Annotated in this window: 93 protein-coding genes, 1 pseudogene and 1 riboswitch; of the genes and pseudogenes, 69 read left to right on the top strand and 25 right to left on the bottom strand. The window is 72.5% G+C overall.

Translation table 11 applies throughout. The annotated features are described in order from the left end of the window. The first annotated feature begins 196 nt into the window (after positions 1–196). The 5 genes from ACFUNE_RS19180 (at position 197) to ACFUNE_RS19160 (ending at position 6,722) form a co-directional block, all read left to right on the top strand. Positions 197–1,663, top strand: coding sequence for a GuaB1 family IMP dehydrogenase-related protein (locus ACFUNE_RS19180; RefSeq protein WP_383568945.1), 1,467 nt, complete (start codon positions 197–199; stop codon positions 1,661–1,663). Positions 1,664–1,867: 204 nt separating this feature from the next. Further along, positions 1,868–3,328, top strand: coding sequence for an aldehyde dehydrogenase family protein (locus ACFUNE_RS19175; protein ID WP_383568942.1), 1,461 nt, complete (start codon positions 1,868–1,870; stop codon positions 3,326–3,328). Between the two features lie 111 nt (positions 3,329–3,439). After that, positions 3,440–3,895: an Lrp/AsnC family transcriptional regulator gene (locus ACFUNE_RS19170; protein ID WP_383568939.1), complete on the top strand. Its 456-nt coding sequence runs from the start codon at positions 3,440–3,442 to the stop codon at positions 3,893–3,895. 267 nt (positions 3,896–4,162) lie between these two features. After that, entirely contained in the window at positions 4,163–4,960 is a 798-nt protein-coding gene (locus ACFUNE_RS19165; RefSeq protein ID WP_383568936.1) for a carbon-nitrogen hydrolase family protein, read from the top strand. Positions 4,961–5,015: 55 nt separating this feature from the next. Then, on the top strand, positions 5,016–6,722 hold the full coding sequence (locus tag ACFUNE_RS19160) for a flavin monoamine oxidase family protein (RefSeq protein ID WP_383568933.1): 1,707 nt from the start codon (positions 5,016–5,018) through the stop codon (positions 6,720–6,722). 53 nt (positions 6,723–6,775) lie between these two features. Here ACFUNE_RS19160 and ACFUNE_RS19155 read toward each other — a convergent pair whose 3' ends face one another. Further along, on the bottom strand, positions 6,776–7,486 hold the full coding sequence (locus ACFUNE_RS19155) for a DUF5995 family protein (RefSeq protein WP_383568930.1): 711 nt from the start codon (positions 7,484–7,486) through the stop codon (positions 6,776–6,778). A 97-nt stretch (positions 7,487–7,583) separates the two neighbouring features. On the opposite strand from ACFUNE_RS19155, the gene ACFUNE_RS19150 reads away from it, so the two are divergent. After that, positions 7,584–8,762 (top strand): glycoside hydrolase family 6 protein, encoded by a 1,179-nt coding sequence (locus ACFUNE_RS19150; protein WP_383568928.1) that lies wholly within the window; start codon positions 7,584–7,586, stop codon positions 8,760–8,762. Positions 8,763–8,956: 194 nt separating this feature from the next. Here the strand turns inward: ACFUNE_RS19150 and ACFUNE_RS19145 are convergent, their stop codons facing one another. Further along, positions 8,957–10,303: a hydrolytic protein gene (locus ACFUNE_RS19145; RefSeq protein ID WP_383568926.1), complete on the bottom strand. Its 1,347-nt coding sequence runs from the start codon at positions 10,301–10,303 to the stop codon at positions 8,957–8,959. A gap of 287 nt (positions 10,304–10,590) precedes the next feature. Between ACFUNE_RS19145 and ACFUNE_RS19140 the strand changes: the two genes are divergently transcribed. From ACFUNE_RS19140 to ACFUNE_RS19125, 4 genes are all read left to right on the top strand, one after another. Then, the gene (locus ACFUNE_RS19140; RefSeq protein WP_383568922.1) at positions 10,591–11,280 is read left to right on the top strand and encodes a LuxR C-terminal-related transcriptional regulator; all 690 of its coding nucleotides are present in this window, start codon (positions 10,591–10,593) and stop codon (positions 11,278–11,280) included. A gap of 194 nt (positions 11,281–11,474) precedes the next feature. After that, positions 11,475–14,648 (top strand): hypothetical protein, encoded by a 3,174-nt coding sequence (locus ACFUNE_RS19135; RefSeq protein WP_383568919.1) that lies wholly within the window; start codon positions 11,475–11,477, stop codon positions 14,646–14,648. Beyond that, positions 14,645–15,358, top strand: a complete 714-nt coding sequence (locus ACFUNE_RS19130) for a DUF4255 domain-containing protein (RefSeq protein WP_383568916.1) — start codon at positions 14,645–14,647, stop codon at positions 15,356–15,358. Before ACFUNE_RS19135 ends, ACFUNE_RS19130 begins: the two co-directional genes overlap by 4 nt. Continuing rightward, entirely contained in the window at positions 15,355–17,463 is a 2,109-nt protein-coding gene (locus ACFUNE_RS19125; RefSeq protein ID WP_383568913.1) for an AAA family ATPase, read from the top strand. The genes ACFUNE_RS19130 and ACFUNE_RS19125 overlap by 4 nt, the downstream gene beginning before the upstream one ends. Before the next feature lie 68 nt (positions 17,464–17,531). Here ACFUNE_RS19125 and ACFUNE_RS19120 read toward each other — a convergent pair whose 3' ends face one another. Further along, the gene (locus ACFUNE_RS19120) at positions 17,532–19,559 is read right to left on the bottom strand and encodes a DUF4157 domain-containing protein (protein ID WP_383568910.1); all 2,028 of its coding nucleotides are present in this window, start codon (positions 19,557–19,559) and stop codon (positions 17,532–17,534) included. A 248-nt stretch (positions 19,560–19,807) separates the two neighbouring features. Between ACFUNE_RS19120 and ACFUNE_RS19115 the strand changes: the two genes are divergently transcribed. The 13 genes from ACFUNE_RS19115 (at position 19,808) to ACFUNE_RS19055 (ending at position 33,073) form a co-directional block, all read left to right on the top strand. Continuing rightward, positions 19,808–21,364: a phage tail sheath family protein gene (locus ACFUNE_RS19115; RefSeq protein WP_383568907.1), complete on the top strand. Its 1,557-nt coding sequence runs from the start codon at positions 19,808–19,810 to the stop codon at positions 21,362–21,364. A 50-nt stretch (positions 21,365–21,414) separates the two neighbouring features. Next, positions 21,415–21,855, top strand: a complete 441-nt coding sequence (locus ACFUNE_RS19110) for a phage tail protein (RefSeq protein WP_383568904.1) — start codon at positions 21,415–21,417, stop codon at positions 21,853–21,855. Beyond that, positions 21,852–22,352: a hypothetical protein gene (locus ACFUNE_RS19105; protein WP_383568901.1), complete on the top strand. Its 501-nt coding sequence runs from the start codon at positions 21,852–21,854 to the stop codon at positions 22,350–22,352. The genes ACFUNE_RS19110 and ACFUNE_RS19105 overlap by 4 nt, the downstream gene beginning before the upstream one ends. Continuing rightward, a complete protein-coding gene (locus ACFUNE_RS19100; protein ID WP_164992666.1) occupies positions 22,349–22,507 on the top strand; it encodes a DUF6760 family protein in 159 nt (52 codons plus the stop codon). The genes ACFUNE_RS19105 and ACFUNE_RS19100 overlap by 4 nt, the downstream gene beginning before the upstream one ends. Positions 22,508–22,511: 4 nt before the next feature. Next, positions 22,512–25,424 (top strand): hypothetical protein, encoded by a 2,913-nt coding sequence (locus tag ACFUNE_RS19095; RefSeq protein ID WP_383568897.1) that lies wholly within the window; start codon positions 22,512–22,514, stop codon positions 25,422–25,424. 60 nt (positions 25,425–25,484) lie between these two features. Then, positions 25,485–25,910, top strand: a complete 426-nt coding sequence (locus ACFUNE_RS19090) for a phage tail protein (RefSeq protein WP_383568894.1) — start codon at positions 25,485–25,487, stop codon at positions 25,908–25,910. 81 nt (positions 25,911–25,991) lie between these two features. After that, a complete protein-coding gene (locus ACFUNE_RS19085; protein WP_383568891.1) occupies positions 25,992–26,711 on the top strand; it encodes a LysM peptidoglycan-binding domain-containing protein in 720 nt (239 codons plus the stop codon). Next, positions 26,708–28,537: a VgrG-related protein gene (locus ACFUNE_RS19080; RefSeq protein ID WP_383568888.1), complete on the top strand. Its 1,830-nt coding sequence runs from the start codon at positions 26,708–26,710 to the stop codon at positions 28,535–28,537. Before ACFUNE_RS19085 ends, ACFUNE_RS19080 begins: the two co-directional genes overlap by 4 nt. A 41-nt stretch (positions 28,538–28,578) precedes the next feature. Then, entirely contained in the window at positions 28,579–28,917 is a 339-nt protein-coding gene (locus ACFUNE_RS19075; protein ID WP_383568885.1) for a PAAR domain-containing protein, read from the top strand. Beyond that, positions 28,917–29,339 carry a GPW/gp25 family protein gene (locus ACFUNE_RS19070; protein ID WP_383568882.1) on the top strand — a complete coding sequence of 141 codons (423 nt, stop codon included), beginning with the start codon at positions 28,917–28,919 and terminating at the stop codon, positions 29,337–29,339. The genes ACFUNE_RS19075 and ACFUNE_RS19070 overlap by 1 nt, the downstream gene beginning before the upstream one ends. Further along, a complete protein-coding gene (locus ACFUNE_RS19065) occupies positions 29,339–31,300 on the top strand; it encodes a putative baseplate assembly protein (RefSeq protein WP_383569483.1) in 1,962 nt (653 codons plus the stop codon). Before ACFUNE_RS19070 ends, ACFUNE_RS19065 begins: the two co-directional genes overlap by 1 nt. Beyond that, a complete protein-coding gene (locus tag ACFUNE_RS19060; protein ID WP_383568879.1) occupies positions 31,297–31,860 on the top strand; it encodes a phage tail protein in 564 nt (187 codons plus the stop codon). The genes ACFUNE_RS19065 and ACFUNE_RS19060 overlap by 4 nt, the downstream gene beginning before the upstream one ends. Positions 31,861–32,167: 307 nt before the next feature. Beyond that, positions 32,168–33,073: an NADase-type glycan-binding domain-containing protein gene (locus ACFUNE_RS19055; protein ID WP_383568876.1), complete on the top strand. Its 906-nt coding sequence runs from the start codon at positions 32,168–32,170 to the stop codon at positions 33,071–33,073. A gap of 171 nt (positions 33,074–33,244) precedes the next feature. Here ACFUNE_RS19055 and ACFUNE_RS19050 read toward each other — a convergent pair whose 3' ends face one another. Together ACFUNE_RS19050 and ACFUNE_RS19045 are read right to left on the bottom strand one after the other, a co-directional pair. Continuing rightward, a complete protein-coding gene (locus tag ACFUNE_RS19050) occupies positions 33,245–34,648 on the bottom strand; it encodes a uracil-xanthine permease family protein (RefSeq protein ID WP_383568873.1) in 1,404 nt (467 codons plus the stop codon). A gap of 215 nt (positions 34,649–34,863) precedes the next feature. Next, a complete protein-coding gene (locus ACFUNE_RS19045) occupies positions 34,864–36,093 on the bottom strand; it encodes an MFS transporter (RefSeq protein WP_383568870.1) in 1,230 nt (409 codons plus the stop codon). A 140-nt stretch (positions 36,094–36,233) separates the two neighbouring features. Between ACFUNE_RS19045 and ACFUNE_RS19040 the strand changes: the two genes are divergently transcribed. From ACFUNE_RS19040 to ACFUNE_RS18990, 11 genes are all read left to right on the top strand, one after another. Next, on the top strand, positions 36,234–37,445 hold the full coding sequence (locus ACFUNE_RS19040; protein WP_383568867.1) for an ROK family transcriptional regulator: 1,212 nt from the start codon (positions 36,234–36,236) through the stop codon (positions 37,443–37,445). 67 nt (positions 37,446–37,512) lie between these two features. Continuing rightward, positions 37,513–37,643: riboswitch (FMN riboswitch) on the top strand. 188 nt (positions 37,644–37,831) lie between these two features. After that, the gene (gene ribD / locus ACFUNE_RS19035; protein ID WP_383569480.1) at positions 37,832–38,905 is read left to right on the top strand and encodes a bifunctional diaminohydroxyphosphoribosylaminopyrimidine deaminase/5-amino-6-(5-phosphoribosylamino)uracil reductase RibD; all 1,074 of its coding nucleotides are present in this window, start codon (positions 37,832–37,834) and stop codon (positions 38,903–38,905) included. Beyond that, the gene (locus ACFUNE_RS19030) at positions 38,906–39,526 is read left to right on the top strand and encodes a riboflavin synthase (RefSeq protein ID WP_383568864.1); all 621 of its coding nucleotides are present in this window, start codon (positions 38,906–38,908) and stop codon (positions 39,524–39,526) included. Then, entirely contained in the window at positions 39,523–40,167 is a 645-nt protein-coding gene (locus ACFUNE_RS19025) for a nicotinamide riboside transporter PnuC (protein WP_383568861.1), read from the top strand. The genes ACFUNE_RS19030 and ACFUNE_RS19025 overlap by 4 nt, the downstream gene beginning before the upstream one ends. Further along, positions 40,164–41,450 (top strand): bifunctional 3,4-dihydroxy-2-butanone-4-phosphate synthase/GTP cyclohydrolase II, encoded by a 1,287-nt coding sequence (locus ACFUNE_RS19020; protein WP_383568858.1) that lies wholly within the window; start codon positions 40,164–40,166, stop codon positions 41,448–41,450. The genes ACFUNE_RS19025 and ACFUNE_RS19020 overlap by 4 nt, the downstream gene beginning before the upstream one ends. A gap of 25 nt (positions 41,451–41,475) precedes the next feature. Further along, positions 41,476–41,961 carry a 6,7-dimethyl-8-ribityllumazine synthase gene (gene ribH / locus ACFUNE_RS19015; protein WP_033304266.1) on the top strand — a complete coding sequence of 162 codons (486 nt, stop codon included), beginning with the start codon at positions 41,476–41,478 and terminating at the stop codon, positions 41,959–41,961. 35 nt (positions 41,962–41,996) lie between these two features. Further along, positions 41,997–42,269, top strand: a complete 273-nt coding sequence (locus ACFUNE_RS19010) for a phosphoribosyl-ATP diphosphatase (RefSeq protein WP_014157415.1) — start codon at positions 41,997–41,999, stop codon at positions 42,267–42,269. A 53-nt stretch (positions 42,270–42,322) separates the two neighbouring features. Further along, positions 42,323–43,171, top strand: coding sequence for an ATP phosphoribosyltransferase (gene hisG, locus ACFUNE_RS19005; protein ID WP_383568854.1), 849 nt, complete (start codon positions 42,323–42,325; stop codon positions 43,169–43,171). A gap of 39 nt (positions 43,172–43,210) precedes the next feature. Beyond that, a complete protein-coding gene (locus ACFUNE_RS19000) occupies positions 43,211–43,690 on the top strand; it encodes a PH domain-containing protein (RefSeq protein WP_383568851.1) in 480 nt (159 codons plus the stop codon). Between the two features lie 187 nt (positions 43,691–43,877). After that, complete coding sequence (locus tag ACFUNE_RS18995) at positions 43,878–45,245, top strand: hemolysin family protein (RefSeq protein WP_383568848.1); 1,368 nt, start codon at positions 43,878–43,880, stop codon at positions 45,243–45,245. Next, positions 45,242–46,327, top strand: a complete 1,086-nt coding sequence (locus ACFUNE_RS18990) for a hemolysin family protein (RefSeq protein WP_383568845.1) — start codon at positions 45,242–45,244, stop codon at positions 46,325–46,327. Before ACFUNE_RS18995 ends, ACFUNE_RS18990 begins: the two co-directional genes overlap by 4 nt. Positions 46,328–46,411: 84 nt before the next feature. Here ACFUNE_RS18990 and ACFUNE_RS18985 read toward each other — a convergent pair whose 3' ends face one another. Both ACFUNE_RS18985 and ACFUNE_RS18980 read right to left on the bottom strand, forming a co-directional pair. Beyond that, positions 46,412–48,319: an AAA family ATPase gene (locus ACFUNE_RS18985; RefSeq protein WP_383568842.1), complete on the bottom strand. Its 1,908-nt coding sequence runs from the start codon at positions 48,317–48,319 to the stop codon at positions 46,412–46,414. Between the two features lie 367 nt (positions 48,320–48,686). Beyond that, positions 48,687–49,301 carry a uridine kinase gene (locus tag ACFUNE_RS18980; RefSeq protein ID WP_383568839.1) on the bottom strand — a complete coding sequence of 205 codons (615 nt, stop codon included), beginning with the start codon at positions 49,299–49,301 and terminating at the stop codon, positions 48,687–48,689. Between the two features lie 223 nt (positions 49,302–49,524). Between ACFUNE_RS18980 and ACFUNE_RS18975 the strand changes: the two genes are divergently transcribed. The 6 genes from ACFUNE_RS18975 to ACFUNE_RS18950 all read left to right on the top strand — a co-directional run bounded on the left by ACFUNE_RS18975 (position 49,525) and on the right by ACFUNE_RS18950 (position 57,718). Then, on the top strand, positions 49,525–50,883 hold the full coding sequence (locus ACFUNE_RS18975) for a peptidase C39 family protein (RefSeq protein ID WP_383568836.1): 1,359 nt from the start codon (positions 49,525–49,527) through the stop codon (positions 50,881–50,883). A 363-nt stretch (positions 50,884–51,246) separates the two neighbouring features. Further along, positions 51,247–52,122 carry a helix-turn-helix domain-containing protein gene (locus ACFUNE_RS18970; RefSeq protein ID WP_383568833.1) on the top strand — a complete coding sequence of 292 codons (876 nt, stop codon included), beginning with the start codon at positions 51,247–51,249 and terminating at the stop codon, positions 52,120–52,122. Positions 52,123–52,288: 166 nt separating this feature from the next. Continuing rightward, positions 52,289–53,152: an ABC transporter ATP-binding protein gene (locus ACFUNE_RS18965; protein ID WP_383568830.1), complete on the top strand. Its 864-nt coding sequence runs from the start codon at positions 52,289–52,291 to the stop codon at positions 53,150–53,152. Between the two features lie 242 nt (positions 53,153–53,394). Then, positions 53,395–54,453 (top strand): iron-siderophore ABC transporter substrate-binding protein, encoded by a 1,059-nt coding sequence (locus ACFUNE_RS18960; protein ID WP_383568827.1) that lies wholly within the window; start codon positions 53,395–53,397, stop codon positions 54,451–54,453. Further along, positions 54,450–56,552: an iron ABC transporter permease gene (locus ACFUNE_RS18955; RefSeq protein ID WP_383568824.1), complete on the top strand. Its 2,103-nt coding sequence runs from the start codon at positions 54,450–54,452 to the stop codon at positions 56,550–56,552. Before ACFUNE_RS18960 ends, ACFUNE_RS18955 begins: the two co-directional genes overlap by 4 nt. Positions 56,553–56,608: 56 nt before the next feature. Then, complete coding sequence (locus tag ACFUNE_RS18950; protein ID WP_383568821.1) at positions 56,609–57,718, top strand: peptidase C39 family protein; 1,110 nt, start codon at positions 56,609–56,611, stop codon at positions 57,716–57,718. A 24-nt stretch (positions 57,719–57,742) separates the two neighbouring features. Here the strand turns inward: ACFUNE_RS18950 and ACFUNE_RS18945 are convergent, their stop codons facing one another. After that, on the bottom strand, positions 57,743–58,987 hold the full coding sequence (locus tag ACFUNE_RS18945) for an MFS transporter (protein WP_383568818.1): 1,245 nt from the start codon (positions 58,985–58,987) through the stop codon (positions 57,743–57,745). Between the two features lie 126 nt (positions 58,988–59,113). On the opposite strand from ACFUNE_RS18945, the gene ACFUNE_RS18940 reads away from it, so the two are divergent. After that, complete coding sequence (locus tag ACFUNE_RS18940) at positions 59,114–60,049, top strand: LysR family transcriptional regulator (RefSeq protein WP_383568815.1); 936 nt, start codon at positions 59,114–59,116, stop codon at positions 60,047–60,049. Positions 60,050–60,207: 158 nt separating this feature from the next. On the opposite strand, the gene ACFUNE_RS18935 is transcribed toward ACFUNE_RS18940, so the two are convergent. Further along, complete coding sequence (locus ACFUNE_RS18935; RefSeq protein WP_383568812.1) at positions 60,208–60,741, bottom strand: GNAT family N-acetyltransferase; 534 nt, start codon at positions 60,739–60,741, stop codon at positions 60,208–60,210. Between the two features lie 168 nt (positions 60,742–60,909). Here ACFUNE_RS18935 and ACFUNE_RS18930 point away from each other — a divergent pair, with 168 nt between their 5' ends. After that, positions 60,910–61,266 (top strand): ArsR/SmtB family transcription factor, encoded by a 357-nt coding sequence (locus ACFUNE_RS18930; protein WP_383568809.1) that lies wholly within the window; start codon positions 60,910–60,912, stop codon positions 61,264–61,266. Positions 61,267–61,387: 121 nt separating this feature from the next. Beyond that, positions 61,388–62,752: an MFS transporter gene (locus ACFUNE_RS18925; protein ID WP_383568806.1), complete on the top strand. Its 1,365-nt coding sequence runs from the start codon at positions 61,388–61,390 to the stop codon at positions 62,750–62,752. Between the two features lie 40 nt (positions 62,753–62,792). On the opposite strand, the gene ACFUNE_RS18920 is transcribed toward ACFUNE_RS18925, so the two are convergent. Beyond that, entirely contained in the window at positions 62,793–64,319 is a 1,527-nt protein-coding gene (locus tag ACFUNE_RS18920; protein ID WP_383568803.1) for an aromatic amino acid ammonia-lyase, read from the bottom strand. Positions 64,320–64,470: 151 nt separating this feature from the next. Between ACFUNE_RS18920 and ACFUNE_RS18915 the strand changes: the two genes are divergently transcribed. From ACFUNE_RS18915 to ACFUNE_RS18895, 5 genes are read left to right on the top strand one after another with little or no spacing between them, the layout of a single operon-like run. Then, entirely contained in the window at positions 64,471–65,514 is a 1,044-nt protein-coding gene (locus ACFUNE_RS18915; protein ID WP_383568800.1) for an ABC transporter ATP-binding protein, read from the top strand. Beyond that, complete coding sequence (locus tag ACFUNE_RS18910) at positions 65,511–66,161, top strand: ABC transporter permease (protein ID WP_383568797.1); 651 nt, start codon at positions 65,511–65,513, stop codon at positions 66,159–66,161. The genes ACFUNE_RS18915 and ACFUNE_RS18910 overlap by 4 nt, the downstream gene beginning before the upstream one ends. Positions 66,162–66,164: 3 nt before the next feature. Next, the gene (locus tag ACFUNE_RS18905; protein WP_383568794.1) at positions 66,165–66,836 is read left to right on the top strand and encodes an ABC transporter permease; all 672 of its coding nucleotides are present in this window, start codon (positions 66,165–66,167) and stop codon (positions 66,834–66,836) included. A gap of 11 nt (positions 66,837–66,847) precedes the next feature. Then, on the top strand, positions 66,848–67,783 hold the full coding sequence (locus ACFUNE_RS18900; protein WP_383568791.1) for an ABC transporter substrate-binding protein: 936 nt from the start codon (positions 66,848–66,850) through the stop codon (positions 67,781–67,783). A gap of 32 nt (positions 67,784–67,815) precedes the next feature. Next, positions 67,816–69,222, top strand: coding sequence for a purine-cytosine permease family protein (locus ACFUNE_RS18895; protein WP_383568789.1), 1,407 nt, complete (start codon positions 67,816–67,818; stop codon positions 69,220–69,222). Positions 69,223–69,312: 90 nt separating this feature from the next. Here the strand turns inward: ACFUNE_RS18895 and ACFUNE_RS18890 are convergent, their stop codons facing one another. Then, a complete protein-coding gene (locus ACFUNE_RS18890) occupies positions 69,313–70,056 on the bottom strand; it encodes a thioesterase II family protein (protein WP_383568786.1) in 744 nt (247 codons plus the stop codon). A 537-nt stretch (positions 70,057–70,593) separates the two neighbouring features. On the opposite strand from ACFUNE_RS18890, the gene ACFUNE_RS18885 reads away from it, so the two are divergent. Next, entirely contained in the window at positions 70,594–70,740 is a 147-nt protein-coding gene (locus ACFUNE_RS18885) for an SCO1431 family membrane protein (RefSeq protein WP_383568783.1), read from the top strand. A 90-nt stretch (positions 70,741–70,830) separates the two neighbouring features. Here the strand turns inward: ACFUNE_RS18885 and ACFUNE_RS18880 are convergent, their stop codons facing one another. Further along, the gene (locus ACFUNE_RS18880; RefSeq protein ID WP_383568780.1) at positions 70,831–72,105 is read right to left on the bottom strand and encodes a glycoside hydrolase family 18 protein; all 1,275 of its coding nucleotides are present in this window, start codon (positions 72,103–72,105) and stop codon (positions 70,831–70,833) included. A gap of 350 nt (positions 72,106–72,455) precedes the next feature. Here ACFUNE_RS18880 and ACFUNE_RS18875 point away from each other — a divergent pair, with 350 nt between their 5' ends. Next, positions 72,456–73,628, top strand: coding sequence for an acyl-CoA dehydrogenase family protein (locus ACFUNE_RS18875; RefSeq protein ID WP_383568777.1), 1,173 nt, complete (start codon positions 72,456–72,458; stop codon positions 73,626–73,628). Positions 73,629–74,031: 403 nt separating this feature from the next. Here the strand turns inward: ACFUNE_RS18875 and ACFUNE_RS18870 are convergent, their stop codons facing one another. Continuing rightward, on the bottom strand, positions 74,032–74,442 hold the full coding sequence (locus tag ACFUNE_RS18870) for a hypothetical protein (RefSeq protein WP_383568774.1): 411 nt from the start codon (positions 74,440–74,442) through the stop codon (positions 74,032–74,034). Between the two features lie 203 nt (positions 74,443–74,645). On the opposite strand from ACFUNE_RS18870, the gene ACFUNE_RS18865 reads away from it, so the two are divergent. The 4 genes from ACFUNE_RS18865 (at position 74,646) to fxsA (ending at position 78,781) form a co-directional block, all read left to right on the top strand. Beyond that, complete coding sequence (locus tag ACFUNE_RS18865) at positions 74,646–75,086, top strand: Lrp/AsnC family transcriptional regulator (protein WP_383568771.1); 441 nt, start codon at positions 74,646–74,648, stop codon at positions 75,084–75,086. 68 nt (positions 75,087–75,154) lie between these two features. Further along, positions 75,155–76,795 carry an amidohydrolase gene (locus ACFUNE_RS18860; protein ID WP_383568768.1) on the top strand — a complete coding sequence of 547 codons (1,641 nt, stop codon included), beginning with the start codon at positions 75,155–75,157 and terminating at the stop codon, positions 76,793–76,795. A 534-nt stretch (positions 76,796–77,329) separates the two neighbouring features. Next, positions 77,330–78,100, top strand: coding sequence for a polyprenol monophosphomannose synthase (locus ACFUNE_RS18855; protein WP_383568765.1), 771 nt, complete (start codon positions 77,330–77,332; stop codon positions 78,098–78,100). Positions 78,101–78,181: 81 nt separating this feature from the next. Then, entirely contained in the window at positions 78,182–78,781 is a 600-nt protein-coding gene (gene fxsA / locus ACFUNE_RS18850; RefSeq protein ID WP_383568762.1) for an FxsA family membrane protein, read from the top strand. A gap of 193 nt (positions 78,782–78,974) precedes the next feature. Here fxsA and ACFUNE_RS18845 read toward each other — a convergent pair whose 3' ends face one another. From ACFUNE_RS18845 to ACFUNE_RS18830, 4 genes are all read right to left on the bottom strand, one after another. After that, complete coding sequence (locus tag ACFUNE_RS18845; protein WP_078598328.1) at positions 78,975–79,349, bottom strand: RNA polymerase-binding protein RbpA; 375 nt, start codon at positions 79,347–79,349, stop codon at positions 78,975–78,977. A gap of 264 nt (positions 79,350–79,613) precedes the next feature. Next, a complete protein-coding gene (locus ACFUNE_RS18840; protein WP_383568759.1) occupies positions 79,614–80,978 on the bottom strand; it encodes an MFS transporter in 1,365 nt (454 codons plus the stop codon). 46 nt (positions 80,979–81,024) lie between these two features. Beyond that, complete coding sequence (locus ACFUNE_RS18835; protein ID WP_383568756.1) at positions 81,025–81,798, bottom strand: glycerophosphodiester phosphodiesterase family protein; 774 nt, start codon at positions 81,796–81,798, stop codon at positions 81,025–81,027. Further along, positions 81,795–82,463, bottom strand: coding sequence for a YitT family protein (locus ACFUNE_RS18830; protein ID WP_383568754.1), 669 nt, complete (start codon positions 82,461–82,463; stop codon positions 81,795–81,797). The genes ACFUNE_RS18835 and ACFUNE_RS18830 overlap by 4 nt, the downstream gene beginning before the upstream one ends. 101 nt (positions 82,464–82,564) lie before the next feature. Here ACFUNE_RS18830 and ACFUNE_RS18825 point away from each other — a divergent pair, with 101 nt between their 5' ends. Beyond that, entirely contained in the window at positions 82,565–84,064 is a 1,500-nt protein-coding gene (locus tag ACFUNE_RS18825; RefSeq protein WP_383568751.1) for a PLP-dependent aminotransferase family protein, read from the top strand. A 42-nt stretch (positions 84,065–84,106) separates the two neighbouring features. Here ACFUNE_RS18825 and ACFUNE_RS18820 read toward each other — a convergent pair whose 3' ends face one another. Both ACFUNE_RS18820 and ACFUNE_RS18815 read right to left on the bottom strand, forming a co-directional pair. Continuing rightward, the gene (locus ACFUNE_RS18820) at positions 84,107–85,708 is read right to left on the bottom strand and encodes a hypothetical protein (RefSeq protein WP_383568749.1); all 1,602 of its coding nucleotides are present in this window, start codon (positions 85,706–85,708) and stop codon (positions 84,107–84,109) included. A 37-nt stretch (positions 85,709–85,745) separates the two neighbouring features. Beyond that, a complete protein-coding gene (locus ACFUNE_RS18815; protein ID WP_056787333.1) occupies positions 85,746–85,940 on the bottom strand; it encodes a hypothetical protein in 195 nt (64 codons plus the stop codon). Positions 85,941–86,266: 326 nt separating this feature from the next. Here ACFUNE_RS18815 and ACFUNE_RS18810 point away from each other — a divergent pair, with 326 nt between their 5' ends. The 7 genes and pseudogenes from ACFUNE_RS18810 to ACFUNE_RS18780 all read left to right on the top strand — a co-directional run bounded on the left by ACFUNE_RS18810 (position 86,267) and on the right by ACFUNE_RS18780 (position 99,728). Continuing rightward, positions 86,267–86,659 carry an ankyrin repeat domain-containing protein gene (locus ACFUNE_RS18810; protein WP_383568746.1) on the top strand — a complete coding sequence of 131 codons (393 nt, stop codon included), beginning with the start codon at positions 86,267–86,269 and terminating at the stop codon, positions 86,657–86,659. A gap of 242 nt (positions 86,660–86,901) precedes the next feature. After that, positions 86,902–88,320, top strand: a complete 1,419-nt coding sequence (locus tag ACFUNE_RS18805; RefSeq protein WP_383568744.1) for a HEAT repeat domain-containing protein — start codon at positions 86,902–86,904, stop codon at positions 88,318–88,320. A gap of 145 nt (positions 88,321–88,465) precedes the next feature. Next, a pseudogene (locus tag ACFUNE_RS18800) lies at positions 88,466–88,642 on the top strand (glycosyl transferase); the annotation flags it as partial. A 103-nt stretch (positions 88,643–88,745) separates the two neighbouring features. Further along, positions 88,746–92,363, top strand: coding sequence for a hydantoinase B/oxoprolinase family protein (locus ACFUNE_RS18795; RefSeq protein WP_383568741.1), 3,618 nt, complete (start codon positions 88,746–88,748; stop codon positions 92,361–92,363). 57 nt (positions 92,364–92,420) lie between these two features. After that, positions 92,421–93,947 (top strand): hypothetical protein, encoded by a 1,527-nt coding sequence (locus ACFUNE_RS18790; RefSeq protein WP_383568738.1) that lies wholly within the window; start codon positions 92,421–92,423, stop codon positions 93,945–93,947. Between the two features lie 67 nt (positions 93,948–94,014). Then, positions 94,015–94,926, top strand: coding sequence for a hypothetical protein (locus ACFUNE_RS18785; RefSeq protein WP_383568735.1), 912 nt, complete (start codon positions 94,015–94,017; stop codon positions 94,924–94,926). A 65-nt stretch (positions 94,927–94,991) separates the two neighbouring features. After that, entirely contained in the window at positions 94,992–99,728 is a 4,737-nt protein-coding gene (locus ACFUNE_RS18780) for a hypothetical protein (RefSeq protein ID WP_383568733.1), read from the top strand. Between the two features lie 33 nt (positions 99,729–99,761). Here ACFUNE_RS18780 and ACFUNE_RS18775 read toward each other — a convergent pair whose 3' ends face one another. Next, positions 99,762–100,298: a hypothetical protein gene (locus ACFUNE_RS18775; protein ID WP_383568730.1), complete on the bottom strand. Its 537-nt coding sequence runs from the start codon at positions 100,296–100,298 to the stop codon at positions 99,762–99,764. Positions 100,299–100,807: 509 nt separating this feature from the next. Here ACFUNE_RS18775 and ACFUNE_RS18770 point away from each other — a divergent pair. Genes ACFUNE_RS18770 through ACFUNE_RS18755 form a run of 4 tightly spaced genes read left to right on the top strand, consistent with a single transcriptional unit; the run spans position 100,808 to position 105,067 of the window. Then, complete coding sequence (locus ACFUNE_RS18770) at positions 100,808–103,594, top strand: nitrate- and nitrite sensing domain-containing protein (RefSeq protein WP_383568727.1); 2,787 nt, start codon at positions 100,808–100,810, stop codon at positions 103,592–103,594. Continuing rightward, on the top strand, positions 103,591–104,034 hold the full coding sequence (locus ACFUNE_RS18765) for a roadblock/LC7 domain-containing protein (protein ID WP_383568724.1): 444 nt from the start codon (positions 103,591–103,593) through the stop codon (positions 104,032–104,034). The genes ACFUNE_RS18770 and ACFUNE_RS18765 overlap by 4 nt, the downstream gene beginning before the upstream one ends. A gap of 9 nt (positions 104,035–104,043) precedes the next feature. Then, positions 104,044–104,481, top strand: coding sequence for a DUF742 domain-containing protein (locus tag ACFUNE_RS18760; protein WP_383568721.1), 438 nt, complete (start codon positions 104,044–104,046; stop codon positions 104,479–104,481). Further along, positions 104,462–105,067 carry an ATP/GTP-binding protein gene (locus ACFUNE_RS18755; protein ID WP_383568718.1) on the top strand — a complete coding sequence of 202 codons (606 nt, stop codon included), beginning with the start codon at positions 104,462–104,464 and terminating at the stop codon, positions 105,065–105,067. The genes ACFUNE_RS18760 and ACFUNE_RS18755 overlap by 20 nt, the downstream gene beginning before the upstream one ends. A 139-nt stretch (positions 105,068–105,206) precedes the next feature. Here the strand turns inward: ACFUNE_RS18755 and ACFUNE_RS18750 are convergent, their stop codons facing one another. Together ACFUNE_RS18750 and ACFUNE_RS18745 are read right to left on the bottom strand one after the other, a co-directional pair. Continuing rightward, complete coding sequence (locus ACFUNE_RS18750; protein ID WP_383568715.1) at positions 105,207–105,554, bottom strand: Mpo1-like protein; 348 nt, start codon at positions 105,552–105,554, stop codon at positions 105,207–105,209. Positions 105,555–105,671: 117 nt separating this feature from the next. Next, a complete protein-coding gene (locus tag ACFUNE_RS18745) occupies positions 105,672–106,478 on the bottom strand; it encodes a M15 family metallopeptidase (RefSeq protein WP_383568713.1) in 807 nt (268 codons plus the stop codon). 60 nt (positions 106,479–106,538) lie between these two features. On the opposite strand from ACFUNE_RS18745, the gene ACFUNE_RS18740 reads away from it, so the two are divergent. Further along, positions 106,539–107,036 carry an NUDIX domain-containing protein gene (locus ACFUNE_RS18740; RefSeq protein WP_383568710.1) on the top strand — a complete coding sequence of 166 codons (498 nt, stop codon included), beginning with the start codon at positions 106,539–106,541 and terminating at the stop codon, positions 107,034–107,036. Here ACFUNE_RS18740 and ACFUNE_RS18735 read toward each other — a convergent pair. After that, a complete protein-coding gene (locus ACFUNE_RS18735; RefSeq protein WP_383568707.1) occupies positions 107,027–109,396 on the bottom strand; it encodes a glycoside hydrolase family 31 protein in 2,370 nt (789 codons plus the stop codon). The two genes, ACFUNE_RS18740 and ACFUNE_RS18735, sit on opposite strands and share 10 nt — an antisense overlap. A 221-nt stretch (positions 109,397–109,617) precedes the next feature. Between ACFUNE_RS18735 and ACFUNE_RS18730 the strand changes: the two genes are divergently transcribed. Beyond that, positions 109,618–111,594 carry an acetoacetate--CoA ligase gene (locus tag ACFUNE_RS18730; protein WP_383568704.1) on the top strand — a complete coding sequence of 659 codons (1,977 nt, stop codon included), beginning with the start codon at positions 109,618–109,620 and terminating at the stop codon, positions 111,592–111,594. A gap of 79 nt (positions 111,595–111,673) precedes the next feature. Further along, entirely contained in the window at positions 111,674–112,588 is a 915-nt protein-coding gene (locus ACFUNE_RS18725; RefSeq protein WP_383568701.1) for a hypothetical protein, read from the top strand. Between the two features lie 92 nt (positions 112,589–112,680). On the opposite strand, the gene ptsP is transcribed toward ACFUNE_RS18725, so the two are convergent. Next, positions 112,681–114,351, bottom strand: a complete 1,671-nt coding sequence (gene ptsP / locus ACFUNE_RS18720; protein ID WP_383568698.1) for a phosphoenolpyruvate--protein phosphotransferase — start codon at positions 114,349–114,351, stop codon at positions 112,681–112,683. Between the two features lie 76 nt (positions 114,352–114,427). Further along, the gene (locus ACFUNE_RS18715) at positions 114,428–114,877 is read right to left on the bottom strand and encodes a PTS glucose transporter subunit IIA (RefSeq protein ID WP_383568695.1); all 450 of its coding nucleotides are present in this window, start codon (positions 114,875–114,877) and stop codon (positions 114,428–114,430) included. Positions 114,878–115,343 lie beyond the last annotated feature (466 nt).

The raw sequence follows: 115,343 nt of genomic DNA, 5'->3' as shown, positions 1-115,343 counted from the left end.
CTGAGCCCCCGTCACCCGGTCCAGGGATCGTGATCACGAAGGATCGAATCGTGTTCGGGTAGGGTCCATGGGTAAGGCAGGTTTCCACTTGCCCCGCCCCCCGGCGGCCTCCTTGGAGGAACTGACGAACGTGGGGGCGCATCGTTGTGTCTTCGTGGAAACGACCTGCACCGTTTCGTATGAAAAAATGGGTGTTATGCGTTTTCTTGAGCCCGGTACCGGTCGCTACACGACCTCCCCCTCGGTCCCCTACGACCTCACGTACGACGATGTCTTCATGGTCCCCGGCCGCTCCGCGGTCGGATCCCGGCAGGCCGTGGACCTCTCCTCGCCGGACGGCAGCGGTACCACCATTCCGCTCGTCGTCGCGAACATGACGGCGATCGCGGGCCGCCGGATGGCCGAGACGATCGCCCGGCGCGGCGGTCTGGTCGTGATTCCCCAGGACATTCCGATCGAGGTCGTCACCGAGGTCATCAGCTGGGTCAAGAAGCGCCACCTCGTCCTCGACACTCCGATCGTGCTGGCCCCCGGCCAGACGGTCGCCGACGCGCTGTCCCTGCTGCACAAGCGGGCCCACGGCGCGGGCGTGGTCGTGGACGCGGAGAACCGGCCCGTCGGCGTCGTCACCGACCACGACCTGACCGGTGTGGACCGCTTCACCCAGCTGTCCGAGGTCATGTCCAAGGACCTGGTCGTGCTCGACGCGGACATCGACCCGCGCGAGGCCTTCAACAAGCTCGACGGCGCCAACCGCAAGCTCGCTCCGGCGGTCGACGCGGACGGCCGGCTCGTCGGCATCCTGACCCGCAAGGCCGCGCTGCGCGCGACGCTCTACACTCCCGCGACGGACGCGGACGGCAGGCTGCGGATCGCGGCGGCCGTCGGCATCAACGGCGATGTGGCGGGCAAGGCCAAGCAACTCCTGGACGCGGGTGCCGACGTGCTCGTCGTGGACACCGCCCACGGTCACCAGGAATCCATGATCAGCGCGGTGCGGGCCGTCCGGGCGCTCGACCCGCGGGTCCCGATCGTCGCGGGCAACATCGTCGCCGCCGAGGGCGTGCGCGACCTCATCGAGGCGGGCGCCGACATCATCAAGGTCGGTGTGGGTCCCGGCGCGATGTGCACCACCCGGATGATGACCGGCGTCGGCAGGCCGCAGTTCTCCGCCGTGCTGGAGTGCGCCGCCGAGGCGAAGAAGCACGGCAAGCACGTCTGGGCCGACGGCGGCGTCCGGCACCCGCGCGACGTGGCGATGGCGCTGGCCGCGGGCGCGTCCAACGTCATGATCGGTTCCTGGTTCGCCGGCACGTACGAGTCGCCCGGCGACCTCCAGCAGTCCGCCGACGGGCGCTACTACAAGGAGTCGTTCGGGATGGCGTCGGCGCGCGCCGTCAAGAACCGCACGTCCGAGGAGTCCGCCTACGACCGCGCCCGCAAGGGGCTGTTCGAGGAGGGCATCTCCACCTCCCGGATGTTCCTCGACCCCACCCGCCCCGGGGTGGAGGACCTGATCGACTCGATCATCGCCGGTGTCCGCTCCTCCTGCACCTACGCGGGCGCGTCCTCGCTCGAGGAGTTCGCCGAGAAGGCGGTCGTGGGTGTGCAGAGCGCCGCCGGGTACGCGGAGGGCAAGCCGCTCCACGCCAGCTGGAGCTGATGCCGCGGAGGCCGGTGCGGCCTCGTCGCAGGTGCCCCTTCCGGGTGTTCACACCGGGAGGGGCACTTCCGTGCGCGCCCACCGGACGCCCGGTCCGGCACCCCGCCCACACCCGTGAGCACTCCCGTCACCCCTTCAACTTGGTTGAAGGATAAGTAATATGAGCCGCAATCAGCTGCCCGCCCCTCTGCGGTAAGGGACCTCATGCCTTCCTTCTTCACCGACCTGGCCCAGCAGTACATCGACGGCGAGTGGAGGCCGGGGAAGGGGTCCTGGGACATCATCGACTTCAACCCGTACAGCGGGGAGAAGCTCGCCTCGATCACCGTGGCGACGTCGGGCGAGGTCGACCAGGCCTACCGGGCCGCCGAGCGGGCCCAGCCCGGATGGGCGGACACGAACCCGTACGCCCGGCGGACGGTGCTGGAGAAGGCCCTGCGTGTCGTCGAGGAGCGCGAGGCCGAGATCGGTGAGGCGATCGTCGCGGAGCTCGGCGGGACCCGCCTCAAGGCGGGGTTCGAGCTGCACCTCGCCAAGGAGTTCCTGCGCGAGGCCATCCAGCTCACGCTGCGGTCCACCGGGCAGATACTTCCCTCGCCCACCGAGGGCAAGGAGAACCGCGTCTACCGGCTGCCCGTCGGCGTCGTGGGCGTCATCAGCCCCTTCAACTTCCCCTTCCTGCTGTCGCTCAAGTCGGTCGCGCCCGCGCTGGCCCTCGGCAACGCCGTGGTCCTCAAGCCGCACCAGTCCACCCCGGTCTGCGGCGGCACCCTGATCGCCAAACTGTTCGAGGAGGCGGGGCTGCCCGCCGGGCTGCTGAACGTCGTGGTCACCGACATCGCCGAGATCGGTGACAGCCTGCTGGAGCACCCCGTCCCGCAGGTCATCTCCTTCACCGGCTCGGACACGATCGGCCGCCACGTCGCGACGGTCTGCGCGGCCCACCTCAAGCGCGCGGTGCTCGAACTGGGCGGCAACAGCGCACTGATCGTCCTGGACGACGCCGATGTGGACTACGCCGTCGACGCGGCGGTCTTCAGCCGCTACATCCACCAGGGCCAAGTCTGCATGGCGGCGAACCGCATCCTGGTGGACCGGTCGGTGGAGCAGGAGTTCACCGAGAAGTTCGTCGCCAAGGTCGCCTCCCTGCGCGTCGGCGATCCGGCCGACCCCGCGACACACATCGGCCCGCTGATCAGCTCCTCGCAGGCCGACGCGGTGTCCAAGCTCGTCGACGAGACCGTGGAGGCGGGCGCCACGGCGCTGCTGCACGGGCGGGCCGACGGCAACCTGGTGAGCCCGTCCGTACTGACCGGCCTCGCCGCGGATTCCCCGGTCCTCCAGCAGGAGATCTTCGGCCCGGTGGCCCTGCTCGTCCCCTTCGACGGTGAGGACGAGGCCGTCCGGATCGCCAACGACACCCCGTACGGGCTGAGCGGGGCGGTCCACACCGGCAACATCGAGCGCGGTGTGCGGGTGGGGCAGCGGATCCGCACCGGAATGGTCCACATCAACGACGGCACCGTCCACGACGAGCCGATCGTGCCCTTCGGCGGGGAGAAGAACTCGGGACTGGGCCGGCTGAACGGCGAGTCGATGCTCGAGGCGTTCACCACGCAGAAGTGGATCTCGGTCCAGCACGGGCGCTCGCAGTTCCCCTTCTGACCCGCCGCCCCCTGCGGCGGGCGCGTCCCTCGCGACGCGCCCGTGGTCTACTTCGGGGGCGGCCCGCGCCGCCCCCGAACCCCTCCGCCGCAGAGAAGTGACCCACCCGACGTGCGCCTGAACGACCTCGACGAACGCATCGTCCACGCCCTCGCCGAAGACGCCCGCCGCTCCTACGCGGACATCGGCGCGCTCATCGGCCTCTCCGCGCCCGCGGTGAAACGCCGTGTGGACCGGCTGCGCGCGGATGGCGCCATCACGGGCTTCACCGTGCGGGTCGACCCGGCGGCGCTCGGCTGGGAGACCGAGGGGTTCATCGAGATCTACTGCAGCCGCAACACCGCCCCGGAGGCGATCAAGCGGGGCCTCTCCGCCTATCCCGAGATCGCGGCCGCGTCCACGGTGACGGGTGACGCCGACGCGGTCGTGCAGGTCTTCGCCGCCGACATGCGGCACTTCGAGCAGGTGCTGGAGCGGATCGCCGGCGAGCCGTACGTCGAGCGGACCAAGTCGGTCCTCGTCCTCTCCCCGCTGCTGCGGCGGTACTCGTCGGGTCCGCCGGCCTGACGGGCGCACGTCACCGGCGCCCGGGCCCGCCCGGTGCGTGGCGCGGCAGGGCGCCCGGCCCGCCCGGTGCCTGGCGGGCGCGTGCCGGGGAGACCGAAATCACTCGCCTGACCTGCGAAGACGCCCCACGCAACGAATCGCCGCAAGTGCCGCTCACCACGCAACGGATCGACGGTGTACGCGCAACATTCGCGTCTTGTCGGCCGTGATCCCCGCGCCGTACCTTCGATACGTCTCCCACCCCGCCCGTCCCGCCCGAGGTCAGCCATGCCGCCGTTGCGTACCGCCCTGCTCCAGAGCTCCGGACGGACCGGATCCGTGGACGCCAACCTCGCCACGCTCGACGAGGCCGCCGCGCGCGCCGCCGCCGCGGGTGCCCGGCTGCTGGTCTGCCCCGAGCTGTTCCTCACCGGATACGCCATCGGCGACGCCGTCCCCGCGCTCGCCGAGCCCGCAGACGGGCCCGCCGCGCAAGCCGTCGCCGAGATCTGCGTACGCCACGGCCTGGCCGTCCACTACGGCTACCCGGAGCGGTCCGGGGACGCCGTCTTCAACGCCGCGCAGCTCATCGGCCCCGGTGGCACGGCGCTCGCCAACTACCGCAAGACCCATCTCTTCGGCGGCTTCGAGGAGGAATGGTTCACCCCCGGCGACCGGCCCGTGGTGCAGGCCGAGCTGGACGGCGTACGGGTGGGGCTGCTCATCTGCTACGACGTCGAGTTCCCCGAGAACGTGCGCGCGCACGCCCTGGCCGGGACCGAGCTCCTGCTGGTCCCGACCGCGCTGATGCACCCGTTCCCGTTCGTCGCCGAAGCCGTCGTGCCGGTCCGCGCCTTCGAGAGCCAGCTGTACATCGCGTACGTCAACAGGGCGGGCAAGGAGGGCGAGTTCGACTTCACCGGGCTGAGCTGCCTGGCCGGCCCCGACGGTACCGTCCGCGCCCGCGCCGGGCGCGGCGAGGAGCTGCTCGTCGGTGAGGTCGACCCCGGTCTGCTCGCCGCGTCGCGTGCGGCCAACCCGTATCTCGAGGACCGCGTCCCGGGCCTGTACGGCTCCCTGGCCTGAGCAGCACCCGCCCGCCCCTGTCCCGCGCTTCCCCCGCAAGAGGAGTCCCAGCCCCATGACGTCCACGGTGCCCAACGCCGTCCAGCACACCGACGCGCAGCCGCCGATCACCATGTTCGGGCCGGACTTCCCCTATGCCTACGACGACTTCCTGGCCCACCCGGCCGGTATCGGGCAGATACCGGCCACCGAGCACGGCGCCGAGGTCGCCGTCATCGGCGGAGGGCTCTCCGGCATCATCACCGCCTACGAGCTGATGAAGATGGGCCTGAAGCCCGTCGTCTACGAGGCGGACCGGATCGGCGGCCGGCTGCGCACCGTGGGCTTCGACGGCTGCGACCCGGCGCTCACCGCCGAGATGGGCGCCATGCGCTTCCCGCCGTCGTCCACGGCGCTCCAGCACTACATCGACCTGGTGGGCCTGGAGACCAAGGAGTTCCCCAACCCGCTCTCCCCGGCCACCCCGTCGACCGTCGTCGACCTCAAGGGCGAGTCCCACTACGCCCGGACCATCGACGACCTGCCGCCGGTGTACCGCGAGGTGATGGACGCCTGGAACTCCTGCCTGGAGGAGGGCGCCGACTTCTCCGACATGAACCGCGCGATGCGCGAGCGCGACGTGCCCCGCATCCGCGAGATCTGGGCGAAGCTCGTCGAGAAGCTCGACGACCAGACCTTCTACGGCTTCCTCTGCGGTTCCGACGCCTTCGCCTCCTTCCGCCACCGCGAGATCTTCGGGCAGGTCGGCTTCGGCACCGGGGGCTGGGACACCGACTTCCCCAACTCGATCCTGGAGATCCTCCGCGTCGTCTACACCGAGGCCGACGACCACCACCGGGGGATCGTCGGCGGCAGCCAGCAGCTGCCGCTGCGCCTGTGGGACCGCGAACCGCAGAAGATCACGCACTGGCCGCTCGGCACGTCGCTGGCCTCCCTGCACGACGGCGAGCCGCGCACCGCGGTGACCCGGCTCGACCGCACCGCCGGGAACCGCATCACCGTCACCGACGCCACCGGTGACATCCGCACCTACCGGGCCGCGGTCTTCACCGGCCAGTCCTGGCTGCTGCTCTCCAAGATCGCCTGCGACGACGCGCTCTTCCCGATCGACCACTGGACGGCGATGGAGCGCACCCACTACATGGAGTCGTCCAAGCTGTTCGTGCCGGTCGACCGGCCGTTCTGGCTCGACGAGGCCGTCGACGGCCAGGGCAACCCCACCGGCCGGGACACGATGTCCATGACGCTCACGGACCGGATGACCCGGGGGACGTACCTCCTGGACGACGGGCCCGACAAGCCGGCCGTCATCTGCCTCTCCTACACCTGGTGCGACGACAGCCTGAAGTGGCTGCCGCTCTCACCGAAGGAGCGGATGGACGTCATGCTCAAGTCGCTCGGTGAGATCTATCCGGGCGTGGACATCCGCAAGCACGTCATCGGCAACCCGGTCACCGTCTCCTGGGAGAACGAGCCGTACTTCATGGGCGCGTTCAAGGCCAACCTGCCGGGCCACTACCGCTACCAGCGACGGCTGTTCACCCACTTCATGCAGGACCGGCTGCCCGCCGACAAGAGGGGCCTGTTCCTCGCCGGTGACGACATCTCCTGGACGGCGGGGTGGGCCGAGGGCGCCGTACAGACCGCGCTGAACGCCGTGTGGGGCGTGATGGCGCAGTTCGGCGGCTCCACCGACTCGGTTAACCCCGGACCGGGCGACGTCTTCGACACCATCGCGCCGGTCGAGCTCCCGGAGGGCTGAGAGGACGGCCGAGGGGCCGGGGCACCGCGCAGCCGGGGGACGGGCGAAGCGTTTCAGCGGCACGGTGTGAGCAGGAAACGCCCCACCAGCCCGGCCCCGGCGTCCATCCGCGCCCTGAACTCCTCGGCCAGCGTCGGCACTCCGCGCAGCCGCCACAGCATCCGGGCCGCCGACCACGACGCCTCGCGGGCCCTCTCCAGACTCCAGGCCCCCGCCAGATGGGTGAGCGGATCGGCGACCTCCAGCAGATCGGGACCCGGCATCAGATCTTCGCGGATCTGCTCCTCCAGCAGGACGAGGAGGTCACCCACCCGCTCGAAGTCCTCCTCCAGGTCCGCCGGAGCGCAGTCGAGGGTACGGCAGGTGTCCACGACGGCCAGCGCGAGATCGTGTCCGATGTGCGCGTTGATACCGGCCAGGGCGAACTGCAGGGGGCGTACGCCGGGATGGCGCCGGAACTGGAACAGAGGGCGCCAGCAGGCGGGCGGACAGCCGCCCGAGACGGCCGTGTCGACCGCGCTCAGGTAGTGCCCGGCGAACCGTACGTCCAGCGCGGACACGGCCTCCGAGCTCGGGAACGCACCGTCCGTGATGTGCCGGCCGAGGGCCTCGGTGACCGTCAGGTAGACCTGGTTGAAGACCGCCACACCGTCCCCAGGCGGCCAGCCGGAGCGGAACGCACGCATCCGCTCGATCACCGCGCCGACATCGGTCACCGTGCCGGCCGCGCCGGCCGGACTTGCGAACTGCTCGATCCGGTCCATGCGGGCAGCGTCCCAGTCATAGGCTCGCCACGGCGCCGACCGGCCGGAGACTTCATCGGAACGGACGAACACCGGGCGCCGGGGGAGGGGACGCGGGGTGTCGGGCGTACGTGACGGAGACAGGACCGGGGTGTGGCGACGCACGCGCGACGCACGCCGCCACACCATGGCCGCGCTGGCGTCGGCCGTCGTGGCCGCCGGTGCGGCGACGGGCGTGATGACCGCCGCCGGTGACGACGGGCGCACGACAGCCCGCCCGGACACGAGCGCCTCCCCGGTCCTCCAACCGCTGCCCGCCGTGCCCACCCGCTCCGTCTCCCCCTCGGCGTCCGTGACGCCCTCGCCGTCCCCGAAGCCCTCCCGGACGGCGCGCAGGACCCCGGCCCCCGCCACGTCGTCCGAGCGGCCCGCGCCGAGCGCCGCGCGGCCCACCGCGCTCTACCGCCACCCGCAGTCCCAGGTCCTGGACTGGGTCGGCGCGCACCGGGACGATCCGCGCCGCCCGCTGATCGAGTCCAGGATCGCGGCCGTCTGGTTCCCCGCCTACAACCCCGGGGCCGTGACCGGCCAGGTCAGGAGTGTGACGGCCGCCGCCGAAGCCGTCGGCCGTACGCCCGTGCTCGTGCCCTACGCGATACCCGACCGGGACTGCGGCGGGGCCTCCGAGGGTGGAGCCCCCGGCCTGGACGCGTACGACGCCTGGATGGAGGACTTCGCCGCGGGCCTCGGCGGCGGACCGGTCATCGTGATCCTCGAACCGGACGCGATCGCCCTGTCGGACTGCCTCACGGCCGGTCGACGGGCCGACCGCTTCGCCTCGCTGGCCCGGGCGGGCCGCACCCTGCACGCGGCGAACCCGCGGGCCAGGGTCTACTTCGACGGTGGGCACTCCGGCTGGCACGCCGCCGCGAAACAGGCTGCGCTGCTCCGGGAGGCGGGGGCCGCCGCCGACGGCGACGGCGTCTTCACCAACGTGTCCAACTTTCACAGCACGGCCGACGAGACCGCGTACGCCCGCGGCGTGCTCGCGGCGCTCGGGGGTCCGCCCGGCCTGGGCGCCGTCGTCGACACCAGTCGCAACGGCAACGGTGCGCCGGCGGCGGGGGAGTGGTGCGACCCCTCGGGCCGCGCGCTCGGCAGGGCCCCGACGACGGACACGGGTCTGACCGGGATCGACGCGTACCTCTGGGTGAAGCTGCCAGGGGAGTCGGACGGCTGCAAGGGCTCCGCCGGCTCCTTCACCCCGGACTACGCCTACGAGCTGGCCTCGGGCTGAGCGCCCGCCGGGCACCCGCGTCCGGGGCGACGCGGGCACCCGCCGCGCGTCGCACCGCCATCGACAGCGGTGTGACGTATGTGACCGGATGCCAATTTTCGGACCAGAGTTGTTGTTTTCTGGACTGAATCACTGGCCGTTCTTTACAGGGCAGTCGGCGCCGATCGAAAATGATCGGAAGGCTGACGTCCGTTTCACTGCTCGGTGCGGGTGAGTACCCCGCTCACGTTCACCACCTCGTGGCAACCCTGCGCCCTGCGACCGGTGGCCGGGGTGCCCGGCTTGGCACAGGTCACGTCGATGGTCACGGTGTCGTTCGCGGGGATCTTGATGGGGGTGACCCAGTGATAGTCCTGGTTGCGGAAGGTCTCCAGAGCGATCGTGGTGATCTTCCGGTCGCCGAAGCTGATCGTCATCACTCCTTCGTCACCCTGGAAGTTTGCGACAACGATGTCCGTGACACCGAAGACGCTCTTCTCGGGCACCTTGTAGGTACCGGAGTCGCTCTGCCCGCCGGAGGTCTCCAGGTCGATGGTCGCCGAACTCTGCTGACCGCCCTCGGCCGAGGTGTCGCCCCCTCCTGGGCCCTGACCCTGACCCTGACCCTGACCCTGCCCCTGGCCCGAGCCCGGACCGGTGGGCGAGGAGCTCGCGCCGCCGGAACCGCCCCCCGGTGTCTCCCCCTCGCCGCCGGGCTCCCCCGGGGGCGTGGGGCGAGGCTGGACCACCTGGTTGGCCGCCTCCTTCGCAGCGCTGCGCACCGCCGGGCGGACCAGCGCGAACCAGGCGAGCAGCAGTGCGAGCAGCACGGCGAGCACGGCGAGCAGCCACTTCGGGAAGATCGGTATCTGGACGAACTCCGCGTCGACCGGCGGCCGGCCGGCGCTCTCGTCCGCCCGGGCCTCGTCCTGGTCACCGGTCTCGGTGGTGGTCAGCGTGAACGGCCACACCGCCGGAGGGCCGAACCAGACGGGCTTGCCCGTCCGCACCCGCAGCCCGACCTCGACCGACTCACCGGGCTCCAGCTTCGGCCCGGCCGGACGGAAGACGAACGCCAGCTCTTCGCCCGCCTGGCCGGGAGTGAAGCCCGCCTGCACCGGGGTGTTGCCCTCGTTGCGTACCGCCAGCCGGTAGCGGCCGCGCAGCCAGCCTCGGCGACGGCGTGGCTGCAGCTCGGTGCGAAGTTCGTGGAACTCCTCGACGTGCACCGTCGTTTCGGGAACCCGCACCGCGTCAGGATGCTCGGTCGGCAGGACCCGCACCGCGAGGGGCATCTCGCCGGCCCGGATCTCCGGGGAGCGCGGCGGATCCAGACGGATCGTCACCGTCTCGGAGGTGCCGGGGTAGAGGGAGACCCGTGCGGGTTCCACGGTGGTCCAGGACGCACAGTCCCCGACGACCTCAAGGCTGTAGGCCTCGACGATGTCGCTGTCGTTGCGGATGGTCAGACTGGTCGTGGCGGTGCCGCCCGGGGTCACTGTCACGACCGGGATGTCGAGTCCGGGCGCACCGGGGCCGGAAGAGGCTGGAGAAGGCGTCACACCACCACGGTAGAGACGCCCGCACGGGTGCGCCGAGGGGTGCGAGGGCAGCACCCGGGCAGTCGTGATGCCCGCGAGGCCACCGCCAACCCGCTTGTTGAGACAGGTGGTTGATGTCACCCGACGGCTCCCGCGCGCCGCCTTCCGGTGTTCGTCCCGCCACAGCGATCCTCTCCCACGAATCCCCGAATCCCCGAATCCCCGAATCCCCGAATCCCCGAATCCCCGAATCCACGAACCCACGAACAGGTACCCCCATGTCCCGCGCAGAGGAGAACACCCCGGCCATGTCTCCCTCCCCAACCCACGTGCCTGCCGCCGGTTCCGGGCACCGGGTCCCGCCCACCGGATCGCAGGAGCGGGTGACCGTGGCCGTCTACACCGCCGATCCGATCCTTCGCGTCGGCGTCGTTCAGCAGTTACGCCAGCGCCCCGAGATCGACCTGCTGTCCGAGACCGACGCTGAGGGCGCCCAGGTGTCACTGGTGGTCGTGGACCACGTCGAGGACGACGTGATCGCCTTGTTGCACCGGCTGAGGCTCAACTCCGCCACCCGCGTAGGCCTCGTGGTCGGCACCCTCGGCTCCGGCGCACTGCAACGCGTCATCGAGTGCGGTGTCCCGGCGGTGCTGCGGCGCGCCGAGGCCGACCAGAACCGGCTCGTCCACCTGGTCCTCGCGACGGCCAACGGTGAGGGGGTGCTTCCGGGCGACCTGCTCGGCAAGCTGCTCTCCCACGTCGGCGGTCTCCAGCGCTCGGCGCTGGACCCGCAGGGCCTGTCCCTGTCCACGCTGACCACACGGGAGGCGGACATGCTGCGGCTGGTGTCGGAAGGGCTGGACACCGCCGAGATAGCCCGCAAGACCGCGTACTCCGAACGGACCGTGAAGAACGTCCTGCACGAGATCATCAACCGCCTCCAACTGCGCAACCGGGCCCATGCGGTGGGCTACGCCCTGCGGAACGGGCTCATCTGACGCCGGGCCGGGTACACCGGTGCTGCCCGAAAGCACACCGCACGCTTCCCCGGAGTACGGCCCCGCCGCCCTGCCGCGGCGTGCGAGGCCGTCGCAGGGTGGCAGGGGCACATCCACGTGCCGCACCGGACCGCGAGGGGGACTCCATGGGAACCGCTGGCCGAGGCGGGCGGTACCGCCCCGGGAGACTCGGCATGTCGTTGCTGCTGCTGATCCCGCTGCTCGGGGTGACGGCGGCCTCCGGGCCCGGTGACGCCGGGCCCGCGCCACGGGCCGCGGCGGCGGACACCGCGGACACCCGGATCGCGTACGCCGGCACCCGGCACCGCAGCCTCGGCACCGTGGCCTCCACGACCTCCAGCACCCCGCTGTTCGGCGAGGGCCCGGCCCACCAGGACGTCCAGCCGTCCGCCCTCGGCGACCGGATGGTCTTCGCGAGCCTGCGCGACGAGGCGACCCCCCAGATCTACCTCCGGTCCGCCGACGGCTCCGTACTGCGGCTGACCAGCGGCATGGACGCCGCGCACCCCAGGCTGACCCCGGACGGCGCCTCCGTGGTGTTCGACGCGGCCGAGTCCGGCGGTCCGGGTGGCGGGACGCAGCGCGACCTGTGGCAGGTGCGCACCGACGGAACCGGTCTGACCCGGCTGACCGGCACCCCCGCGAACGAGGAGGGCCCGACCGTCTCGCCCGACGGCCGACGGCTGGCGTACGCGAGCGACGGCGATGCGGCGGCCGGGGAGCAGATCTTCGTACGGCCCCTGAACGGCGGCGCCGCCGTCCGCGTCACGTCCCCCGCGAACGGGACGGCCGGCGAACCGGCGTGGAACCCCGTGAACGACGACGAGAACCGGGACTGGATCGCGTACACCGCCACGACCACCGTCGACGGGCAGAGCGTGCCCCGGCTGCGGGTGACGAACGCGAACGGCACCGGTGACGAGCCGCTGCTCGGGGGCGATCGGGCACAGTGGCGTGCCCACGGGGCAGCATGGCTGCCCGACGGGGACCAGGTGCTGTTCCTGAGCCCCGAGATCACGTGTGAGTGCGAGGGCGACTGGGACCACGTGTTCAGGGCGACCGCCCACGACGCCGGCCAGGTCCCCCCGCTGGTGCTGGACGAGGACCGGGCGATCTCCTCGGTCACCTGGTCCGGTTCGCTCGACGGCGGCGGCGCGGTGGTCGAGCGCACCTCGGCGCCGTCCCCTGACGGGCCGGACTCCGAGAGGAAGCACTCCGGCGCGCACGTGGTGACGCTCCAGGACATCCGGACGGACGGGTCCGACCCCCGCGATCTGGGGGTGCCGGTCCTCAATGAGGATCCGGCGGCCGACACCAACACCGACCCTGCCAAGGACCCGCTGTTCGAGCCCGCGGCCGACTACGACCCGTGGACCGAGCGGCAGAACTACACCCCCGACGGCCGCCGGATCGTGGTAACCCGTTTCGAGGACGGTGACCAAGGCCGGATCGAGCGGATCTGGACGGCGGAGGCCGACGGGACGAACCCCCGGCCGATGGAGCTCAAGGACCGTGGCGCGACGGACCGGGACACCGACCCGACGTTCTCTCCGGACGGCAGGTCCCTCGCCTTCACCCGGACGTCACCCGGCGGCGCCGGCCCCTCCAGCCAGATCCTCGTCGCGGACGCGGCCACCGGTGCGATCACCGGGCGGATCACCCCGCCGGCCGGGCAGCAGACGGGCGGTGACGCCCAGCCCACGTGGTCCTCCGACGGCACCGCCCTCGCATTCACCCGCAACGCGGTGATCGACGGCAACGGCGGCAACAAGCACATCTGGACCGTGCCCGTGAACGACCTCGACGAGCAGCATGACCTGAGTGAGGAGAACTGCCCCGGCGCCTGCGAGGTCATCGACGACAGCCCGGCGTTCTCGCCGGACGGCACCACCCTCGCCTTCAACCGCAAGAGCGGCGGCGGCCAGGTCGACCAGGGCGGTGGCATCCTGCTCGTATCCCTCACGGGCGACGACTGCCGGGTGCTGGCGCCCGCCTCCGTCCTCGACCTGCCCGGGGCCTGCGGCCGGCAGCTGCCGGACCCCCCGGTCACCGGCCCGTTCCAGCCGCGCGACGCCGCGTGGACGGCCGACGGCGAGAGCCTGGTGATCAGCTCGCGGGCCGGGGCGGCGGTCAACAGCCCGGAGGAGCTCGGCCTGTTGGACGTCGAGACCGGCGACCTCACCTCGCTCACCGGCGCGCTCCCCGGCCGGCAGAAGGAGCCGAGTGTCCAGCAGTCCGTGAACCTCGCCGTCGACGCACCCGGCACCACCCCCGAGGTCACGGTCGGCACGGACACCACCGTCCGGATCGGTCTGGTGAACAACGGCCCCGCCGCCTCCCCGGGCACCACCCTGACCATCGCCCCGCCGCCCGGCATACAGATCACCGAGGTGACCCACCCCGGCGGCACCTGCGCCGCCGCCGCCCTCCTGTGCGACGTCGGCGTGGTGAGGCCCGGCACCACCGTCACGGTGGACGTCACCCTCACCGGCCTCACCGCAGGTGACCAGCCCGTCGACTGGCTGGTCACCGGCACGGTCATCGATCCGGAGCCCAGCGACAACGCCGGCCGGACCGTGGTCCCGGTGGGCGAGGCGCCGCCGCCCACCCCGAGCCCGTCGCCGACCCCGACACCACCGCCGCCGAGCCCGGACCCGCCGGCCCCGACGCCCACCGTGCCCGCCGAGCCGCCCGCGCCCGACGCCGGGCCCGGCGTGCGGGTCAGCGCCCAGCCCAACCCGGGCTACGTCGGCGGACGCGTCGTGGTGACCTACACCGTCCGCAACGGCCGCAACGCGCTCGCGACCGGGCTGCGGCTGCGCATCGGCCTGCCCCGGGGCATCCCGGACAACGGCCGGCCGCAGGGCTGCGACCGCTCCTGGGTGTGCGCGCTGCCTGACCTGAGGCCGGGCGCGAGTACTGTCGTACGGATCGTCCTCAGCCCGGACAGGGCGCTGACCGGCCGTGTCACGGGTGAGCTCACCACGACCGGAACCGACGCCGACAGGAGCGACAACACCGCACGGCAGCGGCTGCGCATCCTCCAGCCGCGCATCGTCGCGGTGCCCGACATCGGCAAGCCCGGCTTCGTCACCTCCGTACGCGGCAAGGACTTCCCGCCGGGAGCGCCGGTGCGGTTCAGCTGGAAGCCGGGGATCACCGCGGCGGCGGCGCCGACCGTTCCACTGCCGGACGGCACCTTCATCGGCCAGCTGCTCATCCTCGCCAAGGACCGGACGGGACCGCGCGTCATCACCGCCAAGGGCCGTGGGTTCTCGCCGGTGACGACCGACTTCCTGGTGGTCAGCGGCACCTTCCAGCCGCCGGGCGAGGTGACCCGCCGGTGATCCACGAGGTCGACGAGGGCCTGCGCCGGCTGATCGGCGAGTCCGGCCTGGAGGCGTCGGGCGTCGAGGTGGCCTTCGACGCCCCCACCCGGGACTGGGCGGCGCGCCGCAGCGCCCCCACCGTCTGTGTCTTCCTCTACGACATCCGGGAGGACGCCACCCGGCGAGGCAGCGGCGCCGGCGAGGTCTACGACGCCGACGGGCATCTGGTGGCGCGGCGCACCCCGCCGCGCTGGTTCGAGCTGACGTACCTGGTCACGGCGTGGACGAGCCGCCCACAGGACGAACACCGGCTTCTCTCGCAGGTGCTGGCGACCGTGATCGGAGTAGACACCCTGCCCGCGCGTCTGCTCACCGGCACGCTCGCCGCTCTCGGTCTGACAGTGGGACTGGACGCCGGCGGGGTCGGACCCGACGCTCCGGCCGCCGCCGACGTGTGGTCGGCGCTCGGCGGCGAGCTCAAGGCGTCCCTCCAGGTCCGGGTGCGGGCGCCGCTCGCCGGTGTGGCCACGGAGACCGCGCCGCCGGTCACCGAAGGTCTCGTCGTGCGCACCGCCACCAGGAGCGAGAGCGGCGCGCAGGCGATGCCGGGCCGCCGCCTGCGCTACACGGAGACCACCGACCCGGGCCCGGGCGGCGGCCTCGCCGGCCCGCGCGAACGAGGCCCCGCACCCGCCCGTCGCCGCCGCAGAGGGGACCGCCAGCCGTGACGCACACCGTAGGGCCCGACGTCGTCGCCGGACCCGTGTCCGTCGACGTGGAACCCCTCTGGGACCGGCTCCGGCTCGTCGAGGAACGGGTGCGGCACGCCGTCGCCCTCCGGCGCGCCGCCGACCCCGACCCCGACGACCCGTACCGCGGCCAGTACCTCACTCCGGACGCGGTCGCCCGCATCCTGGACGAGCCCGGCGGACTCGGCGTACCCGCCCACGAGCCGTGGCAGCCCGTGGCCGGTTCCGTACTCGGCGGACTCGCCCGGCACTTCGGCCTGTCCTCGCTGGACCTGGACCTGCTGCTGGTGGCTCTGGCACCGGACCTCGACGCACGGTTCGAGCGGCTCTACGGCTTCCTCAACGACGACCTCACCCGCCGCCGGCCCACCGTCGGGCTCGCTCTGGAGCTGTGCGGGCTGCCCGGGGCGGCGTCCGCCCGCTTCCGGCTCGCTCCCGGTGCGCCGCTCGTCGCGGGCGGCCTGGTGGAGGTCACGGAGCCCGAACGGCCTCCGCTGTCACGCGTGTTGACCGTGCCCGACCGGGTGACCGGACATCTGCTGGGCAGCGCCCGGCCCGATGCCCGGCTCGCCGGAGTGCTCGGCGCCGCGTGGGAGGACCCTACCGCTGAGGAAGCGGACGTCCTGCGGACGGCGGCCGCGGCAGGCACCGGCGTCGGGCTCGTCCATCTGCGCACCCGGGGAGGCGACGCGGCGGGGCTGGCCACCGCGGCCCTGCACGCGGCCGGGCTGCCCCCGCTCGTCCTGGACGCGGTGGCGCTCGCCCGGCGCGCGGGCGACGTACCGGAACTCGCCCGGGTCGCCGCCCTCGAAGCCCGCCTCACCGGTGCCGGAGTCGTCCTCGGCCCTCTGGAGGCGCTCCCCGGCGAACCCACCGAACGCGCCCGCACACTCGGGGCGTTGTGCACGGCGCTGCGGGGGATTCCCCTGATCACGCACGGCACGGTCGGCTGGGCACCGGAGTGGGCGGCCCACACACCCGTCGAGCTGACCGTCGCGGCGCCTTCGCCCGAACGGCAGGCCGCGCGCTGGCGGCACGCCCTCGAACGGGCCTCCGCCGACCCCGACTCCGGTGGAGGCTTCGGGATCGGTGACGCCGACAAGCTCGCCGAGGCGGTCGCCGCGCATCGCCTGGACTCCGGGCAGTTGCGCCGTGCCGCCGACGTGGCGGTACGCACGGCCGCCCTCGCGGGCCGCCCGGTCGGCCCCGACGACCTGCGCAGCGCCGTACGCGCCCAGAACGGCGCGGGGCTCGACCGGCTCGCCCGCCGGGTGGAGCCGGACGTCGGCTGGGACGACTTGGTGCTGCCGCCGGCCACCCACCGGCGGCTGCGCGAACTGGCACTGCGGGCCCGCCACCGTGAGCAGGTGCTCGGGCAGTGGGGGATGCGGCCCGGCGGCGGCCGGGGGCGCGGTGTGATCGCGCTGTTCGCCGGCGAGTCGGGCACCGGCAAGACCATGTCCGCGGAGGTCGTCGCCACCGACCTGGGCATGGACCTGTACGTGGTGGACCTGTCCACGGTCGTGGACAAGTACATCGGGGAGACCGAGAAGAACCTGGAGCGGATCTTCACCGAGGCGTCCGCGGTCAACGCGGTGCTGCTCTTCGACGAGGCCGACGCGATCTTCGGCAAGCGCTCGGCGGTGAAGGACGCGCACGACCGGCACGCCAACATCGAGTCGGCGTACCTGCTCCAGCGCATGGAGTCGTTCGACGGGATCGCGGTCCTGACCACCAATCTGCGGGCCAACCTCGACGAGGCGTTCACCCGGCGACTCGACGTGGTGGCCGACTTCCCGGTGCCCGACCCCGGCCAGCGCCTCGCTCTGTGGGAGCGCTGCCTGGGCGTCCGGCTGCCCCGCGCCGACGACCTGGACCTCGCCTTCTGCGCCGACCGCTTCGAACTCGCCGGCGGTTCCATCCGCGCCTGCGCGGTCACCGCCGCCTACCTCGCTGCGGAGGCCGGCGGCCCGCTCACCATGCGGCAGCTGGTGACGGCGGTCGCGCAGGAGTACCGGAAACTGGGGCGGCTGGTGCTGGAGGGCGAGTTCGGGACGTATCTGGCGGAGGCCGCCCGGGCGTGAGAGCAGAGGGTCGGGCCGCCGTGCCCGGCCCGCCCACCGGTCCTGGGGAGCCCTGCGGCCCGAGACCGTTACTCCTGGAGATCCCTGATCAGCTGGTTCCTGGCGGCGGCGCTGCCATCGGGCTGGTTGAGCGGATGGCCCGCGGAGCGTTCCTCGACCACCACGTGAGGGACCCCGTTGTCGACGGTGACCGGTACACGGTTGCTGGCACGCGGGTGGAAGTGCCGAAGGTCACCGGTGGATGCGCCGGCCGCGTCCAGCACGGGGGAGGAGTGGTCGTTCTCCGTCCCCTTCTTCCGCACCCCCAGTTGCTGCCTTCCCGCGGCCAGCCGCGTGCGCAGGGCCGTGAGCAGATCGTCGACGTCGACGCTGACGCCCTTGGCCGCCACCGCACCGCCCTTCCGGGCGGCCTCCGTGGCCCCGCGGTTCAGCGTCGTCTGCGCGGCGCCCTCCCCCAGCCACGCGAGCAGACCGGCCGCTTCGTCGTCGGTGAGAACGGCCATCGCGACATCCTGCGGGCTCACCTTCAGCATCACATGGAAACGCTGCTTGTCCACATCCCGCTCCGCGCCCTTCGTGATGCGGTGCAGGGCGTACATCGCTTCCTGGAAAACGACCTGTGTGAGCAGGGAGATGACGTTGGGGCTGCCCGCCACCCGCTCGTCGGTGATGCTGTTGGCCGTCGCGCGAGCCGCCTCGAACAGCTGCTTCGCGGTCTTCTCGTGGAAAAGTCCGGCGAAGTCGCCCCTGGCACCGCCCGCCGGCTGTCCGGCCGGCGCCGAGACACTCCCGCCCCGGCCGCGACCGCGCCCGGCCGGGGCGGCGCCCCGCCCGCGTCCGGCGAGCGACCCACCCCGGCCACGGGCCGTCGGCGCATCGGCCGGCGCCGGGGCGGCCCCCACCTTGGAGTAGGGGAGGGAGATGTTGGTCTGGATGTTCTGGTTGATCGTGCCCGCCTGCTTGGTCTTCACCTTTCGGCCCGCGGCCTTCGTCTTCAGCGCGTACCGCGCATCGGCCCCGCCGACGGACCTGTTGTAGGCGGTGATGACGGCCTCCAGCGGGACCGACTTTCCGGCCACCTTCTTGAACTGGTCGAGGAGACTGCGCCGAGCCGCCAGATGAGCGTCCTGTACGTACTCCTCGCGCGGCAACGGCCCGTAGATCAGCTCGATGCTCGGCACCCCGCGGTCCATCCCCTCGACCTCCAGCTTGATCACCGGCAGACCCAGCTCCTTCGCGTCGGACTCGGCCAGCACGTCGCCGTTCTTGAGGGTGCCGACGGCCTTGCCCTTGCTCTTGGAACCGGTGGCCTGAGTCTCAGGGAAGACCTCTTCGAGCGGGACGGTGATCTCGATCTCCAGCCCCACCCGCTTCGCGTCGTCGATCTGCTGGGGCTGCGGCCGGCCGTCCGCCGGGACCGAGGTGTCCTCCTCCTCGGCCTCGCCCGTCACCATGCGCTGGACCGCGCCCTCATGCGCGTGTCCCGTCGAATGCGCGGACTCCTCCTCCCGCTGGACCGGCGCCGGACCCGACAGCACCCGTCGGGCGTTGGCCTCCGCAGCCTGCTCGAAGCGGTCGGACGGATCGGAGAGCCGCAGGCCAGAGCCCTGGTCGGTGCCGGACACCGGACCCTGGCGCTGCTGGACGACATGGGTGAGCTCATGGGCGAGGGTGTGCTTGTCGCCGCCACCGGCGCCGAGGACGACATGACTGCCGGAGGTGTAGGCGCGTGCCCCGATGGCGCGGGCCGAGCGTGAGGCGCCGGCCCCGGTGTGCAGCCGTACGTCGGAGAAGTCGGTGCCGAAGCGGGACTCCATGTCCTGGCGCACCCGCGAGGGGAGGGGTTTGCCGGAGGAATGCAGGACCTCGTCCACTCCGTGGTCCTGCTCGACGACGGGTGCGGGGCGGGCGCGGCGGGCGATCATCGCGGTCACCGCGGCGTTGCCCGCGCCGCGCTGGGCCGCGCGGAGAGCATCCGCGGTGAGGGGCGGCGGTACGTCCGGGGTGCCGGAGGTCTCCTGAGTCTCCTGGCGGGCGGGGCCGCGCGTGGTCTGCCGGTCCTCGTGCTGCTCGGCGTGCGCCCCGGTCGTCCGCAACGTGTTGCCCCCTCGTCGGCGCAGTACTCCTGCGACCTCCCAGTCGAGCGCCTGGCAGAGCGGCGCGTCCAGGCCCGTACGGGCAGATCGGGGGCACGTCCAGGTGGCGGCCGGACGGTTCCCACGGGCAGCGAAAGGCAGCGGTCCTGCCCCTGGCCAGGTCCCCGCGTCCCTGCCGTCCCACCGGCCCTGCGCGCAGACTCGACCTGGACACAGGTGACCGACCCGCAGGACGCGAAGGAGCGAGTATGCCGACGTACCTCACCCCGGGTGTGTACGTGGAGGAGGTGCAGTCCGGTGCCCGACCGATCGAAGGAGTCGGCACCGCCGTCGCCGCGTTCGTCGGGTTCGCCGGGAGCGGTCCGTTCCACGCACCGACGCTGGTCACCAGCTGGGACCAGTACACCCAGACGTTCGGTGGCTTCACCGAGGGCGCCTACCTGCCCCTCTCGGTCCACGGCTACTTCGCCAACGGTGGCGGAGCCGCGTACATCGTGCGGATCGGTGGCCAGGCCGACGCCGCCTCCGCCCCGTCGGCAGACGGCGGCAGCGGCGCGCCCAAGGCGGCGGAGCCGGTTGCCCTCGGCGGCTTCCTCCTCGCCGCCAGGCGGGGTGTCACCGGCGTGTCGGTCGAGGTCGCCGACGCGGAGGGCGAGAACCCGCCGGAGGACCGCTTCAAGGTCCTGGTCCGCCAGGGCGAGCAGGTCGTGGAGACCTACGAGGCCTCCACCCGCAAGAACGTCAAGGGATACCTGGTCAACCAGGCCCGCGCCTCCAAGCTGATCCAGGTCACCGAGCAGCCGGGCACCGCCCAGGCCAGGCCCGCCGCCCAGACCCTGGCCGTGCCCGACGCCCCGGCCGCGTCCGCGCCGAGCAGCTCGGGTGAGATGGCCCGCCTCGACCCGGCGGAGTACGTCGGCGACGCAGCCGCCCGGACCGGGTTCGGCGGCCTGGAGACCATCGACGAGATCACCATGGTCGCCGTGCCGGACCTGATGAGCTCCTATCAGCGTGGCGACATCGACGCCGAGGGCGTGCGCACCGTGCAGCTCGCGGTGATCTCGCACTGCGAGCAGATGGGCGACCGCGTCGCCGTCCTGGACGCCCCGCCCGGCCTGGGCGCCCAGCAGGTGCGCGCCTGGCGCAACGACGAGGCCGGTTACGACTCCCGGTACGCCACGCTCTACTACCCCTGGGTCCGCGTCTTCGACCCGGCCACCGGACGCAACACCACCGTCCCGCCGAGCGGCCACGTCGCCGGCGTGTGGGCGCGCAGCGACGGCGAGCGAGGTGTGCACAAGGCGCCGGCCAACGAGGTCATCCGCGGCGCGGTGGACCTGGAACTCCGGCTCAGCAAGGGCGAGCAGGACCTGCTCAACCCGATCGGCGTCAACTGCGTACGGGCCTTCCCCGGACGTGGCATCCGCATCTGGGGCGCCCGGACCCTGTCCTCCGACCCGGCCTGGCGCTACCTGAACGTGCGCCGACTCTTCAACTACCTGGAGGAGTCCATCCTCCTGGGCACCCAGTGGGTGGTCTTCGAGCCCAACGACGACCGGCTGTGGTCCAGCATCCGGCGCAACGTCACCGCGTTCCTCACCGAGGAGTGGCGCAGGGGTGCGCTGTTCGGCCGCACGGCCGAGGAGGCGTTCTACGTCAAGTGCGACCGGGACAACAATCCGCCGGAGTCCATCGACCAGGGCCGTGTCATCTGTGAGATCGGCGTATCGCCGGTCAAGCCCGCCGAGTTCGTGGTGTTCCGGCTGGCCCAGTTCTCCGACAGCACCAGCCTCATCGACGAGTGACCTCAGGCCGGCAGAACGAACAGCTCCGCAAAGGAAGGTGACAGACAGTCATGGCAACGGGCGATGCTCTTTCCACCCATGTCTTCGGTGTGCAGCTCGGTGGCTACCTGGTCGAGTCGATCCAGGAGATCAGCGGGCTGACCGTCGAGGAGGAGGTCGTCGAGGTGCGCCAGGTCAGCGCGGAGGGCAAGCAGATCATCCGCAAGCAGCCCGGCGCCCGCCAGGCCGGTGAGATCACGATCACCCGGGGGCTCGACCAGAGCAGTGAGTTCACCAGCTGGATCAAGGAGACCCTGAACAACGGTGCCGTGAACTCCGCACGGCAGAACCTCACGATCGAGATCAAGGACACCGAGGGAAGCACGGTCCGCCGCATCCAGCTGATGCAGGGCTGGGCCTCCAAGTGGGAGGGCCCCTCCCTGAAGGCGGGCGAGTCGGCCGCGGCCACCGAGTCAGTGACGATCGTGTTCGAAGAGATCATCGTCGAATGAGGCGCCGTACCGTCACGGCGGGCAACCTGGAAGAGATCCTCCAGGCCACCGAGCCCGCCCCGGCACCGGAGCAGGCGGCGGCACCCCCGGCCCCCGCCGCTCCGGGGCCGGCCCGGGAGGAGCACGGGCTGCGCACCGAGTTCGAGTTCGAGCTGCCGCGCGGCTATGTGGACGAGGCGGGCACGGTGCACCGGCACGGCGCGATGCGCCTGGCCACCGCCCGTGACGAGCTGCGTCCGCAGATCGACCTCAGGGTCAAGGAGAACCCGGCGTACCTCAGCGTGGTGCTGCTGAGCCAGGTGATCACCCGGATCGGCACCGTCACCGATGTGCACGCCGGGGTCGTGGAGCGGATGTACGCCACCGACGTCGCCTTCCTCCAGGACTTCTACCGCCGGGTCAACAGCGAGGGCCACACCCGTGCCGCGGTGACCTGCCCGCACTGCGAGGGCGGCTTCGAGGTCGACCTCTCGGGTGGGCGCCTGGGGGAATCGTGACGTACGCCCTTCCCCGGCTCCGGGAGGAGATCGCGTACATCGCCTATCACTTCCACTGGCAACGCGAGGAGATCCTCGACCTGACCCACGGTGAACGGCAGCAGTGGGTGGCCGAGATCGCCCGTATCAACACTCGCGTGAACGAAGGCGGTTGAACAGATGGGATGGCGGGACAGGCTGCGCCGCCGGGCCGCGACGCCGTCTGCCGCGGCTCCGGTCCAGGGGGTACCCGGCACGCCGGGTGCCGCCGCGCCCGACGCACCGGTCCTTTCGAAGCCCTCCGTACCCGGCGACTGGGACGGGGGCTGGCGCCGCACCGCCGCGCCTGACCTCACCGTGTCCCGCGCCCCGCTGGGCGTCAGCGACGGCCTCGCCTTCCGGGCGGGCCTGGCCGCCTGGCAGAACCCGTCCTTCGGCAGCAGCCTCGGGCATGCCTTGCTGCCCGCCGCTCCGGCAGGCCTGGTGCACGGCGTCACCCGCCCGGCGGCTCCCCGGGTCACGCACCCCGTCGGGGGGCCGCTGCTGCTGAGGGCACTGCGGCCCGAGGGGTCGGAGGACGGGGCGACGGCCGACGGGGCACCCGAGATCGTCCGGCGGCCGGTCGAGGGGGAGCGGAAGCACGGGGCGACGGGATCCCGGTCGGGCCCCTCCGCCGTACGGCCCTCCGGCGGCGGCACGCGTGCGGGAAAGGCGAGTCCGAGCGGCGCGGCCCCACGGTCCCTCGGCCTCACGTCCACGGATTCCACCGCCGTACTCGCCGCCTCGACGGCCACTGTCCAACGAGCCGCCGAGCCGGGTACGAGCCCGGTCGTGGCCCCCACCGGCACCGGTCGTCCGCCGGTCGCCCCCAGGACTCCGCTCGTACGACGGGTGGCGGTCGTGCCGCCCGCAGCGGCGGACGGGGCCGCTGCCCGGCCCTCCTCCGAACCCGGCTCCGGGCGGGCGTCCGCGGACCGGGGCGCATCCGCGGGCCGAACCCCTCCGGGGGGCCGTACGCCCTCGGTCCCGGCAGTCCGACGCGCCACCACGGGGGCGGCCGGGCCGCCCCCGGAACCATCCCGTACGTCTGCCGCCGACGGGCCCCACGCGGCGGTCCGGCCCAGCCCGTCGGGGCCCCGCCTGACCGTCGCCCGCCGCCCGGCCGGACCCGTGCGCCGCGTCGCGGCGGTGCGGCCCGCAACCCCTCCGGCGCCCGCTCGGGAGGCTTCCGGCACCACCGCACCGGCCGGCACGGGCGCGGGCACCTCCGGCACCACCGCACCGGCCGGCACGGGCGCGGGCACCTCCGGCACCGCCGCACCGGCCGGTGCCCGCGCGGACTCGTCCGCTCCTGTGCAGCGCGCCGCCAGGCCTTCGCGCGGTCGCGCTTCTCTCGGCGCTCCGTTGAGCGAACTGCCCTCCACAGCTGCCCCGTCGGGGCCCGGCGCTCCCGCGTCCGGCGCCGGTTCGGCGCCCGGTCCGACCCTGCCCGTCGTCCAGCGCCGGAGCGGCACGGTGCCGTACGACGGCGACACGCGTGCCACCGGGGGAGCGGCGTCCGCGACCCCGGTCGACGACGCCCGGCGCCGGACCCCGGCCCCGGACGGCTCGGGCGCCCGCGCGCGCGGCGGCCTGGGAGCTCCGCTGCCCGAACTGCCGCCGACCGCCGCGCTGCCCGGTTCCGCGGCGTCCCCCGCACCTCGTGCTCCGCGTGCTCCTCGTACGGGACCCGGCCCGGACGTCCAGCGCGCCCCGGGAGCGGACGCCCCGCTGCTGGGCACGGACGACAGCGGGCGCGGCCTCGCGGAGCACTCCGCCATCGGGGGCACCGCCACCGGGATCACTCCCGAGGCCCACGGAAACGGGCCCGCCACGCCGCTGGTGACGGCGCCCCCGGCGGCCGCGCCGGACCGCCCGGAACAGGCGAAGGCCGCAGTCACGGAGCATGCGACAGCGGCAGGAAAGGCGCCAGGCGGGGCGGGCGCGGGCAGGCCAGGCTCAGGCGGATCGCGCGCTGCCGGGCCGACTTCCGGCAGCCCTCGGGCGGACGCCCCGCGCTCCGGCGGACAACGCCCCCGTCGCCCCGCGGGCCCGGTCGTCGTGGCCAGGGCCGTGGCTCCGGGCACCGCCGGCACCGGATCCGCAGACTCGGCCGACCCGCGCCGCCTCACCGTGACCGGCTCCCCGGCACACTCGCCCGCGGCTCCCCGTACCCTCTCGCTGCTGGCGGCCCGCCCGCTCACCCCGAGCTCCCGGCCCCCGGAAGGTGCGGCACCGCCTGCCGCTCCCCGCTCCGGCGGCCGTCCCGTGGTGGCGGCGCGCTGGCCCGGTGCACCGGCCGCCGCGCGGGGCGACACCGCGCCACCGCCCGGGGCGCCCGCACACCGGGCCGGCCCGTCGGCCGTCGCCCCGGCCGCCTTCCCCGGCGGCTTCGGGACACCCGTGCGCCCGCTGTCCGGCCCGTCCGCGCCCGCCCCGGCCGTACCGCGGATCCAGCGAGCAGCGACCGCGTCCTCCGGACCGGGGGGCACTCGGGGCACGCAGGGCGTACCGGGCCGGGACGCAGGCGTGCGTACGTCCGGCTCCACGGCCCCGGTTCAGCGTGTCCCGGTCGTCCGTCCCGCGCCGCCCCGCCCCGTGACCTCGGGTGGGGTCACCGCCGTACCGGCGAGGCCCCTGCCGGTGACTGCCCCGCAGGCGCCGCCGCTCGCCGACCGCCCTACGGGCGTCCCGGCGCCGGTGGGCCCCCTTCCCGCGGTCCGGCCGCGGACGGTCGTCGCGCCGAGCGCGGCCTACCCGGTGCAGCGCGAAGTCACCGGTTCCGCCGGTGCCGGCCCGCTCAAGGGCGTGGAGGCCAAGGAGGTGCCGGCGCGCGGCCGTCCGCGACCGCCGTCCGCGCCCCCCGTCTCCGCCTCGGCTACCGCCTCGGGCAAGTCGGCCTCCCGCCGCCGTCCCGAGCGCTCTCAGGACGACCCCGGCCTCGACCTCGACGACCTGGCGCGCCGCCTGCTCGACCCCGTTTCGCGACTGTTGCGCGCCGAGCTGAGGCGCGGCCGCGAACGTACGGGCCGCCCCTACGACGGACGCCGCTGAGGGCACCCATGGACGACGACCGACCGGACGACGAACGACTGACGGGCGAGTGACGGACCGATGAGCGACAGCATCTTCGCGACGAGCGTGCATTTCCGGCTCGCGATCGGCGGCCACGACCTGGGCGACTTCCACACGTGCTCCGGCATGGGCGCCGAGGTCGAGATGGAGACGTACGCCGAGGGCGGCAACAACGGCTTCACCTGGCAGCTGCCCAGCCGCGTGGCCTGGTCCAACATCACGCTCACCCGGCCCGTCACCGCCGACACCGCGAAGATCGCCCGCTGGCTCGACGAGACGCTGAAGCGGGTGGAGCCCAAGGACGGCGAGATCGTGGCGCTGAAACCGGATCTCACCCCGATCATCAGCTGGCAGGTGTCCGGGATCGTCCCGGTGCGCTGGCAGGGTCCGTCCTTCGACCCCGCCAACTCCCAGGCGGCGGTGGAGACCCTGGAGATCGCCCACCACGGCCTGCGCCCGTCCTGACCCGCCCTCACACACCCCGTCCTCGTCCCGAGTCCCTCGTCCCGCACCCCCGACAGCCGTCCCAGGAAAGGAGGTCCTGCCGTGTCCCCAGCACGCTCCAGCCGGGCCAGGGCCCAGTTGACGCTGAAGGAGCCCCCCACCTCCGTCGGCGCCAAGCCCGGCGGGACCATCGCGCGGCTGAACCTCCAGTTCAACCCCTCCACCCTGGAGTTGCGCAAGAGCACGGAGTGGAGGCGCACCCCGTCCCGGATGGCGGGGCAGTCCGCGCTGCCGGAGTTCGTCGGCAGCGGCCCGCGCACGCTCAGCCTGGACGTGTTCCTGGACGCCACCGCCACCCACGACAACTCCGTGGAGCTGGCGGTGGAGAAGCTGATGAAAGGGTGCGTGCCGACCCCGGCCAGCCTGGGCCGCAAGAAGCCGGCCAGCCCGTGGGTGCGGTTCGAGTGGGGCACGGCGCGGACGACGTCGTTCGACGGGGTGCTGTCGAGCCTGTCGGTGAGCTACACACTGTTCGACGTGGACGGCACACCGCTGCGGGCCACCTGCGCACTGTCCATCGAGGAGGCGAGTGTCGACCCGGCGGGCCAGAACCCGACGTCCGGGGCGCGCACCGCCCGCAGCACGCACACCGTGGTGGCGGGCGACAGCCTGGCCCTGCTGGCCTGGCGGGAGTACGGCGACGCGACGGCCTGGCGGGTCATCGCGGAGGCCAACGACATCGACGACCCGATGGCTCTCGTACCCGGCACCGAACTGGTGGTGCCGGGGCTGCGTGACGCGGGCGCTGAGGAGGACCAGTGAGCACACCCGAGGCGAGGGGAGGCCGGTCGTTCGCGGCCGACCCGGTCATCGAGACACCCGCCGAACTCCCGCGCGTCTGGGCCGCCCAGCTGGTGAACTGCGTGGTCGACGAGAACGTGGGCCTGCCCGACGCGGCCGTCCTCACCTTCCGCGACCCCGACCACGAGTTCCTCCAGAAGACCGGCATCACCATCGGCACCCCGCTGAAGGTGTCGGTCGTGACCGTCTCCGGGCAGGCGCGCGAGCGGCTGTTCAGCGGCGAGGTGACCGCCCTGGAGCTGGACCGGGACCGCACGGGATCGTTCACGGTGGTGCGCGCCTACTCCAAGGCGCACCGCCTTCAGCGGGGCCGCAAGGTCGTGGCGTACCGCAACATGACGGCGGCGGCGATCGTCCGCAAGGTGGCCGCAGGCGCCGGGCTCACCTGCGGGACGGTCGAGGCCGAGCCGGTCACCTACCGGCAGCTGTCGCAGGCCAACGTGTCCGACTGGGACTTCCTGCAGTTCCTGGCGGGGGAGAGCGGCGCGCAGGTGCGGGTCGACGACCAGGGGCTGCTGCAGTTCACCAAGCCGCGGAAGGCGTCCGGCGCGCCCGCCCCGTGGACCCCGGCGACCCGCAGTCCGATGGTGCTGGAGTACGGGCGCAACCTGCTGGCGCTGCGGGCGTCCCTGTCGGCGGCGGACGGCGCGCAGCAGGTGGAGGTGCGCGGCTGGGACGTCGCGAACAAGCAGCCCCTGGTGGCCCGTAAGCCGTCGGTGGACAGCGACACGGTGGTGCCGGGACTGAGCCCGGCGTTCGCCGCCCGGTTCGGCAAGTCGTCGAAGCTGACCGTCACGGACTCCCCGTACCGCACCCACGCCGAGACGAAGGCGGTCGCGGACGCCACGGCCGCCGAAGTCAGCTCCCGATTCGCTGAGCTGGAGGCGCTCGTGGAGGGCAACCCACGCCTGCGGGCGGGCAGACCGGTGGCGCTCGGCAACGTCGGGCAGGCGTTCTCCGGGAAGTACACGGCGACAGCGGTGCAGCACGTCCTCGAACCGCACGGCGGATACCGGACGACGGTGTGGGTCAGCGCCAGCCCGGACCGCTCCCTGACCGGCCTGGTGACCGGCGCGAACGCACCCGGACGCGGACCCCGGATGCCCGGCCTGGCCATCGGTGTGGTGACCGACGTGCGCGAACCCGGCGGCGCCGAGTCGGGCGGCGTACGGCTGAAGTTCCCCTGGCTGGACGACACGTACGTCACCGACTGGGTGCGCTCCGTGCAGTGGGGCGGCAAGGGCGGAGGCGGCGTGTTCAGCCCGGAGGTCAACGACGAGGTCCTGGTCGGCTTCGAACAGGGCCTGCTGGACAGCCCGTACGTCATCGGCGGGCTCTACAACGGCGTGGACAAGCCCTCGCCGCACGACGGCCCACTGGTCGACAAGACCACCGGGAGGGTCAACCGGCGCTCCCTCGTGTCGCGTTCGGGGCATCGGGTGGAGCTGCTGGACGCGCGGGCGCCCGGCCACTCCGGGGTGCGGCTGACGAGCGCCGACGAGCGCCTGGAAGTGTTCCTGGACAACCGGCGGGACCGTATCGAGCTGACCGTCTACGCCGCGAAGGGCCGCCGACGCCCCCTCAGTTCCGTCCTGCTCGACAAGAAGGGCATCACCCTGGACGCGGGGCGCGGCGACGTGAGCGTGTCAGGCCGAAACGTGGACATCCAGGGCCGGGTCGGGGTGAAGATCGGCGGCCGCACGGTAAGCGTCAACGGCTCGTCGAACGTCACCGTCGACGGCGGTCTGCTGGGCGTCCTCAAGGCCAAGCTCATCCGGATCAACTGACCTCCGTCTCCCGACGGTCCCGACATTCCCGAGGAGTCCGCATGCCGGCCGCAGCCCGTACCGGTGATCCCACCAACCACGGCGGCGTGATCGCCCTGCCGACCGGCCCCGCGGCCCAGGCGGTGCTGCGCGTGCTGATCGGCGGCCGCCCCGCGGCCGTGACCACGGGGCTCCCCGGCCCCCCGGGCAGTGTGCACACCTGCTCGATTCCCCCGCACCTGCTCCTGGGGCCCGGCAACGTGGTCCTGCCCGACCCGGCCTCGCTCGCCCGGGGCCAGGTCCTCATCGGCGGGCTGCCGGCCGCGAAGATGCGGGACAAGACCACGTGCGGCGCGATGATCGCGGGCGGTGCCCTGAACGTCCTGATCGGCGGCGTGTGATGAGTGACCGGTTCATCGGCCGCGGGTGGGCGTTCCCGTTGCGCGTCGGGCCGGCCGGCGGGATCGGCATGGTCGAGCGGGAGCGGGAGATCGAGGAGGCGATCCGCCTGGTGCTCGGCACCGCGCCCGGCGAGCGTCCCATGCGCCCCGAGTTCGGCTGCGGCATCCACGACTACGTCTTCGCGCCCGGCGACGGTGCCACCGCCGGACGGATCGCCCAGCGGGTGCACGAGGCCCTGGAGCGGTGGGAACCGCGCATCGCGGTCGACGACGTGGTGGTCGCCTTCGACGCCGTCGAGGACGGCACCCTATACATCGACGTGCACTACACCCTGCGTTCCACCAACGACCGGCGCAACCTGGTCTTTCCCTTCTACACGATCCCCTCCGAGGAGGGGGCCGAGGAATGGGGCGCCGCCTGATGGCCCTGCCCTCCCCGAACCTGGACGACCGGCGGTTCCAGCAGCTCGTCGACGAGGCGAAACGGTATGTGCAGCAGCGTGCCCCGGAGTGGACCGACCACAACGTCTCCGACCCGGGCATCACCCTCATCGAGACGTTCGCCTACCTCGTGGACCAGCTGCTGTACCGGCTGAACCGGGTGCCCGACAAGAACTACACCGCCTTCCTGGACCTGCTCGGCATCCGCCTGTTCCCGCCGGCCGCGGCCGTGGCCGAGGTCGACTTCTGGTTGTCGGCGCCGCAGCCCGACACGGTGACACTGACCCCGGGCACCGAGGTCGCCACCGCGGGCGGCGAGGCCGACGAGGCCGTGGTGTTCACCACCACCGACGAACTGCGCATCATGCCGAGCGAGTTGATCCGCCTGGTGACCGCGTCCCGCGCCGGTGCGCAGACCGACCGGACCGGTGAGCTCACCGAAGGCCGCGACATCCCCGCCTTCCAGGCGGCACCCCAGGCCGGTGACGCGCTGCTGTTCGGCCTGCCCACGGCGGTGCCGCGCTGTGTGGTCGCGGTGAACCTGGACAGCAGAGTGGAGGGCATCGGCGTCGACCCGCGCCAGCCCCCGCTGGTGTGGGAGGCGTGGGACGGTGGCGGCTGGCAGGTGTGCGACACCGGCGAGGACTCCACCGGCGGTCTGAACCGGCCCGGCGAGATCATCGTGTACGTACCGGCCGGGCACACCGCGTCGGTGATCGGCGGGACCCGCGCCGGCTGGTTGCGCTGCCGGGTCACCGAGGCGGAGCCGGGCCAGCCGTTCTACTCGGAGTCCCCGACGGTGCGCGAGGCGTCCGTGTTCACCGTGGGCGGCACCATGACCGCGGAGCACGCCGAGAGCGAGACCGACGTGCCGCTCGGCACCTCGGAGGGCGTGGCCGGGCAGACGTTCCGGCTCGGCCGCCCGCCGGTCCTCCTCGACCGCGAGCCCCCCGTGGTGGAGGTGTCCTCGGCCGAGGGCTGGCAGCGCTGGGACGTGGTCGAGCACTTCGGCCGCTCCGGCCCTGCCGACCGCCATGTCCGGGTCGACGCCACCACCGGCGAGTTCGCCTTCCCGCCGGCGCTGCGCGAACCGGACGGCACCCTGCGGCAGTGCGGCGCCGTGCCGCCCAAGGGCGCCCAGGTCCGGGTGGCCCGTTACCGCACCGGCGGCGGCCCCGCGGGCAATGTGGCCCGCGGGGCGATCTCCGTACTGCGCAGCTCCGTCCCCTATGTCGCACGGGTCGCCAACCGCGAGTCGGCGGCCGGTGGCGTCGCCGGCGAGACCCTCGCCAACGCCAGGCTGCGGGCACCGGACGCCCTGCGCATGCAGGAACGCGCCGTCACCGCCGAGGACTACGAGATCATCGCAGGTCAGGCCGCGCCCTCGGTACGGCGTGTCCGCTGCCTCCCCGCCGCCGAGGGAGCAGGCGCGGTACGGGTGCTGGTGGTCCCGGACGCGGTGGCCGACGAGAGGGACGACCGCCTCCGCTTCGAACAGCTCATCCCCTCCGACGAGGTCCTGCGGACGATCACCACGAGCCTCGACGAGCGCCGTCTGATCGGCACTCGCCTGGTCGTCGAGCCGCCGGTCTACCAGGGCGTCACCGTGGTCGCCAGGCTGGCGGCGGCCCCCGCCGACACCGACCGCGTCCGCGACACGGCCCTCGCCGCCCTGTTCCGCCATCTCAACCCGCTGGTCGGGGGCCCGGACCGGACCGGCTGGCCCTTCGGACGACCGGTCCAGTACGGCGACGTCTTCGGCGTCCTCCAACGCGCCACCGGCAACGCGCTGATCGAGGAGATCCTGCTGTTCCCCGCCGACCCGGTCACCGGGCGGCGCGGCGCGCCGACGGACCGCGTCGACGTGGCCGCGGGCGCGTTGGTCTTCTCCTACCAGCACCAGGTGGTCGTCACGGCTCTGGAACCGGAGGCACGGGGATGAGCCGCGCCGCGATACCCGGTCTGCCGAGCCGGCACCCGATCGGCGGTCAACTGCCCGCACTGTACGCCGACGACGACTTCGCGCAGCGCTTCACCGCCGGACTGGACACCGTCCTCGCGCCGGTGTTCGCGACCCTCGACAACCTGCCCGCGTATCTCGACCCCCATGTGGCCCCGGTGGACTTCCTGGCCTGGCTGGGGTCATGGGTGGGCGCCGACGACGACCCGCGGTGGCCGGTGGAGCGGCGCCGCGAGACGGTCGCCCGCGCGGTGGAGCTGCACCGCTGGAGCGGTACCCGGCGTGGCCTGGTCGAGGCACTGCGGCTCGCGCTCGGCGTGCACGCCGAGGTCGTCGGGGACGGCGGCGCGGTGTGGTCGAGCACCCCCGGAGCCGACCTGCCGCCGGAGCCCCCCGCCGAGGTCCTGGTGCGGGTGTGGCCGGAGCAGGTGGCCCGGATCGACCCGGTCAGGGTCCACAAGGTCGTCCGGGCCATGTGCCCGGTGCACACCGTCTGCCGGGTGGAGGTCCTGCCCGGCCCACCCACCGACGAAGGGAGGTGACGCCGTGCGCGCCTGTCCCGCCTGTGGGGCGTCCAACGGCCCCACGGACGACTTCTGCGGCAACTGCGGGGCGTACCTGGGGTGGTCGGACGGTCCGGCGCCCTCGGGCACGTCTCCGGAGCCGCCGCCGAGTACGTCTGCGGAGCCGCCACAGCCGAGTACGCCCGCGGAGCCGCCGTCGATCGCGCCTGCGGAGCCCTCGTCGCGTACGCCCGCCCGGCCCGCGGCCTCCGTCACCTCCTCGGCACCGTCGGCCACGCGCGCACCCGGCCCCACGGCTTCGGAGCCTCCGGCACCCGGCCCGGCCGTGGGAGCCCCACCCGCCTTACCGCCTGCCGCATCGCCCGCCACCGCCCGCCCGGCAGCCGCTCCGGCGCCGCCCCCGGCCCGCGCCGGCGACCCCGCCGCCACGGCCGAGGCGCCCACGGCACCCGCCCCCATCCAGCCCGTACGCCCCGCGAAGGCCGTGGCCCCCCGCCCGGTCGTGCGCCCCGTGGAGGCGCCCGACGAGGTGGTGGGCGCGCCCTGCCCCTCCTGTGGCACCCCCAACCCGCCCGGCCGCCGGTTCTGCCGACGCTGCGCGACCCCGCTGAACCCCGCCGCGAAGCCCGAGGCGCTGCCGTGGTGGCGGACGGTGTGGCCGTTCCGCCGCCGGGTGCGGGCGAGTTCGGGCGGGGCGGTGCGGCTCCTGGTGATCCTTGCCGTGGTGGTGGCGCTGTGCGCGGGTGCTTTCCTGCTGCTGCCTGCCGGACGCGCCCTGTTCGAGGACACCCGGGACAAGCTGGGCAAGGCCAAGCCCATCACCCCGGTGAGTGTCGAGGCGAGCGCCGCATCGCCCCGGCATCCGGCGAAGAACGCCACGGACGGGCTGAGCAACACCTACTGGGGCGCACCCACTGAGGGCGCCTCGGTGACGTACACCTTCCGTCAGCCGTTCCGCCTGGTCGACCTGATCATCACCAACGGCCCCTCCCGCAACCCCGAGGTGTACACCAGCGAGGCACGCGCGCTCAGGATCGACCTGGAGGTGACGACGGCGGACGGCGAGCGTCAGCACAAGGAGCTGGACCTCAGTGACAAGCCGGGCCCGCAGACGATCCACACCGCTCTCAGCGACGTGAAGACGGTACGCCTGGTCCTGCGCGAGCCGGTGGACCTGTCTTCGGGGCGCCGACTGGCCCTGGCTGAGCTGGAGTTCTTCCAGCGCGGCTGACCCGCCGGCGCGGCGACCGGCCCCGCGGGGGCTGGCCCCGGCCGGTCCGCCGGTCCGTCCGCGGGCCGGCGGGCGCGGGTCGGGCAGTCGTATGCCGCCCGGGCTGCGGCGGGCGCGGCTGGGCAGTCGTACGCCGCCCGGGCTGCCGCCCGCAGAGCTCCGTGGAAGGGGTCAGGAGCTGCCGGCGTCCTCGCCGGCCGGGGGCTTCTCGTCGTACTGTGACGTGCCCGAGTCCAGCAGGGGCTCCTGGGTCTTCAGGTGTGCGGGGGCGAACGCGCGCAGCGCGTGGTAGCCGGTGATCACCACGAGCGTGCCGAGGGCGATGCCGCTCAGCTCGAAGTTGTCACTGATCTTCAGGCTGACCCCGCCGACCCCGATGATGATGCCCGCGGCGGCCGGGACGAGGTTGAGGGGGTTGCGCAGGTCGACCTTGGCGTTGAGCCAGATCTGGGCGCCCAGCAGGCCGATCATGCCGTAGAGGATGACGGTGATCCCGCCCAGCACCCCGCCGGGGATCGCGGCGACGACCGCACCGAACTTGGGGCAGAGACCGAAGAGCAGCGCGAAGAACGCGGCGGCCCAGTACGCGGCGGTGGAGTAGACCCGGGTCGCCGCCATCACCCCGATGTTCTCGGAGTAGGTGGTGTTCGGCGGGCCGCCCACGGCCGTGGAGAGCATCGAGGCGGCGCCGTCGGCCGCGATGGCGGTCCCCAGCTTGTCGTCGAGCGAGTCGCCGGTCATCTCTCCGACGGCCTTCACATGCCCGGCGTTCTCGGCGATCAGGGCGATGACGACGGGCAGCGCAACCAGGATCGCCGACCATTCGAAGCTCGGCGCGTGGAAGGACGGCAGCCCGATCCAGTCCGCGTCCGCCACGGCCGAGAGGTCCAGCCGCCAGTGGTCGACGGCCTCGGCGCCCCCGGCCGGGGAGTGGATCTTCCCGAAGACCAGGTCGAGCACCCAGGACAGCACGTATCCGAAGACCAGGCCGAGGAAGATCGCGATACGGGAGAAGAACCCGCGCAGGCAGACCACGGCGAGACCGGTGAAGAGCATCACCAGCAGGGCCGTCCACTGGTCCTGGGGCCAGTACGTCGACGCGGTGACCGGTGCGAGGTTGAAGCCGATCAGCATGACGACGGCGCCGGTCACCACGGGAGGCATGGCCGCGTGGATGATCCGCGCGCCGAAGCGCTGCACCATGAGCCCCACGAGGAACAGCACGGCGCCGACCACCAGGACCGCGCCCGTGACGGTGGCACTGCTGCCCCCGCTCGCACGGATCGTGGCGGCCACCCCCACGAAGGAGAGCGAGCACCCCAGGTAGCTGGGCACCCTGCCCTTCGTCGCCAGGAGGAAGATGGCGGTGGCGACGCCGGACATCATGATGGCGAGGTTCGGGTCGAGACCCATCAGGACGGGCGCCACGAAGGACGCGCCGAACATGGCCACCACGTGCTGGGCGCCGAGACCGAACGTACGCGGCCAGGTGAGCCGCTCGTCCGGGCGTACCACGGCCCCCGGTGCGGGGGTCTTTCCGTCGCCGTGCAAGGTCCAGCGCACGCCGAGGCCCATGGTCGCTCCCTGATTGGTGTGTGCGGTGCGCCCTGGGGGTCCACCCGCGGTAAAGATCAGAGCCATGGTAGTGCCGCAGGCCGGTGGCCCCGCGCTCGCCCCCGCCGCGAGCGGAATCTGTCGCTCCGCTGCCTTGCCCGCGGCGCTGTCCGGATGCCCGCGGCGCCGTCCGGACGTCGGCCCCGCTGCCCCGACGGCCGTGTCGCCGCCGGGGGTCAGCCGCCTGCCGGGCTCCTGGTCGGCGCGGGTTGCGCGGCGCCGCCCTCCGCGACCTTGCGGTCGCCTGCGCGCAGCACCCCGGCCCCGAGGACCAGCCCGAACGCCAGCACCGTGACCAGCCCGAACGAGGTGAGCAGCGAGGTCGCCTCCGCCAGTGAACCGATCGCGGACGGGGCGATGAGTCCGGAGGTGTAGGTGATGGTGGCGACGCCCGCGATGGCCCGGCTCGGGTTCGTGCCGCTGCGTCCGGCCGCGGCGAAGGCCAGCGGTACGACGACCGCCACGCCGAGCCCGAGCATCCCGAAGCCGCACAGTGCCAGGGCGGGGCCCGGTGCCATGACCACGAGCAGTCCGCCCGCCGTGGCCAGGACGCCTCCGACACGCACGGTCCGCACCGCTCCGAAACGGTCGACGACCTTGTCTCCGGCTATCCGGGCGATGGCCATCATGAGGGCGAACGCCGTGGTCGACGCCGCGGCGAGACCGGCCGAACTGTCCATGATGTCCCGGAGGTAGACGGCGGACCAGTCCATGCTGGCCCCCTCGGCGAACACCGCGCAGAAGCCGACCGCGCCGATGACCAGCGCGGACTTCGGCGGCAGGGTGAAGCGCGGCGGGGGCTCTTCGTCGGGTTCGCTGCGCAGGTCCAGGACGCCCTGGCACGCGGCCAGGCCGAGGGCCGTCAGTGCCAGTGCGGCCAGGGTGTGGTGCAGCCGCGCGTCCGCCCCGATGTGCGCCGCGACCGTGCCGGCCGCCGAACCGATCAGGGCGCCCACGCTCCACATGCCGTGCAGCCCGGACATGATCGACCGGTCGAGGCGGTTCTCCACCTCGACGCCGAGCGCGTTCATCGCCACGTCCGACATCCCCGCCGACGCCCCGTACACGAACAGCGCGGCGCAGAGGGTGAGCAGGTTCGGGGCCAGCGCCGGGAGGATCAGGGCCAGGGTCCAGAGTGCCAGCAGTCCCCGCAGCGCGGTCCGGGCGCCGAACCGGTGGCTGACGCGTCCGGCCAGCGGCATCGCCAGTGAGGCGCCGATGGCGGGGAAGGCGAGGGCGAGGCCGAGCTGGCCCGCGCTCACCGAGGCGTGGTCCTGGATCCAGGGGACCCGGGTCGCGAAGCTGCCGGTCACCGCCCCGTGCACGGTGAAGACTGCGGCGACCGCGTATCTGGCCCGCCTGACCTGCTCCGTGCCGAAGACCGGGACCGCTGAGTCCTTTGTCATGCGCCGTGCCCTCCCCTGGGAATCCTGGCCCGCCGTCTCTCCGGCAGGCGTCGCGCGGTGCGGGCCGTAAACTATCAGGAACCCTGCCTGATAAATAACCCCATGGCGGCGGACCGTCAGTGATCTGGAAGGATCCCGGCATGCCCGCATCCCCGAGCACCGCCCGGGCCATCAACGACCGGCTCGCCCTGCGACTGCTCCAGCAGGACGGCCCGCTGACGGCCACTCAGCTGAAGACCCTGACCGGCCTGTCCCGTCCCACGGTGGCCGATCTGGTGGACCGCCTGCAGGACGCCGGCCTGGTCCGGGTCGTCGGGGAGAGCGGCGCGGACCGCCGCGGACCCAACGCCCGGCTGTACGGGATCGTCGCCGACCGCGCTCACCTGGCGGCCCTCGACGTACGGACGGACAGCGTCGCCGTGGCCGTCGCGGATCTGCTCGGAGTCACGCTGGCCGAGGCCACCCTGCCGATCGGCAGCGACACCGGGACGCGGCCCGCCGTCGAGAAGGCCGTGGCGATGCTGGAGCGCACCGCCCGCACCGCGGGAACGGCGCCGCTGCACAGTGTCGGCATCGGTGCCCCCGGTCTGATCGACCCGGTCACCGGTGAGCTCAGGAACACCGCCGGGCTCCCCGCCTGGCACGGAGGGCTGGTCAGGGAGCTCCAGCGGCGGCTGCCCGCCACCGTCCTCGTGGAGAACGAGACCAATCTCGCCGCGGTCGCCGAACACCGCATCGGGGCCGCCCAGGACCACGACACCTTCGTCCTGCTCTGGCTCGGCCACGGCGTCGGCGCCGCCGTCATGCTCGACGGAAAGCTGCGGCGGGGTGCGTCGGGCGGCGCCGGGGAGATCGGCTTCATGCCGGTGCCCGGCACCTCGGGCGTCCCCTCGGCGGTCAACTGCGACGGGGGGTTCCACTCCCTGGTGGGCTCGGCCGCCGTCTGCGGGCTGGCCGAGGAGCACGGAATCAAGGCGTGGGGCCCTGCGGCGGACGCCGCACAGGAACAGGACCCCGCCGCCGCGTTCGCCGTCCGGGCCGCCCTGCGGGCAGGCGGCGGCGGGGAGTCCTTCCTGGCGGCGCTCGCCGACCGCCTGGCGCTCGGAGCCGCCTCCGTCGTCTCCGTCCTGGACCCCGGCTGCCTCGTCCTGGCGGGCGAGGTCGGCCGCGCCGGCGGCGACGCGCTCGCCGCGCGGGTGGAGGAGCGGCTTGCCCGGATGTCACCCCTGCGTACGGAGGTCAGGGCGGGCACGCTGGGCGGCGGCGCGGTACTGCGCGGCGCGCTGTTCGCCGCCCGCGAGGCGGCCCAGGACGCTCTCTTCGCGCCGGGGGCGGCCCACGGCCTTCTGTGACCTGTCCCACAGAAGTCACCCGTATGGACCGTTGACCGACGTGGCAGAATGAGACCTGTACCAGCAGCAGCGCACTCCGGGGTCGGTGTAATTCCGAACCGGCGGTTATAGTCCGCGACCCGTCCGCATCCAGCGGCCGGTTGACCAGGTGAGATTCCTGGACCGACGGTGAAAGTCCGGATGGGAGGCAGTGCGCGGCGGGCCGTCACAGGTACGCCGCCGTAGGCGGATGCGTTCCGGGAGGTTCCGGGACGGTCACATCCGTTTCTTCGGTTCCCGGCGTTCCCCTGTTGCGTTCCGCTTCATCTGTCGTCATCGACAGGCCCCGGAGTCCGTGCCCGAAGAGGCAGGAGGACCCGGTGGCACCCGTATCGACACGAACCGCCATGCGGCGGGCGATCATGCTCGCAGCCCGCGGGCTCGGCGCCACCAGCCCCAACCCGGTCGTCGGCTGCGTCATTCTCGACGCCGACGGGGAACAGGCCGGCGAAGGCTTCCACCAGCGCGCCGGCGGGCCGCACGCCGAGATCCACGCCCTGCGCGAGGCCGGCGGGCGCGCCCGGGGCGGCACCGCCCTCGTCACCCTCGAACCCTGCAACCACACCGGACGCACCGGTCCCTGCGCCCAGGCCCTCGTCGAGGCCGGCGTCAGCCGGGTCCTGTACGCGGTGGGCGACCCGAACCCGCAGGCCACGGGCGGTGCGGACACGTTGCGTGCCGCCGGTGTCCAGGTGGAACAGGGCCTCCTCGCCGACGAGGCGGAGGCCGGCAACGCCGCGTGGCTCACCTCGGTCCGCCTCGGCCGCCCGTACGTCCTGTGGAAGTACGCGGCCACCCTCGACGGCCGGATCGCCGCCGCCGACGCCACCAGCCGCTGGATCACCTCCCCCGAGGCCCGCGCGGACGTGCACCGGCTGCGCGCCGAGGCCGACGCCGTCGTGGTCGGCTCCGGCACCGCCCGCACCGACGACCCCCAGCTGGGCGTACGCGGCATCGAGGGCGCCACCCAGCCGCTGCGGGTGGTCGTCGACACCGGCGCCACCGCCGTCCGGCCCGGAGCCCGGGTCCTCGACGCGACGGCGCCCACCCTGATCGCGGTGGCCGACGACGCGGAGGCCGGCCACCTTCCCGAGGACGCCGTCCTGCGCCTGCCGCGCGCGGCCACCGGCCCCGGCCTCGACATCCAGGCCCTGCTCGCCGCGCTCCACGGGCGCGGCATCCGCTCCGTACTCCTCGAAGGAGGGCCGGTCCTGGCCGGCTCCTTCGTCGCCGCGGGGGCGGTCGACACCGTCGTCGGCTACCTCGCCCCGGTTCTCCTCGGCGCGGGCCCGGCAGCCCTCGCCGACGCCGGAATCTCCACCATCTCCCAGGCGTTGCGCCTCGACGTGACCGAGACCGTCCGTATCGGCCCCGATCTGCGCATCACCGCCGTCCCCGTTCCTGCTAGGAAGGGAAACTGAGTGTTCACCGGAATTGTCGAAGAACTGGGTGAGGTCACGGCCGTCGAGAAGCTCGACGACGCCTCCCGCTTCCGACTGCGCGGCCCCGTGGTGACCGAGGGCGCCAAGCACGGCGACTCCATCGCCGTGAACGGCGTCTGCCTCACCGTCGTGGACCTCGGGGAGAACGAGTTCACCGCCGACGTCATGGCCGAGACGCTGGACCGCTCCAGCCTCGGCGCGCTCGCCGCGGGCTCCCGGGTCAACCTCGAGCGCCCCATGGCGCTCGGCGGCCGCCTCGGCGGGCACATCGTCCAGGGACACGTGGACGGCACCGGCCACATCGTCGAGCGCAAGGTCTCCGAGAACTGGGAGCTCGTCACGGTCTCCCTGCCCGCCGGTCTGGCCCGCTACGTCGTGGAGAAGGGCTCGATCACCGTCGACGGGGTGAGCCTGACCGTCGTCGACGCGGGGCCCGACTTCTTCACGATCAGCCTCATCCCCACCACCCTCGCGCTGACCACGCTCGGCCTCAAGGGGCCCGGCGACCCGGTCAACCTCGAGGTGGACGTCCTCGCGAAGTACGTCGAACGGCTGCTCGGCCACGGCGGCGCGCCCGCATCCGGGGAGCCGGTCGCATGAACGCCCTGGACTGGCTGAACTCGGAGGCGTTCACCGCCTTCGGCCAGCACATCATCTGGTCGGACATGATCGGCAACACGATCGGCCTGATCGCCCTGGCCCTGGGCTGGCTCCGCTCGGTGTGGACCTGGCCCACCCAGCTGCTGTCCGGTGTGGTCCTGGTCGCCGCCAACGTCTCCGTGCAGCAGGCGGGCAGCGTCGGCAAGCAGCTGATCGTCATCGCCGTCGCCGTCTGGGGCTGGCAGCAGTGGACCCGCGGCAGGCAGCAGGCGCAGGACGGCTCCATCGCTGTGCGCTTCGCCACCTGGCGCGAGCGCGGATTCCTGGTGGGCGGCGCGGCCCTCGGCACTCTCGCCGTCGGCGGGCTGTTCACGGCCTTCCCGTCGCTCTCCTGGAGCCCCTGGGCCGACGCCTACATCTTCGCCGGCACCCTCGTGGCGATGATCGCCCAGGCGCGCGGCATGGTCGAGTTCTGGTTCGCCTGGCTGCTCGTCGACCTCGTCGGCGTACCGCTCAACTTCCACAGCGGACTCGCCTTCTCAGGTCTCATCTACGTCGTCTACGGCGCCCTCGTCCTGTGGGGCATGCGCGACTGGTGGCTGCGTACGCGGACACCCGCTCTGGAAGGAGCCACGGCATGACTGCCCAGCCCACCTGGTTGCACGACCGCACCCGTGAGGACCTCTCGCTCGACCCCGTCGAGCAGGCGATCCGCGACATCGCCGCCGGACGGCCCGTCGTCGTCGTCGACGACGAGGACCGGGAGAACGAGGGCGACCTCGTCATCGCCGCCGAGAAGGCGACCCCCGAGATCATCGCCTTCATGATGAGCGAATGCCGCGGTCTGATCTGCGCGCCCATGGAGAACGACGAGCTCGAACGCCTCGAACTCCCGCAGATGGTCGCGCACAACACCGAGTCCATGCAGACGGCCTTCACCGTCTCCGTGGACGCCTCCGCGGAGCACGGTGTGACCACCGGTATCTCCGCGGCCGACCGGGCCACCACGCTCCGGCTGCTCGCGGGCGGCAAGGCGGGCCCCGGCGACTTCGTACGCCCCGGCCACATCTTCCCGCTCCGCGCCAGGACCGGGGGTGTGCTCGTCCGCAACGGCCACACCGAGGCCGCCGTCGACCTGGCCAGGCTCGCCGGACTGCGCCCCGCGGGCGCCATCGTCGAGATCGCCGGCGAGGACGGGGTGATGCTGCGGCTGCCCGAGCTCGTCCCGTTCGCCCGCAAGCACGGCCTCACGATCATCTCCATCGAGGACCTGATCGCCTACCGCCGCAGCTCCGAGCCCACGGTCCGCCGCGAGGCCGAGGTCCGGCTGCCCACCACCTTCGGCGCGTTCACCGCGTACGGCTACCGCTCCACCGTCGACGGTGTCGAGCACGTGGCACTCGTCCACGGCGACATCGGCGACGGCCGGGACGTGCTCGTCCGGGTCCACTCCGAATGCCTGACCGGCGACATCTTCCAGTCGCAGCGCTGCGACTGCGGTCCGCAGCTGCACACCTCGATGGAGCGCGTCACGGCCGAGGGCCGGGGGATCGTCGTCTATCTGCGCGGCCACGAGGGCCGGGGCATCGGGCTGCTGTCCAAGCTGCGCGCGTACGAACTCCAGGAGCGCGGCTCCGACACCCTCGACGCCAACCTCGAACTCGGCCTCCCGGCCGACGCCAGGGACTACGCGGCGGGTGCCCAGATCCTGCGGGACCTCGGGGTGCGCTCCCTGCGGCTGATGACCAACAACCCGGACAAGACGGCCGCGCTCGTGCGCCACGGGCTCGAGGTCACCGAGCGCGAGCCCATGCCCGTCCAGGCAGGCGAGCACAACCTCCGGTACCTGCGCACCAAGCGCGACCGGATGGGCCACGACCTGCCCTGGCTGGACGCCACCGCGTCCGCCTGCGGCAACCAGTAAGCACCGACGAACACACAGGAGAGACATGAGCGGCAAGGGCGCACCCGAACTGTCCGTACGCAACTGCGGAGACCTGCGGGTGGCGGTGATCGCGGCCCAGTGGCACGAGCAGGTCATGGACGGACTCGTCGACGGGGCCCTGAGGGCGCTGCGCGATCTGGGCATCGACGAGCCGACGCTGCTGCGGGTCCCCGGCAGCTTCGAGCTCCCGGTGGTGGCCAAGGTGCTCGCCGGCCGCGGCTACGACGCCATCGTGGCCCTCGGAGTGATCATCCGCGGCGGCACTCCCCACTTCGAATACGTGTCCCAGGGCGTGACCAACGGCCTCACCCAGGTCACGGTCGACACCGGGGTCCCGGTGGGCTTCGGCGTGCTCACGTGCGACAACGAGGAACAGGCACTGGACCGGGCCGGGCTCGAGGGCTCCAACGAGGACAAGGGGCACGAAGCGGTCACCGCGGCCGTGGCCACCGCGGCCACACTGCGCACCGTCAGCGAACCCTGGCGCTGAGCAGCGGTCCGGGACCCCGTATTCTAAGGACCATCATGGCGAACAAAACCTTCGAAGAGCTCTTCGCCGAGCTCCAGCTCAAGGCCGCCGACGGCGACCCCTCCACCTCCCGCACCGCCGAGCTGGTGGGCAAGGGCGTGCATGCCATCGGCAAGAAGGTCGTCGAGGAGGCCGCCGAGGTCTGGATGGCCGCCGAATACGAGGGCAAGGAAGCCGCCGCCGAGGAGATCTCGCAGCTGCTCTACCACGTCCAGGTGATGATGGTCGCCCGCGGGATCTCCCTCGACGACGTCTACGCCCACCTCTGAGCCGCACCCCACCCGTTCCCGAACATCCCTCCGCACAAAGGAAACCCGACCTCATGCTGCGCATCGCCGTTCCCAACAAGGGTTCACTCTCCGGACCTGCGATGGCGATGCTCCATGAGGCCGGCTACCAGCAGCGCAAGGAGTCGAAGGAACTGGTCCTGGTCGACCCGACGAACGAGGTGGAGTTCTTCTACCTGAGGCCGCGGGACATCGCGATCTACGTCAGCTCGGGCCGCCTCGACATCGGCATCACCGGCCGCGACCTGCTGCTGGACTCCGGTGCCGATGCCGAGGAGATCCTGCAGCTCGGCTTCGCGCGCTCGACCTTCCGCTACGCCACCAAGCCCGGCACGGCCGACGGCCCGCAGGACTTCGACGGCATGACGATCGCCACGTCGTACGAGGGCATCGTCGCGGCCCACCTCGCCGAGGCCGGCGTGAAGGCCTCCGTCGTCCACCTCGACGGCGCGGTCGAGACCGCCATCGAGCTCGGCGTCGCGCAGATCATCGCCGACGTCGTCGAGACCGGCACCAGCCTGCGCAACGCCGGCCTCGAGGTCATCGGCGAGCCGATCATGAAGTCGGAAGCCGTCGTGATCCGCCGCAAGGGCGCCGACACCGAGGACTCCAAGGTGCAGCAGTTCCTGCGCCGCCTGCAGGGCGTCCTGGTCGCCCGCACCTACGTGATGATGGACTACGACTGCCGCGTCGAGCACCTGGAGCGCGCCGTGGCCCTCACCCCGGGCCTGGAGTCGCCGACCATCTCCCCCCTGCACCACGAGGGCTGGGTCGCCGTCCGCTCCATGGTCGCCTCCAAGGAGGCCCAGCGGATCATGGACGACCTGTACGAGCTGGGTGCGCGCGCGATCCTCACCACCGCCATCCACGCCTGCCGCCTCTGACGGCCGGACCACCGCACACCTGAGGACGACACAGCCGCCATGTCCGCCCCCGCGCCCAGGCCGACCGAACTCCCCGCTCTCCCGGCCACCTTCAGGCCCACCCTCACCCGGGTGGTCCTGCTGGCCGTGGGGGCGGCGATGTTCGTCGTCATCACGGCGGTCGCACTGGTCCTGGAGAACCTCGGCGCGGGGGAGCGGACCAGCTTCGTCTTCGTCGCCCTGCTCTTCTTCGGCGTCCTCGCCCTCCTCAGCAGGGTTCGGATCACCGCCGACGAGACCGGGGTCACTGTCGTCAACATCACCCGCACCCGCCGGCTGGCCTGGGCGGAGATCCTCCGGGTCAATCTGCGCGCGGGCGACCCGTGGGTCTTCCTCGACCTGAGTGACGGCACCAGCCTGCCCGCGCTCGGCATCCAGCCCGGAATCGCCAGGAAACAGGCCATCCGTGACGCCCGCGCACTCCGCGCTCTCACCGAATTCCACGGCAGCGGAGTGAACGACGCCACGGAGAACGGCTGAGCCCCCTGCCCCGTTCGGCCGGATCCCGATTATTCTGGGAACGGCGGCGCACCCGGTGCGCCCCGCCCCGCACCAGTAGGCCCCTAGGCCCGCGGGGCCTTTTCCTGCGACCCAAGGAGTGACTCCCTCCAGCAATGGACGGATCGTCCGGTAGTACCTGCGCCGCCCTCTCCCCGGAGGCGGCGGCATGACCACCCCCCTGTTGCTGCTCCTCGCGGCATTCCTTCTCATCCTCGCCAACGGGTTCTTCGTGGCAGCCGAATTCGGGCTCGTCACGGTGGACCGGCCGGACGCCGAACGCGCCGCCGCCGAAGGCGACCGCCGGGCCCGTACCGTCGTCGCCGCCCTGCGCGAACTCTCCTTCCAGCTCTCCGGCACCCAGCTCGGCATCACCATCACCTCGCTGGTCGTCGGCATGCTCGCCGAACCGGCGCTCGCCCAGCTGCTCGCCGGACCGCTCACCGCCACCGGACTGCCCAGCGGGGTCGTCCCCGGGGTGAGCGTCGTGATCGGCATGCTGTTCGCCGCAGCCGTGCAGATGGTCATCGGCGAGCTCGTGCCGAAGAACTGGGCGGTCTCCAGGCCGCTCCAGGTCGCACGGTTCGTCGCCGGCCCCCAGCACCGCTTCTCCACCCTCTTCCGGCCGGTGATCACCGTCCTGAACACCGTCGCCAACCGGCTGGTCAGGCTGCTGGGCGTCGAGCCCACCGACGAACTCGCCTCCGCCAGGACCCCGGGCGAGCTCGTCTCGCTGGCCCGGCACTCCGCCGAGGCCGGGACCCTGGAGCAGGACACCGCCGATCTCTTCGTGCGGACCCTGTCCCTCGCCGGTCTCACCGCGCAGCACGTCATGACCCCCAGGGTGAGGGTCAGCGCGCTGCAGGCGTCGGCGACCGCGGCCGACGTCCTCAACCTCACGCGGGCCACCGGCCTGTCCCGCTTTCCCGTCTACCGTGACCGCATCGACGAGGTCGTCGGCATGGTCCATCTCAAGAACGCCCTGGCCGTCCCCTCCCAGGACCGGCTGCGCACCCCGGTGAGCCGGATCGCGGTGGCGCCGCTCCTGGTGCCGGAGACGCTGCCCGTCGAACAACTGCTCCAGCGGCTGCGCAGTGAGCAGCCGATCGCCGTCGTGGTCGACGAGTACGGCGGCACCGCGGGTGTCGTCACCCTCGAGGACATCATCGAGGAGCTCGTCGGAGAGGTCAGGGACGAGCACGACGCGGAGGGTGCGGACCGCCCCGAGCTGACGCCCGTCGTCGCCGACGACGGACGGTCCGGCTGGGACGTGGAGGGCAGTACCCGGGTTCTCACCCTGCACCGGATAGGCCTCGACGTACCCGAAGGCCCGTACGAGACCGTGGCGGGGCTGGTCGCCGATCTGCTCGGACGCATCCCCGCCCCCGGCGACCGGGCCGAACTGCCCGGCTGGCGCATCTCCGTCCGCCAGGTCGGCCACTACCGTGCCGAACAGGTCCGCTTCGTCCGTCTGACGGACCTCCCGCCCCCTCCGGCGGAGCCGCTCACGCAGGACCTGCTGGAGGCTGTGCGATGAGCCTTGTACAGCTGGTCCTCGCCGGTCTCCTCGTGCTGGCGAACGGCTTCTTCGTCGGCGCCGAATTCGCGCTCGTCTCCGTACGGCGCAGTCAGGTCGAACCCCTCGCGGCGGGAGGGTCGAGCCGGGCCAGACAGGTCCTGTACGGCCTGGAGAACCTGCCGCAGATGATGGCGGCCGCACAGTTCGGGATCACCGTCTGCTCCCTCACCCTCGGCGCCGTCGCGGAGCCGACCGTCGCCCACCTCCTGGAGCCGGTCTTCCACGCGGCGCACGTGCCCGAAGGGTTCGTCCACCCGCTCGGCTTCGCCGTGGCCCTCGTCTCCGTGGTCTTCCTCCACCTCGTCATCGGCGAGATGGTCCCGAAGAACCTGGCGATGGCCGCCCCGGAGAAGACGGCGATGTGGCTCAGCCCCGGCCTGGTCGGCTTCGCCCGGCTCTGCCGGCCGGTCACCTCGGCGCTCGGGGCCTGCGCCAGGCTCGTCCTGCGTCTCTTCAAGGTCGAGCCGAAGGACGAGGTCGAGGCCGTCTTCACCAGCGAGCAGCTCAACCGGCTGGTGGAGGACGCCGGCCTGGCCGGCCTGCTGGAACCGGAGGCGCAGGAGCGGCTCGGGGACGCCCTCGAGCTGGGCAGCAGGCCCGTCACCGATGTGCTGCTGGACCGGGCTTCCCTGGTGACGGTGGACCCCTCCGTCACCCCGCGCCGCGTCGAGGAGCTGACCGTGCGGACGGGCTTCTCGCGCTTCCCCGTCTGCGCGGAGGGCGGCGGCGCGTTCATGGGGTACCTGCACGTCAAGGACGTCCTGGAGCTGGAGGACGGCGAGCGGGCCGTTCCGCAGCAGGTCTGGCGCCCCATGGCGACGGTACGGGCGGAACTCCCCCTGGACGACGCGCTGACGGTCATGCGCCGCGCGGCCACACACCTCGCGCAGGTCGCCGACGCGTCGGGCAAGGTGCTCGGCCTGGTCGCCATGGAGGACGTCCTGGAGAAGCTCGTGGGCGAGGTCCGCGACCCGGCCCACCGCGTGTCGGTGCCGCGCCGCACGGTGGAGGTGCCGAAGGCCATGGCCCCGCTGGGCTGATCCACTCCGCCGGGCGGTCCCGAGGGGCCGCCCGGCGGAGTCCCGCACCCGGGCCTCCGCTGCGGGGCCGCGAGCGCGGGGCCGTCACAGCGCCCCGGGCTCCTGCGTCCCACGGTCCACCGGGCCCCGTCCGGACAGGACCTCGCCGTACGCCTGCATCAGGTCCGGCAGTCTCAGGGTGGCCAGATCGTCCCGGGTCGGCACGGCGGCGTAACCGGACAGCCGCAGGTCCCGGTAGGCGCAGCTCTTCTCGTACAGGGTGCGCAGGAAACGGCCGTTGCCCAGCTCGTCGATCCAGCCCTGGTCGATCACGTGCCCACTGATGCTGCGCAGCTCGTCGAGGGACTCCTCGTCCCAGGTGTCGCCGTTCTCGGCGGCCAGCACCCCGCCGATCGCGGTGAGTTCGAGGGGGCGGTAGCTCGGGAAGTCGACCCGCGTGGTGAAGCGCGAGGACAGCCCCGGGTTGGTGGAGAGGAGCCGGTCCATGCCCTCCGGGTAGCCGGCAAGGATGACGACCAGGTGGTCCCTGTTGTCCTCGGCCCGCTTGAGGAGCACCTGCAGGGCCTCGTCCCCGTACGCGTCGCCTTTGCTGTAACCGGAGTTGGAGAGGCTGTACGCCTCGTCGACGAACAGCACGCCACCGAGCGCCGAATCGATCAGCTCATTGGCCTTCACCGCCGTCTGCCCGAGGAACTCACCGACGAGGTCGGACCGTTGGGCCTCCACCAGGTGGTCGCCGCCGAGGAGCCCGAGTGCGTAGAACACCCTGCCCAGGATGCGGGCCACCGTGGTCTTGCCCGTCCCTGACGGGCCGGAGAAGACGAAGTGGCGCTTCGGCGGCTGCACCGGCAGCCCCTGCTCCGCCCGCAGGCGCGCCATGTTGAGCTGCGCGGACAGGGCCTTGACCTGACGCTTCACGGGCTCCAGCCCGACCATGCGCTCCAGCTCGGCCAGGGCCTCGGCGAGCATCACCGGGTCGCTCGGTCCTGCGGGCAGGACGGTGGCCCGCGGGCTCCCCGGCTTCGTCCGTACCCCGTCACCGCCGGGCCCGGACGGCGGCAGCGCGGTCCCGGGCAGGACCTGCGGATCGCCGCCGAGCCAGGGCTCCCGGCCCTCCGCCAGGTCGGTGCCGAGCGCCATGTCCCCGTCCGCCTGGGCCCCCGTGCCCGAGCCGTCCGAACCGAAGCCGGCCAGCGAGACCGCGGCGAGGTCGGCGGCCTCGTCGTAACCGTCCCCCTCGGAGATCGCCGCGAGCCGGGCCGAGGTGTCCATGAACGCCGGATCCACCCGGTGCACCGCCCGGTACAGAGGCAGGGCCGCCGCGCTGCGCCCGGTGCCCTCGTGGGCGCGCGCCAGCCAGTAGCGCAGCTCCTTGCGCTGCGGCTGCTCGCTGCGACAGCGCATCAGTGCGGCGGACAGGAGGGGCTCCGCCTGCCCGTACATCTCCAGGCGCACCCGCGCCATGCCGCCGAAGAGCCCCGCCTCGATGCCGAGCAGCGGATCGTCGATGAGCTGCTCGGTGGTGCGCACGAGCTGGTCCCAGTCCTTGACCAGATAGGAGCGGCAGGCGTGGAGGAAGCGAACCTGGGGATCGGCGTCGACCGGCGCCAGGCCCGCCAACGCCCGGTCCAGCTCCGGCACATGGCGTCCGTCGAGCCAGTGCGAGGCGTGGGCGAGCAGCAGGTCGCGCGGACTCTCCAGCACCGGCTGCACCCACCACCCCAGCCAGTACCACGAGTTGAGCGTCCGGCGATGACGTCCGCGCTGCTCGCCGAAGCGCTCGCGGTGGCGGTACATGCGTAACAGGGCCGTGGTGGTGTCGATCCGTAGCGCGTGGAGGCCGAGCCAGCCGTCCGCCATCCCGGGATCGAGGCGCACCGCGGCCCTGAACTCCTCCTCGGCCTGGGGGTACGCGCCCATGGTGTAGGCGTCCACCCCGCGCAGCCAGGCAAGGTCGGCCGGGGCCTGCATGCCCGGCGTGCCGATGTCCATCAGGTCCCCCACAAACCGTGCCCCCAGAATGTCCCGCCCGCACAGCATGCCCAGCGTGGCGCACCTAATCACCGCGCCCAGGACGGGAATTGCCCACACCCGAGACGCATCGTACCTGCACAGGGAGTGAGCGGTTAAGTGCGATACCGGCGCTTCGACGGTGGTGACCGAGGGTGAGTGAGGGTCCGGTCCGAGGGCGCGGGAGGGCAGAACGAAGCCCCCGATCACGGGGGAACAACCGGGGGCTTCGCGACTGCGGGGGGCTCCGAAAAGCCGCACATTCAGAACGTAAGACCAGTACGGCCCCCCGGTCAAGCCGAGTTGGAGCACCTCCGGAGCTTTTTCCGGCGGGCCGGTACGGAGTCCCTCAGGCTTCACCGTCCGTGACGAATCGACTCGCCCCCGCTGTCGATCGAGGTCCTTCCAGCCACACGTACCCCGTGGGTGTCCGGCGTACCACCACGTCCGCGAAGGGGTACGAGGGGTCGTCGGCGAAATGCCGCTGCTCCGCCACGGTCCAGCCGTCCCAGAAGCCGGAGAGGCCGGGGCCGTCGCGGAGCCTCCCGCGCTCCCAGGACGCCTCGCTGTCCCCCTCCATCCACAGCAGTCCCGCGAGACACGGCCGCACCGCGGCCCGGCCCGCTCCCACGCCCTCGATCAGCGTCACGGGGGCGGGGTCCAGCGTCCTCGGCGGGCCGAAGCGCCGGGCCGTCCAGTCGTAGGGGGCGTACCGCGCGGGCTCTCCCCGGGACAGCGGCTCCAGGACCTGCGCCCGGAGCCGGTCCGTCCAGCCGAAGAGCTCCTCGTGCGTGGCCAGGTCGTCGAGGTGCAGCACGGGGGCACCGCCGAGCGCCGCTGCCAGGCGGCCGGCGAAGGTGCTCTTGCCGGACCCCGCGTGGCCGTCGACCGCGAGCAGACGTACGGGGCCGCAGGACGGGGGCAGGGTGCGCAGCCGGCGCGCGTGGTCCGCCAGGTCGTTCATGCCTCCACCCTACGAGAGCCCGTCGGCCCGTCCGCGGCCCGCGCAGCGACGCCCTTCTTGACCGCATTCTCGGCCTCCGCCCAGGTCACGCCAGTGGACCAGACCAATATTGCTGCCGCGGCGCGGGCCGAATCACTGGCCGGATGCCGCCCCGACCCGCGATAGTTGGCCCACCGATCGGCACCCGCAGCCCCATTCCGCTCTACGACCGGGGGTCTCGCCCATGACCAGACCGACATCACGCAGGACCGTGCTCAGCGCCGCGCTCGCGGCAGCGGCCGGGGCGGGCGCCGTGGCCTCCGCCGGCCCGGCGACCGCCGCCCCCTCCCGCACCTCCACAGCACCGGCGGCCTCACTCGTGGACAACCGCTTCTGGACCACGTACACCGACTGGCGCTTCGGCTCATCGGCCGGCACCCGCGCCGTCGCGGGCCGCCGGCCGGGGCTGGTGATCTCCGCCCCCGCCGGAAGCACCGACTACACCGACCCGCACACCGGCACCACCAGTGCCTGGGAGTACGCGACCTGGACCTCCCCGGTCCACCGCCCTGCCGTGCCCGCCACCGAGGTGATCGCCTCCTGGAACGCCCACACCCCGCAGGGCACCTGGATCCAGATCGAGCTGCGGGGCAGCTACTCGGACGGCACGGACACGCCCTGGTACGTGATGGGCCGCTGGGCCGCCGGTGACACGGACATCCGCCGGACCTCGGTGGACGACCAGACCGACGGCAGAAGCACCGTCTGGACCGACACCTTCTCCCTGGACGACGCCGCGAGCGGGCTGCGGCTGGTGTCGTACCGCCTGCGGCTCACCCTCCACCGCACCCCGGGCACGCGCCTCACGCCGACGGTCCACCGGGTCGGAGCCATGGCCTCGGACGTCCCCGACCGCTTCACCGTGCCCGCCACCACACCGGGCACCGTCCGGGAACTCGCCGTGCCCCGCTACTCGCAGAACGTCCACGTGGGGCAGTACCCGGAGTACGACAACGGCGGCGAGGCGTGGTGCAGCCCGACCTCCTCGCAGATGATCATCGAGTCCTGGGGGCGCAAACCCACTTCCGAGGACCTCGCCTGGGTCGAGCCGGGCATCGCCGACCCACAGGTCTGCCATGCGGCCCGTCACACGTTCGACTACCAGTACGACGGGTGTGGCAACTGGCCCTTCAACGCCGCCTACGCCGCGACCTACGAGGACATGAGCGCCGTGGTCACCCGGCTCGGATCGCTGGCCGATCTGGAGAAGCTGATCGACGCGGGCATCCCGGTCATCACGTCACAGTCGTTCGTCAAGGACGAACTGACGGGGGCGGGTTACGGAACATCGGGCCACCTGATGACCGTCATCGGCTTCACGGCCGACGGCGACGTGATCGCCAACGACCCCGCCTCACCGTCCAACGACGCGGTGCGCCGGGTCTACCGGCGCCGCGAGTGGGAGAACATCTGGCTGCGCACGAAGCGGTACGACGCGAACGGCGCCGTCAGGGGCGGCACGGGAGGGGTCTGCTACGTCTACTGGCCGGCGGCCCCGACCGCACGGCAGCGCCGGGTGCTCCGTTCGCTCGGCCTGGTCTGAGGACGCAGGGACCTGCGGCCGCCTCCACGACCTGGCGTCAGCGCTCCTGACCGTCCTGCGTGAGGTGGCCGTACCGGTCCACCGTGACCTCGACCGAGCGATGTCCGAGCCGAGATACCTCGGGATGGACGCGCCTTTGGTCATGGTCACGGTCGTCCACCCGGGCCGACCGGCAGGTCGGCACCTGGACGCGGACCGCGGCGCCGGGCGGCCACGACGGGCCGTCGCCGCCGTCCAGGGTCGACGGCGTGGCGACCCGCAATGACGGCGAGGGGCGACCGGGTCGTTCCCAGGGCGTGCCCCCGCCGCCTCGTCGCAGGCCAGGGGCCCGGTGCGGACCAGGCCCCTGATGGATTTGTCCGCATGGTCCGATCGTCCCGCGGCGAGGCGAGCCCCGGGATGTGGCGGCGCGAGGCGGGCACCGTGGTGCGCCGGGCGGTGGCGCTCCCGGAGCAGGCGGCAGCCCCTTTCACCATCATCGCCGGGCTCCACATCCCCCGCGTCCCCACCGAGTGGGCGCCGCACGCGCACCCTCTGCACGAGCTCGTCTGGGTACGCGGGGGGACACTGACATCCCGCGTGGAGGACCGCGTCTTCACCGTGTCCGAGGGGCACGGGCTCTGGATGCCCGCCGGGGTGGTGCACGGGGGCCGGGCGACGGCGGGTGCGGAGTTCTACGACGCCTTCTTCGCCCCCGACCGAACGCCCTTCGCGTTCGAGGAGCCCAAGGCGATCGCGATGACTCCGCTGCTCGAGTCGCTGCTGACCCACCTGTCCCGCCCGGACCTCGACGCGGAGGCCAGGGCGCGGGCGGAGTCGGTCGTGTTCGACGTGCTCCGGCCGTCGGAACGCCAGCTCGCGCTGCAACTGCCGGGCGACCCCCGGATCGACGCGATCGCCGAGGCCCTGCTGGACGACCCCTCCGACAGCCGTTCGCTGGAGGAGTGGGCGCGGTCGCTGGGGATCAGCGACCGTACGGTCACCCGCGCGTTCCGCCAGGCGACGGGTCTGTCCTTCGCGCAGTGGCGGCAGGTCCTGCGTGCCCATCGGGCGCTGACGCTCCTCTCCGCGGGGTTCGACGTGCTGACCGTCTCCGAGACGCTCGGTTACGCGCAGCCCAGCTCCTTCATCGCCGCCTTCCGGCGGGTCATGGGAACGACGCCCGGCGCCTTCTTCGACTCGGCCGACGGCACTCCGGCGGATGTCCGGAATTCCGTATCGCGTGTCCAGAACTCCTGATTGCCGACGTCGCGGGCGGAATATAACCTTCCCGGAGTTAGGTAACCCTTAGTTGGTGCTCGCCGCGAACGGTGCTCCCGTGCGTGGCGGAGCCTGCTGCCCGGTCGGTGAAAGTCCGGACGGAGGGTGCCGCAGACCCTGCCCCTCCGACCGTCCGGACCCACCGATGATCAGAAGTCCTCTCCGGCACGCCGGTCGCCCCCAGGCCGGCCCCACCACGCAGGTGGCCGCCCTCAACGGACACGGCCTCGTGCTGAGCTACAGCGGCAAGCCGGTCGTCCACGGGGTCTCGCTCTCCCTGCGGCCGGGCCGCGCGACCGCCCTGGTGGGGCCGAACGGCAGCGGGAAGTCCACGCTCCTGCGCTCGCTCTCCCGGCTGCACCGGGTGGACGGCGGCCGGGTCACACTCGGCGCATCCGACGGACAGCCCGAGCGCGACGCGGCGCTGCTCAGCCCCCGCGTGTTCGCTCGCGAGGTCACGCTCTTCTCCCAGTCGCGGCCCGCGCCCCAGGGGCTGACGGTCAGGGAGGTCGTGGCGTTCGGACGCCACCCCTACCGACGTGGCTTCGCCGGACCGACCGCCGAGGACCGGACCGCCGTCGACCACGCGATGGGCGTCACCGGCGTGCGGGACATGGCCGGCCGGCCGGTCGGGGAGCTGTCCGGCGGTGAGATGCAGCGTGTCTGGCTCGCGGCCTGCCTGGCCCAGGACACGGGTGTCGTGCTGCTCGACGAACCGACCAACCACCTGGACCTGCGCTACCAGATCGAGACGCTCGACCTGGTGCGCGACCTCGTCGAGGAGCACGGCATCGCGGTCGGGATCGTGCTGCACGACCTCGATCAGGCGTCCCGCGTCGCGGACACGCTGGTTCTGATGCGCTCGGGCCGCGTGCACGCGGTGGGCGCACCCGCCGACGTCCTCACCGCCGAGAACATCGCCGAGGTCTACGACATCCGCGTCGAGGTCGGGGTCGACCCCCGCACCGGCCGTCTCCGCATCGACCCACTCGGGCGTCACCCCGCCTGAACACTCACCCGGCCTGAAGACCTACCCGGCCCGAAGACCCACCCGGCCGGGACACCCACCCGGCGGGAAGAGCACGGCCCCAAAAGCCACCCCGCCCGAACGGCACCCCGTCCGAAGGGGCACCCAGCCGGTAGACGGACACGCCCGCAGCGGCACCTACCCGCAGCGGCGCCCACCCGCATCGGCATCCGCCGGGAGCGGCACATCCGCCGCTCCGGCACATCGTAAGAAAGAGGCCTTTCATGAACCGTGCCCGTCTCCTGGCGGCGTCAGCCTCCGCAGGGCTCGTCGCCCTCGTCGCAACGGCGTGCGGCACGACCACCGTCGACGAGGCGGGCAGCAGCACCAGTGCTCCGCCCGCGTCGAAGAGCTGTGCCGACGACACCACCATCACCTCGACCAAGCCGGTCTCCTTCAAGGACGGCGTGGGCCGGCAGGTGAAGCTCGACAAGCCCGCCCAGCGGATAGCCGTGCTGGAGTGGCAGCAGGTCGAGGACGCCTTGACCCTGTGCGTCACCCCCACCGCGGTGTCCGACGCGAAGGGATACAGCACCTGGGTCAGTGCGGAGAAGCTGCCCGGCGGAGTGACGGACATCGGCACCCGTGAGGAGCCCGACCTCGACACCCTCTACGCGGCCGAGCCCGACCTCATCGTCGTGGAGGCGTTCGACGCCGACGACGAGACCATCGCGAAGCTGGAAAAGCGGGGAGTCCCCGTGATGGCCACCCGCGGCGCTAACCCGAAGGACCCGATCGGGAACATGCGGGACGTGTTCAGCATGATCGGAGAGGCGACGGGGCGCACCGAGCGCGCCGACCAGGTGCTGGAGGAGTTCGACGAGCACCTCGCCACGGCGAAGAAGCAGGTCACCGACGCGGCTCTCCCGACGAAGGACTTCCTGTTCTTCGACGGATGGCTCGAAGGGGGCAACCTCACCGTCCGCCCCTACAGCAAGGGCGCGCTGTTCACCGAGATAGGTGAAGAGCTCGGCATGCGTTCCGCGTGGACCGACGACGTCAACAAGGCCCACGGGGACGGTGGCGTCGATCCCGCCTACGGCCTCGCGCAGACCGACGTGGAGGGGCTCACCGCTGTGGGGGACGCCAACCTCTTCTACGCCAACGACGAAGGAGCCGGCGGGTACGTCGGGGCCCTGGGCAAGAACCCGATCTGGAAGACGCTCCCCGCCGTGAAGGAAGGCCGCGCGCACGCGTTCCCGGCGCGGGTGTGGGGCGCCGGCGGTCCGCGCTCCTGCGAGCAGGCGATCGACGCGTACGTCGACGTACTCGACAAGAAGTGAGCACACCGCAGACATCGACAGCCGGTGAGGAGGCGCTGCCGCGTGCCGAGCGCGGCGGCGGCCCCACCGGGGTGGCCGTCCTGACACTCCTTCTCGTCGTCACCGCCCTGGTGGGCATGTGGCACCTGACGCAGGGGACGTCGGGCGTCGGCGTCGGCGACCTGCTGCGCCATCTCGCCGGGGAACGGGAGAACGCCGGTGGGCCGCCGGTCGGCGAGATCATCTCCGGCTCTCGCGTCCCGCGGCTGCTCGCCGGCGTGGCCGTGGGCGTCGCCCTCGGCTGCGCCGGCGCGCTGCTCCAGTCCGTCACGCACAACGCGCTCGCCTCCCCCGACACCCTCGCGGTCACGGCCGGGGCCTACTTCACGCTCACGCTGGTCGCGGCCTTCGGCCTCACCGTCCCGCTGTGGGCGTCCGGCGCCGTCGCCTTCGCGGGCGGGCTGGTAGCGGCGGCGCTCGTGCTGCTCCTCGCGGGCCGGGCCGCGGGCACCGCGGGCACCCGCCTCATCCTCGCGGGTTCGGCGACCGCGATGGCCCTGGACGCGGCGACCGGGATGCTGCTCATCCTGTTCGACCAGAAGACGACCGGTCTCTTCGCCTGGGGGAGCGGTTCGCTCGCCCAGCTGAACATCGACGCCTCCCTCCGCGCGATTCCCCTCGTGGCCGTGGTGCTGTGCGTCGCTCTGGCGCTGTCCCGGCGGCTGGACGTGATGAACCTCGGTGACGACGCCGCGTCCACCCTCGGAGTGCCGATCCGGACCACCCGGGTGACCGCCGTGATCTGCGCGGTGCTCCTGACCAGCACGGCGGTCACACTCGCGGGCCCGATCGCCTTCGTCGGCCTCGGCGCCCCCGTCCTGGCCCGCCTGGTCGCCGGGCGGGTACGGGCGCTGCGCCGGCACCTCTTCCTGGTGCCGGCCGCCGGACTGCTCGGAGCGCTGCTCATCCTGCTCGCGGACGCGACCCTGCGCGCGGTGCAGGGCGCGGACGGGGCCGCCTCCATCCCCACCGGCGTGCCGACCGCGCTGCTCGGCTCCGTGGTGATCGTGGTCCTCGCCCTGCGCCTCCGGGACACGGGCCAACTCCGGCAACCCCCGGGTGCGAAGGTCGCCGCACGGTCACCCCGCGCCTTCCTCCTCGTCGTGTTCGGCGTGCTGGTCCTCCTGGCGGGGGCGGTCCTCGTCGCAGTCCTGGCGGGAAGTCTCTGGCTTCGTACGGGAGACATCGCCCTCTGGGCCCGGGGCGCCGCCCCCGGCCTGATCGGCCAGGCGCTCGACGACCGGGTCCCGCGTGTGGCCGCCGCTGTCCTGGCCGGCGCGGCGCTCGGGCTGGCCGGATGCGTCGTACAGGGCGCGGTACGCAATCCGCTGGCGGAGCCGGGCGTGCTCGGCATCACCGCGGGCGCCGGGCTCGGCGCGGCGAGCGTCGTCACCTCGGGTGTGTCCGGAGGACGGCCCGTGCTCATCGTGGTCGCGGTCGCGGCGGGGCTCGCCACGTTCGCGGTGATCGCGCTGCTGTCGTGGCGCGGTGGCTTCCTGCCCGACCGGTTCGTCCTGATCGGCATCGGCTGCGGCTACGGCCTCAGCGCCGTCACCACCTTCCTCCTGCTGCGCGCCGACCCGTACAACACGCCCCGGATCTTCACCTGGCTCTCCGGCACGACCTACGGGCGCACGCTGCCCGACGTGGTGCCGGTCGCGGTGGCCCTGGCGGTGGCCCTGCCCGTGCTGTTCGCCATGCGCGCCAGGCTCGACCTGCTCGCCGTCGACGAGGACACCCCCCGCATCGTCGGCGTCAGGCTGGAACGCACCCGCTTCACCGCCCTGGCCGTCGCCGCGGTCCTGGCGGCGCTCAGCGTGATCGCCGTCGGCGTCGTCGGCTTCGTGGGGCTCGTCGCCCCGCACCTCGCCCGGTCGTTGGTCGGCGCACGCCACGCCCGCGCCATCCCGGTCGCGATGCTGCTCGGCGCGCTGCTGGTCTGCGTGGCCGACGCGCTCGGCCGCACGCTCGTCGCCCCCGCCCAGGTGCCCGCGGGTCTCATGATCGCCCTGGTCGGAGCCCCGTACTTCATCCGGGTGCTCCGGAACTCCCGCGCATGACCGGCGGCAACGCGCCGGTCCCCCCCTCGCCCCTCCGATCCACAAGGAGTGCCGGAATGTCCCTCGACCGGGGAACACCCGTGAGAAGCATCGTCGTCCCGTTCGAGTCCGACACCTCGCCGGGCGGGCTGGGGCGGCTCGGACACCACGAGGTGACGGAGCGCTGGCGGGCGGTGGACCGCTCCGCCCATTCCCCCCACATCGTGGCCGTCCCGAGTGACGACGGCGAGGAATGGACCGCCGCCGCGCTCGTGACGTCCCGCCCGCACACCGCCTACCTGAAGATCGTCGACGCCGTCGGCGACGTGCCCGCGGCCGTGGCAGCTGTCGTCGCCCACGCACGCGGTCAGGGGCTCGCGCAGGTCAAGTGGGAAGGGTGGACGGCCGGCCACGAGACCGCCGCTGCCGCCGGCTTCACCGAGCTGCGCCCTCCGCTGGCGCAGTCGGAGGGCGCGGACGGGCCCGCCGCCGGATACGTCCGCTGGCTCTGCGACGGCGCGGTGAGCGAGCCCCCGTACTACGGGCAGAGCACGCACTTCACGTGCGGCGCCGTCACCGCCCTGGTCGCACAGACGCAGGCGGGGGCGCTGGAGGAGGAGGAGTTGGACCGCTCGGCGGAGCTGACGCTGTGGCGTGACGCGACCAACTTCTTCGCCTGCGAACCCGTCGGTCTGGGCGTCGCCGTGCGCCGGGCGTGGCCGTCGTCCCCCGTCACGGTCCACCTCGACGCGGACCGGCCCGTCCTGCTCGACCACTACCCGGAGAGCGAGCAGGAGTGGCGGGCCCTGCTCCAGCACGCGTCGCGTACGGACGCAGGACGGATCGGCGTCCCGGTCGATCCGGATCACCTCTCCCTGGCCGCTGTCCGGAGCGCGATCGGCCGGGAGGAGCACGTGCTGCTCCTGGTCTCGCTCGCCCGGATGCAAGGATTCGACGTACCGCACTGGGTCCTCTGCCACGGCGCAGTCCCCGGCGCCCTGGTGATCGAGGACCCGTGGGCCAACGCGGCGGCGGGGGACACCTGGGTCGACGCCCATCTGCTGCCCGTCCCCGACCCCTCGCTCGACGAGATGTCGACGCTCTCGGAGGACCGCTTCCGCGGTGCCGTGACCATCGGCCGCCCGCAGCGGCACGGTGTCTCCTCCTGCGAACCGGCCGCCGGGTAGCCCCTCGGCCTCCCTGGAGCGCCGTCAGGTGCGGCTCCGCGCCGGGTCCGGCACGGAGAGCCGCCCGGCCGCCCGGCGGGGGAGCAGCAGCGGGGTCGCCAGCAGGAACACGCCGGCCAGGCCGATGGCGGTACGGGGACCGAGCGCACCGCCCAGCACGCCCCAGACGGCCGTCATGAGCGCGGTGGTGGCCTTGGTCGTCACCGCCCAGGCGGACAGCGTGCGGGCGACCCGGTCGGTCGCGGTGCGTTCGAGACGGCAGGTCGCCTGGACGGGGTTGAAGACCGCGCAGCAGAAGATGAGTCCCAGTTCGACACCGATCACCAGCAGCAGCCCTCCGGTCCCCGGCCCCACGAAGGCGAGGCCGACGGGCCAGACGGCGCGCAGGGCCCCGGCCGTGACGAGGACCCGGTGCTGTCCGAAGCGGGTGACGAGCGGCCGGGCCAGCCGCGCACCGAGCAGCCCGCCGACCGAGGGCGCGGCGAAGGCGAGGCCGTACTGCCACGGTGCGAAGCCGAGCCGGCCCAGCATCAGGACGGTGAGCAGGGGAGTGGTGGCCATCAGCAGGCCGTTGAAGAGAGCGGTGTTGAGGAACAGCGGACGCAGCGTCGCGTCGCCGAGGATGTACCGCCAGCCGTCGAGCAGGTCTCCGGCCCGCATGCGGACGGCCTCGCGGCGCTCCGGCGGCGGATCTTCCCCGCCCATGGCGCGGATGCCCAGGGCCGAGAGCAGATAGCTGACCGCGTCGGCCACCACCGTCGCCACGGGCCCGAGGAGCCCGATCGCCGCGCCGCCCAGCGGTGGTCCGACGACGGTGGTGGTCCAGGCCGTGGACTCGAACCGGGCGTTGGCGACGAGCAGGTCCTCGGCCGGCAGCAGCGTCTTCAGGTAAGCCCCGGAGGCGGCGCGGAAGGTGATGTCGGCCGCCGCGACGACGACCGAGACCAGCAGGAGCTGAAGGAAGGTGAGGACGCCGAGCGTGAACGCGGCGGGGATCGTCAGCAGCGCGGCGGACCGCACCAGGTCCATGGAGATCAGCACGGACCGCTTGCGGCGGAACTCCACCCAGGGGCCGAGCGGCACCGCCACGACCGCGCCCACCGCTGCCCCCGCCGAGGAGAGCGCGGCGACCTCGGCCGGACCGGCGTGCAGCACCTGGACGGCGATCAGCGGGAAGGCGCCGAAGGCGAGCCACGTACCGAGCGCGCTGGTCCCGTACGCCCCCCAGAGCCACCCGAACCGCCGCCCCAGCCGGTGCCCGCTCCCCATGCCCGACACCCTTCTTCCGTACAACCGATTCGCGATCGGAAGCATCAAAGCGAGCGCCGCGGCCTGGGATCAAACAACCGCACGGTCGCCAGGCACAACCAACGGTTGTGTCCGTAGGGTAGGGGCATGGACCTCGACACCGTCCGGACGTTCGTCGCCGCCGCTGACGCGGGGCAGTTCCAGGAGGCCGCCGCCGAGCTCGCGGTGACCCAGCAGGCCGTCTCCAAGCGCATCGCCGCGCTGGAGCGCGATGTCGGGGTCCGGCTGTTCACCCGCACCCCGCGCGGCGCCGAACTCACCATCGACGGGCAGGCGTTCCTGCCCCACGCACGCGAGCTGCTGCGCGTCTTCGAGCGCGCGGTCGCGTCCGTGCGGACCGGCCGCCGCCCGCTGCGCGTCGACATCATCGCCTCGCGCGGCGCGGCGTCGGGACTGATGCGAGGCTTCCACCGCGCGCACTCCGAGATCGAACTCGACGTGGTGATGGTGCACGACATCGAGACGGCCGTCACCGCCATCCGGTCCGGGGAGATCGACGCGTCCTTCCGCGCCGTGGCCGCGCCCGGCAGGCCCCTCCCCGAGGACATGGCGTCGGTCCGGGTGCTCGACGAGGAGCTTCAGCTCCTCACCGGCCCCGCCCACGCGCTCGCGGGCGCCCGGTCGGTGACCATGGCGCAGCTCGCCGGGCACCGGATCTGGATGCCCGGCATCGTCCCCGGCACCGAGTGGGCCGCCTACTACGACGACCTCGTCTCCGAGTTCGGCCTCACCATCGAGGCGACCGGCCCCAACTTCGGCTCGGACGCTCTCCTCGACACCGTCGCCGACACCCCGGCCCTCGCCACGTTCATGGGCGGGCATACGCGCCTCGTCTGGCCCTCCGGCCACGGCCTGCGCCGCATCCCGGTGACCGACCCGGTGCCCGTCTACCCGCACTCGCTCCTCTGGCACCGCGACAACCCCCACCCGGCGCTCGCCGGCCTCCGCTCCCACCTCGCCGTCACGGCGTCCGGCCACGGCGCCGCCGGGACCTGGACGCCTGACTGGGTGCGCCCGCACTGAAGGCCGCCGTCAGGCTCCCCGGCCCGCGCTGGACAGCGCCCCGAACCGGCCGCACCGGGCTTTTCCCGGGCCAGGCGCCCATGACGGCGAGGAGGGGCGGCGAGGAGGGGCGGCGGGGAGGGACGGCGCGGCGTCGACGGGCCGTGTGCGCGACGGCTTCAGGCGGCGGGCCCGCCGGCCAGTATCCGTTCCCAGAACACTTCGTCGCGCCACGCGCCGTCGGCGTAGAAGTGGTCATGGGCGATCCCCCACGAACGGAACCCGTGCCTGCGGAGGACCGCCTGGGACGCGTGGTTCTCCAGCTGGGTGTGCGCCTCCAGGCGGTGCAGGTTCAGCTCGTCCTCGGCGATCCGCAGCGCGAGGCCGACGGCACGGCTCGCGTGCCCCGTTCCCTGGTGCAGGGAGGAGACCCAGTAGCCGAGGAATCCCTTCTGGAACGGGCCGCGCAGGATCGAGCTGATGCCGACCTGCCCGACGACCGTCTCGTCGGAGACCACGACGCCGGGCCAGGCGAGTCCCTTGCCGTGCGAGGCCAGGAGGGACTCGATGGCCGAGGCCTGCCCGTCGGGCGTGTAGAACTCCGCAGGCCTCGCGGGCAGCCAGCGCGCGTAGGCCTGCTTGTCCCGGGAGAGCAGCCCTGCGAGCGCAGGGGCGTCGGAGGGCTCGATCAGGCGAATCGACGTGCAGTTCACGGGTGCTCCGCTGTCTTGTCGGGTGCGGCGGTCGGCAGGTCGCGCGGGCGTTCCGCGAAGCCGGGCCACGGTACGCCGCCGTCCGCCCGGTCGCTTCGGCGCGGTGCGCCGGCGAACGTGCCCCCACTCGCCGCGGGCTGACGGACGCGACGAGAATACGATGGGCGCATGGCTTCGGGCGCGGGTTCAGCAGGTGCACTTCATCTGCAGGAAGACAGGGCGGCGGAGCGGCTGGACGTCGCCGCCTCGGTCCTGGCCCTGCTCGCGGACCGTACGCGCCTGGCCCTGCTGCAGCGGCTCGGCCAGGGCGAGGCCGACGTGACCACGCTGACCGAGGCGTGCGGTGCCGCCCGGACCTCCGTCAGCCAGCATCTGGCCAAGCTCCGTCTCGCCGGACTGGTCGCGACCCGCAAGGACGGGCGCAGAGTCGTCTACTCCCTGCGCCACGGCCACCTTCGCCGCCTGGTCGACGAGGCGTTGAGCGTGGCCGATCACCAGATCAGGGCCCTGCCGCCCCACGACTGACCGGGATCACCCCCTGAGGTGCCGGCCGCAGCCCGACGACAACATGTGCTCAGGTGTGCACATGTTGTCTAATAAGACAGCCTGCCACGCCGACTCCTCACGCCGACCAGGGACGGGGCCGATGCTCTCCGTGATGCGCAACCGCACCTACCGCCACTTGTTCACCGCGCAGGTCGTCGCACTGGTGGGCACCGGGCTGGCCACCGTCGCGCTCAGCCTGCTCGCCCACGACATCGCGGGCCGTGGCGCCCCGGCCGTCCTGGGGACGGCTCTGGCGATCAAGATGGTCGCCTACGTGGGAATCGCCCCGCTGGTGGGCGCAGTCGCGGACCGCCTGCCGCGCCGCGCCCTGCTGGCGGCGACGGACGTCACCCGGGCCGGTGCCGCGCTCGCCCTGCCGTTCGTCACCCAGGTCTGGCAGATCTACGTCCTCATCTTCGTCCTCCAGGCGGCGTCCGCGGTGTTCACCCCCGCCTTCCAGGCCACGATCCCCGAAGTGCTGCCCGAGGAACGCGACTACACCCGGGCTCTGTCGTTCTCCCGGCTCGCCTACGATCTGGAGAGCCTGTTCAGCCCGGCGCTCGCCGCAGGCCTGCTGACCCTGATCTCCTACGACTGGCTGTTCGCCGGGACGACGGCAGGCTTCCTGGCCTCCGCCGCCCTCGTCGTCTCCGTGGCGCTGCCGAAACCCGCGGTGCCGGAACGCCCGGCGGGTGCCCGCGCCAAGGCCGCCTTCGGGGCACGCCTGTTCTGGGCGACCCCGCGGCTACGAGCCCTGCTCGCTCTCGACCTCGCCGTAGCGGCGACCGGGGCGATCGTCTTCGTCGACACCGTCGTCCTGGTGCGGGACCACTTCCACCGCCCCGAGAGCGCCCTGTCCCTCGCGCTCGGTGCATACGGCGCGGGCTCCGTCGCCGCGACGCTCCTCCTGCCCCGCCTGCTGGACAAGGCCGGCGACCGCACCGTCATGCTCGCCGCCGCCCGCGCCCTCCCCGTCGCCCTCGCCGCCGTCGCGGCCCTCGGCGCCGCCCCGCCCAGCACCTGGTCCTGGGTGGCGGTCCTCGTCGTCTGGGCCCTGATCGGCGCAGCCTGCTCCGCCGTCCTCACGCCGGGCGGACGCGTCGTCCGCCGGTCCGCCACCGCCCCCGACCTGCCTGCTGCCTTCAGCGCCCAGTTCTCCCTCTCCCACAGCTGCTGGCTGCTGACCTACCCGCTCGCGGGATGGCTCGCCGCGGGCGCGGGTCTGCCGGTCACCGCCGTCGTCCTCGGCGCCGTCGCACTCGCGGCGACCCTTGCCGCCACGGCGATCTGGCCGGCGGGCGACCCCGCCCAGCTCGACCACGTCCACGCCGGACTGGAGCCCGGTCACCCGCACCTGGCCGGAGCCCGTCCCACGCGTGACGGCTGGCGGCACCGGCACCACTACGCCATCGACCGCAACCACCACACCTGGCCGGCCTCGGGAAGAGCGCCGTCCCGGTCCTGAGGGCGAAGACCGGACCGGGCCCTCGCACGAGGCCCGGCTCCTACGCGGCGTTGCTGCCCGCCCCGAGGTCCAGCCACAGCTCGGTGAATTGGTCGAGCAGGCCGGCCGCCGCCGTCACGTCGTTTGTCAGCGGCCGGTCGGCCACCTCCGCGTCGAGTGCCGCGTCCGCAAGCTCGAAGGCGCGCCCGACGGGCAGCTCCGGGTCGAGCCGCATGTCCCGCTGCCGCAACGCCCGTACGGCAGAGATGAGTTCGCAGCCCACGACGAGCCGGTACGCCTCGCACGCGCGCAGCGTCTGGCGAGCCGCGAGCGAGGCGAAACTGGCCTGCTCCTCGACGCCCCGCGAGAGCACCGCGTGGCCGAGCGATGCGGGCGCGGAGAAGGCCCGCAGGTCGCCGAGCGCCGCCCCGGCCGCGTATTCGAGGATCATCACGCCGGACGACGCCGGTTCGCCGTCCGCGAGGAACGGCCGCAGGCGGGTGAAGCCCGGCTCGTTCAGCGTTGAGAGGCGGGAGGTCGACAGGCGTGCCGCCTGCGTCACCGCCAGCCTGAAGTGGTCCAGGGACAGTGCGAGTTGGGCGAGGTAGAAGCCGCCGTGGTGGTAGGCGGCCCGGTCCTCCGCCGAGATCAGGGGATTCTCGGCCGCCGCGTTGATCTCGACCGTGAGGACGTCTTCGAGCGCGTCCGCCGCATCGTGCGCGGGTCCGTGGATCTGCGGCACGCAGCGGAAGCCGTACGGGTCCTGGATCCGGCCGAGCGGCGGCGTGGGGCGGTCGGGTGCGCCGAGCAGCTGCCGCATCCGTTCCGCGACCGCGTACGAACCCGCGTGCCGCCGCGCCTCGTGCACGGGCAGCGCGTACGCCTCGTACGAACCGTCGATCGCCATCAGGGACAGCGCGGCCACCACCTGTGTGGCGGCGATGAGGCCGCGGAGCTCGTGCAGGGCGAGCGCGGACTGGCCGAGGGTGAGGGCGTTGCTGCTGATCAGGGCGAGGGCGTCGTTGTTGTCGAGGGGCTGCGGGCCGGGGGCCGTCCCCGGCCCGCACCAGGGGTGTTCGCCGGCCAGCGCGAGGCCCATCTGCGCGAGCGCGGCGATGTCGCCGGTGCCGACCGAGCCGAATTCGTTGACCTTCGGGTAGGCGCCCGTCTCCAGGGCCTCGCAGAGTGCCGTGACGACGGTCGGGCGCAGGCCGGCGCCGCCGGCGAGCAGCTGGTTGGCGCGGACCGCGAGCATGGCGCGGACCTGTCGCGCGGGCAGCTCCTCGCCTATCGCCCCGGCATGGCTGCGCAGGAGCCGCAGGCCGTGGTCGGCTGCCGCCTCCGTGGGCACGGACTCATTCCGGTTGGCGCCCACGCCGGTGGAGCGGCCGTAGACGCGGCCCCACGAGGCGATCTCCCGCGCGGCGTTCCACGAGGCCTCCACGCGTTTCATCCCGTCCCCTCCCGGAACGGGTTTTGCGGTGGATTCGGCCATGCGTACGACATCTGCGACCATCAGTCCGCGGCCGTCCAGGATGACGGTCGCACTGGTGTCGCCGGCCGCCCTGTTCGCCATACGAGACGACATCACTCGTAATTCCTCCTCAACCGGACGCTCCGTCTTGCTCTGCGGCCTTATGTAACCAGGGATTTACGCCTGAGCGGCCACGAACTATTGACAATCTATTCAGTCACCAAGAAGTCTGCATGACGATATACAGCCGGGCAAGGGACTCCTCATGATCCAATTCGATACGGTCCACAAGCGCTTCCCGAACGGCACAACCGCGGTGCACGATCTCACCCTTGAGATGCCGGAAGGGGGTGTGACCGTCCTCGTGGGATCTTCCGGTTGCGGCAAGACGACGACGCTGCGCATGATCAACCGGATGGTCGATCCGACCTCCGGGACGATCAGGGTCAACGGCAAGGACGTCCTGGAACAGGACGCCGCCGAGCTTCGCCGCTCCATCGGTTACGTGATCCAGCAGTCGGGGCTCTTCCCCCACCGCACGGTCCTGGACAACATCGCGACCGTGCCGCTCCTGCTCGGCTGGGGCCGGAGGAAGGCGCGGGCGCGGGCGTCGGAGCTGCTGGAGACGGTCGGCCTCTCCGCCGACGCGGGGAAGCGCTATCCGCACCAGCTCTCCGGCGGCCAGCAGCAGCGGGTGGGAGTGGCCCGTGCGCTCGCCGCGGACCCGCCGGTGCTTCTCATGGACGAGCCGTTCGGGGCCGTCGACCCTGTGGTCCGCACCCAGCTGCAGGACGAACTACTGCGACTTCAGCGGGAGTTGAGCAAGACCATTGTCTTCGTCACGCACGACATCGACGAGGCCGTTCGGCTCGGAGACCGCATAGCCGTGTTCCGCACCGGCGGCCACCTCGTCCAGTGCGCAGGCCCCGCCGAACTCCTGGCCCGGCCTTCGGACGCGTTCGTCGCCGACTTCCTCGGCGCGGAGCGCGGCCTGAAGCTGCTGTCCCTGACGACGCTCGCGGAGGTCCCCCAGGGGCCCGCCCCCGAAGGCACCCGCTGGCGGCTGACCCTGGACGCCGCCCGCAAGCCGCTGGCCTGGCGCGACACCGAGACGGACGCCGAGACCCCGGTCCGGCCCCTGCGGGACACGGACTCGCTCCTCTCGGCGCTCAACGAGTCGATCGCCGCACCGAGCGCACTGGTCGCACGGGTCGACTCGGAGGGCGTCCTCACGGGAGTGACGTCCCGCGAGGACATCCACGACCACGCGGGACACGTGCACAGCGAGGCAAGCACGGTGGCCGCGTGACCGTCGACTGGTCGTGGATATCCGACCACACCGGCGATCTCACCACCCTGGCCCTCTCCCACCTCCAGGCCGCGCTCACCGCCGTACTCCTCGGCCTGATCGTCTCGCTCCCCCTGGCCGTGGTCGCGCACCGGGTGCACCCGCTGCGCGGTCTGCTCCTCGGCCTGTCGAACGTCCTCTTCACCATCCCGTCCATCGCCGTGTTCGTGCTCCTCCTGCCGGTCAGCGGGCTCACCCGCACCACCACCGTCATCGGCCTGACGATCTACACGCTCGTCGTGCTCCTGAGGAACACCGTCGAGGGCCTGGACTCCGTCCCCGCCAGGACGAAGGAGGCCGCGAAGGCCATGGGCGCCAGGCCGATGCGCACCCTGCTCACCGTCGAACTCCCCCTGGCCCTCCCCGTGATCATGGCGGGGGTGCGGATCGCGACGGTGATGGCCATCTCCCTCGTCTCCGTGGCCACGTACATCGGGGACGGCGGACTCGGCCAGCTGTTCACGGACGGCTTCCAGCGCAACTTCCCCACCCCCGTCATCGTCGGCGTCGTCCTGACCCTGCTCCTCGCGCTCGTCGCGGACGCGGTCCTCGTCGCCCTCCAGTACGTGCTGACTCCCTGGACCCGTCGGCAGAAGCAGGGGGCCTGACCCGTGTACGAACTCCTCAAGGACCTCGGCGCCTGGCTGGTCAGCGGCGAACAGTGGGCCGGGCCCGACGGCATCGGGCACCGCCTCGCCGAGCACCTCCAGTACTCGCTGCTCGCCACCCTCGTCGCCGCTGCCATCGCGCTGCCGGTCGGCCTGCTCATCGGGCACACCGGGCGCGGCGCCTTCCTCGCCATCAACCTGTCGAGCTTCGGAAGGGCGCTGCCCACGGTCGGGCTCGTCGTCCTGGTCTTCCTCGCCAGCGGACTGTCGATGTGGCCGGTCTACATCGCGCTCGTGGCACTCGCCGTGCCCTCCATCGTCACCAACACGTACGCCGGGATGACCGCCGTCGACCCCGAGGTGCGGGACGCGGCGCGCGGCCAGGGGATGCGCCGGCACCAGGTCCTCCTCCAGGTCGAACTGCCCCTCGCGCTCCCGCTGATCATGACCGGGCTCAGGCTCGCGCTCATCCAGGTCGTCGCGACCGCCACGATCGCCGCGTACGTCTCCTTCGGCGGGCTCGGCCGCTACGTCTTCGACGGCCTGGCCCAGCGCGACCTCGTGCAGGTGCTCGGCGGAGCCGTGCTCGTGGCGGTCGTCGCCGTCGTCCTCGATCTCGCGCTCTCCGCACTCCAGCGCGTCCTCTTCCGCCACCGTCCCGCCACGTCGGCCTAGGAGCCAAGCAGATGAACCGCAGAACTCTCCTCGGCGGGCTCTTCGCCGCCGCATCCGTCCCCGCGCTCGCCTCCTGCAGCAGTGGCATCACCTCCCTCGACGGGCAGGGGTCCGGCGGCGGGGGCGGGGGCTCCAGCAAGGGCGGCGTCACCATCGGCACCGCCAACTTCACCGAGAACCAGGTCCTGGGACACCTGTACGCCGCGGCGCTCGAAGCGGCCGGTGTGAAGACCACCGTCCGCCCCAACCTCGGCACCCGCGAGATCCTCATCCCCGCCCTCGAAGGCGGCGACATCGACCTCCTGCCCGAGTACCAGGGCGCCCTCCTGCACTACCTCGACGCCAAGGCCGCGGCCACCGAGGAGGGCGAGATGCAGAACGCCCTCGCCATGGCCCTGCCGCGGGGCCTGCAGATCCTCCCGTACGGCAGGGCGGAGGACTCGGACGCCTTCGTCGTCACCCGGGAGACCGCCGCCACCTACGGCCTGAAGTCCCTCGCGGACCTCGCGAAGCACAACGGGAAGCTCGTCATCGGAGCCGCCCCCGAGGTCAAGAAGCGCACCGTGGGCGCGGTGGGCCTCAAGGACGTCTACGGCGTGGAGTTCAAGGAGTTCAAGTCGCTCGACTCCTCGGGTCCGCTGGTGAAGGGCGCCCTGAAGAAGGGAGACGTGGACGTCGCGAACCTCTTCACCACCGACACCGACATCGCCGCAGAGAAGTGGGTCGTGCTCACCGACCCCAAGAACCTGATCCCCGGCCAGCGAGTCGTCCCGCTCATCGCCGACCGCAAGGCCGACTCGACGGTGCGGGCGGCGCTCGCCCGGCTGGGCAACGCCCTGACCACCGAGGACCTCACCGAGCTCAACCGCCTGGTGGACAAGGACAAGAAGGACCCGGAGGACGTCGCGAGCGACTGGGCGGCGCGGCACGGGATCAGCAAGAAGTAGCCCACCCCCAGCAGCAGGGAGCTCACCGGATCATGGCAGACACTCTCGTGGAGCGGCGCTCCATCGACGTCGTCCCCGACGACGAACGGCACGGCACCGCCTTCAGCCAGTTCACCCTCTGGCTCGGCGCCAACCTGCAGATCACCGCGGTCGTCACCGGCGCCCTCGCCGTCGTGTTCGGCGGCGACGTGGTGTGGTCGGTGGCCGGCCTGCTGCTCGGCAATCTGCTGGGCGGCGCGGTGATGGCGCTGCACTCGGCGCAGGGGCCGAAGCTCGGCCTGCCCCAGATGATCCAGTCCCGCGCCCAGTTCGGGGTGCGCGGCGCGGTCGTGCCGCTGCTCCTCGTCATCCTCATGTACGTCGGCTTCTTCGCGAGCGGCAGCGTCCTCGCGGGACAGGCCACGGCGAAGCTCACGCACACGAACGACACCACCGGCATCATCGTCTTCGCCGTGGTCACCGCGGTGGTCGCGACGGTCGGCTACCGCGTGATCCACGCACTGGGCCGCGTGGCGAGCGTCATCTGCGCCCTCGCGTTCGTCTACCTGGGCATCCGGCTGCTGGACCGGGCGGATCTCCCGGCCCTCCTGGGCGACGCGCACTTCGACCTGCCGATGTTCCTGCTCGCGGTGTCGCTCTCGGCCTCCTGGCAGCTCGCCTTCGGGCCGTACGTCGCGGACTACTCGCGCTATCTGCCACGTACGACGTCGGGGCGGTCCACGTTCTGGTGGACCCTGTCGGGATCGGCGCTCGGCTCGCAGTGGTCGATGACGTTCGGGGTCCTCGTGGCGGCGACCGCGGGCGAGGCGTTCCTCGCCGACCAGGTCGGATACGTGGTCGGCCTGGGCGGCACGGGCCTGATCGCCTCGGTCCTGTACTTCGTGATCGCGCTGGGCAAGCTCACCATCAACGTGCTCAACACCTACGGCGGATTCATGTCGATGGTGACCGGCATCAGCGGATTCCGCGGCCAGAAGACGCTCTCGCCCCGTGGCAGGACCGCGTACATCGCCCTGATCATGGTGGCGGGCACCGCCGTGGCGCTGCTGGGCAAGGACAGCTTCCTGACGTCGTTCAAGGACTTCCTGCTGTTCCTGCTGACCTTCTTCACCCCGTGGTCGGCGATCAACCTCGTCGACTACTACCTGATCTCGCGGGAGCGGTACGACATACCGGCGCTCTCCGACCCCGGAGGCCGCTACGGCGCCTGGCGCGGCGACGCCCTCACGGTCTACGTGGTGGGCATCCTGGCCCAGCTCCCGTTCCTCGCGACGCACTTCTGGACGGGCCCGATGGTCGATCCGCTGGGCGGCGCGGACATCTCCTGGATCGTGGGCCTGGTGGTCCCCGCGGCCCTGTACTGGCTGCTGGCCCGCCGCGACACCTCGCACGTCCCCGAGGAGACGCGGTACACCCTGGCCGCCCCGAAGAAGCCCTGACAGGGGGCCCGGCGCGGGGCGTGGGCGGCGGCAACGCCGTCCTCGCCGAGCACCTGCACCACCGTTACGGGGCGCCCTGCGACCTTCGGCTCAACCGCACCCAGTCGCTGGATCCGGCCTTCCTGCCGACAGGGATGTACCGGGGCCCGTCGCCCCGCCCGACCCCCACGACCGGGTGATGACACCGAACGGTGGGGCGTCCGCGAGGTAGAAATGCCCCCCCGGCACGGTGTGCACGGCGAAGCCGGCCCGAGACGTCACCCCCCAGTGGGCAGCCTGGTCCGCGGTGAACCGGGGGTCGTCCTCACCGACGAGCACGGTGACCGGGCAGTCGAGGAGGGCCGGTTCACCACCCGCGTAGGCGGCCAGCATCCGGAAGTCCGCCTTGATGTACGGCATCATGACCTCCGCGAAGACGGGATCGTCCAGAAGCCCGGCATCCGTGCCTCCGAGAGCGAGTATCGCCGCCCGGACGGACGCGTCGTCCCATCTCCGCCGTGGATCCGCGGCGGGAACCATCAGATGCGGGGCGCGAGCAGCCGAAGCGAAGAAGTGGGAGAGGCCGATTGTGTCCCGCCCCAGAGCCAGGGCCGTCTCGAAGGCGACCGCGGCGCCCATGCTGTGACCGAAGAAGGCGGTGGGCCGGTCGTCCGCCGACGAACGGATCTCCTCGGCTATCTCGCCCGCCAGGGCTCTCAGGTCTTGCGGGGGCGCCTCCGCGATCCGATCCGCCCGCCCGGGATAGCAGACCGTGTACACCTCGCAGTCGTCGATCCCGTTCCCCCAGCCGCGGAAGGCGAAGGGCGATCCCCCGGCGTGCGGGAAACAGATCAACCGCCTCCGGGCGAAGGGCCGATGCTCCACATAGCGAACCGACACTGCTCATCGCCCTTCCTCACCCGGCACGGCCGTGGGCCAGCCTAGTGGCCCCGCGCCGACAGGGGGCTGACACGGCGGCATTGGTTCTCCGACCCCGTGTTCCCGTGCCGGCACACCTTCACGGTGGACTCCTCGGTCGTGGCGACCGGCTGCGGCGGGCTCCCGGAACTCCGCGTGAGGGGATGGCGCCGCGAATCCGGTCGTCCGCTTCCTCCCCGTGACCGCGCCGCACCGCCCGGTGACTGCCGCTCGCGGCCGCCACCGCCCGAGGACCGGACAGAGCCGGCGAGCGGGCGTGGCATGGACCACATCCGGTCCGTCCGCGCCGTACGCCCCGTCCCGCCGATCCCCTGCGGGAGCGGGGTTGCGCACCCGGGGCCGGGTTCCGCCCGCCGGCCGCTGTGACCCGGATCTCTACCGCGCCGCCCGCGCCCACTGGCACTGTGGTCGGGTCACGGGGGACCCCACTGCCGACCGACCGAGCGAGATGCCATGACCGCGACCACAGCAGAGAACCGGACCCGCACCCGCGCCCGCACCGGCGGCCCGAAGGACGGGCCGAAGGTCCTGGAGCACATCCTGGGCTGGACGCTCGTCGTCGTCCTCGCCATGTTCGTCACCCAGGCAGGGCTCATGTGACCTGCGGTCCCCCCTGACGACGGGTGGGGTGGGGCGCCCGCCCGGCACCCCACCCCTGACCCGCCCTGCGGTCCGTGTACCCCGTCAGGGCTAGTTGATGGCCTTGATGAGCTCACCGTTCGCCGTGTCGCCGCTGAGCTCCCAGAAGAAGGTGCCTCCCAGGCCCTGCTGGTTCTTGTAGTCCATCTTCGTGGCGATGGTCGCCGGGGTGTCGTAGCTCCACCAGTTGGTCCCGCAGAGGGCGTACGCCGTGCCGGCGACGGTGCCCGTGGCGGGGCAGGTGCTCTTCAGGACCTTGTAGTCCTCGATGCCCGCCTCGTACGTGCCCGGGGCCGCCCCGGTGGCCGCGCCGCCCGGCTCCTCCTGGGTGACGCCGGTCCAGCCGCGGCCGTAGAAGCCGATGCCCAGCAGCAGCTTCTCCGCGGGGATGCCCAGGCCCTTGAGCTTGGAGATCGCCGCGTCGCTGTTGAAGCCCTCCGTCGGGATGCCGGGGTAGGAGGTCAGCGGTGAGTGCGGGGCCGTCGGTCCCTGTGCCGCGAACGCGCCGAAGAAGTCGTACGTCATCGGGTTGTACCAGTCCAGGTACTGCGCCGCTCCCGCGTAGTCCACCGCGTCGATCTTGCCGCCGTCGGACCCGTCGGCGGTGATCGCCGAGGTGATCAGATTGCCGGTGCCGAACTTCGACCGCAGCGCCGACAGGAGGTCGCCGTACGCGTCGCGCCCGCTCGTGTCGCAGGTGAGACCGCAGGAGTTCGGGTACTCCCAGTCGATGTCGATGCCGTCGAACACATCGGCCCAGCGCGGGTCCTCGACCAGGCCGTAGCAGGACTCGGCGAAGGCGGCGGGGTTCCGGGCGGCCTCGGCGAAGCCGCCGGACCAACTCCAGCCGCCGAAGGACCAGATGACCTTCAGATCCGGGTGCAGCTTCTTCAGCTTGCGCAACTGGTTGAAGTTGCCCCGCAGTTCCTGGTCCCACGTGTCGGCGACGCCGTCCACCGACTGGTCGGCGGTGTAGGCCTTCTCGTAGTCGGCGTAGCTGTCGCCGATGGTGCACTTGCCGCCCTGGACGTTGCCGAAGGCGTAGTTGATGTGCGTCAGCTTGTCCGCCGAGCCGGAGGTCTCGATGTTCTTGACGTGGTAATCGCGCTGGTAGACGCCCCAGTTGGTGAAGTATCCGACCACCTTGCCGCCGGCCGCTGTGGGGGCGGCCTCGGCGGCTGCGGGCGCGGAGACGCCGGATGCGGTGGGAGCCGCACCCGCCGACGACGTGCCGGCGACGCCCAGGAGGGCGGCTCCGAGCGCGGCGGTGCAGAGGGTGGCGGCGAGCGCCCGGAGGCGGGCGCGAGGACGGTGAAGTCCGGTCATTGTGGCTCCTCGTGGGGGAGGGCTTGGACGTGGTGGGGGCCTGCCCCGTCCACCTGAAAGTTGGCATGGACGCGATGAGGCATTGGGGCAGACCGTAGAAGGACTAGACCAGTTGGGTCAATGGTTCGGACCAATTTCGCTGATCACGCCGGCCGTCACCCGGTGACGCGTGCGCTCCGATCGGGCATACTCGACGCGCCACAGCCGCTGGCCAGCGCCTCCCGTGATCCGGGAAGGCAGGATCGGCTGCGGAGCCGTAGATTTCCGGGCAACGCCCGGGACCACCCGGCGGTGCCGCGCACACCCCGCGCGCGACCGTCGTCACGCCCGACAGGGAGGAGAGCGCCGTCATGTCCGACCGTGCCCCGCAGCCGGTGGAACGCCGTCTGCCCACCGAGGAGTCCCGGCAGCTCGTCGAGCTCGTACGCGACATCGTGTCGAAGGAAATCGCTCCCCGGGCGGCCGAGGAGGAGGAAGCGGGCTTCTTCCCGCGCCCGGTCTTCACCCTGCTCTCCGAAGCCGGGCTGCTCGGACTGCCGTACGACTCCGCCCACGGCGGCGGCGACCAGCCGTACGAGATCTACCTCCAGGTGCTCGAGGAACTGGCCGCCGCCCGTCTCACCGTCGGCCTCGGCGTCAGCGTCCACTCGCTGTCCTGCCACGCGCTCGCCGGATACGGCACCGAGGAGCAACAGGCCGCCCACCTCCCCGCGATGCTCACGGGCGGCCTGCTCGGCGCCTACTGCCTCTCCGAGCCGTCCTCGGGCTCCGATGCCGCGTCGCTCCGCACGAAGGCCGTACGGGACGGCGAGGACTGGGTGCTCACCGGCACGAAGGCGTGGATCACGCACGGCGGTATCGCGGACTTCTACACGGTCCTGGCCCGTACCGGGGAGGACGGCCCGCGCGGTATCACCGCCTTCCTCGTCCCCGGTGACGCCGAAGGGCTCCACGCGGCCCTGCCCGAGAAGAAGATGGGGATGAAGGGCTCACCCACCGCCCAGCTGCACTTCGACGGGGTGAGGGTCTCCGGCGACCGCCGCATCGGTGAGGAGGGCCAGGGATTCGCCATCGCCCTGTCCGCACTCGACTCGGGGCGGCTGGGCATCGCGGCCTGTGCCGTCGGGGTCGCCCAGGCGGCCCTGGACGAGGCGGTCGGGTACGCCACCGGACGGCATCAGTTCGGCCGCCCCATCGCGGACTTCCAGGGGCTGCGCTTCATGCTCGCCGACATGGCCACCCGGATCGAGGCGGGGCGGGCGCTCTACCTGGAGGCGGCAAGGCTCCGCGACGCGGGCCTGCCGTTCTCTCGGCAGGCGGCGATGGCGAAGCTGTTCTGCACCGACGCGGCCATGCGGGTGACCACCGACGCGGTCCAGGTGCTCGGCGGCTACGGCTACACCCTCGACTTCCCCGTCGAACGGCTGATGCGCGAGGCCAAGGTGCTGCAGATCGTCGAGGGCACGAACCAGATCCAGCGCATGGTCATCGCCCGTCACCTCGCGGGTCCCGAGACGCGCTGACCCGGACCGGACGGTCCGACCAGACGGGTGTCGTCATGATCCGGTTCCACTCCTGGTCATGGCGGCCCGGCAGGGTCCGGCCCGTGCTCTCCCAGTGGCGCAGCATGGCCCGGTAGATCGGCGGGTCGGTGGTGAGCGGGACGGACTGCCGTGCGGGCTCCCGGGGCGGCCCGGGCTGCGGAACCGATTCTCCGGACGTCGGTGCGGCGAGACGGCGGCGTACGGGCCCGGCCGTTGAATGCAGCGTGGTCATACAGAGCCAACGCTGCCACCGGCCCCCGGGTCACTGCCCGGCCGATTCGCGCGCCCGTTCCTCGGGTGCGCGGCCACCGGCCGGCCGGTGGACTGCCCGCACCACGCCGGGCCGGCCGTCGTGGTGCGCGCGGTGGTGACGCCCTGGGTGTCAGGCGGCCCGGGGCCGTGTCTGCGGGATGTACCGCAGGGGGCGTGAACCCGCGCCGCCCGCGTGCGAGAAGGGCTGCATCCGCCAGTCGAGTCCCTGAGGAAGCGTCAGCAGCAGCGCCGTCTCCTGCTCCTGGGGCGCGGCGGACTCGTCCGCCGGGCGGGCCAGGGAGGCGTCGCGATCGGTGCCGGGGCACACGGTGAGCACGAACGGGTTCCACGGGGTGGGGCACAGCGCGTGCTCGGGGAGTACGTCCTCGTCAGCCAGCAGGCCGATCGTCTGGGCGCAGTCCGGGCAGATGACCCGGTACATCTCGAATGTGTCGTACGCGTCGGGGACGGCGTCCTCGTCCGGATCGGCGTACGCGTCGGACTCCGGTCCGGTACGTCCGGTGAGCTTCAGGCTCTGCATGGGTGGTTCCCCCCTCGGGTGGGCCGGCAAGGCGCCACGGCCTCGGCCAAAGCAAGCACTTCCCGTGGGGAGTCGGCCGTAATCGCGAGGTCGTCGGCTACCCGCACGTAAACTTGTGGCATTCGTCACATGACCCCCGAACGTGGCCTTCCAGGCCTCCCAGGACTGTGCCCCGAGGGACCCGGGGCCATAGGTTGATCCGCATGGAGGAGCTGGACCGTCAGATTGTGGAGTTGCTCGTCAAGGACGGGCGGATGAGCTACACCGACCTGGGCAAGGCCACCGGCCTGTCCACGTCGGCCGTTCATCAGCGCGTCCGTCGGCTGGAGCAGCGCGGGGTGATCCGGGGCTACGCCGCGGTCGTCGACCCCGAGGCCGTCGGCCTGCCCCTCACCGCGTTCATCTCGGTGAAACCCTTCGACCCCAGCGCGCCCGACGACATCGCCGAACGGCTCGCCGGTGTACCGGAGCTGGAGGCGTGCCACAGCGTCGCGGGTGACGAGAACTACATCCTCAAGGTCCGCTGCTCCAGCCCGCTGGAGCTGGAGCACCTGCTCACCCGGATCCGGACGCTGGCGGGCGTCTCCACGCGTACGACCGTCGTCCTCTCCACGCCCTACGAGGCGCGGCCGCCCCGCATCTGAGGTGTCCCGCCGGGCGTGGCGGAGGGGGCGGGGGAGGAACCGGTCGCGGCAGGCGCGAGACTGGTCCCATGACCGAGAGCACCGCCCCCCAGAGCGAACACCGCACCGTGCTGCTGCGCGGTGGAGAAGTCCACAGCCCCGCCGATCCGTTCGCCACCGCGATGGTCGTCGAACGCGGCCATGTCGCCTGGGTGGGCTCGGAGGGCGCGGCCGACGCCTTCGCCGCCGGTGTCGACGAGGTGGTCGACCTGGAAGGGGCCCTGGTCACCCCGGCTTTCACCGACTCGCATGTGCACACCACATCGACCGGACTCGCTCTGACGGGGCTGGACCTCTCCGGTGCGCGCACGCTCGCCGACGCCCTCGGCCTCGTGCGTGCGTTCGTGAACGACAGGCCGGCGGAGGGGGTCGTCCTCGGCCACGGATGGGACGCGGCGCGCTGGCCCGGGCAGCGGCCTCCGTCGCGCGGCGAGCTCGACGAGGCGGCCGGCGGCAGGGCCGTCTATCTGCCCCGTGTCGACGTGCACTCCGCCGTCGTGACCACGGCCCTCCTCGACCTCGTCCCGGGCGTCACCGCGCTGGCCGGCTACCACCCCGACGCCCCCCTGACCGGCGACGCCCATCACGCGGTGCGGGCAGCCGCCCACGGCGCCGTCACGCCGCGGCAGCGGGCGCAGGCGCAGCAGGCCGCCCTGCGGCACGTCGCCTCGCTCGGAATCGGCACCGTGCACGAGTGCGCGGGCCCGGAGATCTCGGACGAGGAGGACTTCACCGGGCTGCTGAAGCTCGCCTCCGAGCAGCCCGGCCCCAGGGTCTTCGGCTACTGGGCCGAACACGTCGACGACGCTGAGGGAGCCCGCCGGATCCGTGAGCTCGGTGCCGTCGGAGCGGCCGGCGACCTGTTCGTCGACGGCTCGCTCGGCTCGCACACCGCCCTCCTGCACGAGCCCTACGCCGACGCCCCGCACACCGGCACCGGGCGGCTCGACGCGGCCCGGATCGCCGCGCACGTGACGGTGTGCACCGAAGCGGGACTGCAGGCCGGTTTCCACGCCATCGGCGACGCGGCGGTCTCCGCCGTGGTGGCGGGCGTCCGCGCCGCCTCCGAGACCCTCGGGCTCGCCCGGGTCCGTGCCGCCAGGCACCGTGTGGAACACGCGGAGATGCTCACCCCCGAGACCGTCGCCGCCTTCGCCGAACTGGGACTCACCGCCTCGGTGCAGCCGGCCTTCGACGCGGCCTGGGGCGGTCCCGACGGCATGTACGCCGCGCGTCTGGGCGCGAAGCGCGCCGCGACCCTCAATCCCTACGCCGCGCTGCTGCGCGCCGGTGTGCCCCTCGCCTTCGGCTCGGACAGTCCGGTCACCCCGCTGGACCCCTGGGGGACCGTCAGGGCCGCGGCCCATCACCGCACACCGGAGCACCGTGTCTCCGTACGCGCCGGCTTCACCGCCCACACCAGGGGCGGCTGGCGGGCCGTCGGCCGGGACGACGGCGGTGTGCTCGTCCCGGGAGCCCCGGCCGACTACGCCGTCTGGCGTACCGGTGAACTGCTGGTCCAGGCCCCGGACGACCGGGTGGCCCGGTGGTCGACGGATCCTCGTTCCGGTACCCCCGGCCTGCCCGATCTCACTCCGGGAACGGACCTTCCGGTCTGCCTGCGCACCGTGGTCTTCGGACAAACTGTCTACGTACGGCCGAACGAGTGACGTCCGTACATTTCGTACCGCCGATCGAAGGCGCGGTGACTCTGCCGCGACCTGCTCGTCCTCGGTGCTGACCAGGCGTTTTCGGGAGAAACCGCAGGTCGAACGAGTATTGACAGAAAGCAGCCACGGGCCGGTAGGTTCGGCCGGGTCCACCACTGGACGTCCGACCGGTCAAACCTCCACGCAGTCGTCGAACGCCGCTGGGTCATGGGGCGGTGTGCCGCACCGGCGCACCACCACTGACAGCCAGGTTCAGCGCCCGCGCCTCGGGGGCGAGGGAAGGTTTCGTCCGGACGGCAGGTGCGACCCGGGTGGGGCCCGGAGTTCAGTAGACAACGGCTCTCGGTCGATCCGCAGCCAGCGGGTCCCAGGTCGGCCCGAAGGACGCCGGGCCCCAGATCCGCAGTGCTGTGCTTCTGTCCCCAGTTCCATGCTTCTGTCCGGGCCGCACACGCCGCCTCGTGACCGCGTCGGAGTTCGGCCGCGGCGCGCTCGATATGGTGTGCACCTGCGTACGGACTTTAAGGGGCAGTAGTGAACGACGGCGGCGGTCAGAGGCAGTTCGGCCCGCTCGGCAGAGTCTTGGTGATCATTCCGACCTACAACGAGGCCGAGAACGTCAAGCTGATCGTCGCGCGTGTGCGCGCCGCCGTTCCCGAAGCGGACATCCTGGTCGCCGACGACAACAGCCCGGACGGCACCGGCAAGGTCGCCGACGAGCTCGCGGTGGGCGACAGCCAGGTGCACGTCCTGCACCGCAAGGGCAAGGAAGGCCTGGGCGCCGCCTACCTGGCGGGCTTCCGCTGGGGCTCCGAGCACGGCTACGGCGTCCTGGTCGAGATGGACGCGGACGGCTCCCACCAGCCCGAGGAACTGCCCCGGCTCCTCACCGCCCTGAAGAGCGCCGACCTCGTCCTCGGCTCGCGCTGGGTCCCCGGCGGCCGGGTGGTCAACTGGCCCAGGCACCGCGAGATGATCTCGCGCGGCGGCAGCGCCTACTCCCGGGTCCTCCTGGGCCTCTCGGTGCGGGACGTCACCGGTGGCTACCGGGCCTTCCGCACGGAGACCCTGGACGGACTCGGCCTCGACGAGGTCGCCTCGCAGGGCTACTGCTTCCAGGTCGACCTGGCGCGGCGCGCCGTCGAGGCCGGCTACCACGTCGTCGAGGTGCCGATCACCTTCATGGAGCGGGAGATCGGCGACTCCAAGATGAGCCGCGACATCCTCGTCGAGGCCCTGTGGCGGGTCACCGGCTGGGGCATCACCGGCCGGGCCAACAAGGTCCTGGGGCGCAAGGCTCCCTGACCGTCCTGGCCCGGGGGACCCCGGAGGCCTCATGATCACCCCCTTACGCCGCTTGCACGCCCGTACAGGCACACTGGGGGCATGACGACCGGCACACCGCCTCCGAACCGTCCACGGCGTTCACGCGCCCGTACCCTCTTGCCTCTGGGCATCGCCGCCTGGCTGGTGCTGGAGATCTGGCTGCTGACCGTGGTGGCCGGTGCGGCGAACGGCTTCACCGTGCTGCTGATCCTGGTCGCCGGCGCCGTCCTCGGCGCCGCGGTGATCAAGCGCGCGGGCCGGCGGGCCTTCCGCAACCTCACCGAGACCCTCCAGCGGATGCCGGGGCAGCCCGGCGCCTCCGCCACCCCGCCCGAGGCCCCGGCCGGCAGCAAGGGCAACGGCCTCCTCATGCTGGGCGGCCTGCTCCTGATGATCCCCGGCATGATCTCCGACGTGGCGGGACTCCTGCTCCTCCTGCCCCCGGTCCGCTCCGTGCTCGGACGCTTCGCGGAACGCTCCCTGGAGCGCCGCATGAGGGACTCGACGCCGGGCGGCCTCTCGGACGCCTTCCAGCAGGCCCGCATCCACCGGCCGGACGGCAAGGTGGTCCAGGGTGAGGTCATCCGTGACGACGGTGCTCCGGCGCGGCCCCGACCCGACGACGGTCCGGGCGCCGACCGTCCGCCGCTGACTCCCTGACCCCCTGACTCCTGTGCGGCCTGAGGCCCCCTCCGACCTCTCGGAGGGGGCCTCAGGCCGCCGCTGGTTTCCCGGACGGCTCACACGTGCGACATCCGCACGCCCGGCATCCGCACGACAGAGAAGAGCCGCGGGCCGTGACACATGTTCTGTGTCACGGCCCGCGGCTCTTGATCTGTGCGGTGATACGCGGTCAGGCAGACTTCCTGCTGTCACGCGGGTGCACGGCGATGTTCATGGCACCGGAGCGCAGAACCGCCAGCCTCTCGGCCAGCACCTCTTCGAGTTCCTCGCGGGTACGCCGCTCCATGAGCATGTCCCAGTGCGTACGCGCGGGCTTGCCCTTCTTCTCCTCGGGGCCATCCCCGTCCACAAGGAGTGCCGTGGCGCCGCACGCCTTGCACTCCCACTCCGCCGGAATTTCCGCCTCTACCGAGAACGGCATCTCAAATCGATGTCCGTTCGGGCATGCGTACTCCACCGCCTGGCGCGGGGCCAGATCGATGCCGCGGTCCGTCTCGTAGCTGGTAACCACGAGTCGCGTACCGCGGAGAGCTCGCTCACTCATGAATCGTGCCTCCCGGGCTTGTCGCCCACAGGACAGGTGTCGCTGTCGTCGTCATCCGGTCAACGTCCGGTCGGCGGTAAAGATTCCCGTTGCCGGACATGCGTCGCCCGTCGTGCCGCTGCTTGGTCTGGGTTTACTACCCGCCGATGCCCGGTTTGTTACCTCTGGTCGAAGATGTCACCCAACGGTTTGACTTCTTCCACTCGCAGTAACGGTCCTCCGGGCATGCCAAAGGCGTACACTACCGGCCTTTCACTTCAACGTCTAAATCCGCTCCGGCACGGGATTGCCCGCGGCGGCCACCGCGGCCCGTACGGGGACCCTCGCCAGCAGCACGGAGCCGAGCGCGAAGAAGAGCACCAGGGACAGGATCGCGTCCCGGTAACTGCCGGTGAGCTGGTAGCCGAGTCCGAAGACCAGGGGCCCCAGCCAGCTCAGTCCCCGGTCGCTCATCTCGTAGGCGGAGAAGTACTCCGCCTCCTTCCCCCGCGGTACGAGGTGCGAGAACAAGGACCGGGAAAGGGCCTGGCTGCCGCCCATCACCAGCCCGATCGCGGCCGCCAGGATGTAGAAGAACACCGGCGCGTCGGCGGGCAGCACGTACGCCGCGGCGAGGATCAGGGTCCAGACGGCCAGGGAGACGAGAATCGTGCGTTTCGCTCCGTACGCCCGGGCGAGTCGCCCCATTCCCAGCGCCCCCGCCACCGCGAGCACCTGGACCAGCAGCACCGCCGTGATCAAGGTCGTCTGGTCGAGGCCGAGCTCCTCGGAGCCGTACAGCGAGGCCTGGGAGATCACCGTCTGGATGCCGTCGTTGTAGACCAGGTAGGCGAGCAGGAAGGCCAGGGTGAGCGGATGGCGGCGCATGTCGCGCAGCGTCGCCCGCAGCTGCCGCCAGCCGGATCCGACCGCGCCGTCGCCGCCGGGGGCCACCCGGCGGTCGCGCAGCCGCCGCAGCGGCACGATCGCGAAGGCGCCCCACCAGACGCCGGCCGAGGCGATGCAGATCCGGACGGCATCGGACTCGGACAGGCCGAAGGAGTCGTGGCCCGTGTAGAGGACCAGATTCAGGACGAGGACGAGCGCACCCGAGGTGTACCCGAAGGCCCAGCCGCGCGAGGACACCGCGTCCCGTTCCTCGGGTCCGGCGATCTGCGGCAGGTACGCGTTGTACAGGGCCATCGACACGGAGATCGACGCGTTCGCCACGATCAGCAGGAAGGCCCCCAGCAGATAGCGGTGGCCCTCCAGGAAGAACATGCAGGCCGTGGCCGTCGCGCCCGTGTACGCGGCCGCCGCGAGCAGCGGCTTCTTGCGCCCCGTGCGGTCCGCCGCAGCGCCCACGACCGGCATGACGACGACCGCGACCACGATGGACGCCGACACGGCGTACGCGAAGAGCGAGCCGGCCCGCACGGGTATGCCCAGCGGGTGCACGAACCCGTCCGCGTCGGCCGCCGCCTTGGCTATCGAGGTCAGATAGGGGCCGAGGAAGACCGTCAGGACGGTCGTCGAGTACACGGAGCACGCGAAGTCGTAGAAGTACCAGCCGCGTTGCTCCCGCCGCCGCTCGGCGGCCCCGGCCGGGTGTCCGGGTGGATCGGCCTTGTCCGCGGTACCGGTGCTCACGCCGCGCCCCCTCGTTCGTCCCGTACGGACGCGGCCGGTTCCGGCGTCAGGCCCAGGCCCCCCGCTCGCTCAGCACCGTGCGCAGCGTCTCGATGTGATCGGTCATGATGCCATCCACCCCGAGGTCCAGGAGCGCGGCCATCCGATCCGGTTCGTTGACCGTCCAGACGTGGACCTGCAGGCCGCGCGTGTGCGCCGCGCGCACGAAGCTCCGGTCGACGACGCGGATGCCGTTCTGGCTCTCCGGGACCTGCGCGCAGACCGCGCCCGCCCGGAGCGCCGCTGGTATGCCGTACGACCGCAGCCTCAGGGCGAGCACCCCGCGCACCCCGTAGGAGGTCGCCAGGCGCGGGCCCGCGAGGCGGTGGGCCCGCGCCACCCGCCTCTCCGAGAAGGAGCCCACGCACACCCGGTCCCAGGCGCCGGTCCTGCGGATCAGGCCGATGAGCGGGGTGAGGGCGGGCTCCGCCTTGATGTCCACGTTCCAGCGGGCGTCCGGGAACTCCTCCAGCAGCTCCTCGAAGAGCGGCAGCGGCTCGCTGCCCGCCACCCGCGCCCGGCGCACCTCGCTCCACGGCAGCTCCGCTATCCGGCCCCGGGAGTCCGTCACCCGGTCCAGGGTCGGGTCGTGGAAGGCGACCAGGCGGCCGTCCGACGTGGCGTGCACATCGGTCTCGAAGTAGCGGTAGCCGGCGCCGGCCGCGCGCCGGAACGCGGCCGCGGTGTTCTCCACCCCGTCCGCCGCCCCGCCCCGGTGGGCGAAGGGGATCGTCGAGGGATGGTCCAGATAGGGGTGGCGCCCCGGAGTCGCTGCGTTCACCGCGGAAGTATCGCCCCTCCGGGTGTCCGCCCGGCAACGGGCACCGTGCGGGCCCCGGGCGCGGGGAGGTCGAAGAAACGCAGGAAGAACTGGGCGAGCGGGCCGATGGCCAGGGCGTAGAGGACCGTGCCGACGCCCAGCGACCCGCCGAGCAGGAAGCCGGTCAGGACCACGGCGACCTCGATCGCCGTACGCACCACCCGGATGGAGCGGCCGGTGAGCCGGTTCAGGCCCGTCATCAGGCCGTCGCGCGGCCCCGGGCCGAAGCGTGCGGAGATGTACAGACCCGTGGCGACTCCGTTGAGCACGATGCCCGCGGCCATCAAGGGGATCTGCGCGCCGAGGCCGTGCACGTCCGGGATCAGGGCGAGCGTGCCGTCCATCGCGACACCGACCGCGAAGACGTTGGAGACGGTGCCGAGCCCCGGGCGCTGCCTGATGGGGATCCACAGGAGCAGGACGACCGCCCCGACGATGATCGAGACGACCCCGATGGAGATACCGGCCCGCTCCGAGAGTCCCTGGTGCAGCACCCCCCAGGGTTCGAGCCCCAGCCCGGCGCGTACCAGGAGCGCCGAGCTCGCTCCGTAGAGGGCCAGGCCCACGTACAGATGGGTCAGCCGCCGGGTGAGCCGGGTGCCGCTCCGGGCGGTGCTGTCGGACAAGTGGTGCCCCCTGTGTGGTGGTAGTGGACTGCTGCATGTCACTCTGTGGCGGGGGATTGGCCGCAAACTACGGCCAATCCGAGAAAGGTGGACTGATTTACATGGCCCAGTGGACTTCGACCGTCGGCGCGGCGCAGCTCGCCCGTCAGCTCCAGGGCCAGCAGGCGCGTCCCCTGCCGCCGGGCGTACGCAAGCCTCCCGCCTACCGCGCCCTCGCCGACGGTGTGCGCCTCCTCGTCCTGGAGGGCCGGGTCCCGGTCGCCGCGCGCCTGCCCGCCGAGCGGGAGCTCGCGCTCGCGCTGTCCCTCAGCCGGACCACCGTCGCCGCGGCGTACGAGGCGCTACGGGCGGAGGGCTTCCTGGAGTCGCGCCGCGGGGCCGGCAGCTGGACCGCGGTCCCCGCGGGCAACCCGCTGCCCGCCCGAGGTCTCGAACCCCTGCCCCCGGAGTCGCTCGGCTCGATGATCGACCTGGGCTGCGCCTCTCTGCCGGCCCCGGAGCCCTGGCTGACCCGGGCCGTCCAGGGCGCGCTGGAGGAGCTGCCGCCGTACGCCCACACCCACGGCGACTACCCGGCCGGTCTCCCCGCGCTGCGGCAGATGATCGCGGACCGCTACACCGGGAACGGCATCCCCACGATGCCCGAGCAGATCATGGTCACCACGGGGGCGATGGGCGCCATCGACGCGATCTGCCACCTCTTCGCCGGGCGCGGCGAACGCATCGCCGTGGAGTCCCCGAGCTACGCCAACATCCTCCAGCTCATGCGGGAGGCGGGCGCCAGGCTGGTGCCCGTGGCGATGGAGGAGGGCCTCGGCGGCTGGGACATGAACCGCTGGCGCCAGGTCCTGCGGGACGCGGCGCCGAGGCTGGCCTATGTCGTCGCGGACTTCCACAACCCCACCGGGGCGCTGGCCGACGAGCAGCAGCGCCGCGCCCTCGTCGAGGCCGCCCGGTCGGCGGGCACGGTCCTGGTGGTCGACGAGACCATGCACGAGCTGCACCTGGACGCGGACGTCGAGATGCCGCGCAGGGTCTGCGCGTTCGACCCGGCCGGCAGCACCGTCCTGACCGTCGGATCGGCGAGCAAGGCCTTCTGGGCGGGCATGCGCATCGGCTGGGTGCGGGCGGCGCCGGACGTCATCCGGAGCCTGGTCGCGGCACGCGCCTACGCGGACATGGGGACCCCCGTGCTGGAGCAGCTCGCCATCAACTGGCTGCTGCGGACGGGCGGCTGGGAGCAGGCCGTGGCCATCCGGCGTGAGCAGGCGAGGGAGAACAGGGACGACCTGGTGCGGGCGCTGCGCCGGGAGCTGCCGACGTGGGAGTTCGAGGTCCCGCGAGGCGGTCTCACCCTCTGGGTCCGCACCGGCGGGCTCTCCGGATCCCGGCTGGCCGTGGCGGGCGAGCGGGTCGGCGTACGCGTCCCCTCGGGGCCCCGGTTCGGCGTCGACGGGGCCTTCGAGGGCTATGTGCGACTGCCCTTCACCGTGGGCGGCCCGGTGGCGGACGAGGCGGCGCTGCGGCTCGCCGCGGCGGCCGGACTGGTCGGTTCCGGGGCGAGCGCGGGTGCCGAGGCGCCCCGGACCTTCGTGGCCTGAGGCGTCCGGGGCGCACCGGCCGGGGCCGGTGCGCCCCGGAGGTCACCCCTCGGCGGCGGCGGGAGCCCCGACCAGGGGTTCGCCGGGCACGGGCGGGAGTTCTCCGCCGGCCTGGGCCTCTGCCCGTTCCACCACCGGGGCGCCACCGGGCAGCAGGTCGAGCACCGCCCGCCGGTGCGCCTCGCTCGTGGCCTCGTCGTAGGGGTCCGGGGTGGCCGGTACCTGGAGCCGCAGCACCTCCCCGGTGCCCAGCCGGGTGTAGCCGCGGCCGGGCGGGACGTCCTGGGTGGGTGTGGTGTGCGGCCGGGTGCCCAGGACCGACTCGACCTGCTCCCGGTCCGCCGGGCCGAGGACGACCCGGGCCCTGGTGTGGGTCCGCACGGTCTCGGTGAGGGCGTCCAGGCTGTCGAACTGGTCCGCCACCACGACCGTCACGCCGGCGGCACGACCGTGCCGCAGCGGCACCTGGAGGTGCTCCTGCGGGTCCTGCCGCCCGTCGGCGGCCGCCAGGTGCCCGAGCGCGCTCGGGCGGTCCAGCAGGATCCAGAGAGGCCGCTTGATGTCCTCGGGCTCGGGATGCCCGGCCTGGCGGGCACGGTTGGCGGCGATGAGCCGCCGCTCGGTCTCGTGCGCGGCCCATTCGAGCGTCGCGAGCGCGCCGGCCAGCCCGCACTCCACGGCCAGCACGCCGTCGCGGCCGGTCAGGAACCCGTACTCGCCGGTGCCGCCGCCCTCCACGACGAGGACGTCGCCGTGCTGGAGGGCCTGCAGGGCGAGGGAGCGCATCAGTGTCGTGGTGCCGCTGCCGGGGTGCCCGGCGATCAGCAGATGGGGTTCCGTCGAACGGGCGCCGGTCCGCCAGATCACCGGAGAGGCGTCACGCGTCGCGTCCCCGTCCTGGACCGGGACGGTGCGGCGGACCGCGTCGGCGTCGGTGAAGCCCAGCACGGTCTCGCCGGGCGCGGTGACGAAGCGCTGGGCGGCGATGGTGGTGGGGAGTGCGGCGAGCACGGTCATGAGGAGGTGGTTGCCCTCCTCGTCCCATGCGAAGTGGTACTCGCGGCCCCGGCCGGACTTGGCGTGGAGCACCTGCTCGACCCGTTCCCGTGACGCGGGGTCGCCGTCGGTGAAGTAGGCCGGGTAGGTCACCTGGAGCCGGGTGAGGCGGCCGTCGCCGTCGAAGACGTACGAGGTGCCGAAGGCCTTCTCCCAGTCGCCTCCGTGGGAGAAGAGCGGACCGGGGTCGTCGGCCACCGAGAAGTGCGGAACCAGCGCCTCGTACAGCGCCCGGAGCCGTGCGGTCTCCGCCTCGTCGGGGCCGGTCTTCGCGGGGGAGCGGTCGCGCCCCCGCCATGCGGCGGCGCCCATCACCGAGACGAGGGCCAGCAGGGGCCCGTAGGGGATGAGCGCCAGCGCCAGCACGCAGGCCGCGACGAGGAACAGCACGTGTCCGCGCCGGTCCCTGGGCGTCGCGGCCCACTTCTGCCGCCCCGCTCCCGCCAGCAGCCGCAGTCCACGGGTGACCGTGATCAGCGGGTGGAGGACGTCGGTGGCGTTGTCGGCGGCCGTGCGCGCGATCTCCCGGCTGCGGGTGATCGAAGCGCTGCCGCCCGTGAGGATGCGGGGGAGTGGTCGCCGGGCCACGTCGGTCTCCTGAAGAGGTGGGAGCGGATTCGGAGCGTCAGAACTTGATTCCGCCGAGCATGCTGGCGAGGCTCGCCCCGCCGGCCGTGATGCTCGGGGCGATGGCGGTGCCGGCCAGGTAGAAGCCGAACAGGGCGCAGATGAGTCCGTGGGAGGCCTTGAGTCCGTCCTTCTTGAAGAAGAGGAAGGCGATGATGCCGAGCAGGACCACGCCGGAGATGGAGAGGATCATGAGCGGTTCTCCTGGTTGAGGGGACAGTCACCATGAGTACTTCCAGGATCACAAGATGTACCTATACGATAAAAGGTGCAACTGAGTGAATACCGTTTTATTTCACTCGACCGGTGGGCGAGAAGTCGTTGCCAGGGAGCTTCCTGGGTCCCCGCGGACCCTGCCCCCACCGGAGAACGACGCCGTGGCCGTGATCTTCCGCCGCCGCTGGGCAGGCTGACGACTGCCCCGGAGCAGTACCCTGTCGATTCACTCGTACGGCCCTCCCGCCGTACCTCCCACCAGGTCGGTAACGGCTACAAAGGCAATGGAAGGCGGTCCGTCCGATGAGCGAAACCCCCGATCCCGAGGTGGTCGAGCTGGCGACCAAGGTCTTCGACCTGGCCCGCCGCGGCGAGAGCGGCACGCTCGCCGCCTACGTCGACGCGGGAGTCCCCGCGAACCTCACCAACGACCGGGGCGACTCCCTGCTGATGCTCGCCGCTTACCACGGGCACGCGCCCGCGGTGACCGCTCTCGCGGACCGCGGTGCCGACCCGGACCGGGCCAACGACCGGGGGCAGACCCCGTTGGCCGGAGCCGTCTTCAAGGGGGAGCGCGAGGTGATCGACGCGCTGCTCGCCGCAGGGGCCGATCCTGCCGCCGGGACACCCTCCGCCGTGGACACCGCGCGCATGTTCGGCAAGGACGACCTGCTGGAACTCTTCGGTGCGCGCTGAGACGCCGCCCGGACCGCCGGCGGGCCGTTGCGCCGTAAATGTGGTCGCGTCGGCGAAATGGCTGGGTCATCATGACGTCGCGGGTCCGTTCCGGACCACCGACGAGAGGCAGAGGAAGATGAGCACCAGGCAGAAGACGGCAGTCGGCCGATCATGTTGCTGCGCGGCCTAGGGGATGTCACCCCGGCACATGGAACAGCACAGTCCCGGTTGCGTCGACAGCTTGATGTGAGGCTTTCCCCATGTTCGATCCGTTCATAGCGCCGAGCGGCACGCTGCTCGGCCTGCTGCAGAGGGGCCGCGGAGACGGCACGCTTCACGCGCTCGCCGCCCCCCGTCCCGAGGCGCTCGCGGCTCTCAACCACTGCGTCCTGAGCGATCCGCGTCACGACTGGCAAGTCGAGAACCGCTCCCTCTACTACGCGCGCCTGTACCTCGATCTCGACGGCGGCACCGAGGAGATCGAGCGCCACCTGTGGGATGCCGAGGACCACCTCGACACCGACGACTCACGCACGGGCCTCGCGCTCGCCGTGCTCGGGCACCTCGCCTCCTACGGGCGCGACGACGCCCTCGTGCTCCTGCGCCGTTACGCCGCGACCGGGGCCAACTGGGCATGGGCGCTCGACGAGCTGGCCCTGCGCGACGACGACGCGGGGCTGCGCTCCCTCGCCGACGCGGTGCTCGACCGGTTCCCCGCCACCACGGAGGGCTCGGCCGACCTGGCCGCCGCCGTGCGCGACGCCTTCGAGCCCCGTCCCTGGCGGCTCTGGGCCGACGACCCGCGCGAAGCGGTCGGCGGCCGGGTGAGGGCGGCCTCGGAGCAGGGCTCCTTCGACCGATGGCAGCGGCAGATGCGGCCGGGCGGACCACGGCCCGGGTGGAGCGTGCAGGCCGTCTTCGACTGGGCCCAGGAGGGACTGGAGCGCGGCAGCGCGCTCCACGTCCCCGCGGCCCGCTGCCTCTCGGCCGTCGCGGGGGCCGAGGACCGCCCCCTGATCGTCGAGGCCGCCCGCAGCGGATCCGAGGGCGCGCGCTGCGCCGCCCTGCACTATCTGGCCGAGGTCCGCGACCCCGCCGTGCTCGACCTCGTCGAGCAGGCCGCGGTGGGCCCGTCCCGTACCGTCGCCGAGGCGGCCGTGGCCGCCTTCGAGCGCATGTGCGGGGACGCGGCGGTCGACCGTGCCCGGCGCTGGGCCCACCGGCCCGACGCCCTGGGAGCCTCGGCGGCCGGGGTGCTGGCCTGCCGCGGTACCGCCCAGGACGCGTCGCTCGTCCTCGCCGCGCTGCGCGAGGCGGTCAGGGGCGAGGGCCCCGACGCCCCGCGCCTGTGGACCCTCGTCGACGGCACGGGCCGGCTGGGCATCGCCTGCGCCGCACCCGTACTGCGCCACGTGTACCGGGAGACGTCCTCCTCGCACCTGCGGGGCAGGGCCGCCCGGGCACTGGCCGCCACCGACCCGTCCTTCGCCAGCGGATTCGCCGTCGAATGCCTCTGGGACTGCGAGGAGACCACCCGGGAACTGGCCGCGCACCACGCGGAGACCGGTGACATCCGGGTCGCCGAACGGCTGAGGCGGCTCGCCGCCGACCCCGCCGAGGAGGCCGAGGTCCAGACCGCTGTACGCAGCCGGATCGGACCCGACACACCCGCTGTCTGAACCGGCGCTCCGACGACACGAGGAGCCCGGACGCCGCGCGCCGGGGGCGCGCGGCGCACACGCTCATAGGACGTTCCCCGGGCGAAAAGAGCCAAGTCGACAAGGGAACACCCGGCGCGGTGACAACACCCGTACGCGTGTCGCCATCGTCACCGAATCCTTCCCGCCCGACGTCAACGGTGTGGCCCACCGCACCCTCCGGACGGCGCGGCACCTCGTCGCCCGCGTTCACCAGCCGCTCGTCATGGCCCCGGCCGGGGCGACGGGCTCCGCCGACTCCTCGTACACGGACGATCCCTGCCCCGTGGTGCGCGTCCCCTCGCCGGGCTCGGCGCCCGGGCCGACGACGCGCCGTGCGGGGCACTGGACGCTCTGCCCCGTACGCCGCATCTGCGGGGGTCCGTCCCCGACGCCAGAATGGAGGGATGACCGGACGCTGGGAGTTCTGGATCGACCGCGGCGGCACCTTCACCGACGTGGTGGGACGCGACCCCGGCGGCCGGCTGGTCTCCCGGAAACTGCTGTCGCACGACCCGGACCGCTACCGCGACGCCGCCGTCGCCGGGATCCGGCTGCTGCTCGGCCTCGGCCCTCGCGACCCGGTTCCCGCCGACCGGGTCGCCGACGTCAAGATGGGCACGACCGTAGCCACCAACGCCCTCCTCGAACGCCGGGGGGAGCCGACGGTCCTGGTCATCACCGAGGGCTTCCGGGACGCCCTGCGGATCGCGTACCAGAACCGGCCGCGCCTCTTCGACCGCCGCATCCTCCTCCCCGAGGCCGTGTACGACCGCGTCATCGAGGTACCGGAACGCACCGACGCCCGGGGCGGGGTCGTGAAGCGCCTCGACCGTGCCGTCGTGGCGGAGCGGCTGAGGGAGGCCGCCGAGGACGGCCTCCGCAGCGCGGCCGTCGTGCTCATGCACGGCTACCGCCACCCGGACCACGAGCGGGACGTCGCGGAGGAAGCCAGGGAGGCGGGCTTCACCCAGGTCAGCTGCTCGCACGAGGTCAGCCCACTGATCAAGCTCGTACCACGCGGCGACACGACCGTCGTCGACGCCTACCTCTCGCCGATCCTGCGCCGGTACGTCGAGGAGGTGGCCGGTGAACTCGCGGGGATCCGCCTCATGTTCATGCAGTCCAACGGAGGGCTGCGCGAGGCCGCGCACTTCCGGGGCAAGGACGCGGTGCTCTCCGGCCCCGCCGGGGGCGTCGTCGGCATGGTGCGCACATCGGAGCAGGCGGGCCACGACCGGGTCATCGGCTTCGACATGGGCGGCACGTCCACCGATGTCTCCCACTACGCGGGGGAGTTCGAGCGCGAGCTCGGCACGCAGGTGGCGGGGGTGCGGATGAGCGCGCCCATGATGAGCATCCACACCGTGGCGGCGGGCGGCGGTTCCGTCCTGCACTTCGACGGCCGCCGCTACCGGGTCGGCCCCGACTCGGCCGGGGCCGACCCCGGCCCCGCCTGCTACCGGCGGGGCGGGCCGCTGACCGTCACCGACGCCAACGTGATGCTCGGGCGCATCCGCCCGGAGCACTTCCCCGCCGTCTTCGGACCCGCGGGCGACCTGCCGATCGACGCCGCGCTCGTGGCGGAACGCTTCGAGGAGCTCGCCGATGAGGTGTCGGCCGCCACAGGACTCCGGCGGACAGCCGCTGAGGTGGCCGCCGGCTTCCTGGAGATCGCCGTGCTGAACATGGCGAACGCCGTCAAGAAGATCTCCGTCCAGCGGGGGCACGACATCACGCGCTACGCGCTCACCGGTTTCGGCGGCGCGGGAGGACAGCACGTCTGCGCAGTCGCCGACGCCCTGGGCATCGACACCGTTCTCGTACCGCCGCTCGCCGGCGTGCTCTCCGCGTACGGGATCGGTCTCGCCGACGCCACCGCGATGCGCGAGCAGTCCGTCGAGGCCCGGTTGGACGAGAGCACCGGAGTCCGGGTGGGCGGCATCTGCGACGGCCTCGCCGAGCGCACCCGTGCAGAACTCCGGGCCGACGGCATCCCCGACGGCGCCATCGGCACCCGGGCGCGGATCCTTCTGCGCTACGAGGGGACGGACGCCGCCCTGCCCGTCGCCCACGGCCCCGTCGCCGCCATGACCGAGGAGTTCACCGAGGTCCACCGGGCCCGGTACGGATTCACGGCGGACAAGCCCCTGGTGGTCGAGGCCGTCTCCGTGGAAGCCACCGGAGCGGCAGGACCGCACACCCCGCCCCGGGCGGTGGCGGGTGCGAGGGACGGACCGCTCCGGCCCCTGGGCACCGTCACGATGTTCACCAGGGGCGACCGGCGGGACGCCGGTCTGTACCGCCGCGAGGCACTGCGCACCGAGGACACCGTCACCGGCCCCGCGGTCGTCGCCGAGGACGATGCCACCACCGTCGTCGACCCCGGCTGGCAGGCCACGGCGGGGCCTGCCGGACACCTCGTGCTGCACCGGGCCGACCCGAGACCCGAACGAACCGCCGTAGGCACCCGGGTGGACCCGGTCATGCTCGAGGTGTTCAACAACCTGTTCATGTCGATCGCCGAACAGATGGGCGTGCGACTGGAGAACACGGCGCACTCCGTCAACATCAAGGAGCGGCTGGACTTCTCGTGCGCGCTGTTCGACGCGGACGGCAACCTGGTGGCCAACGCCCCCCACATCCCGGTCCACCTGGGCTCGATGGGGGAGTCCATCAAGGAGGTGCTGCGGCGCAACGGGAACTCCCTGCGCCCCGGGGACGTGTACGCCGTCAACGACCCCTACCACGGCGGTACGCATCTGCCCGACGTGACCGTCGTGACCCCCGTGTTCGACGTCGACGAGCCCATGGACGGGCGGGAGCCCGTGCTCCGCTTCCTGGTCGCGTCACGCGGCCACCACGCCGAGATCGGCGGCATCACCCCCGGCTCGATGCCCGCCTTCAGCCGTACGGTCGACGAGGAAGGCGTCCTCTTCGACAACTGGCTGCTGGTGCGCGACGGAACCCTCCGCGAGGAGGAGACCCGGAGCCTGCTCACCACCGCCGCGCACCCCTCGCGCGACCCGGACACCAACCTCGCCGACCTGCGCGCCCAGATCGCCGCCAACGAGAAAGGCATCACGGAACTGCGACGCATGACCCGGCAGTTCGGGCAGGACGTCGTCGAGGCGTACATGGGCCACGTCCAGGACAACGCGGAGGAGTCCGTCCGCCGGATCGTGGCCGGTCTGCGCGACGGCTCCTGCCGCTACGAGACCGACGACGGGGCCGTCATCGCGGTGCGCGTGACCGTGGACCGCGACGCACGGCGTGCCGTCCTCGACTTCGAGGGCACCTCCCCGCAGCAGCCCGGCAACTTCAACGCGCCCACCTCCGTGGTCATGGCCGCCGTCCTCTACGTGTTCCGGACCCTCGTCGAGGAGGACATCCCGCTGAACAGCGGCTGCCTGAAGCCCTTGGACATCCGCGTCCCGGAGGGATCGATGCTGGCCCCGGTCCATCCGGCCGCGACCGTCGCCGGCAACGTCGAGACGTCCCAGGCCGTGACCGGCGCCCTCTACGCGGCCCTGGGCGTCCAGGCCGAGGGGTCCGGCACCATGAACAACCTCACCTTCGGCAACGACCGGGTCCAGTACTACGAGACGGTCGCGAGCGGTTCCGGCGCCGGTGACGGCTTCGACGGGGCGGACGCCGTGCAGACCCACATGACCAACTCGCGGCTCACCGACCCCGAGGTCCTGGAGTGGCGCTACCCGGTGCTGCTGGAGAGCTTCGGTGTACGGGAGGACAGCGGCGGCCCGGGCCGGTGGCACGGCGGAAACGGGGTGGAACGCAGGCTCCGCTTCCTGGAACCCGTCACCGTGGCCCTCCTCTCGGGACACCGCAGGGTCCCCCCGTACGGCATGGCGGGGGGCGGCACCGGAGCCCTCGGCGAGCAGTACGTCGAACGCGCGCGCGGGGCGTCGGTCACCCCGCTCGAAGGGTGCGACACCGCTGAGCTGGAGGCCGGGGACGTCCTGGTGCTGCGCACCCCCGGAGGCGGCGGTTACGGGCGTCCGTGACCGGTCGCTTCTGCGCCGTTTCGACCGTTGTCGGTGTGAGGACCTAATCTGTGCAGCGTGACTTCGCCTGCCGACACCCACACCGCTGCGCCGCAGCTCAGCGCGGGGCCCAGGCCCGCTCCGGGCCCCGCCGCCGATGAGGGGCTCTCGCGTCGGCTGCGCGCGCTCGCCTGCACCGCTCCGCTGCACGACCTCGACGTGCGCAAGGCCAATCTGGCGGGCGAGTACACGGTCTACGCGATGGCCGAGGTCGCCCTCGCCGCGATCGACCTCGTCACCCTCAACATGGACTTCGACACGGGCGCCGACCACGACCAGATAGTGGCCAGGCTCCTCCCGCGGGTCGCGGCCCAGGCGCCGCGCCGGCCCGTCACCGAGCACGAACGGGTCGCGCGCTGGGTCCTGGAGAACCTGATCAACGTCGGGAGCGTGGACCGCGGCTTCCGCGCGGTGTACGGCACCTTCGGCCCCGACGGCGTCTACGTCCGCAGGGACTACGACTTCAAGCTCATCGAGGAAGTCCCCGGGCACGGCGGCAGCGTCTACCTCCGCGCCACCGACGAGGCGGTCAACGTCCTCGTCGGCGCCCTCGACACGGACGTCACCAGCGCCCAGATCGCCGCCGAGGTGAAGCTGGAGGTCCTCATCAGCAGGGGCCGCCTCGCCGACGCGCAGCTCGCCGCCGAGCAGGCCCGCTACCGCACCGTGCAGTACGCCGAGACGCTTCGCAGGACGCTGGAGGCGACCCGGCGCAACGTCCGCGCCGTCGACTGGCTCAAGGCCGTCCCCGACATGATCGACGAAGCGCTGGACCACGTCGCCGACCGCTACCGCCACGAGAACGCGATCCTCACCAACATCCGCAAGGCCAGGGACGAGGCGGAGGAACCCGAGAACAAGCGCCGTGCCGCCGAGCTCGTCGACATCGTCAAGGACTGCATCCGCCGACACACCCAGCTCCAGTCGAGACTGCTGGAGGCGGGGCCGCTCTTCCGCGCCGAGCAGGACCGGCAGGCCTTCGCCGCCCCTGCCGCGCAGGCGGGCCTCGACCTGTACGGACAGCTCGTCGTCCCCCTGCTGCCGCTCCCCGTCGAGCAGGCCACCCGGGCCACCGACGCGTTCTTCGCACACGGCACCGGGCTGCGCACGCCCACCTCGGTCCGGGTCGGCGACCTCGTCGACCTGCTGCTGATGCCCCCGGTGGAGCGGGAGCACCTGGGCGCCGAGATGCCCGAGCCCGACCTCATCGCCACCCCGGACGACAGCCGGTTCAGCGAGGAGCAGCTCGGACACGCCATGGAGTTGCTCGATCTGGAGCACGACGCCCCCCGCCGACTCTCCGGACTCCTCGCCGAGGCCCGGCTGCGCGATCCCGAGCTGCCCTACCTGGTCGCCCTGCTCGCCGTCCACGCGGCGAGCCCGCCGGTCGGTACGGCCTACCGCCAGGGCGAACGCAGACTGCTCTTCGCCGTCGACGACGGCACCCCGCTCGAGGACCACGAATTCGGCGGGGCCGACCTGATAGTGGGCATGGCCCTGCTGGACGCGGCGGGCATGGCCGCGGACCGCAAGGACGCCTCGTGAGCGTCCACGGCCCGACCGACCGTCCGCTGCCGCCCGGGAGCGGCACCCGTACCGAGGAGTCACCGAGTTGAGCGAGCAGCACGCCGAGCACACCGACGCGTGGGGCGATCCGTCCCCCACGCAGGCGGCCGACGCCGCACGGCCCGCCGCTCCCGCCGCCGTCACCCCCGCCGACGCGGCCGACGCGGCCAGACTGGTCTCCTTCGGGCTGCAGCCCAAGCTGATGCCGGCCCGCGACGCCGAATACGGCGAGCTGCTCCGCCGCTACCGCGAGGAGCCCGCCTTCGCGCGGCTCGCCGACGCGGTCGCCACCGGACTCGGACTCATCGTCCTGGAGGTCTCCACCCGTGCGGGGATGGCCGTGACCGCGGGCGAGGACTCGGTCTTCGCCGTACGCATGGGCGACTACGCCCGGCGTGCCTCCTCCGACTCCGCCGACCGCTTCCTGCACGGCCTCGCCCACCTCGCCGTGGCCGCCATGGCCTTCCCCCGCCCCGAGGACCTGGCCGACGACTCCTACATCGGCCGCCTCACCGTCAACGGTGTGGACGCCTTCGTCCGCCAGGCCTGTCAGCGCCTGGAGGAACGGGCCGAGGAGCAGGGCGACAACACCGACCCGGCCACCGACGCTCCCGGACTGGAATCGGGGTGGCGGATCTACGCACGGCGCAGCGCCACCGGAGCCACCAAGGACGCCCGCCGTCTCGCCGGATCCACCACGGGCATCATCGGCAAGGCCGTCGCCTTCCTCACCGACTCGGGCTTCCTCCAGCGCACCGGGGACGACGCGGGCGGCGCCTACCGCACCACCGCCCGCTACCAGCTCCAGGTGCGCGACATGGCGGGCAGCGCCGCCATGGCCGAACTGCTGGAGCTCGGCGTCGTCCCGGTCACGGACGGCTCGGCCACCCTGCTGCCACCGCCCGACGCCGAGGGCCTGGAGCTGGCCGCCGACGCGGGACTTCCCTTCCATTCCTGAACCCCGCCCGCACCGCTGCCCCACCAGCTGCCCGCCCGCCGCCTGAACGACGAGAGTCCGCCGCCATGTACGAGTTGTCCCGGGTCCGCCTCTACTCCATCGGGCCCGCCGGTGCGCGCTACGCCGACACCGTGCTCGACCTGCGCGGAGTCGGCGCGCCCGTGCCCACGCCCGCGCCGGCGCAGGCGGAGTTCTTCGAGGACGAGCCCGTCGGCCCCCCGCGCCGCCCCGCGCCCGCCGGCGTGCTGTTCCTGGAGAACGGCGGCGGCAAGTCCGTCCTGCTCAAGCTGATCTTCTCCGTGATGCTGCCGGGGCACCGCAACACCCTCGGCGGCGCCAGCTCCGGCGTCCTGCGCAAGTTCCTGCTCGCCGACGACTGCGGGCACGTCGCTCTGGAATGGCAGCACACCCTCACCGGGGAGTGCGTGGTCGTCGGCAAGGTCAGCGAATGGCGCGGCCGCCAGGTCTCCAACGACCCCCGCAAGTTCGCCGAGGCCTGGTACTCCTTCCGCCCCGGACCCGGACTCAGCCTCGACAGCCTCCCCGTCGCCGAGGCCACCACGGTGGGCCGCCCCGCCGAAGGCGTGTCTGGAGCCCGCGGCAGGCGCCGCACGATGAAGGGCTTCCGCGACGCCCTCACCGACGCCGGCAAGTTCTACCCCCACCTGGACGTGCACTGGGAAGAGATCCACGACCGCTGGAACGAGCACCTCGGCGACCTCGGGCTCGACCCCGAACTCTTCCGCTACCAGCGCGAGATGAACGCCGACGAGGGCGAGGCGGCGGGTCTCTTCGCCGTCAAGAAGGACTCCGACTTCACCGACCTGCTGCTGCGGGCCGTCACCGACACCCGCGACACGGACGGCCTCGCCGACCTCGTCAGCGGCTTCGGCAACAAGCTCGGACGCCGTGCGGAGCTCACCGCCGAACGCGACTTCACCGCCGGCTCCGTCGACCTGCTCGGCCGCATCGTCGAAGCCACCGCGACGCGGGCCCGCAGCCGGGACGTCCACGCCGGTGCCGAGCGTCGCACCCGCACGCTCGCCCGCCGGCTCTCCGGCCGCGCCGCCGAGGAGCGCGGCCGTACCTCCGAGCTCGCCGAGCAGGTCACGGCCACCGCCCACACCGTCACCGAGGCCGAGAACGCCCGTGGCCGGCGGGACCTGATCGCCGCCGAACTCGCCTACCGGCACGCCTCCCTGGCACTGACCGCGGCAGAGAAGCGCGCGGCGGCCCAGCGCCGGGAGCTGGGCGAGGCACGCACCCTGCACGCCGCCTGGCAGGCCGCCGAAGCGGTCCTGCGCCACCGTGCCGCCGCCGACCGCTCGGCCCGCGTAGCCGTCGCCATCCAGGAGGCCGAACGCGACGCGGCTCCCGCCCTCGCCGCACGCGCCACGGCCGCCGCCGACCTCGTCCGCGCCCTGCACACCGCCGCCGAGGCGGGAGAACGGGTCGCCGACGAGGAGGAGGAGCGCTCCGCGACCCTGCAGTCCACCGGAGAGACCGCCCACCAGGACGCCACCACCGCCGCCACCGAGGCCCAGCGCGCCCGCAGCGAGGCCGGCCACCTGCGCCAGCGCCTCGCCGAGGTCGAGCAGGAGACCGCCGAAGCCGTACGGGCGGGCTGGCTCGACGACACCGCCCCGGACGCCGACCCGGCCCGTGCGGCCCTCGCCGCCAACGACGCCGAACAGACCGCCGTCGCCGCCTGGGACACCGCGCGGGAGGCCGCCCGGGCCACCGCCGACCAGGCCCGGGAGGCAGCGGCGGCGGAGAGCCGCACCGAGCTCGCCGCCGCCCGCGCCGCCGACGCGGCGGGAGCCGCCGAACAGTCCTACGAGGCCGAGCGCAGAGCCGCGGAGTCGATCGCCGCCGACCACCGCCTCGCCGACCTGCTGGGGCTTCCGACGGCGGGGGGCGCCGGCGTCCCCCGACCCCGCCGGGGCGCGGCGGGGACGGACGACGCCGCGCAGGAGGGAGCCTCCGGTGACCTCCAGCTCCTCACGGCCGAGGAGTTCGACGGCAGCGCCGACGAGCTGCGCGAGCTCCTCGACCAGGGCGTCGCCACTGCCGAACGCAGGCTCTTCGACCTGCGCACCGCCGCCGCCGACGACTCACGCATCCTCGGGGCGCTCGGAGACGGCGGGCTGCTGCCCCCGGGGCCCGACGTCCTCGCCACCGTCGAGTACCTCGGTGAGCACGGCATCCCCGCGCTGCCCGGCTGGCGCTACCTCGCCCAGGCGGTCGACCCCGCCGACCACGCCGCGGTCCTGGCCGCGCGGCCCGAGCTCGTCGACGGCGTCGTCATCACCGACCCGGACGCGCACACCCGCGCCCGTGAGGTGCTCGGCGCCGCGGCCCTGCTGCCCCGGTCGGCCGTGGCCGTCGGAACCACCGCCGCGCTCCTCGCTCCCGTACCGGCACCCGGCGGTGCGGGCGCCGGTACCGATGACGTGTTCCTTGTCCCGCCGAACCCGGCGATGCACGACGAATTCGCCGCTGACGAGGAGCGCCAGGCGCTCAGGGCCCGGGCCGCCGCGCGCGACGAGGACATCAGGACGCTCGCTGCCCGGCTCACCGCCGACCGCTCGCTCGCCGCCCGCATCGGCTCCTGGCGCGCCGACTGCCCGCCCGGCATGCTCGCCGAGCTCGGTGACGCCGCCCGCACCTCCCGCGCCGCCGCGGAGACCGCGCAAGCCGCCCTCGCCGAGGCCCGTACCGCGCGCGCCGAGGCGGACGAGGCCGCCGCCGACGCCGCGCGTGTCCGCGACGAGCGGCAGGAGGCGGCCCAGCGCGCCCGCCGTGCCGCCGACGCGCTCGCCGGCCTCGCCCACCGCCTCCGCGACCGTGCGGGCTGGCAGGCGCGACTGCGTGAACTGACCGACGAGGCAGCCGAGTCGGAGGCACGTGCCACGGTCTGCCTGGAGCGGGCACGCGCCGCCGACGAGGACCGCAGGGCCGCCCAGCGCGCCGCGGACGACGCCCACCGCACCGCCCGGGCCCTGCGTGCCGAGCGCGCGGAGATCGCGGGCGTCCCGGAGAAGCTCCCGGAGCCGGACGACTCCGCGCCACGCACGTCCCTGCCCGCTCTCCGCGAGGCATACCGGGCCGCCTCCCGGCTGTACGAGAAGGTGGGAGTCGGAGCCGACCTCCGGGCCGAGCAGGCCCGCGCCGAGAGCGACGAGAGCGCCGCCCTGGCCGAGCTCGACCGCCTCACCAACAAGGTCCGGACCCGTGCGGCCCAGCTCCTGGAGGGCACGGACGGCGCCGACGGGCCGTCACGGCAGGCGGCCTCGGCCCGCGCCGAGTCCCACGTCCAGCTCCTGGAGACCCGGGCCTCCACGGCCAGTGAACAGCTCGGCCGGCTGCGAGGCGAAGCCGAACGCCTCGCCCCCGCCGACGAGGCGCCCCACCACACCGAGCTCGCCGCCGACCTGGCCCCGGCCGACGCCGACCAGGCCCAGGCCCTGCTCCGTACGGCCACGGCCGAGCTGGCCTCCGCCACCGCCGCGCTGGACACCGCGCGCGCCGCCCACGCCGAACTGCTGCGCGCCCACCGCACCGCCGAGGACTCGGCGAGTGGCTTCGACGAGACCGCCGCCCTCCTGCGCGACCTGCTCAGGGACCACGGGGCGGAGGACGAGACCGAAGCCACCGACCCGTACGCCGGCGGCCTGGAGGAGGCCAGGCAGTCCGCCACCGAGGCCCGCCGCTCACTGCGCGGATGCGCCACCGACCTGTCGGCCGCGGAGAGTTCGGTTCGGGAGGCGAGCGACGTGCTCGTCCGGCACGCCAACTCCACCCGCTACGAACAGGTCCGCACCCCGGCCCGGCAGCAGATCAGGGAACTCCCGGCAGCCGCCCTGCCGGACCACGCCGAGAAGTGGGCGGCGGCCTTCGCACCCAGGCTGCGTGTGCTCACCGACGAGCTGGCCCAGCTGGAGCGCAACCGGGACTCCATCGTCGACCGGCTCCGTGGGCTGGTGGAGTCGGCCCTCACGACGCTCCGTTCCGCCCAGCGGCTCTCCCAGCTGCCCGAGGGGCTGGGGGAGTGGTCCGGCCAGGAATTCCTCCGGATCCGCTTCGAGGAACCCGACCAGGCGACGCTCACCGAGCGGCTCGGCGAGGTCATCGACGAGGCCACGCACGCCGCGCTCAAGAAGAACTCCGACCTGCGCAGGGACGGGATGTCCCTCCTTCTGCGAGGCGTGCAGGCCGCGTTGCAACCCAAGGGCATCGCCGTGGAGATCCTCAAGCCGGACGCGGTGCTCCGCGCCGAGCGCGTCCCGGTCGGGCAGATGGGCGACGTCTTCTCCGGTGGCCAGCTGCTCACCGCCGCCATCGCGCTGTACTGCACGATGGCCGCCCTGCGCAGCAACGACAGGGGTCGCGACCGGCACCGTCACGCGGGCACGCTCTTCCTCGACAATCCCATCGGGCGCGCCAACGCCACGTATCTGCTGGAGCTGCAGCGCGCCGTCTCCGACGCGCTGGGTGTCCAGCTGCTCTACACGACCGGCCTGTTCGACACGACGGCGCTCGCCGAGTTCCCGCTGGTCATCCGTCTCCGTAACGACGCGGACCTGCGGGCGGGGCTGAAGTACATCAGCGTGGAGGAGCACCTGAGGCCGGGGCTGCCCCAGCAGGACCCCGGGGGCGAGACCGTCCACGGGGAGATCACCGCGACCCGCATGTTCAAGCGGAGCGGCACCGCGAGCGGCGCGGGCTCCGCCGTCCCGGAGATGCGCACCGAGATGACGGACGCGCGGAGCGGACCGGCCAGGGCACCGGAGAAGCCGTAGGGGCCCCGGGGCGACGGCGGTTCACGGGGGCCTTCACGCCCGCGAGAGCCTGCCTTCGCCCCGGCGTCGTATCCGGGCCTCCCGTCGCACCTGGGCCTTGGCGGCGCGCCGGGCCGCCCGCCGCTCCCTTCGCATGCGGCGCGCCGTGCTGCTGGGTACGGACACCACGCCGTGGCGCTGGTTCCACACCTGCCGGGTCACCCAGACGTCCAGCACCGACCACGTGGCCACCACCGTGCCCGCCACCCCGCTCAGCACCATGGGGAAGGCGAGCCACGACCCTGCCAGGGTGCACAGGAACGCCACCACGGCCTGAATGAGGGTCAGGGACAGGATGAGGACGGCGCGCACGGCGGCCGTCCGCACCGGGTCCGGCATCCTGCGCCGTATCGCGGGTTCCTCCACCCACAGCTGCTGCCGCGGGATCCGGGCGCCGGCCGAGGGCGCGGCCGTCCGCGGGGTGCCGGGCGCCGACGTGCCCACCCGCGACGCGCCGCCCTCCGGCGGTGTGTCCGTCACCGGTGCCGCGGCCGGCGGTGCCGCCGCCCCCCGGCGCTCGTCCGTGTCCAAGAACCTTCAACTCCCCACCACTGTCCGACTCAAGGGTGGCTGCCCTGCTCGGGCCCGTTCTACGCGGGCGGAGCCGCTCGCCTGTCGCACGTACCCCCGTGAGGTTCTTCTGCCCCGTACGTACGGACGAACGCCAGGGTGCGAAGATTCCCGCCGAGAGGCCTCAATCGGCCCCGAAAGGTCACGGAACGAAGAATTCCAGCCAACTGCCGTGTGCGGATGCACCGCGTTCGGCCTGGAGTTCTCTGTCGCTTTCGCGAATTTCTTCGCAGGGAATACCAGGACAACTGGTGAGTAACTCGCGTCGGAGCGGCCGGAAATCGACCGGACAGGTCTTCGAGTTACCCGTAGGTCAGTAGTAGGCTCGCGCCGTTTGTTGACGGAACACCGGCCGACGCGCGGTGGACCGCGGCAGGAACGCCGGAACGACCGGGCGGACCGGGCGACCGGAACCACCGGGAACACCGGCACCATCACCCCCGCGACGCGGGGCCGAGCAGGGGGAGGCCATGCGCTTTCGCGGGAAGTCCATCCGCAGGAAGATCGTGGCGTTGCTCCTGGTGCCGCTCGCCTCCCTCACGGGTCTCTGGGTCTTCGCCACCTACGTCACCGGCCGTGAGGCCGGGGAGCTGATGGGCGCGAGCGCCATCGTCGAGCAGGTCGGCCACCCGCTGGAAGACACCATCCGCGCCGTGCAGGGCGAACGCCGCCAGACCCTCGTCTACCTGGCCGACCCCCGGGCCTCGGACGCCCTGCCCCTGCTGCGCAGCCGGCGCGCCGCGACCGACCGGGTCGTGGCCGACGTCAGGCAGAGCGCGAAGAGCAAGGACATCCGGGACAAGCTCAGTCCGGAGTCGGAAGCCCAGCTCGACTCGATCCTGAGCGAGATCGACGGCCTGGACGCGCTGCGCGGCTCCGTCGAGAAGCGCACCATCGACCGGACCAGGGCCCTCGACTTCTACAACGGCCTCGTCGACCCCTGCTACCGCTTCCTGAACGGTCTCCACACGATGGAGAACGTGTCGATGGACAAGCAGGTCCGGGCCCTGGTCGGCATCTCCCGGGCCCGCGAGATGCTGTCGCGGGAGGACGCCCTGATCGCGTCGGGCCTCATCGCCGGCCGGCTCGGCGCCCCCGAACTCCGCGTCATCTCCGACCTCGCCGCCAGCCGCACCCTGCTGTACGAGGTCAACCTCGAGCTCCTGCCGGGCAGCGAACGCGGGCGCATGGAGCAGTACTGGCGCAGCCCCGACACGGAGCCGCTGCGGACGACCGAGCAGAAGCTCATCGCCGCCGGACCGATCACGGAGCCGGGCGCCGTCGACTCCGAGCGCTGGGAGGAAGTCGCCCCGCCGGTCCTGGAGCACCTGGCCAACGACAGCACCGAGATGTCCAACCGGTTCCAGGACCGCGCCGAACCCGCCGGCTACCGCGTCCTGATCCGGGCGGGCGTCGCCGGCGTCCTGGGATTCGTCGCCCTGCTCGTCTCCGTCTTCGTCTCCGTACGGGTCGGACGCGAACTCGTCCGCGACCTCTCCCGGCTGCGCAAGGACGCCCACGAGGTCTCCGGGGTGCGGCTGCCCAGCGTGATGCGGCGCCTCGCCGCCGGTGAACAGGTCGACGTGGAGACGGAGGCCCCTCACCTCAGCTACGAGCGCGACGAGATCGGCCAGGTCGGGCAGGCGCTCAACACGCTTCAGAGGGCCGCCGTCGAGGCCGCGGTCAAGCAGGCCGACATGCGCCGCGGCGTCTCCGAGGTCTTCGTCAACCTCGCCCGCCGCAACCAGGTGCTCCTGCACCGCCAGCTGACCCTCCTGGACGCCATGGAGCGGCGCACCGAGAACAGCGACGAGCTCGCCGACCTCTTCCGCCTCGACCACCTCACCACCCGCATGCGGCGCCATGCGGAAGGCCTCGTGATCCTCTCGGGGGCGGCCCCGTCCCGGCAGTGGCGCAAGCCGATCCAGCTGATGGACGTGGTGCGTGCGGCGGTCGCGGAGGTGGAGGACTACGAACGGATCGAGGTGCGGCGCCTGCCGCGCATCGGCGTGGGCGGCCCGGCCGTCGCCGACCTCACCCACCTGATCGCTGAGCTGCTCGAGAACGCCACGGTGTTCTCGCCCCCGCACACCGCCGTCCACGTGCACGGTGAGCGGGTGGCGAACGGCTTCACCCTGGAGATCCACGACCGCGGCCTCGGCATGGCACCGGAAGTCCTCCTGGACGCCAATCTCCGGCTCGCCGAGACCCCCGAATTCGAGCTCTCCGACACCGACCGGCTCGGCCTCTTCGTCGTCAGCCGGCTCGCGCAGCGACAGAACGTCAGGGTGTCGCTCCAGACCTCGCCGTACGGAGGGACGACCGCGGTCGTCTTCATCCCGGCGCAGCTGCTCACCGACGCCCCCGACACCCACGGCACCGGCTTCCGACTGGACCGCCGGGCGGAGAAGGCGATCGGCAGCGGACGGCCGGGCGGCGCCGTGCCCGGCAGCGACAAGGCCCGCAGGGACGGGGTCGCGGACACGAACATCCCGGGCAGGCCCTCCGGCCTCGCGCCTGTCCCCACCGGCCTCACCGACCCGTCCGTGCTCGACGGCCCCGTCGAACTCGAAGGTCCGGTGGGAACCCTCGGGTTCACCGACCCCGCACGCGACCGGGAGCTCGACCCGGCGCTCGCCCCTGTCCTCGACGGCGTATCCGATCTCGAGGACACCGAGAGCGAGCGGGGCGGCATCTTCCGGGCGCGCGATCTGCCCAGGGGAGCCGACCGGGACCAGCACCAGCAGGCCTTCGACGCGGCGGACGGCCGCACGGCGGACGTCCGCCCGATGCGACCGGCCGGCCCGGTGCCGCTGCCCCGCCGCAAGCCGCCGACACTCGTCGCCGACCAGGGCCGCCGGATCGGGGACGGGGCACGTTCCCACCGGAGCGAACCCGACCGGTTCCCCGCGGCCTCCGGCGCCGACTCCGCCCCGGGCGCGTCCCCCGTCGACGAGGCCCGGGCACGGACCGGGTCCGCCTCCCGGCCGTCCGCACCGGACACGGTCGGCGGCCTCCCGCGCAGGGTCAGGCAGGCGAATCTCGCCCCACAGCTCCGGGAGGACTCCGCAGGACGGACTTCCGGCCACGCCCCCGCAGACACCGACGACGACCTCGAACGTGACGCGGACGACGTACGCAATCGCATGGCTTCGCTTCAACGCGGCTGGGAGCGCGGCCGTCGGCAGAATGCCGAGGACGCGCCCGGGCCCGGCGAGACAGCACCAGGAACCACTCCGGGAGGGGACGGTCGATGACCGCACCGAACGCCGCAGCACACAACGCCGCACGCCAGGGATCCGGTGAGCTCAACTGGCTCCTCGACGAACTCGTCGAGCGAGTCGCGAGCATCCGCAAGGCGCTGGTCCTGTCCAGCGACGGCCTCGCCACCGGCACGTCCCAGGACCTGACGCGCGAGGACAGCGAGCACCTGGCGGCCGTCGCCTCCGGATTCCACAGCCTGGCCAAGGGCGTGGGCCGCCACTTCGACGCCGGCCGGGTCCGCCAGACGGTGGTCGAGCTCGACGAGGCCTTCCTCTTCGTCACGGCGGCCGGCGACGGCAGCTGTCTCGCCGTCCTGGCCGACTCGGACTCGGACGTCGGCCAGGTGGCGTACGAGATGACCCTGATGGTCAAGCGCGTGGGGGTCCACCTGGCCAACGCCCCCAGGACCACCGGTCTGCCCGCCGGAGGGTGAGGCGAGGGGATGAGCGCAGACTCCGTCCGGGACACCGCGTCCGGATCACCGCCCGCTCCCGCAGAAGCGGGCTCCTCGCGCTGGTACGACGCCGAGGCGGGTCCGGTGGTCCGGCCCTACGCGATGACCCGAGGGCGAACCAGCAGCGCGTCCCGCCATCGTCTCGACCTGATCGCGATCGTCATCCCCGAACCAGCGGCCGACGATCCCGGCCGGGATCAGACCCTCTCCCCGGAACACGTGGAGATCGTCGAACTGTGCAGCGACATGCCCCAGTCGATCGCCGAGCTCGCCTCCGGACTGGACCTCCCCGTCGGGGTGGTCCGTGTCCTGGTCGGTGACCTCGTCGAGGACGAGCTGGTGCACGTCACCCGACCCGTTCCGCCGGCCGAGCTGCCGGACGAGAGCCTTCTCCGCGAGGTGATCAATGGCCTTCGGGCGCTCTAGCCGCAAGAGGCGGCACGTCGAGCCCGTCACCCTCAAGATCCTGGTGGCGGGGGGCTTCGGGGTGGGCAAGACGACCCTGGTGGGCGCGGTCAGCGAGATCAGACCGCTGCGTACGGAGGAGAGGCTGAGCGAGGCGGGCCGCCCCGTCGACGACGTCGCGGGGGTCGAGGGCAAGAACACCACCACGGTGGCCATGGACTTCGGCCGGATCACCCTGCGCGAGGACCTGGTCCTCTACCTGTTCGGGACCCCCGGGCAGGACCGCTTCTGGTTCCTCTGGGACGAACTGGCCCAGGGGGCCCTCGGTGCGGTGGTCCTCGCCGACACCCGGCGGCTGGAGGACTGCTTCGCGGCGGTCGACTACTTCGAACGCCGCGGGATCCCGTTCACGGTCGCCGTCAACCTCTTCGAGGGCGCCGAGCAGTTCCCCACCGAGACGGTCCGGGCGGCACTCGACCTCGACCCCGAGGTGCCGGTGCTGCTCTGCGACGCGCGCGACCGGGCCTCCGTGCGGGACGTGCTCGTCGCGGTCGTGGAGCACGCCGTGGTCCGCGCCGACCGGCTGAGGGAACCGGCCAGGACCTGACGGCCGCCGCCGCCCGCACGTGACGCGACCCGTACCCCCGCCGACCGGGGTACGGGCCGCGCGTACGGTGCGGGCAGCGGGCGTGGAAGAAGTGTTCACCCGGGGTGACGAGTCGTCAACCCTGCGCGCACCACCGGGATCACCGGTTCTCCGAGAGCCACTTGGCCGCGGTCTCGGCCAGTTCCGCGTCCCGGCCCGCGAGCATCGTCCGGATCATCTGCGCGTCCCCGCGGAGCGACCACGCGGGATGCCCGAACGATGCCGGATTGTTCTTCTCGATGAGGAAGTGCGCGGGCCACGCCGTGCCGTAGCCGATCAGTGGCAGGGCCAGGGCGTAGCGCTTCCGGCCGCGCGCCAGGCCGTAGGCGGTGAGCGCGAGCCCCGTCAGGGTCCCGGTCAGATGCACCCACCGGGTCGCCGCCCTGGAGTGCATGGCGACGTAGTAGGGCCAGAACTCTTCATACGAATCGAACGTCTGTGGTGACATAAGGGCACCGTAATGGCTCGAACGGCAACCGGACACGGCAGTTCCGCGTCCGAAGAGGAGAACGGGCGGCCGGAGCCCACGGGGGTGGTCCCGGTCGCCCGTTCTGTGTCCGGGCCGTCAGTGGCCCGCCACCGAACGCCTCGCCACCGGGAAGTCGAAGTAGGTGTCCGGGAAGAGCTCGGGCTTGTAGGTGAAGTGCCACCACTCCTCGGCCAGATTCACGAAGCCCAGGTCCGTGAGTGTCTTCTTCAGGAACTGCCGGTTGGCCCGCTGAGCCCCCTGCACCCGGGGGTCGTCCGTGTGCGACAGGGTGTCGAAACAGTCGTACCCGGTGCCCATGTCCACCGAGTTGTCGGGGAAACGCTCACCCTTCGGCGCGTAGCACGGAGCCAGCTCCTCACCCGGCCGGTACGGCCGCGTCGGCAGCGCGGGCAGCTTCACGAGCGTGAGGTCCACGGTGCTGCCCCGGCTGTGACCGGACTTCTCCGCGATGTAACCGTCCGCGAACAGCCGCGTCTTGTCGACCATCGGGTAGAACTCGTCCTTCATGGCCTCGTCGTCGAGATCCTCCGCCCAGCGCACGAAGTGGTCCACAGCCCGCTGCGGCCGGTAGCAGTCGTACACCTTGAGCGAGTAACCCCGGCGCAGGAGACTCCGCTGGGCGGACCGCAGCGCACGGGCGGCAGGGCGGGTCAGGATGCAGACGGGCTGCCGGTAGCCGTCCACCGGCTCTCCCACGAAGTTGTGCGCGGTGGTGTAGCGCATCTCCGTGATGATCGTCGGATCGACGGAGCGGAGGTCGACGAATTCCGGCGGAGCCTTGGGTTCGGGTCCGGCCACCGCTACCGGCGCGGCGGCGGTCACGGCGAGCAGGGCGGCGCCGGAGGCGGCCAGGGCGCGGAGAACACGAGCAATTCCTGTCATGGGCACACCGTTTATCAGCTCCGGAGCCACAAGAGAAGAGTGATCGGATACAGTCCGGCCGTGAACGACTCCCACTGCGGCAGCTGCGGGGCCCTGTACGCCGACGACGACTGGCCCCGCAAGTGCGCGGCCTGCGGACGGACCGCCTACCGCAACCCGCTGCCCGTGGCCGTCGCCCTGCTGCCCGTCACCGGGCCGCACTCCACCGGCCTCGTCGTCATCACCCGCACCATCCCTCCGCACCGGGGCGGGATCGCGCTGCCCGGCGGATACGTCGACCACGCCGAGGACTGGCGCCACGCCGTCGTCCGTGAACTGCGCGAGGAGACCGGCATCCCGGCCGACGAGTCGGACGTGCGCCTCGCCGATGCCCTGAGCTCCCCGGACGGCCATCTGCTGCTCTTCGGACTGCTCCCGCCGCGCCCCGTCGGGGAACTCCCGCGCTCGGTGCCCACGGACGAGACCTCGGGACACGATGTGCTGTACGCCCCGGGCGACCTCGCCTTCCCGCTGCACACCCGGGCCGTACGCGCCTGGTTCGCCGGCGCCTACGGCTGAGCCGGACCCGGCAGCCCCCGCACCCGGACCGGGTACGGCACCAGCCCCTCCTCGCCGTCCCGCTCGACCACCACCCGCCCGGCCGCGAGACGCGACGTGTAGCGCTCCACCTCGGCGGTGGCCCACCCGTCGCCCACGTCCCGCACGACCAGCCCGCCTCCGGTGCGCCCCGCGGGCGGAGCCCACACCTCCAGTCCGAGGCTCCCGTCCGCCGCCCGCACCGGGATCACCGCTCCGGCCCGTGCCAGCACCGGGACACGCGACAGCGGCGCCTCGACCGTGAACCGGCCCGGCCCCTCAAACGCTTGTCCGGTCGCCGTGTCGTACCACCGCCCGCGCGGCAGCCGGACCGTCCGGCGGTCCGCACCCTCCTCCAGCACGGGGGCGACCAGCAACGCGTCACCCAGCAGGAACGCGTCCTCGCAGTCCCGCAGCTCCCGGTCCCCAGGGGCGCCCCACCACACCGGACGCACGTACGGCGCACCGGTCAGCCGGGCCAGCTGGGCCAGCGTCACGAAGTAGGGGCGCAGCCGCTCCCGCTCCTCCAGCGCATGCCGGGCGTGCGCGAGCACCTCCGGTCCGAACTCCCACGGCTCCCGGCGTCCCGCGTCGATGGCCGCGTGGGTGCGGAACAACGGCATGTAGGCGCCCAGCTGGAACCAGCGCAGATACAGCTCCGGCGACGGGGACCCGTCGAACCCGCCGACATCGGGCCCCGAGTACGGCACCCCGCAGAGCCCGAGCCCCAGGACCAGGGCCAGCGAGGCCCGAAGCCCCGGCCAGCCCGTCGCCACATCACCGGACCAGGTGCCCCCGTACCGCTGCATCCCCGCCCAGCCCGAACGGGAGAACAGGAACGGCCGTTCGTCCGGGCGCAGCCGGAGCAGACCTTCGTACCCGGCTCTCGCCATCGCCAGGGCGTACACGTTGTGGGCCTCACGATGGTCGCCGCCGCGCCCCTCCATGGAGTGCAGGGACGAACGGGGCAGCGACGGATCACCGAAGGCAGAGAACGACACCGGCTCGTTCATGTCGTGCCAGACCCCGGCGAACCCCTGGGCGAGCCGCTCCTCGTACAGCGTGCCCCACCACTCCCGCACCAGCGGGTCGGTGAAGTCGGGATAGACGCACTCGCCCGGCCACACCTCACCGAGCACCTGACAGCCATCCGGACCCCGGACGAAAGCACCCTCCGCACCGACGTCCGAACCGCTGTCGAACACCGAGTTGCCCGCCGACGCCTTCACCGCCGGATCGACGATCGACACCAGCCGGACGCCGTCCTCGCGCAGCTCCCTCGCCAGACGGGGGAGTCCGGGGAACCTCTCCCGGTCGACCGTGAACACCTGGTGCGCGTCGTAGTGGTCGATGCCCAGATGGAGCACCGACAGAGGCAGCCCCCGCTCCCGGTACCCCTTCGCGATCCGGCGCACCTCCTGCTCGCTGCCGAACCCCCAGCGGGCGTGCTGCGGACCCAGGGCCCACGACGGCGGCAGCGCGGGCGCGCCCGTCAGGGCCGTCCATCCCTGGAGCACCCTGGCCGGCGTGCCCGCGACCACCCAGCAGCGCAGCGGACCGCCGTCCATCCGCACCTCACAGCTGCCCGGCCGGTCGTGGCCCGACCCGGCGCCCTCCTCGCCCTCCCTGAGCGTCACCCTGCCCGACCAGGAGTTGTCGTGGAACGACAGATGGGTCCCCGCGTCGGACACCACCATCTGCACCGGCATCGTCAGGTACAGCGGATCGTCCCCAGGACCGAAACGCCCGCCCGGGTCGGTGTTCCACAGCCCGTACACGCCCTCCCGCAGCCTCGGCCCCCCGGCACGCCCGCCGAGCCCGAAGAAGCGGGCGTCGGCCGGGACCTCGGAACGCTGCACCCATCGCGCCGTACCTCCTCCCACCGGCTCCCACCAGCGCGGCGGCAGCTCCCGGCGCAGCAGGACCCCGCCCGGCGTGCGCAATTCCACCGCCCCGTGCCGCGACACGACGACCGTCAGCCGTTCCGACACCACCTGCCAGCCGCCGTTCGTGTCCGGCTCGAGCCGCGCCCGCGTGTCCGGCCCGGGTCCGGCTTCCGGCAGGGCGTACGAGGGCAGCGGAGCGGCGCCGTCCCAGGACCAGAACACCGCACCGCCCACCGTCACCCGGACGCACAGCTCCGAGCGGGCGAAGCGCACGACGCCACCGCCCGGCCCCGGCTCCGCACTGACCAGAAGGCCGGGCACACGGGCCCTCTCCGCACCGCGCGGCGCGAGCGCCCGCACATCCGCACGGTGCCGACGCCAGGCCGAGCGCACCGTGCGCATCCCCTGCACGGAACCGACCGTTCTCACCGAGCGCACCAGGTCACGACCATCCATGCGGGCCACCCTGCCATCCGCCCGGACGGAATCGTGCGCCGTTCAGCTCCCGTTCACCTGTGGCTCCCCCACACAGCCGGACACGCAACCATGGTGGGGGGACCCTGGTGCGCAAGACGATCACATGGCATCGTCCGTAACTGCCGTTCACGCGCACATCCCAGCCCGTGCGCGCGACGCACGCACACCCCGCGTACACACCGAAAGGCCAGGGAGCCTCCATGACCTCAGCAGCCGGCGAAGCCCCCCTCTGGCAGCCCGAGCCCGAGCGTGTCGAGGCCGCGGCCGTCACCCGCTTCCAGCGATGGGCGGCCGGCCGCCACGGAGCCCCGGCCGACGGCGGCTACGCGGCGCTGCACCGCTGGTCGGTCGAGGAACTCGACACCTTCTGGGAGGCCGTCGCCGACTGGTTCGACGTACGCTTCTCCACCCCGTACACGGCCGTGCTCGGTGACCGCGCCATGCCCGGTGCGCAATGGTTCCCCGGCGCCACGCTCAACTACGCCGAGCACGCCCTGCGCACCGCCGACGACCCGCTCAGGGCGGACGCCCCCGCCCTGCTGTACGTCGACGAGACCCACACCCAGGTCGCCGTCAGCTGGTCCGAACTACGTCGCCAGGTGGGATCGCTGACCGCCGAACTCCGCGCCCTCGGCGTCACCCCCGGCGACCGGGTCAGCGGCTACCTCCCCAACATCCCGCAGGCGGTCGTCGCGTTCCTCGCCACCGCAGCGGTCGGCGCAGTCTGGACCTCCTGCGCCCCCGACTTCGGCGCCCGCAGCGTCCTGGACCGCTTCCAGCAGGTGGAACCCGTCGTCCTGTTCACCGTCGACGGCTACCGCTACGGAGGCAAGGAGCACGACCGCACCGACACCGTGGCCGAACTCCGCCGCGAACTCCCGACCCTGCGCGCGGTCGTCCACATCCCGCTCCTCGGCACGGACACGCCCGAAGGCGCCCTCGACTGGACGGCGCTCACCACCGCGGACACCGGACCGGTCTTCGAGCAGGTCCCCTTCGAACACCCGCTCTGGGTGCTCTACTCCTCGGGCACGACGGGGCTGCCGAAGGCGATCGTCCAGTCCCAGGGCGGCATCCTCCTCGAACACTTCAAGCAGCTCGGCCTCCACTGCGACCTCGGCCCCGACGACCGGTTCTTCTGGTACACCTCGACGGGCTGGATGATGTGGAACTTCCTCGTCTCCGGCCTGCTCACCGGCACGACCGTGGTGCTGTACGACGGCAGTCCCGGCTACCCGGACGTCAACGCCCAGTGGCGCGTCGCCGAACAGACCGGTGCGACCCTCTTCGGAACGTCGGCCGCCTACGTCATGGCCTGCCGCAAGGCCGGCATCCACCCCGGCCGCGACCATGACCTCAGCCGGGTCCAGTGCGTCGCCACCACCGGCTCCCCGCTCCCGCCCGACGGCTTCCGCTGGCTCCACGACGAGGTCGCCGAGGACCTGTGGATCGCCTCCGTCAGCGGCGGGACGGACGTCTGCAGCTGCTTCGCGGGCGCGGTCCCCACCCTTCCGGTCCACATCGGCGAACTCCAGGCCCCCTGCCTGGGCACCGACCTCCAGTCCTGGGACCCCGCGGGGCAGCCGCTCACGGGCGAGGTCGGCGAGCTCGTCGTCACCGCACCCATGCCGTCCATGCCGGTCCGCTTCTGGAACGACCCCGACGGCAGCCGCTACCACGACAGCTACTTCGACATGTACCCCGGCGTCTGGCGCCACGGCGACTGGATCACCCTCACCGACCGCGGCTCGGTCGTCATCCACGGCCGCTCCGACTCCACCCTCAACAGGCAGGGCGTCCGGATGGGATCCGCCGACATCTACGAGGCCGTCGAGCGGCTCCCCGAAATCCGCGAATCCCTGGTGATCGGCCTCGAAGAGCCGGACGGCGGCTACTGGATGCCGCTGTTCGTCCACCTCGCCGAGGGCGCCACGCTCGACGACGCGCTCCGCGACAGCATCAAGCGGACCATCCGCGAGAACCTCTCCCCCCGCCACGTGCCGGACGAGGTCATCGAGGTGCCCGGCATCCCGCACACCCTCACCGGCAAACGCATCGAGGTCCCGGTCAAGCGACTCCTCCAGGGCACCGCCCTGTCCAAGGCGGTCAACCCGGGCTCCATCGACAATCTCGAACTCCTCCACTTCTACGAGGACCTCGCACGCAAGCGCCACTGATCCGGCCGGCGCGCGGCCCGCTTGTCAGTCCCCCTGATTACGCTGAGTGAGCATCGACCGACAGTGCACAGGGGGACTCATGGCGCACATCAGGCAGAACCACCACGGACGGCAACGCTCCGCGACATCCATGCGACGCGCGCTGCGCCGCGAAGCACCCACGACCGTCGGCCTCCTGGCCGACCCCGAGGACTTCGCGGCCATGCGGCGCTACCGGACCTTCACCTTCGACGACCACTCCGACTACCTGCGGCAGGTCGAAGGCCTGCTGCGCATGCTCGCCGGCCAGGGCATGCACACCACCGTCGCCCTCTTCGACCCGGAGGACTACGCGGAGTTCTGCGCCGAGTCGGGGATCGACCCCGACGAGCGAGCGAGCCGCAGCCGCTTCACCGCCGAGATCGCCGCGGGCGGCGCCACCGTGGCCTACACCGGCCAGCCGATCGACACCCTGGTCCCGCTGCTCGTCTCACGGGCCGTCCGCCGCGCGACATGGGAGTACGCCACCATGCTGCTGGCCGGGCTCGGCGACTGCGCGGACTGCGGTAAGGACATCGGCCACGCCGCCTTCGACCGGGCCTCCCACCTGCTGACGCGGCTGCTGGACACCGCGGGTCCCGGAACCCACCACGTCGTCTGCAGCACCCCCACGGAGAACGAACAACTGCTCGCCGTCCTCCACACGTCGCGGGACACGGACGGCCCGGCCCGTCTCACGGCCTCCGAAGGGGCGGAGTTCGCCACCGTGCTCGCCGTGGGGGTCGCGCTCGAGACCCAGGGCGGTGTCGTACTGCGCACCACCGCTCCGGACACCCCGGACAGGGTGCACGGCTGGCGCCTGCACCACGGAAGCCTCCTGCCGCTCACGGCGGGCGAGGTCTTCAGCGCCTACTGCACCGACGCGGACACGGGCGAACCGGTCCCGCCGGAGTCGGGCGTCGAGTACTGCGCGGGGTTCGACCTCGGCGCCGACGAACCGGAGGCGCATCACTGACAGCCGAGGTGGCCCATCGCTGACAGACGGAAGGGGTTCCCACCGGAACCGGCGGGAACCCCTTCACATCCGACTGCGTCCGACGGACGGCGTCACTCGCCCGAGAGCACCGCCTGCGCCGCGAGCCGCGCCTCTTCGGCGGAGTCCGCCGCACGCGCGGCGGAGGCCGCACGCTCGCACTGCGCGAGCGTGTGCTTCGCCAGGGTCGACCGCACGTAGGGGATCGATGCCGCGCCCATGGACAGGGAGGTGACACCCAGACCGGTCAGCACACACGCCAGCAGCGGGTCCGAAGCGGCCTCACCGCAGACGCCGCAGCTCTTGCCCTCGGCCCTCGCTGCGTCGGCCGAGAGGGCGACCAGGTCGAGGAGGGCGGGCTGCCAAGGGTCCTGCAGCCGCGACACGGCGCCCACCTGACGGTCGGCCGCGAAGGTGTACTGAGCCAGGTCGTTGGTGCCCAGCGACAGGAACTCCACCTCCTGCAGGATCGAGCGCGCCCTGAGCGCGGCGGACGGAATCTCCACCATCGCTCCGAACTTCGCCTGCAGCCCGGCTTCACGACAGGCGTCGGCGAACGCCTTCGCGTCGGCACGGTCGGCGACCATCGGAGCCATGACCTCGAGGTACACGGGCAGACCCTCGACCGCCTTGGACAGCGCCGTCAGCTGGGTCCGCAGCACATCGGGGTGGTCCAGCAGGCTGCGCAGACCACGCACACCCAGGGCCGGGTTCGGCTCGTCCGCCGGCGTCAGGAAGTCCAGCGGCTTGTCCGCACCGGCGTCCAGCACCCGCACGACGACACGCCCCTCGGGGAACGCCTCCAGCACCGCGCGGTAGGCCGCGATCTGCTTCTCCTCGGACGGCGCCTGCTTGCTGTCGTCCAGGAAGAGGAACTCCGTGCGGAACAGCCCGACGCCCTCGGCACCCGCCTCCACCGCTGCCGGCACATCCGCGGGACCGCCGACGTTGGCGAGCAGCGGCACCTTGTGGCCGTCGGAAGTGGCGCCGGGACCGGTCACGGCAGACAGGGCCGCCTTGCGTGCGGCCGCAGCGCTCTCCATCTCGGCGCGCTTCTCCTGGCTCGGCTCGACGAAGATCTCACCGGTGCTGCCGTCCACCGCCACGACCGTGCCCTCGGCGATCTCACCCGCGCCGGGGAGCGCCACGACGGCCGGAACTCCGAGCGCTCGCGCGAGAATGGCGCTGTGGCTGGTCGGCCCGCCCTCCTCGGTGACGAAGCCGAGGACCAGCGTGGGGTCCAGCAGCGCCGTGTCGGCGGGAGCCAGGTCACGCGCGATCAGTACATACGGCTGATCGCTGTCCGGCACACCGGGCATCGGCACACCCAGCAGCCGCGCCACGATCCGGTTCCGTACGTCGTCGAGGTCGGCGACGCGTCCCGCCAGGTACTCCCCGGCATTGGCCAGCAGCGCCCGGTACGCGGCGAACGCGTCGTAGACACCGCGCTCGGCGGTGCTGCCGACGGCGATGCGACGCTCGACATCCGCGATCAGTTCGGGGTCCTGCGCCATCATGGCCTGGGCCTCCAGCACGTGCTGTGCCTCGCCCCCCGCCAGGTTGCCGCGCGCAATGAGGTCGGCCGCGACAGCTTCCACGGCCTGGCGGGCACGCCCCTGCTCGCGCTCGGCCTCCTCCGCGGGAATCTGTTTGGCCGGCGGCTCCAGGACCGCCGTACCCATGTGCCGAACTTCGCCGATCGCCACACCGTGGCTCACGCCGACGCCTCGAAGCGTTGTCTCCATTTCACCCGTCTCCGATTGTGCAGCGACTGCGCCGCCGCGGTTGATGCCCAACTGGCTCGTTACTGCGCCGAGGGTGTCACTGCCAGCCGAACAGCGTGTCGCCGACCTTCACGTCGCCGTCCTCGCGGACGTCGGAGAGGGATTCGGCGGTGGCCTCCAGGGCGACGACCGGGCAGATCGCGGACTTACCGGCGGCTTCCACACCGGCGGGGTCCCACCGGACGATGGCCTGTCCGCGGGTCACCGTGTCCCCCTTGTTCACGAGCAGCTCGAAACCCTCGCCGTTGAGCTGCACGGTGTCGATACCGAGGTGTGTCAGTACTCCGTGTCCCTGGTCGTCGACGACGACGAACGCGTGCGGGTGGAGGGAGACGACGATTCCGTCGACCGGCGAGACGGCCTCGGAAGGCTCGCGCACGGGGTCGATGGCCGTACCGGGACCCACCATCGCTCCGGAGAACACGGGGTCGGGAACCGCGGTGAGTCCGATGACGCGGCCGGCAAGAGGGGACGTCACTGTGGTCATGGGGAGCCTCTCAGGGGTGGGGATCCGTATGGTCAGCCGCCACGGCTGATGGAGGGCGGCGTACTGATCAGCAGCGTAAGTCATATGAAGTCCCGGTTCCGCCCGAGAGCTACCGGTTGGCCGACCTAGGGGTACTCCGGAAACGATTTGCCTCGTCCCACAGCGGCCTGTACTGTCGTACCCCTGCCTGACCCCAACGCGACTTCAAGTCCGGGGTCGGCGGCGACTCCCAAGCCCAGACTCTAACTCTGATTTGTGCTCTCGCATGCTCGCGAGGCCCTGGTCAAAGGAAAGGGAAAAGGCCTGATAGAGTCGGACTCGCCGGAAAGGGAAACGCGAAAGCGAAGAACTGGAAAGCGATTCAGCAGGATCCCGCTTCGACCGGGAATCGGACACGAAAGAGTCTGATAGAGTCGGAAACGCAAGAACGAAGGGAAGCGCCCGGAGGGGCCCGGTGAAACGGGAC

Origin of the sequence: Streptomyces sp. NPDC057287, from assembly GCF_042667905.1 — a bacterium.
Taxonomy (GTDB): Bacteria; Actinomycetota; Actinomycetes; order Streptomycetales; family Streptomycetaceae; genus Streptomyces.
Note: the sequence above shows the minus strand (reverse complement) of the source record. Positions and strands in the feature narration are given on the sequence as shown.

What these genes read in the sequence shown, in the direction of transcription:
- ACFUNE_RS19180 (WP_383568945.1), top strand. Translation starts at nt 197, where the DNA reads ATGCGTTTTCTTGAGCCCGGTACCGGTCGCTACACGACCTCCCCCTCG.
- ACFUNE_RS19175 (WP_383568942.1), top strand. Translation starts at nt 1,868, where the DNA reads ATGCCTTCCTTCTTCACCGACCTGGCCCAGCAGTACATCGACGGCGAG.
- ACFUNE_RS19165 (WP_383568936.1), top strand. Translation starts at nt 4,163, where the DNA reads ATGCCGCCGTTGCGTACCGCCCTGCTCCAGAGCTCCGGACGGACCGGA.
- ACFUNE_RS19160 (WP_383568933.1), top strand. Translation starts at nt 5,016, where the DNA reads ATGACGTCCACGGTGCCCAACGCCGTCCAGCACACCGACGCGCAGCCG.
- ACFUNE_RS19155 (WP_383568930.1), bottom strand. Translation starts at nt 7,486, where the DNA reads ATGGACCGGATCGAGCAGTTCGCAAGTCCGGCCGGCGCGGCCGGCACG.
- ACFUNE_RS19140 (WP_383568922.1), top strand. Translation starts at nt 10,591, where the DNA reads ATGTCTCCCTCCCCAACCCACGTGCCTGCCGCCGGTTCCGGGCACCGG.
- ACFUNE_RS19135 (WP_383568919.1), top strand. Translation starts at nt 11,475, where the DNA reads ATGTCGTTGCTGCTGCTGATCCCGCTGCTCGGGGTGACGGCGGCCTCC.
- ACFUNE_RS19115 (WP_383568907.1), top strand. Translation starts at nt 19,808, where the DNA reads ATGCCGACGTACCTCACCCCGGGTGTGTACGTGGAGGAGGTGCAGTCC.
- ACFUNE_RS19110 (WP_383568904.1), top strand. Translation starts at nt 21,415, where the DNA reads ATGGCAACGGGCGATGCTCTTTCCACCCATGTCTTCGGTGTGCAGCTC.
- ACFUNE_RS19105 (WP_383568901.1), top strand. Translation starts at nt 21,852, where the DNA reads ATGAGGCGCCGTACCGTCACGGCGGGCAACCTGGAAGAGATCCTCCAG.
- ACFUNE_RS19095 (WP_383568897.1), top strand. Translation starts at nt 22,512, where the DNA reads ATGGGATGGCGGGACAGGCTGCGCCGCCGGGCCGCGACGCCGTCTGCC.
- ACFUNE_RS19090 (WP_383568894.1), top strand. Translation starts at nt 25,485, where the DNA reads ATGAGCGACAGCATCTTCGCGACGAGCGTGCATTTCCGGCTCGCGATC.
- ACFUNE_RS19075 (WP_383568885.1), top strand. Translation starts at nt 28,579, where the DNA reads ATGCCGGCCGCAGCCCGTACCGGTGATCCCACCAACCACGGCGGCGTG.
- ACFUNE_RS19070 (WP_383568882.1), top strand. Translation starts at nt 28,917, where the DNA reads ATGAGTGACCGGTTCATCGGCCGCGGGTGGGCGTTCCCGTTGCGCGTC.
- ACFUNE_RS19065 (WP_383569483.1), top strand. Translation starts at nt 29,339, where the DNA reads ATGGCCCTGCCCTCCCCGAACCTGGACGACCGGCGGTTCCAGCAGCTC.
- ACFUNE_RS19060 (WP_383568879.1), top strand. Translation starts at nt 31,297, where the DNA reads ATGAGCCGCGCCGCGATACCCGGTCTGCCGAGCCGGCACCCGATCGGC.
- ACFUNE_RS19050 (WP_383568873.1), bottom strand. Translation starts at nt 34,648, where the DNA reads ATGGGCCTCGGCGTGCGCTGGACCTTGCACGGCGACGGAAAGACCCCC.
- ACFUNE_RS19045 (WP_383568870.1), bottom strand. Translation starts at nt 36,093, where the DNA reads ATGACAAAGGACTCAGCGGTCCCGGTCTTCGGCACGGAGCAGGTCAGG.
- ACFUNE_RS19040 (WP_383568867.1), top strand. Translation starts at nt 36,234, where the DNA reads ATGCCCGCATCCCCGAGCACCGCCCGGGCCATCAACGACCGGCTCGCC.
- ribD (WP_383569480.1), top strand. Translation starts at nt 37,832, where the DNA reads ATGCGGCGGGCGATCATGCTCGCAGCCCGCGGGCTCGGCGCCACCAGC.
- ACFUNE_RS19025 (WP_383568861.1), top strand. Translation starts at nt 39,523, where the DNA reads ATGAACGCCCTGGACTGGCTGAACTCGGAGGCGTTCACCGCCTTCGGC.
- ACFUNE_RS19020 (WP_383568858.1), top strand. Translation starts at nt 40,164, where the DNA reads ATGACTGCCCAGCCCACCTGGTTGCACGACCGCACCCGTGAGGACCTC.
- ribH (WP_033304266.1), top strand. Translation starts at nt 41,476, where the DNA reads ATGAGCGGCAAGGGCGCACCCGAACTGTCCGTACGCAACTGCGGAGAC.
- ACFUNE_RS19010 (WP_014157415.1), top strand. Translation starts at nt 41,997, where the DNA reads ATGGCGAACAAAACCTTCGAAGAGCTCTTCGCCGAGCTCCAGCTCAAG.
- hisG (WP_383568854.1), top strand. Translation starts at nt 42,323, where the DNA reads ATGCTGCGCATCGCCGTTCCCAACAAGGGTTCACTCTCCGGACCTGCG.
- ACFUNE_RS19000 (WP_383568851.1), top strand. Translation starts at nt 43,211, where the DNA reads ATGTCCGCCCCCGCGCCCAGGCCGACCGAACTCCCCGCTCTCCCGGCC.
- ACFUNE_RS18995 (WP_383568848.1), top strand. Translation starts at nt 43,878, where the DNA reads ATGACCACCCCCCTGTTGCTGCTCCTCGCGGCATTCCTTCTCATCCTC.
- ACFUNE_RS18990 (WP_383568845.1), top strand. Translation starts at nt 45,242, where the DNA reads ATGAGCCTTGTACAGCTGGTCCTCGCCGGTCTCCTCGTGCTGGCGAAC.
- ACFUNE_RS18985 (WP_383568842.1), bottom strand. Translation starts at nt 48,319, where the DNA reads ATGGACATCGGCACGCCGGGCATGCAGGCCCCGGCCGACCTTGCCTGG.
- ACFUNE_RS18980 (WP_383568839.1), bottom strand. Translation starts at nt 49,301, where the DNA reads ATGAACGACCTGGCGGACCACGCGCGCCGGCTGCGCACCCTGCCCCCG.
- ACFUNE_RS18975 (WP_383568836.1), top strand. Translation starts at nt 49,525, where the DNA reads ATGACCAGACCGACATCACGCAGGACCGTGCTCAGCGCCGCGCTCGCG.
- ACFUNE_RS18970 (WP_383568833.1), top strand. Translation starts at nt 51,247, where the DNA reads ATGGTCCGATCGTCCCGCGGCGAGGCGAGCCCCGGGATGTGGCGGCGC.
- ACFUNE_RS18965 (WP_383568830.1), top strand. Translation starts at nt 52,289, where the DNA reads ATGATCAGAAGTCCTCTCCGGCACGCCGGTCGCCCCCAGGCCGGCCCC.
- ACFUNE_RS18960 (WP_383568827.1), top strand. Translation starts at nt 53,395, where the DNA reads ATGAACCGTGCCCGTCTCCTGGCGGCGTCAGCCTCCGCAGGGCTCGTC.
- ACFUNE_RS18950 (WP_383568821.1), top strand. Translation starts at nt 56,609, where the DNA reads ATGTCCCTCGACCGGGGAACACCCGTGAGAAGCATCGTCGTCCCGTTC.
- ACFUNE_RS18945 (WP_383568818.1), bottom strand. Translation starts at nt 58,987, where the DNA reads ATGGGGAGCGGGCACCGGCTGGGGCGGCGGTTCGGGTGGCTCTGGGGG.
- ACFUNE_RS18940 (WP_383568815.1), top strand. Translation starts at nt 59,114, where the DNA reads ATGGACCTCGACACCGTCCGGACGTTCGTCGCCGCCGCTGACGCGGGG.
- ACFUNE_RS18930 (WP_383568809.1), top strand. Translation starts at nt 60,910, where the DNA reads ATGGCTTCGGGCGCGGGTTCAGCAGGTGCACTTCATCTGCAGGAAGAC.
- ACFUNE_RS18925 (WP_383568806.1), top strand. Translation starts at nt 61,388, where the DNA reads ATGCTCTCCGTGATGCGCAACCGCACCTACCGCCACTTGTTCACCGCG.
- ACFUNE_RS18920 (WP_383568803.1), bottom strand. Translation starts at nt 64,319, where the DNA reads ATGTCGTCTCGTATGGCGAACAGGGCGGCCGGCGACACCAGTGCGACC.
- ACFUNE_RS18915 (WP_383568800.1), top strand. Translation starts at nt 64,471, where the DNA reads ATGATCCAATTCGATACGGTCCACAAGCGCTTCCCGAACGGCACAACC.
- ACFUNE_RS18900 (WP_383568791.1), top strand. Translation starts at nt 66,848, where the DNA reads ATGAACCGCAGAACTCTCCTCGGCGGGCTCTTCGCCGCCGCATCCGTC.
- ACFUNE_RS18895 (WP_383568789.1), top strand. Translation starts at nt 67,816, where the DNA reads ATGGCAGACACTCTCGTGGAGCGGCGCTCCATCGACGTCGTCCCCGAC.
- ACFUNE_RS18885 (WP_383568783.1), top strand. Translation starts at nt 70,594, where the DNA reads ATGACCGCGACCACAGCAGAGAACCGGACCCGCACCCGCGCCCGCACC.
- ACFUNE_RS18880 (WP_383568780.1), bottom strand. Translation starts at nt 72,105, where the DNA reads ATGACCGGACTTCACCGTCCTCGCGCCCGCCTCCGGGCGCTCGCCGCC.
- ACFUNE_RS18875 (WP_383568777.1), top strand. Translation starts at nt 72,456, where the DNA reads ATGTCCGACCGTGCCCCGCAGCCGGTGGAACGCCGTCTGCCCACCGAG.
- ACFUNE_RS18870 (WP_383568774.1), bottom strand. Translation starts at nt 74,442, where the DNA reads ATGCAGAGCCTGAAGCTCACCGGACGTACCGGACCGGAGTCCGACGCG.
- ACFUNE_RS18865 (WP_383568771.1), top strand. Translation starts at nt 74,646, where the DNA reads ATGGAGGAGCTGGACCGTCAGATTGTGGAGTTGCTCGTCAAGGACGGG.
- ACFUNE_RS18860 (WP_383568768.1), top strand. Translation starts at nt 75,155, where the DNA reads ATGACCGAGAGCACCGCCCCCCAGAGCGAACACCGCACCGTGCTGCTG.
- fxsA (WP_383568762.1), top strand. Translation starts at nt 78,182, where the DNA reads ATGACGACCGGCACACCGCCTCCGAACCGTCCACGGCGTTCACGCGCC.
- ACFUNE_RS18845 (WP_078598328.1), bottom strand. Translation starts at nt 79,349, where the DNA reads ATGAGTGAGCGAGCTCTCCGCGGTACGCGACTCGTGGTTACCAGCTAC.
- ACFUNE_RS18825 (WP_383568751.1), top strand. Translation starts at nt 82,565, where the DNA reads ATGGCCCAGTGGACTTCGACCGTCGGCGCGGCGCAGCTCGCCCGTCAG.
- ACFUNE_RS18815 (WP_056787333.1), bottom strand. Translation starts at nt 85,940, where the DNA reads ATGATCCTCTCCATCTCCGGCGTGGTCCTGCTCGGCATCATCGCCTTC.
- ACFUNE_RS18810 (WP_383568746.1), top strand. Translation starts at nt 86,267, where the DNA reads ATGAGCGAAACCCCCGATCCCGAGGTGGTCGAGCTGGCGACCAAGGTC.
- ACFUNE_RS18805 (WP_383568744.1), top strand. Translation starts at nt 86,902, where the DNA reads ATGTTCGATCCGTTCATAGCGCCGAGCGGCACGCTGCTCGGCCTGCTG.
- ACFUNE_RS18795 (WP_383568741.1), top strand. Translation starts at nt 88,746, where the DNA reads ATGACCGGACGCTGGGAGTTCTGGATCGACCGCGGCGGCACCTTCACC.
- ACFUNE_RS18780 (WP_383568733.1), top strand. Translation starts at nt 94,992, where the DNA reads ATGTACGAGTTGTCCCGGGTCCGCCTCTACTCCATCGGGCCCGCCGGT.
- ACFUNE_RS18770 (WP_383568727.1), top strand. Translation starts at nt 100,808, where the DNA reads ATGCGCTTTCGCGGGAAGTCCATCCGCAGGAAGATCGTGGCGTTGCTC.
- ACFUNE_RS18765 (WP_383568724.1), top strand. Translation starts at nt 103,591, where the DNA reads ATGACCGCACCGAACGCCGCAGCACACAACGCCGCACGCCAGGGATCC.
- ACFUNE_RS18760 (WP_383568721.1), top strand. Translation starts at nt 104,044, where the DNA reads ATGAGCGCAGACTCCGTCCGGGACACCGCGTCCGGATCACCGCCCGCT.
- ACFUNE_RS18755 (WP_383568718.1), top strand. Translation starts at nt 104,462, where the DNA reads ATGGCCTTCGGGCGCTCTAGCCGCAAGAGGCGGCACGTCGAGCCCGTC.
- ACFUNE_RS18750 (WP_383568715.1), bottom strand. Translation starts at nt 105,554, where the DNA reads ATGTCACCACAGACGTTCGATTCGTATGAAGAGTTCTGGCCCTACTAC.
- ACFUNE_RS18745 (WP_383568713.1), bottom strand. Translation starts at nt 106,478, where the DNA reads ATGACAGGAATTGCTCGTGTTCTCCGCGCCCTGGCCGCCTCCGGCGCC.
- ACFUNE_RS18735 (WP_383568707.1), bottom strand. Translation starts at nt 109,396, where the DNA reads ATGGATGGTCGTGACCTGGTGCGCTCGGTGAGAACGGTCGGTTCCGTG.
- ACFUNE_RS18730 (WP_383568704.1), top strand. Translation starts at nt 109,618, where the DNA reads ATGACCTCAGCAGCCGGCGAAGCCCCCCTCTGGCAGCCCGAGCCCGAG.
- ACFUNE_RS18725 (WP_383568701.1), top strand. Translation starts at nt 111,674, where the DNA reads ATGGCGCACATCAGGCAGAACCACCACGGACGGCAACGCTCCGCGACA.
- ptsP (WP_383568698.1), bottom strand. Translation starts at nt 114,351, where the DNA reads ATGGAGACAACGCTTCGAGGCGTCGGCGTGAGCCACGGTGTGGCGATC.
- ACFUNE_RS18715 (WP_383568695.1), bottom strand. Translation starts at nt 114,877, where the DNA reads ATGACCACAGTGACGTCCCCTCTTGCCGGCCGCGTCATCGGACTCACC.